Source organism: Staphylococcus taiwanensis, from assembly GCA_020544305.1.
Taxonomy (GTDB): domain Bacteria; phylum Bacillota; class Bacilli; order Staphylococcales; family Staphylococcaceae; genus Staphylococcus; species Staphylococcus taiwanensis.
The window spans coordinates 1-115,343 of record CP058667.1 but is presented as its reverse complement, the minus strand read 5'-3'; the positions used below and the strand labels follow the sequence as shown (position 1 = coordinate 115,343).

The window sequence follows — 115,343 nt, the reverse complement described above, 5'->3', positions numbered from 1 at the left end:
GTATTCATTCCATTATCACTCCTCTTTATTACTTAAGTTATACCATGGCGTTAACTTTATAGCTAAAAATTTAATATTTTTAAAATTAATGCTTGCTATGGAGTTAACTCCACCCTATAAAATAACTTTATTCTATTTAAAGGAAGTGTCCTTATGTCTAAACAGACAAAACGTATCATCCTCTTTATTATTTTATTTAGCTATTTTTTAATATTAATGGATAATTCAATTATATTTACTAGTACTGTGAAAATCGCTCAAAATTTAAATATGAATAGCGCTTCATTATCATGGGTCTCTAATGCTTATACCATAACTTTCGGCGGTTTCTTACTTCTAGCTGGTAGATTGGGTGACTTGTTTGGTCGTAAACGTATATTCATATTTGGATTATTCATTTTCGGTTTATCCAGCTTGAGTATCGGCATTGCTCAAACAAGCACACAGATTATTACTTTTAGAGCAATTCAAGGTATTGGATCTGCTATTATTGCACCTACATCATTAGCACTTTTAATGGACCATTTTGAAGGCAAAGCACGTACAAAAGCGATTAGTTACTATGGTGCGACTGCTGGAATAGGTTCAAGTATTGGTTTACTTCTTGGTGGTTGGTTAACTAGTGTAATTAGTTGGCGTTCTGGTTTTCTTATAAATGTGCCATTTACAATTATATTGATTAGCTTAACTGTTATGTATATTAAACCTACCATCGTTCATCGCATTAAAGTCGATTATATTGGCGCCATTCTCTCAGTTATTGCCACAATGACACTCGTTTATGGTATGACTAATAAATCATTAGTTGCCGTGATAATCGGTTTAATCTTATTAATTGTTTTTATTATTCTTGAAAAGAAATTAACATTTGCTCTAATGCCAATGTCTCTTTTTCAAAATAAAGTACGTACAGGCGCTTATATCGGACGCTTTATATTTATGATGGCTATGCTTTCCTATTGGTTTATTCTGCCACAAATAATGCAACACCTTTATCATTTCAATCCATTACAAGCGGGTATGGCCTTCTTACCTTTAACTATAGTTAATTTTATAGCAGCACTTTATTTACCTCGTTTAACTGAAAAGTTAGGCGACACACGCGTTCTTATGCTAGGTCAAATCATATTAACACTAGGAATGATTATAACGGCAATACTCAATCCGCTTCATGGATATTGGCTTGCCATAGGATTACCAATGATTCTTACTGGTTTGGGACAAGGTTGGTTACTTGCACCTCTTACTAGTGCAGGGATTTATGGCGTAGATGCTAAACTATCTGGTGCAGCAAGCGGTATGACGAACACTATGCATCAACTCGGTGGACCGATTGGTCTATCAATAATCGTTTTCTTCACATCACATATCGTAAACTTAGTTAACTATTATCATGTCGTGATGTGGTTAATTGTTATGTACATGCTCCTCGGTACTGTCATATTATGGCTAACGCAACGTTCTTCTAATAAAATATAAAAAAACAGACGGGAACAGGACAGAATTCATTTGTAATTCGTCGTCCTAGTCCCGCCTATTCTATGATTAATTCCAGAATGCTTTAATCACATCAGCATCTTGATGACCTTGCTCTTGTGCTAGTTTGAAAATATCGGGTCTTATAGCTGGATTAACTGTATTGCCTCCAAGTTCTTGTAATTTATTGAATACTTCGTTACTTGGTGTAATTAATTTAACTTCTGAACCACTTTCCTCTAGTTCTTTAATCGCATCTTCAAGTTTGTATGGTGTTGATACAGGAAGGTTTGTCGCAAAGATAAGTACTTTTTTAGCACCTTTAGCTAAATCGGCATTCTCCATAGAATGACAACCACCATCAAAATGTTTTTCACCATTAATTGTTGTTGCCGGCCACACGCCAGGTAATGACCCACTTGAAGCCATTGCTCTATGCAAGTCTACTTGACTATCCGCATTTAAAGCTACTCTTTCTGCTTTATTCGCATTTACTGCTGTAATCATAAGATTTTCAGGCCAATTGGATACTTTAATTCTATTTTGTAATCGATTAATATGCACACTTTCATTAAATTTATGATCTTCTAATGCATAAACACTATAATTTTCAATCCATTCTTTTGGCGTATTTGAACTATTTTGTATTTGGGCATATCTTGCAAAGATATCAGTCATATCATCTACAGGTGGTTCTTCATTCTCTTTTGGCGCAATTTGTTGTTCATAAATCTCTTCCCAACTTTGTTGAGATGTCAAACTCGTACCAGCTTGAGCACCTCCAGATGTACCAATTACTAAATCTGCGTGTCTCACATCAATACCTGCTTCAGTAAGGGCTGAAAGATATCCTAATTCCCAACCAATAGCTAGTGACCCGCCGCCACCTAATACGATTGCATGTTCTAAATTGTCTTTATTAGTCATAATATATACTCCTTTATTCATTCATTTAATTTTTATAATATTTATCTGCATTGAGCGACATTTTCTTTAAAACTTCGAAAGCAATTGCTTTCTCGTTATCATCAATACCCTCGGAAATCATTAATTCCCATTTACTTAAAATGTCCCAACTCACTTCTTTAAATGCCATTGCTTTAGGCGTAAGAAAGAGATTATATGCTCTTTTATCTTCTTGATTGCGTTCTCTTGTAATATAATCATTTTCTTCTAAATATTTAATTGCTCGATTTATACTTGCTTTATCTACACCGATGTCTTCAACAATTGTTTCTTGTCTTATACCATTCTCAATATACAGTGCAACTAAACACATCACCTGGATATAATTAATTCCATATGGCTTTAACTGCTCTGTAATATAAATATTGCCGCGTCTATATATTTTTGATGATAATTTTCCAATAAATTTAATATCGCGATACTCAAATTCTTTATCGTTTAACATAGCCTCACTCCATATAGTTGACTTATCAACTATTTAAATATACAACGTGTTAGTTGACTTGTCAACCAATTATGCACTTTACTTCTTTTCTAAAAATAAAAAGAGATTAAAGCAACGTTTCATTGCCTCAATCTCTTCTAAAGTTTAACAGTCGTTAACTATTAATCTAAATATTTATCTGCGTGTTCTAATCCAAATGTTTCGTTTTCAGCTTTTTCTTTTTTATACTCTTCTTCAGATATTTGTTTAATATCTTCAACAGCATAGCTAACTTTTCTAGCAAATTCTCTGACTTCATCTTCATTATTAGCTAATACAAAAACAGTTAAAACATTGTCATCTACGATATCTTTATAGTGTTGGTAATGCAATCTGTAAATATTCATTGGAAAATCCCCCTCTAAATTCTATAACCTTATGCCGATTCACTTTAATGAAAGGTTTAATTAGTAAGATATGCCCTAATTCAATGTTTTCCAAACCTGAAACTTAACCAATTCACAAAATATTTTTAATTCCCAACACAATAATCTAATTTGATTGTCATCCCTTCAAACGAATTAAGCACGTACGAATCATGTGAAATTATAATGAGTTGCGTATGTTCTAACAATTTAAGCATTTGAAGTATTGCTTCCTCATTAATCACATCTAAGTTTGTTGTCGCTTCATCTAATATAAGGATTTGTGGTTCTATAATTAACGCCTTTGCAATCCATACACGTTGAAACTGGCCACCACTCAACGTGTCTATTCGTTGATTTAAAACATTGGGTGCTAATGCACATTGTTCAAGTACCGCTTCAATTCTCTTATCATACGTTTCTTTGTTAACATGATAATTCTTCAATGGCTCTGTTAAGATATAGCGCACCGTTTTACGTCCATTTAATGTGTCTTTCTGATATTGTGGCACATACTGGATCACTTTCATCCATTCTTTCGTAGTATATTCTTCACGTAGCTTATGGTTTAAATATAATTGTCCACTATAATCCGTATCTAATCCGGCTAGAATTTTAGCTAACGTCGATTTACCACTTCCACTTTCTCCACTAATCAATAAGTGATGATGATTCATTTGAATGTTAATATCTTTGAAAATACGTTTCCCATCGATATGTTTCGTCATATTGTTCACTTCAAGCATCATTTCGTCTCCTATGTGCAATAGAAATTAACTGTTGTGTGTAGGGTTGGGTTGGATTATCTAAGATAGACTGTGCATCGCCACTTTCAATAATACGACCATCTTTCATAATGCTAATATGCGTCGCATAGTTTTTAACTAAATTAAGATCATGTGTGATAAAAATAAACGTCATATTATAACGCTGTTTTGCCTGAACTAAGTGATGCATAAATCGCTCAACATTACCTGCATCGAGGGCGCTTGTCGGTTCATCTAAAAATAAGTAGTCCGGACGTCTTATTAATGACATTATGAAAGCAATACGCTGTGCCATGCCACCACTTAATTCAAAAGGATAATGTTGGAGTAACTGCTTTCCATGACTCAAACCAAGTGCATCCATCTGTGCTATGACCTCGTCAGTACGTTGTTCCGAAGATAATGAAGCGTCTATCGCTTCATACACATACTGAAAATGTTTAGCAATGATTATATTCTGAAACATGTTGCTGTAGACATCTTGAAAGACGGCATCTGTCTTATCCAAATCAATGTCTACCGTTCCTTGGTAACGTAAATGATTACGTTTCATGCCAAGTATCGTTCTAGTTAATAACGATTTACCGCTCCCACTTTCACCAATAATGCAATGAAAATCGCCTTTGTGCACTTTTAAAGATATTGAATCTATCAATGTACGATTTTTATCAAATACGCTTAATTGGTCGACCTGTATTACAGGCTTTATGATGCGATCTTTTTGTTGAGTATTTGGCATAATAAGGCACAACCTCCTAACAGTAATCCAGGGAAGAAGAACAACCATGGCGCGCCATTAAAATAACTTTTACCATCAAATAAAATTGTTCCTAATTCTGGTGTAGGCGGTTTAATACCTAAACCAAGAAAAGCAAGCCCAGAAATACTAAGCATAATCTTTCCAAAATCCGCTGTTACTAAAGCGAAGATATTACTACACAAGTGTGGAATAACATGTATGACTGTTGTTTTAAGCGTCGAATTACCACTCAATATGGCATATTGTATAAAAGGACGTTTCTGAATATCACGTGTTAAATTTCTAAAGTAACGTAAGTAACGTCCCATCCAACCTAACGTCAGTGCAAGAATTAATCCAATCATTGAATTACTAACCAAACTCAGTACAACGAGTGCGATGATAAATGAAGGTATCGCTAATAACATATCTGCGATAAACATCATTATTTGGTCTATCCACTTTCTTTCAATTCCTGCAATTAAACCAAGTGACAAACCAAGCCCAACACTGAGTATAATGACAATCGCAGTCAAACTAAGGGTTACCAAACTCCCAATACATAATCGCGCAAGGAAATCTCGTCCTAATTGATCCGTTCCTAATAAATGTTGCCAATTAGGAGACTGCAATGGCACAGATTGCTCCGTACTATGCATAACACTGTATAACACTAACACTATCAAGAAAATAATGGTCAGACTTAATGTGACATATTGTTTACTTTGCATCTTCATGTCAAACCTCTTTTCTCTTCTTCAAGTGATTGATGTGCGTGACGACGTAATCTAGGCTCATTATTTAAAATAATCAAATCTCCCAAGTAATTTATTAGCATGATACTTACAATAATGAAAACGACAATGCCTTGAATCAATGGATAATCTCGTTGATTAATGGCATTTATCAATAGTTTACCTAAGCCTGACATACTGAAAATAACTTCTAGTATCACTGCTTTTCCAACTAAATGAATAACGCTATTCACTGAAATAGTCATAAGTGGTGCAAATATCTCTTTAATTTGCACAATTATGCGTGCCTTCAACGTAAAACGGCGCAACAATGCAAGTTGATACGCATCGTTATCTAGCGTCTTTTCGATAAGATGTGCGGTCATTAATAGGATATGACAACCTTCAATTAGGACAATTGTTAGAATTGGTAAGATAAAATGTTGCCATGAATCACTACCCACAAATGGCAAGCATTGCCAACGAACGCCTAAATAATAAATGAATAATATAGCTAACCAATATTCAGGCATAGACGTCATCACTTGCGCAAAGCCTTTAATAGTATGTGCATATCGTGAATGAGGTTGTGTACCAACGTAATACCCAATGATATATCCGACTGGCAACATGATACATGCAGAAACACTAATTAATATCAGCGTTGGAATGATTGCATCTACTATCATTGCAGTTACAGGTTCGTTTGTACTAAAGCTATAACCTAGATTTCCAGTCAACGCATGACCTACCCAATCAATATATCTAAGAAACAGATTCCGACCTAAACCAAGCTTATGTTGTGCTAAGTCGATATTTTCTTGCGTAATCGTAGTATAGCCATGGCGTTGTAGATAGAGTATGGCTGGATTACCAGATGTCTTCTCAACTAAGACGAAGATGATAAACGAACTCACGATTAAATAAAGTACTAATTTAAGCGTTCGTTTCAGCATCATTACTCGTTAACTTTCAAGTCTTTATAATCGATTGGCGCATCTGTTAATCCTGAGAATTTAAACGCTTTGACTTTATCACTCACTACAAACGTTTCATTTGGATACGCAATAGGCACACCATAATATTGCTTATTGAAATGCTTAAATATTTCATTGAAAGCGTGTTGTTGGTCCGCTTTAGATACTTTTGATGGGTACGCATCTAATTGTTTAGTCAGTGTCTCGTCATTTGCTAAGACACCCGGCTTACCATCATTATTTTTAAATACTGAACTCATAAAGTTATATGGCATTAATGCATCTGAATACGTTCGATAGAAAATGAGGTCATAGTCTTTTTTCGTCCACAATGTATCGTAATAAGATTGTGCATCTAATGTTTTAATGTTTAATTTAATACCTGCTTGTTTCATATCACGTTGCACTTGTTCTGCTTTATCTTTCCAATTCGGAAACTCTGCCGTCTGAATCACTAAATTGAATGATAGTGGTTTGCCATCTTTTTCAAAAAGGCCGTCATGGTTCTTCGTATATCCTTCAGATTTTAGTAGCTTTTCCGCAGCTGAAGCATCAAAAACATGTGCTTGTTGATTCTCTTGATTAACGTACTGTACATTACTTTGGAATAAACCATTAACTGATTTCCCAGCAATTTCTTTTGAATTGATACTCTTACTTATCGCTTCACGAATCGCTTTACTACTTAATGTTTTATTATTCGGATTAAATGCCATGAAATGACTAACTGTACTTGGTCTATCCTCAACCGTTAATTTGCTGTTCTTCTTATCTTGTTTGACTTGTTGATCTGATAACATTCCTAGTGAACCACCTGAAATATCGACCGATCCACTTTGAACAGCTGAGTTTCTAGAATCGCCATCTTCAATCGTTTGGAAAGCGAGATTGTATTTAACTGGATGATTATTGTCGAAATATTTATTTGGTTTTAATGTTGTCTTTTCTTTGCCTGTTTGATCAACGACAAATGCACCTGTCCCAATTGCTTTCTTGAATTTACCCGTTACTTTGTCGCCTTCTACAGAATGCGGACTCATAATACGTAATGGTCTGACTTGTGTTAATTCATTCAATACTTGATTAGATGGTGCTTTCAATTTAATTTGCACCACATGGTCATTTTTCACTACCACTTTATCTAATTTTTTTAATGTTTCTACTGTCGTATCTTTATTCATCGCTTTGGCACGCTCAATTGAGAATTTAACTGCTTTAGCATCTAACTTTGAGCCATCTGAGAATTTAACATTATCTTTTAAATGAAATTCATATACTTTGCCAGATTTATCAACGTGCCATTTATCAGCCAAACCTGCTTTAATCCCTTTATCTTTATCATATTTTACTAGTGCATCATATACCGCACTGTATACTGGCATAGCTGCGTCATAGCCTTGTGCATCTAGCTTATCGGCTTTGGCTTCAGTCGGTAACGATACAGTGATGTTCTTATCATCTTTATGATTGTTACCACACCCCGCTAGTAGAATCGTCGTACTTGCAGCAATCGTCATGATTAGTCTCTTTCTCATTTACCCGTACCTTCTTTCAACCTTGCTTTTATTAAAAATGATTCTTCATAAAGTGTGCGTAAATAATCATTAGGCGTTAAATAAAAATCACTATAATTTGTTAAATCAATCACGTCAGGAACTGGTTCTTTCATGACTGCCACTTCAAATCCTGCATCTACAAAGCTATCCACAATATGTTTCAACGAATGATTCTGCGATGGTGTCGCACCATACTGATTAATCGTGTCATCCATAAATTGACGACTCGGATTTTGTGTTAAGTCAGCAAAAGAGGCATAGTAAACACCACCAGGTTTCAATACGGCTTTTAAGTCTTTGGCATGTTGCGGTATGTCTTCGATTAAGTACAATACCGATGTACTCACAGCCGTATCGTATGTATATTCCGTGTCTTGAGGCTTATCCGTTAAAACATACGTAAGTGGACGTTGCCCTTTAAGTGCTTCTGCCTTTTCCAATGATAAACGTGCTAAATCAATCCCTACGCCTGCTTTAAATTGAACTTTATCGTATAACTTTCGTAAAAAGCCACCTTGATTGCATCCCACGTCCAAAATCGTCTTGCCCTCAATATCTGATGGATCAAGTAGTTGTATTGTTCTCTCCCAAGCCTCTTGGTGATCACGGGCCATATCATCGTCTGTTTCTTCGCCCTTTTGCCACCAAATATCATAACTCTTAGTCATCAAATTCTCCTCGCTATTATCAAATCGTAATAATTACGATTTATATAGTACTACAATATTTCTGTTTGCACAACAAAGATTTTTAACAGTATAAAAAATAAGCCATACTTAGCTCATATAACATGAGTTAAGCATGACTTATCGATTTTCAATTTATTGTGCTGAAGTACGTTTGCCTGCACGTACTTTATAAACGATGAAACCAATGATGAATCCAATGATTGCAGGTACAATCCAGCCCATACCAATTGTGAAGAATGGAATGTATTTTTGTGCGAAAGTAATCATTCCTTGTGCAAATGGTGTCTTCGCAAAGAATTCAGGACTTGCGTTTACACCGTCAAAGAATGCTGCAAACATTGTAAAGAATGTCGTAAATTGATAAACAATTGTAGAATGATTAAATAATGGACTCGCAAGTGTTAACAGGATTAATGTAATCGCTAATGGATAGATAAACATTAATACAGGTGTTGAATACATGATGATTTTTGTTAATCCAACGTTAGCAAAGATACATGCTAGCACTGCCACACCAGTCGCTAACCACATATAATTCATTTTCGGGAAGAGTTCTGTAAATGTTTCTGAAAATGCAGTAATCAGACCAATTGCCGTTTTCAAACATGCCACAATAATAATAAGTGACAAGACAATAATCCCATAATCACCCAGGTAATATTGTGCGATTTGTGCAAGTGCGATACCACCATTTTCACTAACTTTAAAATGACCTAAACTCATCGTACCCATTACAGCAAGCAACGTATAAATTAGTCCCATGCCAATAATACTAATTAGACCCGATTTAAATGTTTCTTTCGCAATACCATTTGGATTCGTAATACCTAATTTCTTAATTGTCGTAACAATAATAATACCGAATGCTAATGATGCTAAGGCATCAAGCGTATTATAACCATCAATAAATCCTTTAAGTAAGACACTATGACTATAATCGGCACTTACTGGTGCATGACTAATACCGCCCATTGGTCGAATGAATGCTAATAGCACCACAATACCTAGTAAAATTAAGAACACAGGATTTAAAAATTTACCTATATAATCTAATATTTTTGATGGCTTTCTAGCAAAGAACCATGCCATGACAAAGAATAAAATACTAAATATTGGTAATATAACCTTGCCAGTACTTGGTGAAATAAATGGTGAAAATGCAATTTCATAAGATGTTGTCGCAAGTCTCGGTAAGGCAAAAAATGGTCCAATAACTAAATATAAGGCAATCGTAAATATGTAACCGTAGATTTTACTCACTCTAGAAGAGATTTCAAATATGCCATTTGTTTTAGAAATACCAATCGCTACAATCCCTAAGAACGGCAAACCAATAGCAGTAATTAAGAAACCTAAATTAGCAAGCCATACATTCGAACCCGCCGTTTGTCCTAGATGGATTGGAAAGATTAAGTTCCCAGCTCCAAAGAACAAACCGAACAACATCGAGCCAATAAATATATTCTCTTTGACTGTAAGTTTTTGTTTCATCATATTTTGTCTGTCTCCTATTTTCAATTTACTTGCTATTATACAAAATTTTAGACCTTATTTGTTCGAAATATTCAATAAATTTAAGAAATTTACTATTTTAAGCTATTTTTAGGGATCTATGGGTCTTTATCGAAAAAAACCTGAGACATTGTACTTTGTCCCAGGTCTTAAACATCAGATGATTCACATATAGTTAAACTCAAGCTTGTCTAATTTGCCAGTGATATGGGTCTTCGAGTTGACTCCAATCACTACCAATTTCTTCACTATTTACTAAGCATTGGTCTAATTCTTTTTCAATTTCCTCTTGATTTAAATCGGTACCAATAATAACAAACTGTGTATTTCTATCTCCATATTCAATATCCCAGCTATCTGCCACGTCTGGACGTTGTTGAAGGATGTGCTCACGATGTTGTGGCGACATTGCCGCTACCCAATAGGTAACTGGATTGATATTGCATGATGAGCCTGCCTGCGAAAGTAGACATGCCACTTGATTATATTGTGCAAGCCACACAATGCCTTTAGAACGTACGATATTATCAGGCATTCGCTCTAACCAATCATTAAAACGTTTCGCGTGAAACGGTAGTCGTCTCGAATAGACGAATGAACCAATACCATATTCTTCTGTTTCAGGTGTATGTTCAGCATGACCTCCCTCAGTCAATTCCTTAATCCAACCTGCTGAATTACTTGCCTTCTCAAAGTTAAAACGCCCTGTATTTAAGACGTCGTTAATGTCCACTTCAGCATTAATCGTTTTGATGAGTTTCGCATCTGGTTGTAACTTTCTTAAAATATTTTCCAATCGTACTAAATCTGCTTCACTGACTAAATCTATCTTATTCAGTACTAACACATCACAGAATTCGACTTGATCTATAAGTAAATCAGCAATTGAACGCTCATCTGTTTGATCTGCACCTTGATCACGGTCAATCAGTAAATCTTCAGAATTGATATCATTAATAAATCGATTCGCATCCACTACAGTTACCATTGTATCGAGTTGGCAAATTGTTGTGAGGTCAATGCCCATCGCTTCATCAATATATGAGAATGTTTGAGCGACTGGCACAGGCTCTGAAATACCTGTAGATTCAATAACAATGTAATCAATATTGCCTTTTTGAACTAAACGCTCGACTTCTTTTAACAAATCATCTCTTAACGTACAACAAATACAACCATTAGATAATTCGACTAATTTTTCATCTGTTCGAGATAAGCCCCCACCATCAGCAACTAAATCTTTATCGATATTCACTTCACTCATATCATTCACAATAACCGCAATGCGACGTCCTTCACGATTATTTAAAATGTGGTTAAGTAACGTCGTCTTTCCAGACCCGAGATAACCACTCAATACCGTTACAGGTATCTTGCCCATAAAATCATACCTTTCTTTTTTAAATCGTAATCATTACGTTTTATATTTTACATTGATTTTTTTAGTTGTCAATGTGACTATTTTTTAAAATCACTTCGTGATTCATTTTGATAAACCTCTATTTATTGAGCATTTCATACATTCTAGTCTGCCATTTTGAACCTTTTTCAGATAGATAAAGACTTGACACTTTATAATTTCGGTGTTTATTATAAAATAAATTAGGTTAACCTAAACTTTTAATTAGGAGGTAATTGATTGATAAAAATTAGCAACATGAATTTACGGTTAAATCATAAGCATGTACTGAAAGATATTTCGTTAACAATACCAATTTCAGGTGAAATCATTGGTATCATGGGCCCCAATGGTGCCGGTAAATCTTCTTTATTAAAGAGTTTAATCGGTGAATTTAACGCAACTGGCGAGATGCATTTATATGGCAAATCCATACATAAACAATTGCAACATATTACATATATTCCTCAAAAAGCATATTTAGATTTAGACTTTCCAATTAATGTTGAGAAAGTGATTTTATCTGGTTGCTATCAAACGATTGGCTGGTTTAAACGAGTCGATCACTTTTCAAAGATGAAATTCAGTAAATTATTAAAGGATTTAGCGCTAGACAATCTACAATACAAGCAAATCTCTGACCTTAGTGGCGGTCAGTTACAACGTGTGTTGGTGGCAAGAGCTTTAATGTCAGAGAGCGATGTGTATTTATTTGATGAGCCGTTCGTTGGTATCGACTTTAAGAGCGAGCAATTGATTATGGCGAAGATTCGCCAACTAAAAGAAAAAGGAAAACTCGTATTGATTGTGCATCATGACTTATCTAAGGCAGCACAATACTTTGATCGTATTATTTTATTAAATCAAACGATTCGATTCTTTGGCGATAGTGCAAAAGCAATGCAACCACGATATTTAAATCGGACATTCCTGTTTAATATCGGGTCAGCACCAATTGAAAGAGGTGAAATATTGCATGACTGATTTCATCCAACATTTATTTGATTATCAATTCTTGAATCGTGCATTGATAACGTCTATTATCGTCGGCATTGTCTGCGGTACAGTAGGAAGTTTAATCATATTGAGAGGCTTATCTTTGATGGGTGATGCTATGAGTCATGCTGTCTTACCTGGGGTAGCACTCTCATTTCTATTCCATATTCCGATGTTTATTGGTGCACTCGTCACTGGCATGATCGCTAGTTTATTAATCGGTTATATTTCAAATAATAGTAAGACGAAACCCGACGCAGCCATTGGTATTAGTTTCACTGCATTTCTAGCGACTGGCGTTATAATCATCAGTCTTATTAATAGTGCAACTGACTTACATCATATTTTATTCGGAAACTTACTCGCCATCACCCGCCAAACATTTTGGACCACAATAATCATTGGAAGCATCGTGGTGTTATTGATTGTCATACTTTACAGACCATTAATGATATCAACGTTCGATGCTACTTTTAGTCGTCTAAGCGGTTTAAATACTACCGTGATTCACTATTTCGTAATGTTATTACTTGCCTTAGTAACAGTGGCAAGTATTCAAACAGTAGGCATTATCCTAGTCGTCGCATTACTCGTCACCCCTGCGTCGACCGCATTTTTAATCACGAAACATTTATATTCAATGATGATGATTGCAAGTTTGATTGGCGTAATAAGTTCTATCATTGGCCTATATTTCAGCTTTATTTATAATCTTCCGAGTGGTGCAACGATTGTGATTGCAACATTCAGCATTTATATCGTTACATTATTTATTTTAAAAATAAAAACAAAGTATAGAGGAGTACAAACAACATGAAAAAATTTATACCATTACTGATTGCATTGATTCTAGTTCTAGCAGCATGTGGTTCAAATTCAAGTGAGCAACATGCGAAGCATCACGATAAATTAAAGGTTGTCACAACCAATTCTATTATTTATGACATGGTTAAACACGTGGGTGGCGATCATGTAGATGTCTATAGTATTGTGCCTGTTGGTCAAGACCCACATGAATATGAAGTTAAACCGAAAGATATTAAGCAGCTGACAGATGCAGATGTTATCTTCTATAACGGATTTAATTTAGAAACTGGAAACGGTTGGTTTGAGAAAGCATTAGAACAAGCTGGTAAATCTACTGATGATAAGTCAGTCTTCGCGGTGTCTAAAGGTGTTAAACCCATCTATCTAAATGGCGAAACAGGTAATAAAGATAAGATTGACCCCCACGCTTGGTTAAGTTTGGATAATGGTATTCAATATGTGAAGAATATTCAAGAACAACTGATTAAAGCCGACGCATCACATAAATCAGATTATGAGAAACAAGGTAAGACTTATCTTGCACAACTTGAAAAGTTAAACAAAGATAGTAAAGATAAATTTAATGATATTCCGAAACAAGAACGTGCCATAATTACCAGTGAAGGTGCCTTCAAATATTTCTCAAAAGCCTTCGATATTAAACCAGGCTATATTTGGGAAATCAATACTGAGAAACAAGGTACACCATCACAAATGAAACAAGCCATTAAATTTGTTAAAGATAATCATATTAAACACTTGTTAGTTGAAACTAGTGTCGACAAGAAATCAATGAAGAGCTTGTCTGAGGAAACTGATAAAAGTATTTACGGCGAAGTGTTTACCGATTCAATTGGCGAAAAAGGATCTGAAGGTGATTCATATTATAAAATGATGAAACACAATATCAAGACGATTCATGGAAGCATGGAATAAGCCCGTATAAAACAATAAAAAGAGCCTGGGACATAAATAATAAAATAATGTTATTTTGCAAATTCGCAGTAGCTGACTGAACTGAAAATACGCTTAAATCAAGCTTTTCTCAGTTCTAGTCATCATTGCGGGGGTGGGACGACGAATTTAAAAAGAATTCTGTCCCACTCCCGTTTTTATGATTAACGAATGACTTCTACAAATGTTTTATTTGAGGTTACAAAGGCACCATCTAGTGTTACTAAACGCGGTGTTGAATTTTGAGTGTAAATGATTTTTTTAATTTTAAGTGTGTCGCCTACTTTAAGTGACTTAATCACATTTTCTTTAAAATCACGTGAATTATATAATTTGCAGGCTTTAATAATTTTGACTTCGTCGGGTGTCTCAGTAATATACTTATCTTTATTTTCCAACTCAATTAACCCTATAAAATCTTTATTAGCCGTTACAATATTACCGTCTTCAAGGACTAATCTAGGTGTTCCGTTTGACGTGTATTCGATAGATGACGCATCGATGCGTCTTCCCGGTTCAAGACTTGTGATTATTTCTTTGAATTTTAAATCTTTATATACCTTAATCTTTTTAATTGTCATCATTGGCCCATTAATACTAGTATAGTATTTATCATTAATACTGACTTGTTGATAGCTTTTTTTCTTACCATCGTCTTTTTGAGGTACCAATTCAAGTTTAAAGCTTTGACGTTTCATTTTATAACTATTATTGAAACTAGGATATGATGCATATACTAACGAATGCTCACCCTCGCTATATTCCACACTAATATTAACGCTCACATCATCTATTTGCGTCACTTGCTGATGAGAAATATAAATTTTACCATCACGATAGTCAAAGTCTAATTGACGTTCATTTGCGACGTTACCAATTTCCAATAGTTTCACCCCATGAACGCTTACATCATCTGGTTTCATTACATCTATCACATCATATTTATCTCCTTCAACGATTTGTACGCCATTATACACAGGATAGCATGCTATAGGCAGAGGATTGATCTTATCTGACTGGTTTTCATAACTTTTATAAATCACATGATCTTCAATCAAATAATTCCAATTACTATTAATCACATCATAAATAAAACTAATTAATCCATCTTTATCATCTCGTTGATATAAATCATACATTGTAGCAAATATAGGATCAGTTACTAGCTCTGAAATGTAGTAACCATGGGCGTTCAGTGTTTCTTCCATTTGATTAAACAAATCATAATATAATGGTTTGTTCATTGATTTTAAAAATGATTGTGTACGCAAGAGACGTGCGAAAAAGTCCATTTCAACGACTCTCGCCATAATCATTTTTTCTAGAGATGGTGATATGTTCATATCACAAACCCTTTTCAAAACGTCTAAATTTAAATATGCTTTATCTAGCACAGAAGTCTGCTGAATTAACGATTCATTGGCATCGTATCGATTCACATGGTACATCGGCGTTACTGACATCGTAATGTTATTCACTTTAGAATATAATTCAATGAAGAATAATTTATCCTCACCGTATTTCATATGTTCAAACTTAATTTGATTATCATGTACTAATTGACGTTTGAATATTTTTCCAGGAGGACCCATCGCTCTATATATTTTTTCAATATCTTGTGGTTTTAAATGTGATGCTTCTTTGTAAGAAGTAAATTTAGCATGATACTTCACACTTTTTGAAGTGTGTTTAAAACATTGACCCAAACCAAGGTCCGCATCATCTTTACTCACTTTTTCCATCACTTGCGGGAATCCCTCTGAATCTAACCAGTCATCCGCATCAAGTAGCGTAATATACTGTCCTTGTGCCTTTTCAATACCGACATTTCTTGGTTCAGAAGGACTTCCTGTATTATGAGGCAATTGGATGAGCTGAATGAAATCATAATCCTTTGCATAACCCTTGATAATGTCGACAGAATTATCCGTTGAACAATCATCTACAAATATCGCCTCAATATCATTTTTGTCCATCTTTAAATCGATTAAAGAATTGATACATTGCTCCAAAAATGACGCTTTATTATACACTGGTATAATAACTGAAATTATTTTATTCATGAACTTACTCCTTTTTGATTTACTTAATGACTATCAAGCTAAATCAACTATTGGCACTTTTAATTTTTTAACCCGAAAATTGATGTGCCTTTAATTAATAATGAAAAACAATTTAACACTATGCTTTCTTTATACAAAATGACTTAAAATTAATTGTTTCCAATCATTATATTAAACACAAATTACATTGTACATTATTTATAAACGTATAATTATAACAATATTGTTATAGTCGCTTTACTATAAGCAACTTGCATACTTTAACTTACAGATACTCCGATTTATTGAAGACGACATATAGTATTACCCACATCACAATTAAATAGCCAATCATCCATAAATTAACAAATAGAAATGAGATGTCAAAAATCTTCGATGACGCATGATTTAAGAGCGTTAAAAAATCACTGATTGGTGGAAGAAACCATAATACAAATTTCGATATAGGAAACGTTTGAATAATCACGACGCGTAGTATTGAAAGTAAAAGGATAAGCACAATGAATAACCAAATAAATTTATCAGATCGTTTCGTTATAGATCTAACTAGCGTAGTCATAATAACACCTAACGCTATTACGATTGCATGACTATATAAACCTAATACAATTTCCATCAAATTAGGCATCTGTTCAAATCTAAAAGTGATAATAGGAAGTATAATTGCACATAAACCTAATGGCAAAATCACTAAAAATGAAAATATTAATTTACTCGTTAAATATGTGCCTTTCGTCTTCAACTGCGTAAATAGTAGTTGTTTTTCTTTTATTGAATCTGTATCTAAAATGATTATCGTTAGCCATGCAGTAATAAAGAGTAATAACATTGAGGTACTCGCAAAACTAGACATGATCGGTTGTCCAGAATAAAAATACGTAATAGCTAATAAAATTAAAAATGTTATCGAAGGTCCTATCCACTTATACGATCTTATAAAGTTCTTAAAATGATAATTAATAAGTGCCATATTCATTATCCTCTCTCACTTCTTCAATAAAGTAGCCTTCCTGAATGAGTAATGCAATCAGTTCATTACTGTCTGATACATTCACTTTAATTTGAACATGATCGATTATCTCCGCTTCAAAACGCTTTAACATGTCACGCTGCTTAGCATTTAAAGTTTCTGAAGTTTTAATGAGCATTGATTTTGATTGCTTTCTATCATGATGCACGCTAAGACGCTTATTTTCCAAATTAAATTGATGCGTAACAAACGTATCGTTCAACGCCTCTTCATGCGAGGTCAATACGATTGTTGCAGACTGTCTTAATTGTTGTAAGATGAGTTTCAACTGAGCGATTGCCTGTTTATCAAGCCCTGAAAATGGCTCATCCATAATATAAATATCTGCTTGTCTCACTAAACATTGGATTAAATTTACTTTTTGTTGCGTACCTTTAGAACATGCTTTAATACTTTTATTTAAAAAAGGCGTTAAATTAAATTGATTAATTAACCCTTTCATCGTTATATCTGTAGGTGTGTGTTCACTAATACGCTCAATAAAATCTAGATATTCTTTAACTGTTAAATTAATCGTTGTTGGCAAATAATCAGGCGCATAACTTATGCTGCCATTTACATCTAAGCGCCCATTAGAAGGTTTCAATATTTTAGCTAACATTTTCAACGTAATACTTTTACCCGAACCGTTTTTCCCTTCAATTAATACAATGGAATTGAAAGGAATTTTCATACTCATTTGATTAATAATTTGCTGACGATTAATTGTTTTTGAAATGTCTTTCCCCTCTATTGCAAACATCTCCATTTAAACACTCCCATGTAATAACTATGTTGTGTTGCTTACGATTACCTTAACTTTTTAACAATAATATAAATACCTATCATCACTAAAATGACTTGGAAATAGTTTCCAATTAACCTCACAACAATATAGAAAGGGATGATAAATAATACAGATCCTAAAAATATCGCTATAAATAAAATTAAAAATGTCATCCCTTCAGACATGTCAACTTGTAATCTATGACTTACTAACATTCTAATAAAATCATTTACAAACAACACGCATTTCCATATACAATACATAAACACTGCCAGTAAAAATAAAGCATAAGGTACTACGACTAACATTTGAATAAATGCAATGATACCGTCCATCTATTATCTCCATTTGTATATCATATTTTTTATTACTAGAATACAATAATTAAGTATTTATTCATGTGGTATTTCATTAAAATACAAACTCTGCCATTGTTGTGTTTTAGTTGCCGTTTGATTTAATTCAGTTTCCCACGATGGATACACTCTTAATGCCATTTTTCCTTTTGATGTATCACTTTTCAAAATACCTTTCTTTATCAATATATCCTGCGGGAATATAAACTGACCTTGTCTATCATCATCAACGATATTCACTATTAACTTATGTTCTAAATCATCCTTAGTAAACGGCACATTGGTATGTTGCTCATCCTTTTTCCACATGGCGAAAAAGTAACCTTTTTTATTTGGTGTCCTTTGAGCTAATCTACTTTTAAAATGACCATGTCGCGATTTAATTTCGACCGCTTCATATTGTTGATTCCATGCTTCTGCTACATACGAAACATCAGAATTTGAAAATAACCTTTCTAGCAAATGATAAGATTGCAATGTTTCAATGGATTTCATATATTAGCTCCTTGTTTGATGTGTTATAAATTTCATAAACAATCAATTTAATCTCTAAAAATCAATTATGGTTCATACCATGCTTCTTCGTATCCAGTACTGTTTTCCAATAATTCTCTCTTTCAATTATTGTATTAGACTTTGTCTTTGTATCAAATATTTCAAGAATAGCGTACTGAAAATGCTGAATAATATAATCTCTGCCCTTTTCATTTAAGATAGCTAAAAATTCTTTATTGCCACCGGTTAAATTATTTAAATGTGCATAGTTCGACCATCGTTGCCAAATCCCATCAGTATTACCTGACGCAGAGCCTACATATAATTGTCCTGTTTCTAAATCAGTAATAACATAAACACCTTTAACGTGACTTAATGCATCCTTCCAACTTGGTTCATTTCTATCTATAATCTGTTGTAATTCTTTATGCTTTAAACAAACATGTTGATAACCTTTAAAATGTCCTAATTTAACATTGGGCGCTATTTCATAAACTTCTGGATTTAATTGTTCTTGTACAGTTGAATAGCGGCGATTATATACATCTCTACCGATAGGTTTCTGTATTTTAATAATGAGCCTTTTTCGATATTCTTTATAATCATCAATTAATGTTAGTTTGTAACCCACTTGGTTAAATACTTCTGGATTTATCTTTTCAATCTTATAAATACCACCAAAGACAAAATATTCTGGCCCGTATGGATAATATTGAGCTAGGGCTATTAAGTAGTCTGCTGTATTGAGGTTATTGTTATTTTGTTTCGTTTTCCATGCGTTCATAATTATCCAATCTTCACTATCTTCTAATAAAAAGTCCCATGCACGCTTATTAATATCTCCGGCATTCATATTAAATTTAATTTTAGTTTTACTAAGATTAGGTGTCTGTATAAAATCTGTTAGCTTAATCATCTTTATATTCCTTAACAATTTAGTATTTTTATTATTTTAATACACTATATATTTATTATACAATTTTCATATTTAAATTTAATATTTAGACATTTAAAAAGCCTATCAAAGATGCTCATCTCTGATAGGCTTAGTCGTGCTTATATGACTTCATTAAACTAATAAGGCTTTACTTTCAATTTCATGTTTTAATTTTTCAACAAATGCTTGAATATCCATTGTTTCGTTATCATGATGTGAATACTTTCTTGATGACACAGTATGATGTTGTTGTTCATCGTCTCCTAATACTAGTGTATAAGGAATTTTATTCATTTGGCTTTCTCTAATTTTCTTACCTAGTTTATCATCTCTATCATCAATAGCCACACGGATATTTTGCGCTTTAAGTGTTTCTGCCACTTCATATACATAGTCATTATTATTATCTGATACACCAATGATATTGACTTGTACTGGTGCCATCCATAACGGGAATGCACCTTTGAAGTGTTCGATTAAAATGCCGAAGAAGCGGTCTAAAGAACCAAATATTGCTCTGTGAAGTACGACTGGGCGTTCTTTTTCATTTTGTTCATTGATATAAGTTAAATCAAATTTCTCTGGCATTTGGAAGTCTAATTGTACTGTTGCACATTGGTGACTACGATTCAATGCATCTTTAATGTGCACATCAATCTTAGGACCATAGAAGGCGCCGTCACCCTCATTGATTGAATACTTCAAGCCAAGGTCATCCAACACATGTGCCAATGATTGTTCCGCTTCATTCCATAAGTCTAATTCACCTAAATAATCATCTGGTCGTGTTGATAGTTCAATACTATAATCAAAGCCAAATACTGAATAAATATAATCAATTAATTTCAGAATTTCTTGTACTTCCGATTTAATTTGATATTTCATGATAAAGATATGTGCGTCATCTTGGCAGAATGTTCTTACACGTAGTAAACCATTCAACGCACCACTAAATTCATGACGATGTACTTGACCAAATTCAGCAATTCGAAGCGGTAAGTCTTTATATGATCTTAATTCATTTTTGAAAATTAACATATGACCAGGACAGTTCATTGGTTTCAATGCATAGTCATTTTCATCTACTTTTGTGAAGTACATATTTTCATGATAGTGATCCCAATGTCCTGATTCTTCCCATAGTCGTTTATTCATCATCAATGGTGTTCTTACTTCATCATAATCATGTTTCAATTGAACCTCTCTCAAGAAGCTTTCCATTTGATTTCGAATAAACTGGCCATTAGATAAATAGAATGGCATACCTGGTGCTTCTTCAGAGAACATGAATAATTTTAACTGTTTCCCTAAACGTCTATGATTGCGTTCGTCTGCTTCTCTTAAAAACTCAAAATAGTCATCAAGTTGATCTTTAGAACTAAACGCTACACCGTAAATACGTTGCAACATTTTGTTATCACTATTACCTCGCCAATAAGCACCTGATACTTTAGTTAACTTGAAATGATTTACAAATTTAGTACTTGGCACATGAGGACCTACGCATAAATCAATAAATTCCCCTTGTTGATAAAGTGAAAGTTGATCATCTTTATGTTCTTCAATCAATTCCAATTTGTAAGGATTATCTTTAAAAATGTTTTTAGCCTCTGCATAACTTAAATCTTGTCGTTCAAATTTTAAATTTTCACTGTCGATTTTCTTCATTTCTTTTTCAATTTTGTTTAAATCTGTTTCGCTAATGGATTCGTCTAAGTCGATATCATAGTAAAATCCATTTTCAATGACAGGTCCAATTGTTAATTTAACATTGGGATATAAACGAGTAAGTGCTTGTGCTAACACGTGAGCAGCAGAATGTCGCATCACGTCTACGCCTTCTTGGTCTTTAAGTGTGTAGAAATTGAGCTCACAATCTTCTTGGAGAGGGTGGGTCAAATCAACTAAACTACCATTCACACGGCAAACCACCGCTTCTTTATATAATGACTGACTAATGGATTTAGCTACTTCACTCGCTAGAATACCTGCTTGATACGCTTTTTTACTTCCATCTGGAAATTGAATACTGATTTGTTGATTAGACATCTTACATCTCTCCTTAAATATTGTATAAATAAAAAAGACCCGTCCCTACAAAAGGGACGAGTCTTGAATACCCGTGGTTCCACCCAAAATTCCATCTCACATAAAGATGGCACTCTAGTCATGTATTAACGCACATGAAACGTTACATGTTTCCATGCAATCTATGAAAAGGTAGTAAACTTTATTTTAAATTTAGGAATATCTCAGCCTACATTCCCTCTCTGTTAATCAACCATAAAGTTCTTGTCCTTCAATTCACTATTAATTTTTTATTATCATATACCTAACCGAATTATTAGTCAAATTACTATTTGAAAAACGTCTAGCCAAAGCAGGCATGTGCCACTTCAACTAGACGTTACTATATTATTATATGTGTGCTTAGACTGTCATCCTTTTAAGGTTTAAAAACAAATATATCTGCATCGTATAATTTCAAAACTTTCATAAATAAGAAGTTGAAAAATAGTGCTGATACGAGTGGAACGATAGCATATGCGATAACAACAACGAGCAGACCACTCGCCATGTTCATATCCAATAAGTTTAATGATTTAATAGGTCCTACTAACCCGATTAAACCGAAGCCGGCAGAATCTGGTGTACCTTTAATATTTAATAATCCGCCTACTAAACCTGATACCGCTGCTGTACATACAATTGGCAACATCATAATCGGATGACGAATCAAGTTAGGCATCATTACTTTAACGGCACCTAATAGTACGGTAATAGGAATACCTACTTTATTTACACGCCAACTTCCTAATGCTAAGGTAATCGCACTTGCTGCAACACCTACCGCTGCAGATCCTGCTGCTAGACCCGAAATACCAATGGCGATTCCTATACCAATGGCGGATATTGGTGACACAATGAGTATTGAAAAGATAATGGCAATTAAAATTGTCATAATAATTGGTTGCATATTTGTAAAGCTATTAATAAGGTCCCCTAAACCTACCGTAATTAACTTCGTATAAGGTAGTAATAAATAGCCAATCAAACCAGATAAACCAGCACCAACAATTGGAAGTGCAATCATATTTAAACTACCGAAACGATCTTTTATTAACAACATGATACCCACAGCTATAGCTGCAGTAATCATTGTATTGATTAAATCTCCAATGCCTGTAATAACCCATTTATTGTTTGTAACGACTGCCGCACCTGAACCAACAAATGCTGCTGCACCAACTGATGCCACTTGTAATTGTGACATACCAAATTGGATTGCAATCAGTACCCCTGTCATAATTGGAATCGCATATTGTATGCCTTGTGTGACATAGGCAATTTTCGCAAAGATTTCGTTATATTGACTTAAATACTTACATAGCTCCCCTAATATTGCGTTTGGAATCATTCCTACTACAATCGCTAAAGCTACACCGTTTAATACATTAAATAAAAACGATCTGGGTGTTATTAATTGTCTTTCTCCCATAATTCATGTCCCTCTTAAAACTTTCTCTTTTTCTTAATTTTAATATCGTATGGCTTTATTTTGTTTACTATTTAAAATCTACAATAAATATGTATGTAATTTTAATTCTTTAACAAACTCTCTAATTATTTTAAAAAGTATTTTAATTTAGCATACCTATTTTGACTACTATAACATGTTTAAAATAACTATTATAGATTATAAAATGTTTAAATATTACACATTTGGTATAAATAGTATTTAAAACTACTTAAATAAGGTCGTGAAACTTGTGCGTACTTTTCAAGAAGAAGAAAAAATTAAGTTATTAGCAGATGTGATTAAAATTCAATCGGAAAATGATAATGAAATCGAAGTGTGTCATTATTTAAAAAATCTATTAGCGCACTACGACATCCCTTCTAAAATCCTAAAAGTAAGCGAGACAAGAGCTAATTTAGTGGCCGAAATAGGGAGTGGCTCACCTATACTCGCAATGAGTGGCCATATGGATGTTGTAGACGCCGGACGTCATGATAAATGGACCTATCCACCCTTCGAATTGACGGAACAGGATGGCAGACTATACGGTCGAGGTACGACAGACATGAAAGGTGCCTTAATGGGCATGGTCATCGCACTCATTGAATTAAAAATGGCTGACCATATGCCTAGTGGCACTATACGTTTACTCGCAACCGCAGGCGAAGAGAAGGAACAAGAAGGTGCCAAATTATTTGCTGAAGAAGGCTATTTAGATGATCTTGATGGCTTAATGATTGGGGAACCTACAGACAATGGCGTGTTCTATGCTCATAAAGGGTCAATGGCATGTAAAGTCACTGCCACAGGTGTTGCTGCACACAGTTCAATGCCATTTCTCGGGAAAAACGCTATAGACACGCTAGTTCAATTTATAAATCAATTACATTCAAAATATGACGACATTAAAAAGAACGACTTAAAGCATGAATTAGATGTTGCGCCTATGGTTAATAAATTTATGCAAGGGTCATTAAGCGAAGAAGAAGAGAACTTCGCATCTGGATTTACGATGATGGGTTCTATTATTAATGGTGGCAAACAATTTAACTCTGTCCCAGAAGAAGCCTCTATTGAATACAATGTGCGCCCAGTTCCTGAATATAACAATGACTTTGTTACAGATTTATTCCAACAAACAATTGATGAAGTAAATCGTGACGCATTGTCTTTTGAAATTGTAAGTAATCATCGGCCAGTTACTAGCGATAAAGATAGTACTTTGATTAAAGTGATTACTGAAGTCGCACCTCATTACGTCAATAAAGAAGATGTTTTTGTTGCAGCATTCATTGGTACTACAGATGCTTCAAGTCTATTAGGCGATAATCTAAACAATGTTGATTTAGCTATTGTCGGTCCTGGCATCACCATAATGGCACATCAAGTAGATGAATATATTGAAAAGGATATGTATCTTAAATATATCGATATTTATAAAGACGTCGCAGTGAAGTACTTGGCTGAAAAGTAATTTTTTGAATATAAAACGAGACGTAGCACTGACATTGACACCGTGTGTATAGATGTCATAATGCTACGTCTTTTTAATTAGAGTGTTTTTTAGTACTTAAAACACATCTCCGTCATCTTCATTAGACACTTCGTTGGTAATATTTTCTTTAGCTTGTTGAGCTTGATTGCGCGTATATTTCGTGGCAATGATTTTGATTACAATCATAGCAACACCAATGAGTGACGCTAAAATTAAAGAAAAGCCACCTAATTCTTTAAACAATAAACTGCCTCTCACATACCCTGAGGCACCTTCGTCAGTGTACATCTTCGTATTTGTATCTAACATAATGACAGCACCGTAAGTTGAGGTTCCTCCAAAAATAATTGCCCAGGGAATTATTTTTCCTAAACCCCAGTACTTATTACGTTTGAAGAAAGGTAAGAAAATGATAAAGTACGGGAATAAAATAAATATGAGCGCTAAGCCAACAGTAAATAAAATAACCCAAAAGAACCCTGACGCTACCAAGTAATAACTAAAAATCTGAAATACACCTAATGTAATTAATATAATAAATACTAAAATGAATAAATATTTGATAGGACCATCTAGTTTAGCCGCTACCTTATCATATATATCTAATGATTTAGACTTACGATAGATGATTGTGCTTGTTAGTTTCATGATTAATACATATAAAACGGTTAATGTAATGAAGATTAGACATTCTTTACCATATAGACCAAAAACAAAGTCTAAAAGTGACATATTCGAACTAGACGACGTTTCCAATTCTTCTCCCAATATAAACATATTCGTTACTCCTTTGTTATCTCGTTGTTCATGTTAAATTTGAAGTTTATTGCTTATCCAACGTTTGATATGTAATACATGCTTGAATATATAGAGCTAGCCACAACTCATCAGGATATTTACCATCGTTATTCACTGTAATTTGGTTTTGTTCTCCACGCTTATTTGTTTTTTCGCTTTTTTTATAATCCAATGCCGTACGTTCCGCTGATAAAATAATATGACTGTACTCGTCTTTTATCACTGTAGAATGGAATCGATCTGGATTCTCAAAGCGATAAGTTTCCTTTGACTTATTGACAAAGCTATATGGAAATAGACGTTTGAAGCCACCTTCTTTTAGCATTTTATCTTTTTTAAAAGTACCTATTTCTTCTCCATCTAACAGTACTCGATACATGGCATTATTAGTCATACCTTCGACGCGTTCAATAATAACTGAATGGTCATCGGATCTAACTTGTGTGCCGTGTAACGGTTTCAAACCAAACATACTTCTCGTCTTTTGACTATTATCCTTGTAGTAAGGAATATGACATAATCTTTCTTTACCATAAATAGGAATATATTGCTTATCTAAAATCATACCTGGTGCCTGGTAAAAATACTTCCCATTACCATACCCACTATGGTCGATATGGTCTAATTTATCCTCGCTATACGTCTGCTGAGATTTCTTTCGAATTGCATTAATAATCAAATAACCTACACCTAAGATGACGATTAATACAATTAAACCTGTGATTTTCATATGAAACTCCTCAAAATTTGACTTTATTAAGAAATCACTTACATCTCTATCATACAGTTCTTTCATTTCATAAAAAATAGTATAAATTAAAAAATTTAGATAAATTTAATATTTATTTGATTTTAATAAATAAAACTATCTTTTTTAGTATTGATTATAAATTAAACGCTTAGAGGGAACACTCCCCTGTTAGTGACCGCAGTCTACCTTCCCTACAAAATCAAATTTCACAATAAAAAAGTGCGCCTGGGACATAAATAATATGATGATGGTCCTTTACATATTCGCAGTAGCTGACTGAACTGAAAAGGCGCTTAAATAAAGCTTTTTTCAGTTCTAGTCATCCTTGCGGGCGGGGCCCCAACAAAGAGAATTTCACTAAGAAATTCTACAAGCAAAGCAAGTTGGGAGTCGGGGCCCCAGCAAAGAGAATTTCACCAAGAAATTCTACAAGCTAAGCAAGCTGGGAGTGGGACGACGAATTTAAAAAGAATTCTGTCCCACTCCCACCAAATTTTATTTATGTAAATCATTCTTTATGCCCACAAATAAAGCTTCTATGTCTTCGATATCACTCATATTAGGTATACATATCATCTCTTTCGCATTAGGATACGGAGATACTAATTCATATCCTTCTAGCTCTTTAAGCGCAGATTTAGTTGCTTTAACTAACAATCTATTATCGTATAAACCGCCTATCACTTTGCCATCATAATAGAGCAAATACTCCCCCATCATACTTCTCGTTTTGATCTTGCTAGAATCAAACATATTTAAAAATGTTTCATGAAAATCCTTATCGGTTGGCATTCGACAACTCCCCTTTTGTTCAATGATTACCCCGTAATTATATTAATTCGATCAATTCATTTAAAATTATAGTCATTTTGATATTAAAAATATATAATAACGCTACTACACTTAAAGGGGTTGTTGATAACATGAAGACGCTACTGATTAATGCACATCCGGATTTTAATAATGAGACAACGTATACTGCCAAATTGAAGCAGTTATTTTTAGAAAAATATGAAGCAGCATTTCCAAATAATGAAATCGAAGAACTTAATTTATATGACATTGATTTACCTCGTATCGAAGGCAATCAATTGTTAAACGTATGGCACAAACAAAGTTTAGGCGAGTCATTATCAGATGGTGAAGCGAAGATTGCTGATACATCTGCATTCTTATTAAATCAGTTCAAAGCCAACCATCGCATTGTGATTCTAACACCACTTCACAATTTCAATATCACATCTAGACTGAAAGATTATATCGACAATATTATGATTGCAAGAGAAACATTTAAATACACAGACGATGGTTCAGTAGGCTTAATGACAGAGGATTATAAGGCACTATTATTACAAGCAAGCGGTGGCATCTATACGAATGACGACCGCTATACGCCACTTGAATTCTCATATTATTATTTAAAAGAAATGTTTAAAGAAATTATGGGATTTGATGAATTTTACATTGCACGTGCACAAGGCACTTCTGTTTTACCTGAAAATGAAATCCTAGACGCAGCCAACAAGGATTTAGACCGCGTATTCGATGCGTTTTACACACAAAAATAACCTCAAATAAATATAGAAAGAGCGGGATATGACATTGTTTAATTTCTGTCATCCCGCTCACTTTTTGAAATTTATTAAATTAAGGAATCTTTACACAATATTATCAATAATTTCTTTACGCAATTTGCCTCTGATTTCTGCCATCGTATTTAAATTGTATTTTTTATAATCTCCTGAGTTTAAGCGAAAGGCATGGACACCAATCACTTCATTCTTACTATTCAAGACTGCCCCACCAGAAGAACCAGGCTCAGCCATCATTTGATAGTAGCCAATAGGATTCACATTACGTGCTGTCATCGTATATTTACCCTTAGAGTGATACATCGTGCCTGCTGGGTCATTTTTATATTTACCGGTTGGCTTACCATAATGGTACATGTGAATAGGTGTGTTTGCTTTCATTGATTGAATTGAACTTTCGGAAGCAATCTTTCTTACTTTCATATACTTCGAAATATCTTCATACGTATATACTAATGAAACATCACCATATTGAAGCATTTGAACACCAAAGACTTCAAGTGTGCGCACAACCTTAGAACCTTCTTGTAGTATATTAATACGCATATTCTGAGGTTGTGATGGTGTTAAAGGCTTATGTGCACGTTGATCATTAACGACATGATTCGCAGTTAAAATGGTATGTTTCCCAATCGCTGTTCCAGTCCCATACGTTAATTGTTTTGCGGTTGGATTCCAATTATATACAGTCGCGATGTTAGCATCCTTTGCTTTGGCATGTTCTATCGTTACGCCTTTATTTCCTGATTTCTTCATGATTTTTAAAGCGTCATCAATACCAGATTCTTTCGTCGTTTGACCGAAATCACGCACATTATCTCCACCAGGTACATTAGATGGCCATCGCTTAGGTGCCTGATTATAATAATTCTTTTTAGTCGTTGTTTGAGTTGTCGGTTTTGTTGTTTTTACAGCCGTTTTAACACTTGGCGTAGCAGGTTTACTTTTTGTTATCGTTGCTTTTTTAGATGTCTTTGTAGTTGTCGGTGCTTTCGTCGCTGTTTGAGACAATAATTGAGGTTTAGTGGCCACATGTTGTGGCTTTTTAGTTATCTTGTGTGACGTCACTTTAGTTGGAGCAACATTACGCGCCACTTTAGAAGACTTTTGTTTATTGACTTGCGTCGTAGCAACACGTTTATTCAATGAAACTTGATAGTGCTGTGTTGGTTTTTGTTTTGAAAAATGAGTCCCCACAGCCTTCACTGTATGTTGATTTTTAATTTCATTTGGTTTAACACGATTTGAATTAGTACATGGTTGCTTAGAAAGTTGTGTTTTATTTTGTGGCATTGACGTAGCTTGATTAGCTAATGTATGATTCGTTTGCGGTTTTACTGTAACCACTTTATTTTGTGATATAGTCGCATCTTTAGTTTGCGTCTTAACCCCATTTTGATGTGATGATGTTGCCCCTACAACACCTTGCTGCGTTGAAGCATTTGCTTCATTCATTTGAAATAAAAAAGATAAACAAACGGTCATGAGAAGCATAGCTATGACTCGCATATATCTCTTAAAGATTACCCCTTTGTTCACTATACTCATCCCTACTTTCTTAAATTATCAAATAGCTTACATTAATTATATCTTTTTATAACTGCGTACCACAATATTCCTCAGTTTTAAAATTTTAATTTTTATAAACATTTTGATTATAAAATATTGAATTGTCCTCTTTAAATTGGACGATTGTGCGAATTAAGCACAACCTTTATAGCATCCTTTGGAAATAATTATGAATGAATAGTTTGAATGACCATAACTAAGTGATATTCGGCTTCATATTTATACTTATCATTATCAATATTTACCAGATATTAAGACTTCCTATAAAATTTCACGAAATTATATACAAATCCAACTAAAAAATTGTAATAAATATTTAAAATTTTGATAAAAATATTACTTTGAAAATTATTAAATGATATACTATAAATCGAAATAGTTAATTATTTTATACTTTAATAAAAGTTAACTATCTTTTCGTTTTACATATTATTTTTAAAAAAATTTCGGGAGGCTACACTAATGAAAAAGCTTTTAGCATTTTTATTTGCAGCAACATTGATACTAGGTGCATGTAGTTTTGGTGGCAACTCATCTGACAAGTCATCAGATAGTGATTCATCAAAAAAATCTTCAGAAAGCAAAAAGAAAGAGTCTAGTGACAATTCGTCTTCAGATAGTGAAGAATCTAGCGATACAGATTCTGTAAAAGTTGATTCATCTTCTGATGACAAGAAATCAGAATCAAAATTTGAGAATGACACTTTAACAAGTAAAAACTTTGATATTAAAATTGAAAAAACAGAAATCGTCGAAGCTAGCAAATATGCAACAGATGAAAACCCTAACCTTGCAATTGTTTACAGCGTAAAAAATAAAGATGACAGAAAAGAATTAACTGCAAACAGTGCATTCTTCAGTAGTTTCGAAGCATATCAAGATTCTAAAAACGTCAAAAGAGAATTAAAATCTGGAGACGGTTATGACAGTGAATTAGATAGAAAATATGGCGAGAATGATACTGACGAAATCAATAAAGGTGGTACAGTTAAAGCTGTTAAATTCTATAAATTAAAAGACACTAAAACACCTGTAACTATCCAAGTTAAAGATCCAGATGATTATAGCAACGACCATCTAGCTAAAAAAGTCATCGAACTTAAATAACATTGCCTAATTTAATGCGTCTTTGACATCATTTATAAAGCCACATTACAAATACGCAGTAACTGATTGAACTGAGAAGGCGCTTATTCAAGCTTTTCTTAATTCTAGGTATCCTTATAGAAGTAGGACAACGAATTCGAAATGAATTCTGTCCTGCTTTTTTATTTATCTATACATTTAAAACACAAGAATTTAATATTCATTTTCTATTTATATTAAAAATTTTTAAAACAAAAAAGAATTAAATGTAAATTCTTTGTAAAACTTTAGAAATATTATTGAAATGTAATTGTAACAATGAAACAATGTGAATGTAATAAAACTATAAAAAAGGAGAATGAATCACATGAACAACAAACTTAAGGTAAGTACATTTGCGTTAACAAGTACATTATTACTATCAGGCATTTCGGCAAATACTACATATGCGGCTACTAATGACGCACCATCTCAAACTACGCAACAAAGTCAACAAACCACTCAAGGCGAACGTCCTTACGGTGGCATTCAACCACAAGGCATGACAAACGATCAATATGCTGAACTTGAACAGAATGTTCCTAACCCAAATAGTGTATCTGAGCAACAATACAATATTGCTCTAAACGATGCGACTCAAGATATCGCTGATAAGTACAACACTACAATTACTGTTCCAGAAGGCGTATTTAAGCCAAACGCACACAGAGATGATAATGGGCACGCGTTACCTTTAACTAAAGACGGTAATTTTTACCAAACGAATGTCGATGAAAATGGTGTTAACCACGGTGGCAGTGAAATGGTAAATAATCAAGACCAAGCTACTTCTTCTCAAAGCCAACAAACCACTCAAGGTGAACGTCCTTATGGCGGTATCACACCTCAAGGTATGACAAATGATCAATATGCAGAACTTGAACAGAATGTTCCTAACCCAAATAGTGTATCTGAACAACAATATAACATTGCCTTAAACGATGCGACTCAAGATATCGCTGATAAGTACAACACTACAATTACCGTTCCAGAAGGCGTATTTAAGCCAAACGCACACAGAGATGATAATGGACACGCATTACCTTTAACTAAAGACGGTAATTTTTACCAAACGAATGTCGATGAAAATGGTGTTAACCATGGCGGTAGCGAAATGGTAAATAATCAAAATGAAAATACTACAACACCTAAAAATGAAAATGCTCAAATTCAAAACGTAAGTACAAAACATTCAACTAAAACTAACAAACAAGATCTTCCAGCTTCAGGTGCTAAAGATAATTCAATTTTTGTTACGACAGGTGTTGGCATTGTTGTTTTAGCAGCAGGTGCATTATTATTACTTAAACGTAAAAAATCATCTCACTAATAACTTCAAATCAAATAAAAAAAGACAGCTAGTAGAATTTAATCTGCTAGCTATCTTCTTAGTATCATTACCAAATGATTAACGATTTTTAAGTTTACTACTTTTTCGATTTTTTTCTCTTCTGCAAGTAAGCGCCAACTAAAGGTGTCATTCCCACAATAAATAAAAATAGCGTATAAAAAATAACGTGTATCAAAGTTCCTAAAGACATTTCAGATATTCTCCTTTAACACTGTTATTACTTTTACAATAACATATATCTCTTCGTTCTATAACACTTACATCAATCATTTCAATTAATAGAGAACGGAGACTTACCCCCTGTCGTTTTCATGCTTACTCATCAATATTCAACGCTTCTTTATTTTTAATTTGAACTTTCGTATAATCTTCTGTTTCATCTACTTTCATTGGTTTCACTTTCACAGTTGGATAAATGAATAATGCCATCATACCAATGATACCGTATATTAGAAATGTCGCACTATAATCAAATTGATCTACTAGTGAACCCGCTACAATTGAACCTATGACTTGTCCTACAGCTAACATTAAAAATGGAATACCTATGCCTAGGGAAGCATTTTTCACAAAAACTTTAACACCCCAAACTAATAACACACCTGTTAAAAATATATAGCTCGCGCCAAATAAAGATGACGCAATAAAGGGTATGCTCCATAAATGATGTGTCAATGCTAATAAGATAGATGCTAGGGATAAAAAGATGACGCCAATGATATAGGCAAAGCGTAAACCATAGCGTTCAATAATCGCACCTGACATACCGCCTACCATGCCAAATACACCAATTAAAATCCAAAAGATTGAAAGGCTTACATTAGAATAATGTCCAACGCTTTCAACAAATGATTTAGAGAATGTCCAAAATGGTGCAGTTGAAAATCCTAAAACTGTCGATGCTACAATAATCTTTTTACTTGTGTTTACATCTCGAATATTAAATGTACCTGTTTCAATTTTTAATTCTTTATTTAATGACGGAATCGCATAATAATTCCAAATCATCACTAAGACAGCAATCATACTGTAAATTAAATACGTCATTCTCCAATCTAAAAATGGAAGCATTGCAGTGACGCCGGTAAACATAAGTCCTAAACTTGTCCCTGAATTAATCCAAGTATTGGCTTTACCTTGTTCATGCCATTTAATCCATAAAGAAATAGCATAACCATAAGGTGGAGAGACTAACCCCGTACTAGCACCAGCGAATATAACAGCTATCGCAAGTAAAAATGCTTCATGTGAAACACTAATTAACACCAGTCCAACTAATACAGATAACCCCGCAAATAAAATCATATTCCGAGGACCTATATGATTCGTTTTCAAAGTAGCAAAGATAATTGTAAAACAATACGTTAAATAAAATAATGAAGAAATGAAACCTGCTTGCGTCGCGTTTAAGTTTAAATCATGCGAAATACTTGGTAAGAATAAACCGAAACTAAATCGACCTAGCCCATAACTGGTGGCTATCATTGCAAGACCAGGGAATACTATTTTAGAAAACTTCATCATCTCACCCTCCTTTTTATATAGAACGTTCATTATAGTTATGATGATAAATGAGAGTGGAACAGAATTCTTTTTAAATTCGTCGTCCCACTCCCAGCTTGCTTAGCTTGTAGAATTTCTTAGTGAAATTCTCTTTGTTGGTGCCCCGCCCGCAAGGATGACTAGAACTAAAAAAAGCTTGATTTAAGCGCCTTCTCAGTTCAGTCAGCTACTGCGAATTTGCAAGATAGCATCATCATATTATTTATGTTCCAGGCTCTGCACATACTTATTTACACTCTAATAGCTGCTTCAATAAATAATTGTGCAATGTATAAAGCATGATTTGATGCTTCTTCAACACCAATAAGTGTCGTCATTGAAGTCGTACCTTCCATTAATAAGGTATAACGACTTGCAAGGTCATGCGCATTTTTCAATCCACTACTGATAGCTAATTGCTCTAAGTATTCTAATAATCGCTTTTTATGTCCTCGCGCGATTTCTTCTATATTATTGTCCGTATCAGCATAGTCTTCAATCGCCCGTAGAAACATATCGCCCATATACGAGTAATCTTTTAACCATTTACAATGTGCTTTAACTGCACCAATAAATGGCTGATTGGGCTGTTCACTGACATAACTATCTAGATAATGCCAATAACGTGCTTCTCGCTGTTTCAATACTTCTTCAACTAGATTTTCTTTTGACTGAAAATGATTATACAATGTCATCGTTGCAACATTCGCTTCTTGAATAATTTGTTTTAAACCGACACCGTTAAATCCATTTTCATAAAATAATCTTTCAGCCACTTCTAATAAATCCTGTTTTTTCTTCGACATGTTCATCACTCATTTAAAAATAGAATAGTCGTTCTACTTAAAAGTATCAGAAATTCATTACACTGTCAAAATGCTCATTTATGATGATATGTAAATTAGACGTTAAGATGAAGCTACTTCTCTTGCTCCGGTTGTTCGTTCTCATTTTCAGAAGATGCATTAGCGACGATTCTAATAATAATAATTGCGATTCCTATTAGCGCTGTTAATAAGTAAGCAATGCCGCCCAAATCTTTCAAAAGCGCACTACCATACTTGAAAGTAACGCCACCTTCATCTGTATAAATCTTCGTACTACGGTCTATTAAGAGTAATAAACCATAAGTCATCGCCATCGAGATAGCCATGCACCATAATACAATTTTGAAAGTGACTAATCCCTTTATACCTTTAAAATCAGGTATAAACACTAGCGCATAAGGCGATAAATAAATAATAAAAATAAAACCTAGAGTAAGTAAAATAAGTAAGAAATAAGAACCATTAAATAAGTAATACGTAAATGTTTGGTTTACACCTAACGTCACAAATAAAAAAATAATGACCGACAATAAATACTTCAAATCACCATTTAATTTCAGAGCTAAGCGTTCACATCTCTGTATATGACGAGATTTTTTTAAAATACGTTTGCTTAAAAATTTAATCAATAAAAAACTGAGTCCCGTCATAATGAGAAATACAGTGAACAAGATAATATGCATCGCTATCTCACCTTTCATATTAATAAGGTAAGTATTTCATTTTAATATGACTAAGTCAAAATCATATTTCCCACAATATGTTTTCATAAAAATAATGATTTTTTTATAAGGCTATTATCCATTTAGGCTTTCTAAGTTTGAAAAGAGGCATTGACAACACCTAAAATAAATGTAATTATTAAAACGTAACAATTACGATTTAGGAGATGTGCACATGTTTAAAAAGAGTTTAATTCTATTTTTTGTAGCGGTGTTAACCTTGTCACTTGCCGCTTGTGGTAAAAAAGACAATGATAATGCTTCAGATCATAAAGGTAAATTAGAAGTAAGAACGACGGTTTACCCACTGAAATCATTTACCCAACAAATTGGTGGTAAATATGTCGATGTTAAATCAGTATATCCAAATGGTGTAGATCCACATACATATGACCCAAGCCAAAAACAAATGGTTGATATTGGTAAGTCAGACTTATTTATATATACAGGCGATAACTTAGATCCTGTAGCGAAAAAAATCGCCAACGCTATCGATGATAAAGATAAAACATTATCATTAGAATCATCTTTAGATAAGCATAAAGATTTAATCAAAGGTGAAGAAGATGAACATGAGCATGAACACGAACATGGCGAAGAACACGAACATCATCACGGTAAATACGATCCACATATTTGGTTAGATCCAGTAGTTAGCCAAAAATTCGCTAAAGACATTAAAGATGAATTAGTTAAGAAAGATGGTAAACATAAAGCGTATTACGAAGCTAATTACAAAAAATTAGTCAAAGAATTAAAAGGTTTAGATAAAGACATGAAACAAGCAGTGAAAGGTAATGAAGATAAAACAGTTTATATTTCTCATGATTCACTTGGTTATTTAGCTAATCGATACAACTTCAAACAAGAAGGTATTGAAAACATGAACGCTGAAGACCCAAGCCAAAAAGATTTAACAAATATCGTTAAACAAATTAAAAAAGATCACGTGAAATACATCTTAACCGAAGAAAATGTGTCTCATAAAGTTGCCGATACAGTTAGAGATGAAACTGATGCGAAAACACTTAAATTCTACAATATGGGTTCACATACAAAACAACAAGATAATGATGACAACACTTACCAATCATTCATGAAAGAAAATATTAAAACACTTAAAAAAGCACTTAACAACTAATAATATCTGCTATATGTGCGTGGTTTAAGTAATTCATAAAGGTGGAGACATTCTAAATTTGTCCCCACCTTTTATTTGTTTTAGACTACTCGTAGACCTACCTCAACCATTACTGTGAATGGTCAAATTCCTTTTGTATAAGTTCCCTATTTATGGTAATATCATCATGCATAAAAATTCGAGATAATACGAAAGAAGAAGGTTTAAATATATTATGAAAGAAAATTTTTGGAGTGAATTGCCACGTCCATTTTTTATTTTGGCACCTATGGAAGACGTTACAGATATCGTCTTTCGTCACGTTGTGAGTGAAGCTGCTAGACCCGATGTCTTCTTCACTGAATTCACAAATACAGAGAGTTACTGCCATCCAGAAGGTATTCATAGCGTGCGTGGACGCTTAACGTTTAGCGAAGACGAACAACCTATGGTCGCACATATTTGGGGTGACAAACCAGAGCAATTCCGTCAAATGAGTTTCGGCTTAGCAGAAATGGGCTTTAAAGGCATTGATTTAAATATGGGATGTCCAGTTGCGAACGTTGCCAAAAAAGGTAAAGGGTCAGGCTTAATTCTTCGACCTGAAGTTGCCGCTGAAATAATTCAAGCAACAAAAGCTGGTGGTTTACCTGTAAGCGTTAAGACACGCCTTGGCTATTATGATATTGATGAATGGAGAGATTGGTTAAAACACGTCTTTGAACAAGACATCGCAAATCTATCTATCCATCTTCGTACACGTAAAGAAATGAGTAAAGTAGATGCACACTGGGAATTAATCGAGGCAATCAAAACGATGCGTGACGAAATCGCACCTCAAACATTGTTAACGATTAATGGTGATATTCCAGACAGACAAACAGGTATGGAACTGGCTACTAAATATGGGGTTGATGGGGTCATGATTGGTAGAGGTATCTTCCATAATCCTTTTGCCTTTGAAAAGGAACCCCGCGAACATACAAGTGACGAACTCATAGACTTGTTCAGATTGCATTTAACATTATTCGAAAAGCATGCGACTGAAGAAACACAACAATTCAAAGCGTTACGCAGATTCTTTAAAATCTACATTCGAGGCATTAAAGGTGCAAGCCAACTACGCCATCAATTGATGAGCACCGAAACCGTAGACGAAGCACGCGCATTACTTGACGAATTTGAAGCTCAACGAAAAGACAATGTAGAATCATAATCATTCAGTTACACATAGCAATCCCCTCACCTTTATAGTGGTGAGGGGATTTTTTGTGTAGCTATTTAGGATAATGCTACTGATTTATAGTTTTTATTTGTATTTGTTCGCATTGATTTACTCACTCACTTTCAAATCATATTGCTTAGTGAATGATAATCCCTTTATCTGTCGTTTCTATTGTTGCATTTTTAGGTGCTTTGAACATTTTCCAAACCCAATAAAAGTCGCCCATGCAACACCCTGCATGAAACGTAGCGAAGAAGAAAAAGAGTCCACGTGGAAACCATCCTAAAAATAGCGTAACGATAAATATAGCCGTAATAATTACAAACGGCATAATACTGCTGATTGTAAATGTTAATCTCGTAAATCTTCCGCCTGGTATGGCACAATAAAGCATTCCACTCGCCGTTCCAAAATAGACTTTATTCTTTGGTGAGAATAATTTGAAAAACACACCGTGGATACATTCATGCACTGTAAACATAAGTACTAAAAGAATGATCACAAAAAGTGCATTGAATATTAAAGAATCAAAAAATTTAGGTGTATCTGAAAATTGCATAATAATATAGAATATAATTCCAAAAACAACAAAACTAATATAAGAATATATAGCCAATTTATTCAGTAACTTCTTATCTTCTAACAGATTAATTTCTTCCAAAGATAACGCTCCTTTTTGAATGATATTTATTCTAGTATTCTAAATGATTTCTGTTGAGTCCGTTTTAAATCCCTTTAAATATAGCTTAAATTGCGATTACATATGTAAAATCCAATCTCTAACTCATAATATTAAATTTGTCCTGTTACTTGATCACCAATGATAGGATCCTCTAAATTTAAAAATTTAATTTTCTTAGATATACAATCTTCATATAATAATGGTGTATTCATCACTTGAAAGTGAATATGTGGTTCTGAAGAATGTCCTGAGTTACCACATTTTCCTAAAAAATCACCACTATTCACACTTTGACCAGGCGTCACCACTACGGAGTGATGCATAAAGTGAGCGATTAAACTATACTCTTGTTCCCCGTGACGAATAATGACGTAATTGCCTAATAACCGATTGTCATTCATTATTCCAGGTCGGTTATCATTAACACTATTACGCACATCAACTACTACACCAGATTGAGGCGCAACAACGTTCTGATTAAACGCAAAATAGTCTTCATTAGTAGTACCTTCACCAGCGAATGTCTTATTGTCCTTTTCAATCAACAAATCATAAGCATATTTTTGGGAAGGCACATCACTATGATAGTTCGTAAGTAACGTATCTCCACCCCAAGTAACTTTCCATTCACAATCTATAGGCATGTAATAATTCAAATCGGTAAAACGTTGTTCAATTTGGTTGTGAATGGGTATAAGTAACAAGCCTAATATCTTCGTCGTTTCTTTGTGAAGCGTAATTGCAACGCCCCAAGCATGATCTTTACTTATGTATATGTACCGAATTGAATGGTTTAATTCTAGTTGCTTATACAGTTCATGTGCATCACCTTTATATTGGTAAATAACCTTCTTTAATGGCCGCTTCTTTAGTTTATCTTTAAATTCATCATCTAAATGTTGATATATGAGCTTATAATCATTCGTTTCAATACCATTGATACAATCGCTTACTTTGATAAAATAACCTCCAATTAATAAAGTAATTTATTTTATTATTGATATCTTCTTTGCTAGCAAATAATTTCATATAAATACTCAAAATATAATTACATATATTTTTAGCTTAACAAATAAATTATTAGATTTCCTTTTTGATAAGTAATTGAGATAAAAGATTTATAAAGCGTTGTTAAATCATGAAATATTAAAAACATAGCTGTTTTGAAAATTTCTATCAATCTATCATCGAAGTGAGTGCTATAAAGTCAATTTAGAAGCAGAACGAGTGAATACGATTTTAAATAAATCAACATTTAACCATATCCAATTTCTTTTATTTAGTATCATAAGTAGTTAGTATAGAAATGAAATATAAAAATTTATGGAGGAGTATATGAATAAAGAAATCTTAAAAAATACTATAGAAGACTTATATCAAGACATACTAATCAATCTAAATACTACAAAGATAGATCATTACTTTGACTCTAATTATATTCAAACGACCGATTATAGCACATCAAATATCAAAGCGTTTGCTGACCATTTAGACTAACTTAAAGAAATAGTGATTAAGTTATCTATAGATACTTTCAAAACTATGATGATTGATGAAGATAAAAATAAAGTTTTCCTGCGCTATGATGTGGACGTTGAGAAAAAAGATGGATTTATTGGGAAAATCGAAGTATATGCAGAATTTACTTTTAACGAAGAAGGTAAAGTCATTACTTGCAACGAACTTACTCATCCATATAACGAAAACTTAAATGGAATCGGAAATATTAAATAAGCTAAGATACTGAATGAAAATACTAGTTCTAATAAACCTTCAACAAGATAAAAGCAACTTTCTCAAGTTGCTCGAATTCTTCTATTATTTCAGCGCCAAGTATATTCAAATTAATAAGATATTCGTCTTGAAACGTTGCTCTATATTTCATTATTTGAACGCAATTTTACGAATCAATTCATTCGTAATTTTATTCTTATTATTTATAACATCAAGTATTTGCTTTTGTTGTTCTTTTGTAACTGTCATACCTTCAAGCGAAAGATTTTTAGCGATTTGTTTGTTAACTTTTGAGTCAATTGTAATCATATTATCGCCTCCTAATAGTAATATTATACAACAGTCACAAACAACTTATCGACAAACAGAATTTGTATTAAGTTGAATACTTTCTCTATGAATTTAACTATATAAAAAGACTTATATCATATTTTATTTATGACATAAGCCTTTTAATTAGGATTTTTTATACATTCAATTTTCTGCTAGACAGGAATTTGATCATCTCTGGATCTGCATGTGAGAAAAATTGGCTGTTACTTTGTTCTAATGTAGCGATTTTGTTTTTATCTTCATGAGTTAATTTGAAGTCAAATACATCAATGTTCTGAGCCATTCTTTCTGGATTAACTGATTTCGCTAGTACTACAATGCCACGTTCAATCAGCCATCTTAATACCACTTGAGCAATGGATTTATTATATTTATCTCCAATTTCTTTTAAAACTTCATTTTGGAATAAATTATTTCTACCTTCAGCAAAAGGTGCCCAAGCTTCTACAACGACATTTTCTTTTTGTAATGCAGTCACATGTTCTTCTTGTTGATGGAAAGGATTAATTTCAATTTGGTTCACTTGAGGCGCTACTTTATTATGAAGTCCTAAATCTACAACGCGATCAACACCAAAGTTAGATACACCGATTGCTCTGATTTTGCCACTTTCTTTTAATTCTTCAAGTGCTTTCCATGAACCATAAACATCATTATACGGTTGATGAATAAGTACTAAGTCTATATAATCCATATCCAGTCTTTGTAGTGAGCGTTCAATCGATTTTAATGTATCTTCATAATTCACATTTTCTATCCAAACTTTTGTCGTAATAAATAGTTCTTCTCTATCAATACCAGAAGCTTTGATACCTTCTCCAACCTCTGTTTCATTTAAATAAGCTTGCGCAGTATCAATATGTCTATAACCAACTTTAATTGCATTCTCAACCGCTGTTTTTGTTTCTTCTGGTGGAATTTGATACACACCAAATCCTAACACTGGAATTTCAACGTCTTTATCTATTTTTACAGTTTCCATTATTTCAACTCCCTGAATTTAATAATCTCACTATAAACTATGGAGTGAACTCTATGGCAAGCAATTAATAAGATTTTTATATCGTTTACGTATCACTTAACGATGGATTTCCAACTAGCCAATGAGCCAATTCATATCATAAATAATTACCGTAGCAATGTGTTCAATGTTTCGATAACACCATCTCTATCATTATCAATCGAGATTAAATTGGCTTTACGTTTTAGTTCTGGATAGGCATTGTCCATCGCGACTTTATATCGTGCATTTTCAAATAAAGGAATATCGTTTAAGCCATCCCCAAATACAATCGTTTGGTCGCTACTGATATTCAATAAACTTTGTAGAAAGCGAATGGTCTTCCCTTTATCAACATCTTTATGTGTAATATCTATCCAATTCTCTTCTGCAGCAACGATATAGAGATCATCTTCATATTTGTTTAGACCTTTAACATGTTCAAAGCACTGACCTTGTGAATCAAAGATCGTAATCTTTAACATCTCTGTATCTATCGTATTTAAATCTTCTAAAAATGTTACTTTCTCATATGAGCCTAAAACCATGTCTTGTTCTTTCTGAGAAATATGTTTTTCAGCATAAGCCATACCTTCTGTACAAACAATAATTACTAAATTCTGATCGATGTGTTTAATTGCCTTAATCAACTCTAATCCAAGTTGATTACTAAATGTCTTAGCGTAAATATTCATATCATTAATTTTAATTCGAGACGCACTATCTCCGATGATAAACACATCTTTCGTTAAATCTCCCACAATGGCGTCCACACGCTCATTCTGCTTTCCCGTGCAAAAAGCAAAACGAATATCTTTATCTCTTAATAGCGTTAACAAGCTTTGAAACTTTTCCCGATTGAAACTACTCTTTGAATTTAAAAATGTTCCATCCATATAAGTAACAACTAGCTTAAACATTTTTATCCCCTCGTTTATTAACTATATTTGTTGTAACTAGTAAAGTAACGATAACATATCAATCGCTATATTAACTGGGCGTATGCTAAATTTATTTAAAATATCCACACCCTTTTGACGCTATGATACCCCTTCTTATTTGAATAAACAAATCTAATTCGTTATCATTTTAAATGAGAATAGTTATCAATTAAAGGAGTGGAAAATATGGAAACTGTTTATTTAGCTGGCGGTTGTTTATATGGTGTAGAAGCATATATTCGCACACTGCCTGGCGTTATCAATACGACTAGTGGCAGAGCGAATGGGATTACCAATACTTTAGATGGAGAATATGATGGGTATGTGGAAGCCGTTAAAACAGAATTCGATCCTGACAAAGTTTCTGTCACTGACTTAATGGGCTATTTATTCGAAATCATCGATCCTTATAGTGTTCACCAACAAGGCCAAGACATAGGCTTAAAATATAGAACTGGCTTATATAGTGAAGATCCTAAACACCTTAAAGAAGCACAAGCATTTATTGATGCTATAGAAGATCATCATCTTATAGCGACCGAAGTCTTACCGCTCACTAACTACGTTAAAAGTGCTGAAATGCATCAAAACCGATTAGAACGCTATCCTGACGACTACTGTCACTTACCTAAAAGCTTAGTTTATAAATATAAAAATACTGAAAGTAAATAATTGTAGATGTCGTAAACTCAAAATATGACTCACACATACAAATACGCTTAGATACAATTATCTGTACCTAAGCGTATATTTTTTATTGAAATTAAGTATTATTATTCTTTTCTGATGGGAATGATTGTCCGAGCAATGCTAGACTTCCAATTATGAAATATAAAATAAAACTACCGATTGTTATTTTTTCTAAGAAAAGTAGTACCAATAATGTAATAGTAAAAATTTCTGGCACAAGTAGTTTCCAAATTCCGCCTTTATGTTGCGAAATAAAATATTGAATTGCTAGAACTACAGCAATAATAATAACGGGTAAAAGCCAATTTATTAGTTTATCCATGGATAAATGTCCTCCTAAAAAACGCATGAAAAGGATTATTTAAAATAATATAGAAACAAATAAGATATCATATCCTGCAAAATAGTTTAAAAAACTCTTATCAGTAATTATCTTAAAAATGATATCTATATACATCGTATAATTTAATACTAGCTGACTTGACTTAAATCTATCTAAATATTCCCTTAATTTATCCTTAAATATTCTAATAAGTAGCATGCTTTGCATTACTAATAGCTATTTTCATTTTTCTTTATGAAATCTTTTACTTATTATTAAATTTACTTAAAACACTAATATATTACATACCTATCAAAGAAAGGACGAAATAAATAAATAGGACACCAAAAAAGATAGCTGATGCAATACGTTTCTCTAAAGAATATGCTAAGCAACCTATAAAAAAGGCTATAGCTATTAAAATGTCATTTGTTTTTTCAAAATGTGTTCCACCATAAATTGAATCAATAATTATACGTATAATAAGTAATATGATACTTAGTACAACGAATACTCCACCTATAAGTTTTAAATTACTAGTTAGTTTAGTTTCCCTATCCTCTTTGTTCATTTTTAATCCCCTTTAACCCTATTTTTCAATTTGATTTTTAGTTTCATTCCAAAATAGGATTTATAGTTTAAATATAACAAAAAGGAATCTTCATATTAATTATTTGGGATGTAGAATATTCGATTAAATCTTGATTAGATATATTTTAAATAAAATTATATACTCCGATATCATTTTTGATGTTTAATATCCTCTTATATTGCAAAAAGCCTAATTTCTTGTTTATTTATGATACGCTTCTGCGTATCGGTTAATGATGCGGTTTTTAATTATATAATTTCATTTAATAAGGTAATGAACAGTTTTTTGATAAATGTTATTCTTCTAAAATTCTTTTTAATTTACACACTAAAAAATATCCTCCTTAACAATAATAAGTTATTTAAATTATTGATTAAGGAGGATATCTTTATATCTATTTATTTCTCAATCTAGAACTAGATTTTTATCGTGCTTTCAGTTCATTTCCTGTCATCCATTTATGATTTTTAATGATTTTACCATTATCTTTGGATTTGTAATCAACTACGTAAACAGTAGTCTTTTTCACGTTATCTATATTGGCTGTAGCACCTTTCATACCAGACATATGACTTGCTTCTAATTTAACAGTATCGCCCTTACTAAATCCATCTTTAGGTGCATCTTTGATCTCTTCGTTTACGACCCATTTATGATTGTTTACTTTTTCATTTCCATTTGTAGGTTTATAACTTACAACATAAGCATATGTTTTATACGCACCTTTTACAGTAGCTTCTGCACCTTTCATACCTGGCATATGCCCTGCTGTAATCGTTACTTTATCTCCTACTTTAAATTCACCCTCATTAGTCGATTTCATACCTTCAGGAACTTTACTTTCATCATTATGCTTCATATGGCTCTCACTTTTTTGGTCATTAGTGTCTTTATCTTTTTCATCATTATTGGAGCAAGCTGATAATATTAGTAATGATCCTAATATCATAAAAAATAATTTTTTAATCATAATAAAACTCCTATCTTTTATTTTAATTTTAATGTAAAGGCATTAATTGCAACAATAACCGTACTTAGCGACATTAAAATAGCACCTATTGCAGGTGATAAAATCAAGCCGATAAATGCTAAAATACCAGCTGCTAAAGGTACAGCAACAATATTATAACCTGCACCCCACCATAAGTTTTGCACCATTTTTCTCATAGTATTATTTGAGAGGGTCAAGAAATGGATAATATCTGATGGATTACTTTTAACGAGTATAATATCAGCTGACTCAACTGCTACATCCGTTCCTGCACCAATTGCAATACCAATATCTGCTCTTATAAGACTTGGTGCGTCATTGATACCGTCTCCGACCATCATGACTTTATTACCCTCACTTTGATAATCTTTTATAATGCTTTCCTTATCTTCTGGCATGAGTTGTGCGTGGACATCACTAATACCTAATTCTTTTGCGACAGCGTGTGCCACTTCATTATTGTCACCTGTAAGCATGACTGGTGTAATATTTCTTGATAGTAAATCAGCTACCATTTGTTTTGAGCTTTCTTTAATTTGATCTCCTTGAGCTATCATGCCAATGACTTGTTGATCCTCAATTAAATAGCTGATTGAATTACCTTGTTGAGCTAATTTAGTAAATAAGTCATCGTCATAATTAAGTTTATGTTTATCAAGATAAGAGACATTTGTTATTTTATATGTTTTATTATCAATTAGACCTTCTAATCCGACACCTGGAATATTATTAACGTCTTGTGGATTAGTAAATGAAACATTTTTACTTTTCGCAAAATCAACAATACTTATAGCTAATGGGTGATTAGATTGACTTTCTAATGAGGCGAAAAGGCTTAATATTGTATCATTACTCAAATCATTTTTAAAGCTCTCATAATGATTCACAGAAAAGTTACCCTCAGTTAAAGTACCAGTTTTATCCATCATTACATAATCGATATGTTGAGCTATTTCTACAGACTCTCTATTTTTAATAATTAAACCATTATGTGCACCAATTGAAGTAGAACGTGCAGTGACTAAAGGTATTGCCAAGCCTAAAGCATGTGGACAAGCAATGACTAACACAGTTACAAGACGTTCTAATGCAAAATCAACATCATTTTGAATGAGCATCCAGACAATAAAAGAAATCACGCCAACAATTACAGCAAAGTAGAATAAATAACCCGCTACTTTATCAGATAACAATTCAGCACTAGATTTATCATTTTTTGCTTGATTAACAAGTCCCATAACTTGAGAAAGATATCCATCTTCTCCCACAGCTGTAACCTTGACTTGTATTGTTCCAGACCCATTAATAGAACCCCCGATGACGTTGTCATTTTGATTTTTTTGTACTTTTTTAGATTCTCCAGTGACTAGGGATTCATCTATAGATGTTTGTCCTTGAACGATAATACCATCTGTCGGAATGCTTTCTCCGGCTTTTACTTCGACGATATCATCAGTCATGATGTCTGATATTTTAACTTCTTCGCGTTGGCCATTATCCATAACTTTAATAGCACTATTAGGTAACAGTTCTGCCATTTTCTTTAAAGCATCTCCAGCATTTCCGACAGCATTCATTTCTATCCAATGTCCTAATAGCATAATTAAAATTAAGGTTGCTAATTCCCAAAAAAAGTCCATTGTATGACCAGTTGCACTACTAAAGTTATTCATATAAAAAGCATACAAGCTATAAATATAAGCTACTGAAATACCTAGGGCAACTAAGGTCATCATGCCTGGTTTTTTTGTAGCAATTTCATCTTTACCACCAGACAAGAACGGTTTACCACCATAAAAGAATAAAATTGTACTTAATATTAACACTACCCATTCAGAACCTGGAAATGTGAATTGAAAAGGTAAGTTAACACCCATCATTGGCGATAAAAGAATGATAGGTATTGCAAAAATTAATGAAACAAAAAACTTAACTTTAAAATTTCCATGATGATGTGCATGGCCACTATGATGATGTGAGGCATGGTTATCATGATGCATGTGATTGGAATGATTCATGTGATTTTGAGGATTATGCTCTTCACCATTATTATTCAAATTAACCCCTCCTATTTATGAAAATATTATATTAGCTATACTTATACTATAACACATACCCCCTAGGGGTATAAATGTTTTCGATTTATCTCCATTTATGGATTTATTTATATCATTCCGAAAATGATGTCTCCACGTCCTACATTAGATCTTGTCATCGATGTTTAAAACAAGGTTTTAATTAAATGTATTATTGCAAAAAGTATTATCTATATAGATGATAATCTATAATAAAGGAGGGATGACATCCATATGTCTTATAAGGAACTATCATTACAATTAAAAATTTTATCGGATCCAAGTCGATTAGAAATATTAGACTTATTATCTTGCGGTGAATTATGTGCTTGTGATTTATTAGCGTATTTTCAATTTTCACAACCTACATTAAGTCATCATATGAAAATTCTAGTAGATAATGAATTAGTATCTACACGAAAAGACGGTACTAAGCGCATGTACCGACTTAATCATAAGTCCTTAGATTCAATCAACAATGAATTAACTTATATTAGCTCTCCTACTCAACAATGTATGTGTAAAAAGATAAAGACAGGTGAATGTACATAATGACTATTCTAGCGATTATTATTTTTCTTTTAACTCTCATGTTTGTTATTTGGCAACCTAAGGGGTTAGATATTGGTATTACAGCATTGTTTGGTGCTATCATCGCTATTATTACAGGCGTTGTCAGTCTCTCGGATGTTATTGAAGTTACAGGGATTGTTTGGAATGCGACGTTAACCTTTGTCGCTGTTATACTCATTTCATTAATTTTAGATGAAATTGGATTTTTCGAATGGGCAGCTATACATATGGTCAGAGCTTCAAATGGTCATGGGTTTAAAATGTTTGTCTACATTATGTTGTTAGGCGCTATTGTAGCAGCTTTCTTTGCGAACGATGGAGCTGCATTAATTCTCACTCCAATCGTGCTCGCTATGGTAAGAAATTTAGGGTTTAATCAAAAAGTCATTTTTCCTTTTATCATTGCAAGTGGATTCATTGCAGATACTACGTCTCTTCCACTAATTGTAAGTAATTTGGTTAATATCGTTTCTGCTGACTACTTCCATATTGGATTTATTGAATATGTAAGTCGCATGATGATTCCCAATCTATTCTCTTTACTTGCAAGTATTGTTGTATTATGGCTATATTTCAGAAAATCCATACCTAAAACGTTCGATACAGAAAATCTATCAGATCCTAAAAGTGTAATTAAAGATTCTAAGTTATTTAAGCTTTCATGGATAGTATTAGCAGTACTACTCGTTGGATATCTTGTTAGCGAGTTTATCCAAATTCCTGTATCAATTATTGCTGGTATTATTGCTTTTATCTTTGTAATATTAACTCATAAATCAAAAGCAGTTCATACAAAACAAGTGATTAAAGGTGCGCCATGGAATATCGTTCTATTTTCTATTGGTATGTACTTAGTTGTATTTGGTTTAAAAAACGTAGAAATCACAACAATTTTAGCTGATGTATTATCCAATATTTCAAGCCATGGATTATTCAGCAGTATTATGGGCATGGGCTTTATTTCAGCTTTTTTATCATCAATTATGAATAATATGCCTACTGTTTTAATAGACGCAATAGCTATTGGTCAATCTAGTGCTACAGGTATATTAAAAGAAGGTATGATTTATGCGAATGTCATAGGTTCTGATTTAGGACCTAAAATTACGCCAATTGGTTCTTTAGCAACATTATTGTGGCTACATGTCTTAACACAAAAAGGTGTGAAGATTTCGTGGGGAACATACTTTAAAACTGGAATTATCATTACTATTCCAGTCCTATTTGTAACACTCTTAGGTTTATACCTTACACTAATCATATTTTAAGAAAAGAGGCTTTAATTATGGATAAGAAAACAATTTATTTTATATGTAGTGGTAACTCTTGTCGTAGCCAAATGGCTGAAGGTTGGGGAAAGGAAATATTGGGTGAAGATTGGAATGTCTATTCTGCTGGTATAGAAACGCATGGTGTTAATCCTAAAGCAATAGAAGCTATGAAAGAAGTGGATATTGATATCTCAAACCATACATCAGATTTGATTGATAGTGATATCTTAGAACAGTCAGATTTGGTCGTAACATTATGTAGTGATGCAGACGATAATTGCCCTATATTACCACCTAATGTTAAAAAAGAACACTGGGGCTTTGATGATCCAGCAGGAAAAGAATGGCCAGAATTTCAACGTGTTAGAGATGAAATTGGAAAAAGAATACAAGAATTCAAAGAAACGCTCGTTTAATGTGAGCGTTTCTTTATATTTAAGTCATACATTTTATTAATAATGATTTCATTTCTATATCTTTGATATAATAGTATGCCATTTTCCCATCCTTGTAAAAATCCAGCACGTCTCTTTTATACAGCGCTCTCAAATGATGTGATGTTGAAGCTATACTCAAACCTAATGTTATAGATAAGTCACAAACACATAATTCTTTCTCTTTAATTAGAGCTAATATAATTTTCAGCTTATTCTCATCACTTATCTTTAATAATGTATTGATAAGCCGTTGAGTTTTTTCTTCTTTTAAAAATCTTAAAGCATAATTCACTTTTTCCTCATGAACACAAATGACGTCACAAATTTTATTGTTACTCATATTAAGTCACACCTTAATTTATAATATAAATCCTAATATCGTTTGTATGGTTTCATTTTCAATAATAATAAATAAGCCCAATGCTATGTAGATAACAGCCATAATCCAACGACTGAACTTCTCAACAATTTCACCCACACCAGGAATTCTAGCTAGTTTTTGTGCTGTGAATACTAAAAAGAAAATTAAAACTAAAAATACAATTAAGGTAGTCAGTAATTCAACAATATCCAATGTTACAAAATAAGGGACAAATAAACCAATATTATCTGCACCACAACTTGCAATTGTCACTAAAGAAACAGTCCCTACTAATTTGGACAAACCTTTTTCGTTTAATTCTTTTTTTGCTCTTTTTTCGCCTTCACAATCATCATAAATAGCAACTTTTATACCTAAGTAGATGGGGATCAAACCTAATAAACCTAATATCCATTTCTCTGGAACATAATTTAACACAAAAGCTAAAAATAAACTGACTAATATGAGGATAATCGATCCTAAATATTGACCTATATAAATATCCCTATATTCTTTTCTAGTCTTTGCTCTTGCAAAAAATATTAATAGTATTACTAATAAGTCTACTGCAGTAGCAATGTAAAGTATTGCCGCAGTTACAATAGTCTGAACCATAGAGCACCTCATTCAAATATATATTTGAATGAATTGTATCATATATTGTATACTTTATGAATAATTATTACGAATCGAAAAGCGAAACTTTAACTGATAGTAAGGGGCTGTGTATATACGAGTGATTTATAGATTCTTTGAGAATACGACTTAAAGCGATTTTAATTTGTCAGTTCATTGCATTTTGTTTTTTTAACAATTTCAATAATAAGAAGCACCTTATAGAACCCTCCTCATATTTGTCTTACAGGCCACATTATTACATTAATGGTACAATGCCACATAATAATTATATGAAAATATAATTATTTTATTTATTCTTACACTCATACACGCAAATTAACTTATGCTTTTCTTAATTTAGAAGCTTATCACTATAGAAAAATTGAAAAGTAAATGTCTGATATGAGCTTATTTAAACAAAGAGCACATAAGCGTTGTCAAGAGAATCATTTGATATACGTCGATTTTAAGTGTAAATATTAAAAAATCGCCTGGAACAAAAGTAATGTTCCAGGCGTGGCTATGATAAGTCTTATAATAGTTTCGCAAGTGCGACCATGACAAATTGTAATGGTAAACGAATGACATGCTGCTTAACACTATCTGTTCTATCTCTTTCATCTTTATAAGAGATGTTCTTACGTGCAGCGTAAATATTTGCAGGAAATACGAGCCAAAGGAATCCTTGTACTACTTTTCTTACGCGTGATCTATTTTTAGCACCGAGTACATAAAAAACAATTATAAATTCTAATATGCCCGAACACTTAACTATTGCGTGTTTGAAAGGTAAATAGGACGGCACGATTTTTAAAAACATATCTTTATTTTTAAAGTGTGAAACACCACTTTTATAAAACAGTAAACTAAATATGAATCTTACGATGATATTTTTCATAGTCTTCTCTATTCTTCAGCGACTTTGACAACTTGTTTACCAAAATTCTCTCCTGTGAATAACTTTCTAAATGCAGAAGGTAAATTGTCAAAACCTTCATCTATCGTCACTTCAAATTTAATTTTACCTTCAGACACCCATTGTGCGAGTTGTTCGCTTGCTTCTTTAAAATGATCAGCGAATTGTGCTACTACAAAACCTTGCATTAATGCTTGATTTTTAATCAACGTTCCTTGGATACGTGGTCCAATATCGTCTTTTTCATTATTATATGCTGAAATTGCACCACATACCGGAACGCGTGCAAATCGATTTAAGTATTTAAATACTTCATCAGAAATTGCGCCGCCAACATTTTCAAAATACACATCAATACCATCTGGTACAGCCGCTTCGAGTTGCTGTGCGAAATCATCTTGTTTATAGTCAATGGCCGCATCAAATCCTAATTCATCTGTTAAATATGTTGTTTTCTGCTTACCACCAGCAATACCGACAACTTTTGCGCCTTTAATCTTAGCAATTTGTCCTACGACAGAGCCTACTGCACCTGATGCAGCTGACACGACAACCGTCTCGCCAGATTGTGGCTGACCAATTTGAAGCAATCCTGTATAGGCTGTCATTCCCGGCATGCCTAAAACACTCAAATATAAATGTAATGGTACATCTTTTGATGGCACAGGGGTCACATCGTCTCCATTCACTGTATTTATCTTTTTCCATGGTAATATGCCTGTGACATAATCGCCGACAGATAGACGTTCATCGTTCGATTGTGTGACTTTTCCAACAATATGACCTTGTAATGGCTCATTCACTTGGAAAGGTTGAACATAACTTTTTGTATCATTCATTCTGCCTCTCATGTAAGGATCTACAGATACATAAATGGATTCTACTTGAACCTCACCTGCATGTGGTTCTCGAGTTTCTATTGTTTCAAATCTAAATACATCGTCTTGAGGGATACTTTGTGGTCGTTTTGCAAGTACAACTTGTTGATTATTCATTTATTATTCCTCCAGATATTTAGTCGTTGCGTCTAATAATGACAAATCACCATTGATGATTTGGAATTCGTGACCTTGTAATACTTCATCAGTTAATACAGAAACAAGCACTTCTGCTACATCTTCTCTTGTAATAGACGGATTTTGTACATTTTCAAATTGCGCACTCATATTGAATTGTTGCGTTTCATGTTCGTTTGTTAAAGCGCCTGGATGCACGATGGTATATTTTAAATTTGCATGTCTTAAGTAGTCATCCGCATAATGTTTAGCAATGGTGTATGGTTTCAAGTCGCCTGACGCATCAAACGCTTCTCGGCGTGAGTCGTACGTTGATACCATAATAAAGTGTTGATGATCGATCTGTTCACTTGCTTTAATTGCTTTCACTGCACCGTCTAAATCTACAATGATTGTTTGATCGTCACCTGTGCTCCCACCAGAACCGACGGAAAAAAGGATTTGATCATACGATTTAAATAATTCTATTAATTCATCAATAGATTGTTTTGCGACATCAATGTAAGTTGCATCGATACCATCTGCTTTTAAAGCTTCAACTTGTTCTTCTTTCCTAACACCGGCAGTAAAATCAACATCTCTTGCTTTCAGTTTACGTACGAGATGTTGACCGACGCCACCATTAGCACCGATAATTAATGATTTCATGTGTATCGCTCCTTTATAAAATTATTGATTAGCTAAGATTTTTAAAGCATTTTCAGCAACTGCATGTCCTGATTGGGGATTTTGACCTGTGACAATGCGACCATCTACGACTGCAAAATTACTCCAGTCAGCCTCTTTTTTAAAATGTGCACCGTTACTAATAAATTCGTCTTCTAATAAATATGGCATGTATTCAGTTGTACCATTTGCTTGTTCTTCACTATTTGTAAAACCAGTCACATCTTTATGACGAACGAGATAATCGCCATTTTCTTTAATATCGAGTAGACCAGCCGCACCATGACATACAGAAGAGAGAACGCCTTGGTTATTGTAAATACTTAGCGCAATGTCGTTTAGTTCTTTGTTATTTCTTAAATCCCAAATCGCACCATGTCCACCTGCAAAGTAAATGGCTTGATAGTCGCTAGGATTAACCTCTTTTGGAGATAATGTTTGTCCAAATTTATTCATATAATCATGATCCGTGTAGTATTCCCAGTCCTCGGCTCCCATCATTTCAGGGCTAAGACTGATAGGATCAAGAGGCACATACCCACCGTTCGGACTTACAAAATCAACATCATAACCTGCGTCATAGAAATCTTTCGCAAAGTGCGTAACCTCTGAGAACCACGCACCTGTAGGTCTTTCTAAATTATCGTATTTCGCAATGTTTGTTACAACAATTAAAGCCTTTTTCATTGTCTTTCCTCCTCATTCATGTTTATATAGAATACAATATCAGTTAAACCTTGGTTTAAGAGAAAGGATATGCTTACATGAAACAATATTACATTGAATATGTCTCAGATTATTGCAATATACCTAAAAGCAAACTGCGTTATTACGAGAAAAAGAGTATCTTAAAACACATCGACAGAGATAGCAATAACAAGCGTTTATACACAGACGACGATATCGAAATGATTAAATTTATCCAGTGCTTAAGCAATTTGAATATGCCATTAAAAGAAATCCGAAAAAACACAGACATGCTTTATCAAAACCAAATAGATGTCCCAAGCGTGTTACGCGCACACCTAGAATTCTTGAATGAACAACGGAACTTGATCAGTACACATATCGACTTAATTGAACAAAAATTACAAACTGCCATGACTAAGTGACGAGGGAAAAGGGAGTGTGTGAATTAAAAGAACGATGAGAAGAGTATGGAGGAATAGTTAATGAATAAGCATAAGGAAATTTTAGATTTTAAAGATGAAGTGTGTATGTAAAGGCGATAGGTGGATAGGCAAAGCTGGAATGAGTCAGAAAATTGCGTCGGGTGGATAAGCTAGAATAGAATGAGTGGGCGATGGATGGATAGGCTAAAACGGTTATAATATACCTTATACCTAAAATTACAGAGTACTAAAACTATCTTATCTGACATCTCTTGACGAGTTCTGCTTATCGGTTGTTGATGGGGTTTTTTGTAATTGATTTTTCGTACAGCTAGATAAAACGATATATTACTACTATAAATACTTTACATCTAATATCAACTAGTAGCATAAATGCTTAATATATACAAAAAGCTCTCTCAAGTTGTGGGACTTGATAGAGTATATTATTTGTTATCTTTTTACATAAAATTACTTATTGGTACTTTTGTAATTTCAATTACTATCCCATTTCATAAAATATTCATATTCTTGAGTTTCTACTTCAAATTCCTTAGATCGTATTTCAAATTGATGTTTTGTATAAAAACGAATGGCTCCTTCATTCTGGTTCTGTTGCAAAGTAAAAAAATATAGCTAACCACTAATTTATCATGTCAGTGTTTGCTTAACTTGCTAGCATGATGCTAATTTCGTGGCATGGGGAAAATCCGTAGATCTGAAGAGACCTACGGTTCTTTTTATATAGAGCGTAAATACATTCAATACCTTTTAAAGTATTCTTTGCCGTATTGATACTTTGATATCTTGTCTTTCTTACTTTAATATGACGGTGATCTTGCTCAATGAGGTTATTCAGATATTTCGATGTACAATGACAGTCAGGTTTAAGTTTAAAAGCTTTAATTATTTTAGCCATTGCTACCTTCGTTGAAGGTGCCTGATCTGTAACTACCTTTTGAGGTTTACCAAATTGTTTAATGAGACGTTTGATAAACGCATATGCTGAATGATTATCTCGTTGCTTACGCAACCAAATATCTAATGTATGTCCCTCTGTATCAATGGCACGATATAAATAGCTCCATTTTCCTTTTATTTTGATGTACGTCTCATCAATACGCCATTTGTAATAAGCTTTTTTATGCTTTTTCTTCCAAATTTGATATAAAATTGGTGCATATTCTTGAACCCAACGGTAGACCGTTGAATGATGAACGTTTACACCACGTTCCCTTAATATTTCAGATATATCACGATAACTCAATGCATATCTTAGATAGTAGCCAACGGCTACAGTGATAACATCCTTGTTAAATTGTTTATATCTGAAATAGTTCATACAGAAGACTCCTTTTGGTTATAATTATACTATAAATTCAACTTTGCAACAGAACCACAAAACGTATTATATACATTGTAAAAGCGGTAACCGAAGCACTAAAGCTTGCGATTATTTAGCCAAACAAGGTTATGATGTCGTGAATTTAAAGGGTGGATATAAAGATTATGAAGCAAAGAACTTCAATAGTGCTCCTTTAATAGAAAAAGATATTGAAATCAAAGAGAATCGTAAACAATTTGATTTTAGAGGTCTTCAGTGCCCTGGACCTATTGTTAATATCAGTAAAGAAATTAACAATATTTCAACGGGTGAGCAAATCGAGGTAACAGTTACAGATCCTGGTTTCAATAGTGATATTAAAAGTTGGGCGAAACAAACAGGGAATACCCTTGTAAATCTTACTGAAGAAGCAAATGTAATTAATGCAATTATTCAAAAAGAAAAGCCAAAAGAATTTGAAATCAATGACACTGCTACAGGTACAACAATTGTTTTATTTAGCGGTGAGTTAGATAAGGCAGTAGCAGCAATGATCATCGCAAATGGCGCTAAAGCAGCAGGTAAAGATGTAACTATTTTCTTTACTTTTTGGGGCCTCAACGCATTAAAAAAAGCGCAATCAACTCGCGTTAAAAAGAAAGGTATTTCCAAAATGTTTGACCTTATGTTACCTAAGGATCCAATACATATGCCATTATCAAAAATGAATATGTTTGGACTAGGTAATATTATGATGCGTTATGTAATGAACAAGAAAAATGTTGATTCTTTATACTCACTTATCGATCAAGCAATCGATCAAGATATAAAGTTAATTGCTTGTACCATGAGTATGGATGTTATGGGAATTTCAAAAGAAGAATTAAGAGATGAAGTCGATTATGGTGGCGTAGGTACTTATATTGGACATACTGAGCAAGCAAATCATAACTTATTTATCTAATCAATAAAATCTATTTTAAAAAGGAGTTTTTTTTGTTTTTCAAACAATTTTATGAAGACAATTTTTCACAAGCATCTTATTTAATTGGATGTCAACGTACAGGAGAAGCAATGATTATTGACCCTATACGAGATTTAACAAAATATTTAAAAGTTGCAGATAAAGAAGGATTCACAATTACTAAAGCTGCAGAAACACATATTCATGCTGATTTTGCTTCAGGTATTAGAGATGTGGCAAATAAATTGAATGCAAGTATATACGTATCTGATGAAGGTAAAGATGAATTTAATTATAAAAATATGCCTAAACAAACACATTTCGTTAAGCATCAAGATATTATCTATTTAGGAAAGATTAAATTAGAAGTCTTACACACTCCAGGCCATCCCCCTGAGAGTATTAGTTTTTTACTTACTGACGAAGGTGGGGGTTCCAGTATACCAATGGGATTATTTAGCGGTGACTTCATCTTTGTTGGTGATGTAGGTAGACCAGATCTATTAGAAAAAGCTGTAAATGTTGAAGGTTCTACAAAAATCGGAGCAAAACAAATGTATCAGTCCATACAATTTGCTGCAACATTACCAGACTATATTCAAATTTGGCCAGGTCATGGTGCAGGGAGTCCTTGTGGTAAAGCGCTAGGTTCATTACCTACAACTACTTTGGGTTATGAGAAAATAAACAACTGGGCTTTTAATGTTAAAGATGAAACTTCATTTATCGAAACTTTAACACTCAATCAGCCAGCTCCACCACACCATTTTTCACAAATGAAAAAAATAAATCAATTTGGTATGCAAATGTACCAACCATATAATGTTTACCCTAGTTCAAGCAATACACAAACTGCTTTTGATCTTCGAAGTAAAGAAGCATTCCATGGTGGTCATATGCATGGAACTATCAATATTCCTTTTAATAAAACTTTTATAAATCAAATTGGTTGGTATTTAGATTATGACTAAGATATTGAATTAATTGGCGATAAATCTACCGTTCAACAAGCTATTCATGCTTTACAATTAATTGGTTTTGAAAATGTAAAAAGTTACCGTTTGCCACAAACAAATATCGTCACATCATCTATTCATAGTTCTGAAATGACTGGTGAAGAACATAATGTATTAGATGTTCGTAATGATGATGAATGGCGTAAAGGTCATTTAAAACAAGCAATTCATATTCCTCACGGTAAACTTTTAAATGAAGATATACCTTTCGATAAAAATGACCTAATTTATGTACATTGTCAATCAGGTGTTAGAAGTTCAATAGCGGTAGGAATATTAGAATATAAAGGATTTACGAATATTGTTAACGTTAGAGGTGGCTATCAACATTTACCAGCATTTTTAAAATAGTTTTCTTCTGCAATAGAACTATAAAAATCCCTCAATCCGAAAATTCAATTCGGATTGAGGGATTTTTTTATAAAGACAATTACGAACTTTGATTATTCATTTGAATTAGTTTTTTATGCTTTTATATCTAAGTAAATATCATTAATCTGTAGTACTTTTTGGATAATTGCTAATGTACCACCTAGCAAAGTTGCAAATTTGACATTAGATGTTAACTTTATTTGAATTTCGTTACGTGAATATTGTTTGAACTGGTTCTTAATTGCTTCTAATATTTCAGGCATTTCATTGAACAATGGACAGTTAATGTAAATTGCATTCGGATTAAACTGGGTGTTTAAATTATGTATTAAAACAGCAATTTTATTTATAAATTGTTCCATTTCTTCAACTACGACTGGATTTTTTTCATTATAAAATTGAATTAATTTGCTAAGCGTCATCTTCTCATTTAGTTGATTACTTAAATTATGCAGTAAAGCTTCTTGTGAAAAAATATCTTCAATCTTATGAAAGATCTCCACATTATCGCTAACTTTTGAGACAAGTGTTTTTCCAATTTCACCCGCTTCCCCATTTGCACCACGATACAATTGATTATTAATAATAAGCCCAGCACCAATACCTTTATGTATACTTAAAGCAATAAGATTATTGTAGGATAAATTATGATTAAAATTACGTTCATATAACGCTGAAAGATTCGCTTCATTTTCAACTACGACTGGAACATTAGTAATTTCTTTTATTTTCTTAGCAATTGAAATTCCTTCAGTTTCATGGAATGGTAAATATGTCACATGCTGCTCATTATCCACAACTCCATGTATAGAAACAGACACACCTAATAGTCCGTTATAAGTATCAAGTTTCTCCTGAATATCAATATGTTTTTTTATTATGCTTAATATACTACTAACCTTTTCATCAGGTAAATCATAAGATTCATGCTTAATGACATTACCATCAAAATAATTGTACATCACTTCAACAGAACTATAAGTTAAATCCAAAGAAATAAAATAACCATAAAGATGATTAACCTTCAGAAGAATAGGTTTTCTACCACCACTCTTCGTGCTATCACCCTCACCAACCTCATTAACAAGAGATTTATACTTTAACTTATTCAAAATACTAGAAATCGTTGCCTTATTAATCTCAAGATTTTTAGATATTTGAGTACGCGAAATATTATGATGGTTATAAATTTCCCTTAGCACTCTTTTTTCATTATCATTTATATTTAAAATATTTTCCATAATTGCCTACCCCATAAGTTATTTTGAATTTAGTTTATAGTTTATCATGTATTTTTATACCAACTATTTTAACATAAATTAAATTAAACCTTAGAACAACTTAAAACCTCACTTAGGTTATCATCTTCGTTCTTTTATTTTTTTTATTATTTCAATAAATTACGTATTTCCAATATGACGATTTTTTATGCAAAGTCGTTGTATGTTTTTCAAATTTTTGACATTTATGCAATCTAAATAGCCAATTAGGGAATTTTTAACATTTTTTATTTGTTTGATATTATACTTAATGTATCTTAAATAGAAAAAGGGTATGCATATGGATTTCACTGGTGTTATTACAAGCATTATTGATTTAATCAAGACTTGCATTCAGGCTTTCGGTTAATTTTTTCAACTAAAAAACAGAGGAAATATTCAACGACTTGATTGTTTCCTCTGTTTTCTATGTATTGTTGTAAACACAACAATTTTATTTTTTATTCAATATATTTCTCAATTCTTCTATTTCATCTTGTGATAGATCTTCTTTTTCTACAAAGTTTAAGACAAGTGAATTGAAACCGCCTTTGTATACTTTATTGATAAAGTTTTTAGATGTTTTATATTTTATATCACTTTCTTCTACAAGAGAGTAATATTGAAAAATTTTATTGTCTTTTTTACGATCTATAAATCCCTTTTTATACAATCTCGTTATAAGTGTACGAATGGTTTTTGGACTCCAGTCCTTTTGCATTTGTATTTCTTCTATTATATTATTCGCACTTGCATATTTTTTCATCCAAATGATATTCATAACTTCCCATTCTGCAGATGATATTTCATACGTTTTATTATCCATTATATTAACTCCATTTCTTTTAAAATACGCTCAGAAATTTGTTGTGCTTTTTCGCCATTCGCATTGTCTTCGCCTTTTAAATGTGTAGCAAAATAATACGTATTATCTTTCGTTTCAACATAACCTACGAACCATCCATTTGCTTCTTTGTGATTCACGATTCCTGTTCCAGTTTTACCTACATATTTATAAGTATCTTTTTGTTTCAAAGTCATACTATTTTCAACTTTTTCAATAGCCTTATTATCAAAATGCATGTTATGTTGTTTCATATTTTTCAACAAATTAACCTGTTCTATTGCAGAAATTTTTAATGAAGATTCATTCCAATAATTTTCATTCCCTGATATTTCTTCATTACCATATTCAATTAGATCTAAATAAGATTTAACCTCATCTTGTCTTAAATGTTTGTTTAAATTTTCGTAATACCAATTTACTGAATATTTCATTGAAGAATTTAAATTTTGATCTTGGTTCCATTCTTTAAATGGATATTGATGTTTATCCCATTGTTGTTCAGTATGATTTAATGAGAGTAAATTTTGGTCGAATGCCATTAACGCTAAATAAATTTTGTAAGTAGAATTAGGTGAATATCGTTGTTTACTTTCTGGTTCATTATAAATAGAATAAGCTTGCTCCCGTTCATTATAAAGCACAAAACTTCCATCAAATCCTTTGAAATACGGAGCTAGTTGATTTAATTTTTTATATGATACATTTGTTTCATATTTGTCTTGTTGAACATGTGCAGATAGTAACGGTGCTTGTATTAAAAGCGATATACTACATACAATATACGCAACAATACGCTTGTTTCGATTAGGTTTAGGCATTGAATCATAAAGTGCAATATACTTAACACGTTCTTTAATATTTGAATTAAAACCTAGTAAATATTGTGCTGCCACATTATTTATGTGCTGAGATTTTAAAATAGAGCATTTTAATATCGATTCACCATAACGTATATGTTCATGGCGATTCAAAATTTTTAAAACGTTTCTATCACATACTTTTTCACAGTCATTGTCCATCATTGTTTTACTTATATATAGTGCAGGATTAAACCAGAATATCATTTTAAAAACAACATAAAGCTGGTTGAATATTAAGTCATGACTTTTCACATGTGATAGTTCATGTAGAATAATATATTCAATTTCTTTGTCATTCATGGTTTCGACTACGACAGTTGGTAGTACAATTTGGGATTTCACTAAACCAAATACCATCGGATTATCAATGTTTGAACTATAACTAATTGTTATATGCTTTTTGTAGAACTGCATCTTACTTTGACATACTTTAAGTCGTTCATTAAGATATGACGATTCCAATGACGAACTTTTAATAACATCAATTTGTCGGAATGCCTTAATCATATAAAATAAGCACAACAAACTACCAAATACCCATATCAAAAGAATCATATACGTTATATTTGAGGTCTCAAACTGATTAACATTAATTGCTAAGTCTTTCGTAACAGATGATTGTTGACCATCTAACATATGACTAACCGAAGAAGTCGTGTCAGATACATTTCGATTCATCATATCTTTTGAAAATGTAAAATTCGATATTTTGTAAAATGGTATTAATGGAATTAACGTGGAGACGAGCACTAATAACCAAATCTTATGTGACATAATATTTTGAGTATATTTTATATAGAGCATTCTCACTAAAAAAATTACACATATCGTGAGCAATGAACTGATTATACTTAACATTAAAAAAGATGATAACACCTTCTACACCTCCATATCACAAAAATTATAACATTATTTTGACATAAATACTACATTTGTAATATACTACAAATGTAGTCTTATATACGGAGGATATTGATGAAAAAGATAAAAATTGTTCCACTTATTTTAATAGTTGTAGTTGTCGGGTTTGGTATATATTTTTATGCTTCAAAAGATAAAGAAATTAATAATACTATTGATGCAATTGAAGATAAAAATTTCAAACAAGTTTATAAAGATAGCAGTTATATTTCTAAAAGCGATAATGGTGAAGTAGAAATGACTGAACGTCCGATAAAAATATATAATAGTTTAGGCGTTAAAGATATAAACATTCAGGATCGTAAAATAAAAAAAGTATCTAAAAATAAAAAACGAGTAGATGCTCAATATAAAATTAAAACAAACTACGGTAACATTGATCGCAACGTTCAATTTAATTTTGTTAAAGAAGATGGTATGTGGAAGTTAGATTGGGATCATAGCGTCATTATTCCAGGAATGCAGAAAGACCAAAGCATACATATTGAAAATTTAAAATCAGAACGTGGTAAAATTTTAGACCGAAACAATGTGGAATTGGCCAATACAGGAACAGCATATGAGATAGGCATCGTTCCAAAGAATGTATCTAAAAAAGATTATAAAGCAATCGCTAAAGAACTAAGTATTTCTGAAGACTATATCAAACAACAAATGGATCAAAATTGGGTACAAGATGATACCTTCGTTCCACTTAAAACCGTTAAAAAAATGGATGAATATTTAAGTGATTTCGCAAAAAAATTTCATCTTACAACTAATGAAACAGAAAGTCGTAACTATCCTCTAGGAAAAGCGACTTCACATCTATTAGGTTATGTTGGTCCCATTAACTCTGAAGAATTAAAACAAAAAGAATATAAAGGCTATAAAGATGATGCAGTTATTGGTAAAAAGGGACTCGAAAAACTTTACGATAAAAAGCTCCAACATGAAGATGGCTATCGTGTCACAATCGTTGACGATAATAGCAATACAATCGCACATACATTAATAGAGAAAAAGAAAAAAGATGGCAAAGATATTCAACTAACTATTGATGCTAAAGTTCAAAAGAGTATTTATAACAACATGAAAAATGATTATGGCTCAGGTACTGCTATCCACCCTCAAACAGGTGAATTATTAGCACTTGTAAGCACACCTTCATATGACGTCTATCCATTTATGTATGGCATGAGTAACGAAGAATATAATAAATTAACCGAAGATAAAAAAGAACCTCTGCTCAACAAGTTCCAGATTACAACTTCACCAGGTTCAACTCAAAAAATATTAACAGCAATGATTGGGTTAAATAACAAAACATTAGACGATAAAACAAGTTATAAAATCGATGGTAAAGGTTGGCAAAAAGATAAATCTTGGGGTGGTTACAACGTTACAAGATATGAAGTGGTAAATGGTAATATCGACTTAAAACAAGCAATAGAATCATCAGATAACATTTTCTTTGCTAGAGTAGCACTCGAATTAGGCAGTAAGAAATTTGAAAAAGGCATGAAAAAACTAGGTGTTGGTGAAGATATACCAAGTGATTATCCATTTTATAATGCTCAAATTTCAAACAAAAATTTAGATAATGAAATATTATTAGCTGATTCAGGTTACGGACAAGGTGAAATACTGATTAACCCAGTACAGATCCTTTCAATCTATAGCGCATTAGAAAATAATGGCAATATTAACGCACCTCACTTATTAAAAGACACGAAAAACAAAGTTTGGAAGAAAAATATTATTTCCAAAGAAAATATCAATCTATTAACTGATGGTATGCAACAAGTCGTAAATAAAACACATAAAGAAGATATTTATAGATCTTATGCAAACTTAATTGGCAAATCCGGTACTGCAGAACTCAAAATGAAACAAGGAGAAACTGGCAGACAAATTGGGTGGTTTATATCATATGATAAAGATAATCCAAACATGATGATGGCTATTAATGTTAAAGATGTACAAGATAAAGGAATGGCTAGCTACAATGCCAAAATCTCAGGTAAAGTGTATGATGAGCTATATGAGAACGGTAATAAAAAATACGATATAGATGAATAACAAAACAGTGAAGCAATCCGTAACGATGGTTGCTTCACTGTTTTATTATGAATTATTAATAAGTGCTGTTACTTCTCCCTTAAATACAATTTCTTCATTTTCATTGTATGTTGAAAGTGACACTGTAACGAGTCCATTTTCTTTTTTTATGGATTTCTTATTTGTAATTTCAGCGATAACGTACAATGTATTACCTGGGTATACAGGTTTAATAAATTTAACGTTATTCATTTGTGTTCCTGCTACAACTTCTTCTCCGTATTTACCTTCTTCTACCCATAATTTAAATGATATTGAAAGTGTATGCATGCCAGATGCAATGATACCTTTAAATCTACTTTGTTCTGCTTTTTCTTTATCTATATGCATATATTGAGGATCAAAAGTTGTTGCAAATTGGATAATTTCTTCTTCTGTAATATGAAGGCTTTTTGTTTTGAATGTTTCTCCTACTATAAAATCATCGTATTTCATATATGTCTCTCTTTCTTATTCAAATTAATTTTTTAGTATGTAACATGTTAAAGGTAAGTCTACCGTCACTGAAACGTAAGACTCACCTCTAACTTTCTATTGAGACAAATGCACCATTTTATCTGCATTGTCTGTAAAGATACCATCAACTCCCCAATTAGCAAGTTGGTTTGCACGTGCTGGTTTGTTTACAGTCCATACGTTCAATTCATAACCCGCTTCTTTTACCATTTTTACTTTTGCTTTAGTAAGTTTGGCATCTTCAGTGTTTACTATTTTAGCATTACAGTAATCTAAAAGTGTTCTCCAGTCTTCACGAAACGAAGTTGTATGGAATATAACTGCTCTGTTATATTGTGGCATGATTTCTTCTGCAAGTTTAACAAGCACAACATTAAAGCTTGAAATGAGCACTTCTTGATTCTGATTTAAGTTTGTTAATTGTTCTTCCACTTGCTTAACCATACTTTTAGAAAGTGCTAGTCCATTCGGTCCAGTAATACCTTTTAATTCTACATTTAAATTCATATTATATTCATTTGCTATTTTTACTACATCATCGAAAGTTGGCAAATGTTCATCTTTGAATTTTTCACCAAACCAAGATCCTGCAGAAGCATCTTTAATTTCATCATAATTCAATTCAGTTATTTCCCCGGACATATTTGTAGTCCGTTCTAAATAATCATCATGAATGATAATCAGTTGTTCATCTTTTGTAATTGCAACATCTAACTCCAACCAGTTTATACCTTCTACTTCTGAAGCAGCTTTAAATGATGCAATTGTATTTTCCGGAGCTTTACTAGGTAATCCTCTATGTCCATATACAGTTAGCATATTACCTCTCCTTGCATTTTTATTTTTTTAATTAACGTAACTGTATTATCACATTAATCGCACTTTTATTTCCATTAAAAAGAGATGAATATCATAAATAAAGAAGTCGATAGATTCGTATTGATTATGGAGTTAATCTACGTCTCATCTCATTTTTAAAAAATCATTTATGTCCCAAGCTCCATTTTGTAATCAAGTCTAGTTTTTCTGTACCCCTTATCTGCAATTTTACTTAGGATTGCTTTTAACTTACCTCTTATCTGCAATTTTACTTAGGATTGCTTTTAACTTACCCCTTATCAGCAATTTTACTGAGAACTGCTTTTAACGCACCTCTTATCTGCAATTTTGCCTAGAACTGCTTTTAACAAACCTCTTATCTGCAATTTTGCCTAGAACTGCTTTTAACAAACCTCTTATCTGCAATTTTACTTAGAACTGCTTTTAACTTACCCCTTATCAGCAATTTTGCATGGAATTGCTTTTAACGTACCTCTTATCTGCAATTTTACTTAGAACTGCTTTTAACAAACCTCTTATCTGCAATTTTACTTAGAACTGCTTTTAACGTACCTCTTATCTGCAATTTTACTTAGAACTGCTTTTAACGTACCTCTTATCTGTAATTTTACTGAGAACTGCTTTTAACAAACCTCTTATCTGCAATTTTACTTAGAATTGCTTTTACTATTCCTCTTATTAGTATAATCTCAGTAAGAATGCGTATAAAAATGAAAATTACAACCGATTTTGTAAGTGCTGACGCCTGAGGGAATAGTATGTGCGAGAGACTAATGGCTCGAGCCATACCCCTAGGCAAGCATGCACGTACAAAATCGTAAGATAAAAAAATAAGCATATCACTGTAAACTTTAAAAAATCAGTTTAGTGATATGCTTATTTATTTCGAGTTAGGATTTATGTCCCAAGCTCATCAAGCACAATCGGCCACTAGTTTATTTCTCTATCTTATATGTTCTGATATGGTCTTCTATACTGTATAAGTATACTTTTGAATATGGATCTTGTGTCAATTCACGTTCGAAATCAAATTCTTGATTATCAAATCTGTTAAAGAATGTTTCGTATTCTTCGACTGATAATTGCTCTCTAGATTCTAGCATATTTAAGTGTTTCTCTTTATCTAATGCTTTGTCATATCCTTTAACGATTGAACCACTAAAGATTTCTCCTACTGCTCCTGAACCATAACTAAATAGACATACTTTCTCTTCTGGTTGGAATGTGTGGTTCTGTAATAACGAAATTAAACTTAAGTATAATGATCCTGTATAAATGTTACCAACATCTCTATTCCATAATACGGTTCTGTTGCAAAGTTGAATTTATAGTATAATTTTAACAAAAAGGAGTCTTCTGTATGAACTATTTCAGATATAAACAATTTAACAAGGATGTTATCACTGTAGCCGTTGGCTACTATCTAAGATATACATTGAGTTATCGTGATATATCTGAAATATTAAGGGAACGTGGTGTAAACGTTCATCATTCAACGGTCTACCGTTGGGTTCAAGAATATGCCCCAATTTTGTATCAAATTTGGAAGAAAAAGCATAAAAAAGCTTATTACAAATGGCGTATTGATGAGACGTACATCAAAATAAAAGGAAAATGGAGCTATTTATATCGTGCCATTGATGCAGAGGGACATACATTAGATATTTGGTTGCGTAAGCAACGAGATAATCATTCAGCATATGCGTTTATCAAACGTCTCATTAAACAATTTGGTAAACCTCAAAAGGTAATTACAGATCAGGCACCTTCAACGAAGGTAGCAATGGCTAAAGTAATTAAAGCTTTTAAACTTAAACCTGACTGTCATTGTACATCGAAATATCTGAATAACCTCATTGAGCAAGATCACCGTCATATTAAAGTAAGAAAGACAAGGTATCAAAGTATCAATACAGCAAAGAATACTTTAAAAGGTATTGAATGTATTTACGCTCTATATAAAAAGAACCGCAGGTCTCTTCAGATCTACGGATTTTCGCCATGCCACGAAATTAGCATCATGCTAGCAAGTTAAGCGAACACTGACATGATAAATTAGTGGTTAGCTATATTTTTTTACTTTGCAACAGAACCTTTATGTTTCTAAACATGTTCTTTCTCAATTAAGGAAAAATGAAGTAGTTCAGTTATTGCAAAGACTAGGTGGCGGCAATGCAAAAAATGAAGAAATATATTTAGATATTGAAGAGAATGGCAATATTTTAGAAGTAAAAGAGCCTCTTACAATTTAAAAATTGTAGAGACTCTGAATATAAACTTGAATTTAGTTAGCATATCTACTAAATAGTAATTGATTTGTGAAATATTCTTTAGGTTCGATTGTTTGTTTAATCTTACCTGTTTCTTTTAACCATAATTGTAAATCATTGTAGAAATCAGAACTCATTGATAAATCGTTAGTGAAACATTTTGCTGTGGCTTGTATTGTAGATTTATTTAAATTATCGCTTACATCTGTATTTGTATATGAAGAGTAGATATGAATTGCATCTTCAAGATTAGTTTTAATATATTGAATTGCTTTTTGTATAACTTTAATAAATGTTTTGATCTTTTCTTCTTCAAAGTGTAACTTATCAGGGGTAGTGATAAAAATTAATTGGCAAAAGTCAGGAACATTGTAATCTTTTAATGCGAAATAATCGACATTTAATCCTTTACTTTTGGCTTCTAAAATTTCAAAATTTTCAAAGATAAGTGTTGCGGCATCTGCTTTATCATTTAATAATGCATCTGTATGATAAAAACTGTTATTTACAGGTTTAATATCTCCATCTATATATTGAGCACCATCAGCTTCAATCATTGTTTTTGCAATAGCAATACCCCCAAGACCTGGAGCTCCTGGGTACTGGAGACGTTTGCCAATTAAATCTTTTGGTGTTTTAATACCTTTATCTTTTTTATACATTATACCGCCGTTGGTGTGTAAGAATCTTGCGAAGCCTACAACATTTTGGTTGGATGCTTTATCTTCTACTAAATGGATAGGTTCTGTAATTGCGATATCCATTGTACCTTTTTCTATTTCATCTAAAGCATCAAAATGTTCTTTAGGTTCGATCATCTCAATTTCTAGATTTTGTTCCTTAAACCATCCTCTTTCTATTCCTAAGATTAATGGCATATGATCAGGATTTAAAAACCATTCTAAACCAACTCTTAATTTCTCCATAAAAAAATCCTCCAATAACTCAATTTTCTACGCAAAAAAGTGAATTACTGAAAAACATCAAATAATATGTAAATCACTTTCCTACGATGGTACTAACCGACAGGTTCAAGGGTTGAAAGTAAGTACTTTCTCTCAGCAATCAATTGCACCCCTAGTGAATATATTGTTATATACATTTAACATAACATATATTCTAGGTTAATTAAATCTGATATTTTGTTTACATTTACTTTATCATATTATTTCATTTGTATATTTATATCATTTTATCGATCATTTCATAATGTGTAAGATTAATATATTTTGAAGTAATCAAGAGTAAATAAACGGAAATTTCGATTTAATTTAAAAATTATTAGATGCCCGACTAGTTTTTAGAATTAAGTTCCAATTCAAATTACTATAGTTTTTAAACAATAATTATAAGCTATTATCTATATAATTTTTTAAGAACTTGATGTCACTCATTAAAAGATTCGACTCTTTTTTCATATATATGCTCAAAGGAGAACGTTTGTTTTTTATTCTCCATATTATAAAGAATAAATAGTAAATACTATTGAAAAACTTTAACATTGAAATTAGTATTTGTTGATACACAAACTTTAAATATGAAAGCGAGTGAATGCAATGATTAAAAATAAATGGAAAATAGAAATGTGGTTTCAAAGTTTTAATTATTTTATACATAAAATTGATTACGAATTTATACTAAAAGAGTATGCAAAAGATATTTTACCTGAAGAAATTGGAACAAATTATGTAGTGGGAGAAGCACAGCCTAATGAAACTATATATATAAGCTACTTTATAAATACCTCTGATCAAAATATTGAGCAACACACTGTGAAATGTAGTGAAGAGGGTATATTTATCGATAAAATTCCTAGTGGCTTTACTAAAGATACTTTGCCGTATTCTATTGATAGTCAAAGTATGGTGGACATAGATGAACTTTCAAATGAAATCATTGACCAAGGTGTAGATGCTTTAGAAGTGTTAGAATCAACAATTCTAGATACATATTTCACCGAGTTCTTAGCCACAATCAATAAAACAACAGATTTTGCTAAAAAGATAGCTAACAATACTATAAAACAGATTCAAGAAAATATTAATTTAAAAAAAGCTAAATATAAAATAGATTACGAAAAAACTGTAGACAACGTATCTTCTTGGAATACATTTAAAAGTTTGAAAGATATAATAATAGAAATCCATCAAGATTTATCTAGAGAAAATTTTGACGATGTAGTTACAAGTAATTTTTTAACAAAATATCTCATTTACAAAGAAAAACAAGATTCCTATGTTAAGAAAAACATCTCAAACGTAAATAAATCTAAGTACTTTAAACAACTAGTGACAGAAGGTTTAATTAAAGAACGAACAAGTAATTCTCAATACTTTGAAATTGCTAATAGTATTAAACCTTCAACTCATAAAAAAGATAGCTTAAATCAATCTGACGAACTAGATCAATTCAGACAATCTATTATCGGTATTTCTCTCAACTTATATGATCAAAATGATACGTATTTTAAATTTATCCGTAGTATTCTGACAAATAAGTCACGTAAAGTTAATTTAACAATAGATAGCCTGATTGAGTCTCAAAATAATATAAATGAATTTATGAAAAAACAAAACTTACTTAATAATAACGAATTATATTATTTAACGACCATTGAAGATACATTCCACTTTGCATTATTTACTGCTATTTCCGATTTAATCGATGAATTAGTTACACTAGTAAGTAATATCATTCAAAAATCAACTCAATATGATATATTAGTTGCTCTGCATAGTATTACTAATTTAAAGAATGATCTAATTGCCTTAACCTACAAACATGAACAAAAATTAACTCACTTTGAGAGTCTTATTAATGGCTATGCAAGAAATACTAATTTGAAAGCTTTGATTCATAAAACCATTAAAAATAATGTAAAAATGACAGAAAAAGTAGAAGACTCTTTACTCACTGAGCTTAAAAAATATAACATTAGCAACTTTTATAAAAGAGAAAATTTTAATAATAATCCTAATGACTTTCTCGATAAACTAATGATTCAAATAATTAGTAAGTTTTACAAGACACGTTTAGACAGTATTAAAGAAGGACCAAATTTATATTATTAATTCAATAAATATGCCCAACGATTCTTAAATCGTTGGGCTTTTTATTTATTAAACGTTATAGAATCAATGTCCTAAAATTCTCTTTCGAAATCTCAAACCTCTATTTTTCTTTGAGAGTAAAATAAAGTCCATATCACGTAAGTGATAATTTTAGGAGGTAGATAATAGTTATGAAAAGAAATAAAAGTGAATCACAGGAGAAGCTTTATAATTTTGTAATTGCCAAAGCTTTTCAACAATCAGTTGGAAGCATGTTCACTTATAGTGAATTAAGAAAGAAATATAGTGGGGTTTGTAGCACGAATGATCAACGTGAAGTAGGACGTCGTTTTGCTTACTGGATTAAGCACACACCAGGATTACCCTTTGATACTGTAGGTACGAAAAATGGCAGTTTGTTATATCAAAAAATAGGTCCACATCCACGTAATCATAGCAACACTTCGAAAGGAGGTGTTCGCTAATGTCAAAAAATATACTTGAAATAGGACCCTATTTTTTAAATTCAGACGGTTGGTATGAAAACATACCACCTAAAAAAGATGGAGATAGTAAAAGAATAGTTTTTTTGGCTAGTTTTATTGTGATTACAAAAAAATTTCTAGATCCTTCGAAAGGTACTGAAAAAATAGTTATCTCGAATGCTAATGGTCAAGAAAATATCTTTGCGTCCGATATTTTATCATCTCGCAATTTACATTTACTAATCAATTACGGCTATAGTATTAACGAAAAGCGCATCACGTCTTTAAGTAATGCCTTGCAACAAACGCGCAATCTATTATCACCTTCCCACTTGTATGAAGGTGTAGGCATACTAGAAACTCCATTTGGTTCAATTATATCCTTAAATGATGTCTATAAGACCAAAGAATTCAATGCTAACACTCCTTCAGAGCCAATTTGTGATACATCTTATGATTTAGAACCTAAAGGTACGTTTGAAGATTGGTTTAATATGTATCTTAATGAGGTCAAAGGTCATTTTCATTTGGAGTTAGCAACCACATTCGGAATTTCTGCCTTAGTAACAGCATTTCTGAAGCATAAACAAGATGTTACATTTGCTGGTATCATCTTTAGTTTTACAGGTCAGTCATCAACTGGTAAATCAACAGCGGCTGCTTTAGCTGTATCAGTTGCTGGCAACCCTAATAAGGGAAGCGAAACGCTCTTTAGAAGTTGGAATGCTACACGTAATGCACTTGAAAGTTATTTAAGCAACAACTATGGTGTACCACTAGTATTTGATGAACTCTCATCAGCAACTTTTAAAGATACAACGGGGTTATTATATTCGATCGCTGAAGGTCAAGGTCGTCAACGTTCAAACGTTCATGGAGAAGTTAAAACGCCTAAGAATTGGGGCACGTCTGTCATTTCAACGTCAGAATACAGTATTTTTACTGATTCGGCTCAAAACGATGGGTTACGTGTAAGAACCATTGAGATTAATGAACAATTTACTACAGATGCAACTAACTCTGATAATATCAAAAAAGCAGTTGCACAAAACTACGGGCATGTTTTACCGTTCGTTGCTGATTATCTTATTAAACGTGAAGATGAAGCCATTCAATGGTTTAAAGATGAACATCATTGGTTTAAAGATAAATTGAAGGATGAAACAAACAATACAGGTAAACGTATGTTTAAGCGTTATGCAGTTATTACAACATCTGCGAAAATATTAGGTCGTGTTTTAGCTACAGATATTGATATCGCTAAAATAAGAGACTACTTTATTGATTATCATGCTCATACGGTCTCTGAACGATCACTGGCAGATAAAGCGATCGAAGTCATTACGCAATTTGTAGCACAAAACCGTGGTAAGTTTTCTGATGACAAAGCGTTAAAGAATATGATGGAGAACTATGGACTAATTGCCTTAAAAGATGATTATATCGAAGTCAAAATCATTGCGTCTGTATTTAAAAATATGTTGGCAGAGCATCACTTCCAAGATGTTAATAATGTCGTGAATGCACTAAAGGATAAGGGATTTATCGAATCTGACCGTGATCGAATTACGAAAAAACGAACAGTCAAAGATAACAATGGCAAGAAACAGTCGCTTGTCTTTTACCAATTAAAGCTAGATTCAGACCATGCGTCTATTTTTGGTCTAACTAAAGATGCCGAACCTATTAAACCTAAAATTAATACGGATAACAAAGAGAATTTTAAGTTATGGAAAAAGCAAAATGATGAGTTAGCTGATCTTTAATGACCACTTCTCAATACCTTTTTAGTAACTTAAAGATGAAATTGTATAGGAGTGAATGAAATGGATGAGTTAATTGAAGTATTAGCTAACTTAGTTGTTGAAGAGTTAAATCGTGATAACTGAGATTGCGGTCCAACGTGCTTTTAACACGTTGGACCTTTCATTTTAATTCATTCATAAACATATATTATCTCTATGGAGGTGTATAAAATGGAAAAAGCCATTGCTTATGTACGTCAAAGTACACTCAAACAACAAAGCTTAGCGACTCAGAAATCCCTCATTATAGACACTGCTAAGCAACATGGATGGTCCAATGTAACATTTTATGATGATAAAAAAACAGGTGGACATACAAAGCGTTCAGGCTATCAAAAAATGGTAGAAGTGATTACATCTGGAGAGTGTAAAGTATTATGTTGCTATCGGCTAAATCGGCTCCATCGTAATTTCAAAAATGCTATACAATTCTTTGAAATTTGTAAAAAGCATCACGTCACAATCATCAGTGTTAACGATGGATATTTTGATTTGTCTAAAGAGTTTGATTGCTTTCGCTTAAACATACTCATGAGTCTAGCAGAAATGGAATCGAACAACATCAGCGAACAAACACGAAATGGGATAAGAGAAAAAGCCAAACAAGGTAAGTTGATTACAACACACGCCCCTTTTGGTTATCACTACAGCAAAGGTCACTTTATTGTAAATGCAGAAGAAGCACCGACAATCAAAGCCGTTTATCGTTGGTATTTACAAGGACTTGGTTACAAGAAAATTTCTCAAAAGCTGGATAAAGATATGAATTTTATTTCTCGTAAGCCCTATCAAGTTAGAAATATTCTCTTGAACCCTAACTATTGTGGTCGTGTCATTAATAAATATGGAACGTTTAATGATATCGTTCCACCTATTATTAATGTTGATACGTTTGAGGAAGCACAAGAGCGTCGTATTCATAAACAACACAATCGATCCAATTCTAGAAATAAGTTAAAGCGACGAATCAAATGTCCTTACTGTCAATCAACATTAACAAACTTAACGATAAAAAAAGAACATCGTTCTCTACGTTACTATGTCTGTCCTAAAAATATGAATGAAGCCTATCATACGTGTCCATTTAAAGGCATCAATGCGCAAATGATTGAAACAGAGGTCCTAAACACTTGTAAAGTATACTGTGGCAATCAATCATTTCATGACAAATTAAATGAGACAATACTAAAAGCTCTAAAACACCAACAAATGAAACACAGACAATCACATCTAACACAAGAACAACTCATCGAAAAACTAGCACAAAATCAAATTGATATAGAAACATTTAAACGGTTATCTGCTGGCTTTGAAAGAGAAGAACGTTACTCTAATTATTCATCCAATCAAATTGCTGAAACAATCCGTCATGTAGTCAAAGATAAATTGACATTAGAAATCATAGCACCTTTGATTGATGACATTACAATAACTCAAACTAAACAATTACAAGGAATCTACTTTAAAAACAGTCCACTCAATATCGTTGAACAATCGCATTTAATAACTCCTGAAAGGAATGAAGTCATATGACACAACTCAAAAAGAAACGTATTGGATTATACGCACGTGTATCAACTGAAATGCAAACGGATGGTTACAGTATCCATGGTCAATTAAATCAACTTACAGAGTATTGTCAATTTCAAGGTTATGAAGTCGTTGATGAATATACCGATCGTGGTATATCAGGTAAAACAACGCAACGTCCTGAACTACAACGTATGTTAAAAGATGCTAAAGGAGGTAAATTAGATGGTATTATGGTATATAATACTACTCGTTTAGCTAGAAATACCTCAGATTTATTAAATATTGTCGAAGAATTGTATGAGATTAATGTTGAATTTTTTAGTCTAACTGAAAAAATAGAAATTGCGAGCTCCACAGGTAAGTTGATGCTCCAAATCTTAGCGAGCTTCGCAGAATTTGAAAGAAACGTTATTGTAGAAAACGTGTTTAATGGCCAAAGACAACGTGCTATTGAAGGTTATTACCAAGGTAATTTACCTTTAGGCTATGATAAAGTACCTGAGAGTAAAAAAGAGCTTATGATTAATCAACATGAAGCAAATATTGTTAAATATATTTTTGAGTCATACGCCAAAGGTCACGGTTATCGTAAGATTGCGAACACATTGAATCATAAAGGTTATGTGACTAAGAAAGGGAAACCGTTTAGTATTTCGTCCATTACTTATATCATCTCAAACCCTTTTTACATTGGAAAGATACAGTTTGCGAAGTATAGACACTGGAGCGATAAAAGACGAAAAGGACTCAATGAGGAACCGATTATCGCAGATGGTAAGCATGCGCCTATTATTGATAAAGCTTTATGGGATAAAGTACAGTTTAAACGCCAAGAGAGTCGCAAGAAACCACAAGTTCATGGTAAAGGGACCAATCTACTTACTGGGATTGTAAAGTGCCCAAAATGTGGCGCAGCCATGGCGGCAAGTAATACGACCAATACATTAAAAGATGGCACTAAGAAAAGAATCAGATATTATTCATGTAGCAATTTTAGAAACAAAGGTTCTAAAGTATGTTCAGCCAATAGTGTTAGAGCAGATGTATTAGAAAAATATGTTATGGACCAGATATTGGAAATTATCAAAAGTAAAAAGGTATTGAAGCAATTGGTTGAAAAAGTAAATGAACAAAGCCAAATAGATAAATCTTCTTTGAATCATGATATTGCCTATAAACAGTCACAATGTGAAGAACTAAAAGCCAAAATGCATACATTAACGAAAACCATTGAAGACTCACCTGACTTAGATAGCGTATTGAAACCAACAATACTTAACTATCAAGATGAATTGAATCAAATAAATAATCAAATCCATCAACTAGAGCAAGATAAACAAGCAGAAGCTCCACATTATGATGCTGATATGATTGCCAACGTACTACAAGCAATATTCAAAGATATAGACAAATTAGAGAAATCTCAGTTGAAATCACTCTATCTGACGGTTATCGATCGTATTGATATCCGAAACCATGAACATCATAAGAAGCAATTTTATGTTACGCTTAAACTGAATAATGAAATTATCAAACAACTATTTAATAACCGTCCACTTGACGAAGTGCTCCTTAGCACTTCGTCTTTATTTTTGCCACAAACTATATATATAACTATTGAATAAACAATAACTACACTACTATTCTTTCACTTATTTTATCTAACCATTTTTAGAATTCTCTTTATCAATTTCAATAACACTTATCTAATAAAACAGTCATTGTCGTAATTATTTTCATAACTACACGAAGTTTATATTGAAATTGCTAAAGAACATCCCACAATGATTTTTTAACGGGAAATGAATGGGATTTGCAGATTCGAAGAAGCAGAAGGATTGTGCAAGCACAATCCCAAAATCCCGTTATTTTTTATAAATAAATAATATATATATAGAAGCAGAGAGAGACCTACACATATCATCAATACCTATAAATAATGAGTTGATTGTTCGTCAAAATGAGTGGGATTCCGGGATTTCCTTGTTATACCAACGTTTGTAGCGGGTTTTTATATGGAATTTTCTCTTATTCCCACCGGGATTCGTAATAAATGATAAATCAAATATATATTATCTCGGTGATGTATATGAAATACATCGCTATCACACTATCTAGGAGGCAATGATATGAAAACAACCACTCAAGAACTCAAACAATATATAACTCGTCTATTCCAACTGTCTAACAACGAAACATGGGAATGTGAAGCGTTAGAAGACGCAGCAGAAAATATACTTCCTACTCGCTTTGTAGACCATACCCCACTTGCACATCTTACACTTGAAACTTATACCTACTATAATGATGAGCTACATGAGCTAAGTATCTATCCATTCCTTATGTACGCCAATAGCCAACTCATCAGTATTGGTTATTTGGATCATTTTGATATGGACTTTCTATACCTGACAGATACTAAAAGTACGATTATCGATGAACGTCATTTACTAAAACAAGGAGGGAATGACCGTGAATAATTGGATCAAAGTGGCACAAATATCTGTTACGATTATTAGCCAAGCGATTATCATCATGAAAGAAATTCAAGACGAGGTAAAATAATATGAAAATCAATCGATACATCACAAGAGGCATTAGTGAACACCTATCTCTAGACCTTCAAATACTACTTTGGAATATGGTAAAAGATCGAGACAATCAACCTCATACAGATTACCTACACATTTTTAAACTACAAGAAGATGATAATATACTCTCTATTACGCATGAACAAGAACAACCCGCATACAAATTGGAATATCACTATACAAACTATGAAAAAAATCAAAACGCATTACCTAAGAAAGTCTACGTCATTCGTGAAGATGACGTGGACGCTTTTTATTATGTGATGCTTTTACCAGAAGAATACTAAAAGGAGTGACGATGATGAATACAATCAAAAGTACGATACACACAGAAGCCATATTTAGCGATGATGAACAACACCGCTACTTACTCAAGAAAACATGGGATGAAAAGAAACCCGCTTGTACAGTGATAACGATGTACCCTCATTTAGATGGCGTATTATCACTCGATCTTACAACTGTTCTTATCCTTAACCAATTAGCGAATTCTGAACAGTATGGTGCTGTATATCTTGTAAATCTATTCTCTAATATTAAAACCCCAGAGAACCTTAAACATATTAAAGAACCTTATGATAAACACACAGACATCCACTTGATGAAAGCGATAAGCGAAAGTGACACAGTGATTCTAGCTTATGGTGCTTATGCGAAACGACCTGTTGTCGTCGAACGTGTTGAGCAAGTGATGGAAATGTTGAAGCCTCACAAAAAGAAAATTAAAAAGCTTATAAACCCAGCAACAAATGAAATCATGCATCCACTCAATCCTAAAGCGCGTCAAAAATGGACATTGAAATAAAAGGAGGATTATCTATGAACCATGACACTACACAATCAGACTGGCGAACAGTTGCTAGTTGCTTAGCATCTCAAAATTATATATCTATCGTAAAAGGACTAGTACATCATTTTACATCAATTAAAGATGAGGAAATATTGGATAAAATCTATGATGATTTTATGGATGATGACTCTATAACAACGGTACTTAATAATGATTTACAGACAATTATTAACCATTATCTATTAAAATGAAAATTATATTACTTACAATAAAAATAGAGCATCCTTCACTTTGCGGTGAAGGATGCTCTCTATTTAATTTTTTTGCTATTTTCAATTAATATAATTCTCTTTATTAAAAGTTCTCTGTAACTTGCTCATTACTGATGATATAATATAAAAGTCGCCTATCTCTCAGGCGTTATGTCAGACGCAGAGAGGAGGTGCTAAAAATGGCAGATATTCTTGTTAATATCATGACCACGGCAGCAAGTGGTTGTATCGTCGCGTTGTTTTCATATTGGCTTCGAAAACGTGATGATAAATAGGCGACTAAGCCACGCCAATAAAAATCCCCTCACTATGGCAGTAGTGAGGGGATTGGTGCATAAAATGCAGATATTCTTGTTAATTAAATTGTAACACTACTTAGTGAAGAATGCAAAACATGTATTACTATTATGGTATCTATTACTTAATGTGTATTTTTAAATAAATATAGATAAATTATTAGCATTATTACTTTGATAGTAACATTTATTTCAACAAAAGTTTCAACGTTGCAATTTAAAAATTTAATACGCTAATGAAAGATTTATTTATAAGTTAATAGCGTTCTAAATCATATATTAATAATAAAATAAAAAAGAGAGGATCTTTTTTATTACTTTACATTACATAATAGGAGTTTATCAGAATTACACAAACATCTTCTGTAAAAATCCTCTTTTACGTTTTTTCAATCCATCAATTTTTTGATTTTGTTTATTAATTAATTCATCCAATTTACTGAAGAAATTACCAATTTTTTCTTGTTCTTCTTTTATTGGTTCAAATATTGGTGTTTTCTTCGCATTTTTTATTGTAAATGTACCTACAGTACCTACACCAGCTACTCTTTTTATATAATTTTGAATACTTGTACTTAGAAAAGAATAGAATAGAAAATTTTCATTCAATTTTTTTTGATTTTTTAGCCAAATAATATTTCCATCTTTAAAATATAATGGTTTATTATCTTTTATTAAAAATGGTATTCCAATTGTACCTACACCAGTTACTAGTAAGTCACCTTTTTCAACTTTTCCTGATATTTTACTGTGTGCATTGTATTTATCATAAGATATGAATAAAGGCTCTTCAATTTTATCTCCTTTGTTATAAGCCACAATATCTCTTGCTCTTAAAAAAGGAACACCATTTGTCTGCCAATCTGACTGATGAATTCTTTTTACAGAAGTAACTTCCATTAAATCTTGAATTTTTCTCTTTTTCCAATTAGGATACTCATTTCCATTTTCATCTTTAAATCTTAAATCTTGTGAAAAAATCTTTTGCATATAACCACGCTTTTGTTGCTCAAACAATTCTAATTTCTTTTCTTCTAATTCAATCTGTCGGTCGAGTTTGCTAAAGAAATCACCTATTTTTTCTTGTTCAAAGCTATTAGGTATATATATGTTTACTTTATAAAAGTCATTGTCACTTATATTAAGTAAACCATCCATTCGAGCAGTAGAACTTATATATTTTCTGAGTTGTCTATCTAATTTTTTAGTATGAAAATATTTTTCAATAAAACTACTATTAATTCCTTTATGAGGTCTAAAGCTCTTGTATACATTAGGTACTAGTGCTTCATCATAATTCATTTTGTATACAATCCCATATTTAGCTATCTTTGAATTCCCTTTATTATAAGATAAATCACCTCTACTAACTTTTGTGTATCTTTTCAAACTATTCCCAGCAATTACTTGAGAAAATCTTTCTTTTTGAGTTAACCAACCATATTTTGCTGAAATTGTTAGTATAGGTAAATCTATTTGGTTATCATTCCCTTTAATAGTAGTAACAATATTAGATAAATTCATCATTTGCCATTTATCATTAAATTCTGGAAATCTTAGATCGGGAGCATTTGTTATTTCAGTCATGTTTTAACACTCCTAATTCTTTAAGATAATCATTGATTTCTGATTCAACCTCTGAAATTTCTTTATCAATATCTGACAATTGTCGTTGAACTAAATCTAAGTCAATCGGTTCTTCTTCTTCAAATGTATCGACGTATCTTGGTATATTTAAGTTATAGTCATTGTCTTTGATTTCATCTAACGAGGCTACATAGCTAAATTTATCAATCGTTTCTCTATGACGATACGTTTCGACGATTTTATTAACATCTTCATCTGTCAATAGATTTTGGTTTTTTCCTTTTTCGAATGATTGTGAAGCGTCAATGAATAATACATTATCACTATCTTCTCGGCATTTTTTGAATACTAATATACTGGTTGGAATACTTGTCCCAAAAAATAGGTTTGTTGGTAATCCAATCACTGCATCTAAATAGTTCTTTTCTTCAATTAAATATTTACGAATCGTTCCTTCAGCTGCACCACGGAATAGTACGCCATGAGGTAAAACGACAGCCATTGTGCCATTATCGTCTAAATAATGAATCATATGTTGAATGAAGGCAAAATCTGCTTTTGACTTAGGTGCTAATTTACCATAACCACTAAAGCGTTCATCGTCTAAAAATGATGGGTCGGCACTCCATTTCGCACTATAAGGTGGATTAGCTACTACTGCATCAAATTTTTCTCCTCTAAAAGCAGGATTTTCTAAGGTATCATCATTATCAATTTTAAAACGCGTATAGTTCACATCATGCAGTAACATATTCATTCGTGCTAAGTTGAATGTGGTATTATTATATTCTTGACCATAGTAGAAGCGGACATCGGCTTCACGCCCAACACGTAACAATAATGAACCTGAACCACATGTTGGATCATACACATTTTTTAAATTAGGTTTATTCGTTGTCACAATCTTAGCTAAAATTTTAGACACTTGTTGTGGTGTATAGAATTCTCCCGCTTTTTTACCTGCATTGGCTGCAAATTGGCCAATTAAATATTCATAAGCATCCCCTAACATATCAATTTCAATATCACTATGCACAAACGGAAGTGTAGCTAAATTAACCATGACTTTTGAAATAAGTTTCGTACGTGCTGCATTGGTATTACCTAAACGTGTGGAGTTTAAATCCATATCAGCGAATAAATGATCAAAGTCTTCTTCACTGTCTTCACCACGTGTTGATTCTTCGATTTTATTAATCGCTTTATGCAAATCTTCAATTTCAAATGTTCGAGTTTCAATTTTTTGAATTAGATGACTAAATAAATCTTGAGGTTCAATTACAAAACCAATTAAATTGATTAACTCTTGTTGTAACGCTTCGCGATATTCTTCATCTTCCCATGCTTCTGCATATGAAATATTGTCTTCTTTTAATAACTCAGCCACTTCTTCTTCTGTTTTTTCTGATAAAAAGCGGTAAAAGATGAGCCCTAAAATATAATTTCTAAACTCGCTTGCATCCATGTTCCCACGTAAATCATTCGCAATACTCCATAATTTCTTTTGTAATTCGGCTTGTTGTTGTCTTTGTTTTTCCGTTGTTGACATCTAAATGTCCTCCTTAAATAAATATTCTGATAAAAATTGGTCCATCAAATAAGTTCGTTTCGCTTGTAAATACTTTAAATGTCTACGTCGTTCATTAAGTTTTCCTATACGTTGTTGTTGTTCTAATGGAGGTAGCGTCATCTTAAGTTGTTTAAGTTGATTCAATGTTAATTTTTTAACTAATGAACCTCCTTGTTTAAATTGATTTAACTGACTCTTCGCTTGAGATGAAGCATTCATCCAATAGACAAAATAGTTAACATCGATATGTGCTGTATCAATCTCAATATGCGTATAATTATAAGGGAGAATACTTTCATGATGTTGTTGACTCACAATGACACACTCACTCGTCATCATATTAATCACGATATCACCCGTATGAACTATCTTGGCTTGATGTGTTGTGCTTAATGTTACATGCTTAGGCTGATGTGTTGTCGGTTGAAACACTCCCTCATCGAACTCCATCATACGTTGGTCATAAATCGGTAATGTTACCCCTTGAGATGTTTCTACAACTTCAAGTCTATTAATTAATGAACCATTATGAAATGTAAATAGCTGCGATATTTTGTTCACCTTCTTTTTGTATTTTTTTATTACTACAGACTAAGTATATAATGTAAAATCCTTGTAGTAAAGAAAAAATACAAGGATTTTATAAAAATTATTCAACCATACCATATTTTTCAACAGTATCTTCAATAAACTGTATAATTTGGTCGGTTTTTCGTTTACGTTTCATAAAAGGTTCTGAAATATTTTGACCGATAGATTTACGGTCAATATTTCCACTATATTCATACTCATTAACAGCTTCGTTAAGTAACATAGCAGAAAAGGCTTTTTGTTCTGCAAATGCATCAATTTCTTTGGTTTTTTTTTTGTCTTCAAATTCATAGTAAGCTTCATTAATATCTGAATCCTCTTTTAATGATGGCACAACTTTATCTAAGAAACTACGAATCAAATCGGCTTTCAAACGTAATTGTTGATCATCAGCTTTATCTAATAACTTATGAATTTGATGACGTTTTTCATCACGTGCTTTCACGTCAGATAGATTAATTTGACCTATTAAATCCATGATATACTTCACATTAATCAAATCATTGCGCATTAATTCAACTTGGAAGTCAATATCATCTAAAACGGACACAGCATCATCATTATCTACTTTTTTACCACGTATCACGTCTTCATAGATATTTAAGTATTTCCCTTTATAATCTTCATAGGTTTGTTCTGCAATCCCGAGTTCATTTTCTGTAAATTGAAATTCATCAAAGGTTTTTAATTTGATGAGTGTATTAGATAAATCACGGAATGCAATGACAAATTCTTTTTTCAGATTCTCGGCCTCTAATCTATCGACATCTAAAGGGGTTGGCGCTAATTGAAAGACTTCTTTTAAGATATCTTTAAAATTTCCTAAGTATTCTTCATACGATAAACTTAACACCGTATCGGTATTATCTGTTTGTGAAAAAATCTCAATCGCTTCATCGGTTTGTTGTTTCAAATCACGATAACACACAATATTACCGTAAGGTTTACGCTCTTTTTCTACACGATTCGTTCTTGAATAGGCTTGAATTAAATCATGATGTTTCAAGTTTTTATCGACATAAAGAGTATTCAACTTTTTACTATCAAAGCCTGTCAAAAACATATTAACAACAATGAGAATGTCGATTTTGTCATCACGAACAACTTCTTTCATACGCTTAGATACGTCAGAAAAGTAGCCTTCGAAATTATCCGTATTATAATTCGTTTTAAATGTTTGATTATAATCATTCATAATACGGTCGAGAATTTCTCTTGAATGTTCCTGTTTTTCACCTTCTTGTGTATCTTCATTGGCTTGATACGTAAAAATGGTTGCAACATTTAAATCATGAACACCTTCGGTTTTCAGTCTTTGGAATATGTCATAATATTTAATCGCCATTGGAATACTTTGAACCGCAAACATAGACGTGTAATTTCCGTTATCTGTTTTCTTGTGATAATTTGAAATCAAATGTCGACAAACAGCTTCAATACGTTCATCTGCCATCCAAATTTCTGAGGTATTAATTTTTGATATATATTCTTCGTCTAAGTCGTCATGTGAATTAAACGTTTGATTGTATTCAACTGAAAATCCAAGGACATTATGGTCTCTAATAGCGTCTTTAATGAGATAGTGATGTAAACATTTGTCAAAAATGTCCGCTGTAGCTCGGCCATCTTGACTCTTGTTTTCTTCAAAACGTGGTGTCCCCGTAAATCCGAAATACTGTGCATTTTCAAAATGTTGCTTAATTAAACGATGCATATCTCCGAATTGCGTACGATGACACTCATCAATAATAAAAATCACTTTATCTTGTTTATATGATTCCATTACTGAGTGATTGGACTTCACTGCATTCGCCATTTTTTGAATCGTTGTCACAATTAAAGGTAAAGTTGGATCGGCTAATTGTCTCAATAATTTACGCGTATTATCCGTAAAATCAACCGAGTCTTCTTGGAACTTATTAAATTCAGCTAACGTTTGATTATCTAAGTCTTTACGGTCGACTAAGAAAATCACTTTTTTAATATTTTCTTCTTGTGATAATAATTGACTCGCTTTAAATGAAGTCAGTGTTTTACCACTACCTGTGGTATGCCAAATGTAACCATTGTTATTTGTTTCTAACGCACGATTTAAAATGGCCTCAACCGCATAGACTTGATAAGGACGTAATGCCATTAAAATTTTGTCTGTTTCATTGACGACCATATAACGACTAATCATCTTAGCAATGTGACATGGTTCTAAGAAGTCTTCAATAAAGTCTTTAAGATAGTTAATACGCTCATTTTGTTCATTACTCCAATAAAACATTTGTCCCTTAAAGATTTCACGATCACTATTGGCGTAGTAGCGTGTTTCCATTTTGTTACTAACGACAAATAATTGTATGTATCGGAATAAACCCGTATAGTTTTGACGACGATAACGCTCAATTTGATTAAATGCTTCCGTAATCGCTACCCCACTACGCTTCAATTCTATTTGAACTAATGGCAAACCATTAATCAAAATTGTCACATCATAACGGCTTTTATATTTATCTTTCACACTGATTTGATTGGTTACTTGGAATTTATTCTGACACCATTGTTTTAAGTTCATGAAATTCAGATATAAATCAGTATCATCATCACGTTTAAGTACATAACTATCGCGTAATTGCATTGCACTATCAAATACAGATTTACCGTTAATTCCCGTCATTAAACGTTCAAACTCACGATCCGTCAGCGGTTTCCCATTTAATTTATCCTTATGACGTTCATTGATAATGTTTCGAAAATTATCATGTAGTTGTTCAACGTTATGTATGTTTACTCGTTCGTATCCTAAACTCTCAAGTTGTTGGAGTACCTCATTTTCTAATGCATATTCACTTTGATAAGCCATTCATTTTTCCACCCTAAACTTAATCTTTTCTTAAATATATCAAAATTTGATAATAATTAATATTGTATGCTTTACTTTTAATCAATAAATTAATAAAAACCGCATCATTTATGATATGCTTCGCCTCGCATGATTTTAAATGCTCTATATACTTGCTCGATTAAGACGACGCGCATCATTTGATGTGGAAATGTCATTTTGCTGAATGAAAGTGCGTAGTTACTGCGTTTTAAGACGTCCTCATGCAATCCATTTGATCCGCCTATCACAAAGACGAAGTCACTTTGTCCTTGTGTCATACGTCGTTGCATTTCCTCAGCTAATCCTTCTGATGACAACATTTTTCCTTGTATCTCTAATGTGATGACAGTAGCTTGTGGTTTAATTTTAGCTAGTAAGCGTTGGCCTTCTTTTTCTTTCACTTGTTCAATTTCTTTCTCACTCATATTTTCAGGTGCTTTTTCATCGGTTACTTCAATAATGTCAATTTTGGAATACGCACCTAATCTTTTTTCATATTCTGATATAGCCTGTTTCCAGTATTTTTCTTTTAATTTACCCACAGCTAAGATTGTTATCTTCATAAAATCCTCCATAGATGTTAATAGTTATCCTACTTATCCACAAGTTATCAACTTGTTAACAGAATTCCCTCTAATTATAACAGTAATGTATACGAAGTAAGCTATATTTTTAAAAAATATCCCCATTTTATGTGATTATCTTTGTATATATGTGGATAAGTCTGTGAATAATGTGAGTATTTCTGTGTGTATTATACACAAAAGTGGATAACTTCTTTCAATTTTGGGGATAACTTTAAGTAAGTCTTAAATATTTATTCACAGATTTAAGCTAAATCTTGTTATTATAAGGTTTCTTTTGAATAATCATGTATAGTCCAAATTATTAGATAATTAACTCAATAAATAAAAAACAACCTACTTACAAATACCAAATTTATAAGTAGGTCGATGGTCTAAAAATATTTATAATGTATATATTGGTGTTGCTTGTGCTTTATCTGTATCACATAATAGTACTTCTTTTTCAGTATCTATATCGTGTTCATTTAATACTTGTCCTACGCTCATACGCGCTAACTCTTTCATATTATTATCTTGAGATAAATGTGAAAGATAAATACGTTTTGTATTACCTGTAATAACGTCTGTCATCGCAAGTCCAGCATCTTCATTTGATACATGTCCCATATCACTTAAAATACGTTGTTTCGTCTTCCAAGGATATCGGCACATGCGTAACATATCCACATCATGATTACTTTCGAAGATAAACGCATCACTACCTTGAATCATACCTTTCATTCTATCTGATACATAACCAGTATCTGTAATCATCGTAAATTTCTTATAATTATTGTGGAAGATGTAAAATTGCGGATCAATCGCATCGTGAGAAACATTAAATGACTCAATATCAAAACCTGCAATAGATTTCGTTTCATATGGATTAAAAATGAACTTTTGGTCCATTGGAATTTTACTGTCTTTCTTCTCAATCGCTTTCCAAGTGTTCTCATTCGCATAAATAGGTAAGCCATATTTACGTGCAATAACACCTAAACCTTTAATATGATCGCTATGCTCATGAGTGACTAAAACACCATTCAAATCTTTCATATTTCTATCGATTTGGCTAAATAACTCTTCCATCTTTTTACCAGTGAGTCCAACATCTACTAATAGACTGCCTTTTTCACTTTCAACATAAGTGGCATTCCCTGTACTACCACTCGCCAATACACTCATTCGTATCAAGCGGCTCATCCTTTCTACTTCCGACAACTTACGCTATATTTTAGAGTGCCTTCAGTCTAATTCTTCATATTCTGCACTCTTTACTTAAAAATGAAATTTCGAACAATCCACATCGTTCGAAACATTCCAGTCCTTTAAAATACCTTTATATTATACTATACCAATACAAAAATTAAAGTTCCAATTCCTTGTTTATATATATTCCTAACATACACAAATAAAATAAGTGCATGAGACCATCGTAGCCCCACACACTTACTATACTTCCCACACCAAATCCTCTCTTAAATAAAAGAAGAGAATAGAGGAGAGTAGTTATTTATTATTTAAAAAGTTTATTACACTTAATTTCAATGAAGCATTCTGAAGATTATTACGTAGCGATGTTGCCCACCACTTGAAAGAACATATTCTTTTTAGATTTAAAAGTTTATAGATTTAAGTAAGTAGCTAATTGATAAGGAATGACGTTGTGCGACTCTTATGTTGATTATTAATGTACATAAGTGCTAACGCACTTATGTAAGAAATTCTAAAGATGAACTACGAATGACGTTGTGTGACGCCTGAGGGAGTTAGAATTATTGACGAACGTAAGTGCACACACTTACGTAAATAGTTCTAGGATAGATAACGAAACAGAGTTGCGGAGACTCCTAGGGGAGCAGTAATTTTAATGAACCTAAGTGCAATAGCACTTAGGTAAGTAGCTCTAAAGATGGATAATAAATGGCGTTGCGCGACTCTTATGTTGATTATTAATGTACATAAGTGCTAACGCACTTATGTAAGAAATTCTAAAGATGAACTACGAATGACGTTGTGTGACGCCTGAGGGAATAGGATGAGTGTCGAGACCGCGGCTCGACCCAGCCCCCCTAGGCAAGCATCACAACAGAATGAGTAAATGTTCATCTAAGAATTTCTTTAGAGGACTACAGGCACGAGCCTTTCCCACAGGAAAGCGTCGCAACAAAAGAATATTATCCATCTAAGAGCTGCTTTAGAGACGGCACCCCCAGGAACGCGAAGCAACTTATGTGAGTGTTTATCTATCTAAGAACTACTTTACAAGACCGCGGCTCGACCCAGCCCCCTAGGCAAGCATCTCAACAGAATGAGTAAATGTTCATCTAAGAATTTCTTTACAACCCTGCTCCCTAGTTATCAATCACTTTAGGATTTGATGATGTCGCTTCAACATAATACGTTTTCACGTCATCTTTACCTTTATGTTTCACTTTAATTTCCCAGTTCGCTTGTAGCAACTGCACATTCGTTTCTCTCACGACTGAATAATAACCAAGTCGTGCATCTAGCACTTCGTCGCCAGATTTTAAGTAACGATTAAAATACAATGATTCTATCGCTTTACGTGGCGTAATCACCTGCTTCTTAGGATTACTATCGCTCTTCGCAGGCTCAATCTTACTCATCACAGTCTGCTTGTAACTCGTCGCCTTACCATCACTCACATTAAATCTTAATCGTGCTTTATTATTATCCATAATCGGATAACCCTCATACGTTTGCTCATACGTCACTGTATTCGATGATACATCACCTAATTGATAGTACTTGCCATTATAAATATTATCCATAATATAATTCTTCAAATCGCTTAAATTACTATCACTCACATTAACCGTATTATTAATATCACCTGTCAACGTATTACCAGAATCCTCAGCTTCCAATGAAGATTTATCTTTCGCATAACTCTCGAAATCTTTAGACGTCCCAGTAATCATTTGCATCTTCGTACCACTGACATCTTTGTTCAAGATATCTTTCGCAATTTTAATCTCTTCTTGCTGAAAATTAACCTCATTATCGCTTTCAGACTCATTAATCTGAGACTTCGTTACCTTGTTGATGTATATCAAAACGAGCAGGATGTTGACAAGAACAAATACGAAAATAAACAATGTCTTCGTTCGTTTCCAGTTCATTTATTCAAGCCTCCCATCCTCATAAGCGCACCATTCGCCATCGTATTCAACATACCATGTCGGCACAAACTCACTATTACGTTGCACTTCAATATCATCTTTATCAGGTTTATCGTCTTCCTTATAACCAATCGTCATATTCGTCACCTTGTCAAAATCAATACTATGATTATTCGCTAATGACGAACGTACACTTTCAAGACTTTCAAGTGATGTACGTTTACCTTCTAACGGTACACTAGAACGTAATAACGCACGTTTATAATCATAAATACCTTTGTCTCCCCAAGTCACGATAATGTCATTCAACTGTTGATCATTGAATGATGGATAACCATTAAGGAAGAGTTGATACGTAAGCTCTCCTGATGAGTTATCCGTTTTAAATAAACGATAATCATCATTGAAGAAACCACCATGACCATTAATGTATTCAAATGTACTTGGAATTGTTGTATCCATATCACTCGATTTGGATTCATCTTCAGACAAGTTCTTATAATGATATTTCTTACTTTCATCATTATAGTTTGCGACACCGGTATTATTGTTATACGTTGTTGAACCACTTTTACCGCTTCGAATAATCACTGAATCATCGAATAAGATTGAATTCATTGTTTCAACAGGAATGGTATCGTAAACCATACGATATGAACGCATATTCTTAGGATGACTAGGTGCATATAGATGTGTTGCTTTATCAATCGTATCTTTGTTAGTGATTACTTCTGAATACTTCTGCATTTCTTTATTTAAATGGTCCATCACTTTAGTAAAGTTCTTAGCTTTCGCAGTCATCGTTACTTTCATCACTTGATGACGGTCTTCACTAATCGCATATAATACTAAATTACCTTTAGCATTTTGATTTACTAGGATACGGTTAAATGTAAAATTCTTAGGTACTTTCGCATTTGAATTTAACACTTGTCCAAGATAAGTTGTTAAAGGCATATCATATGTAAAATCTAACACTGTGAAATGATCCTTCAACTCTGGAATGGCTAAATTATAATCACGTTGTATATGTTCAACTTTACTAACCTCATGATTTTTTAGCGCACTCGTAACTTGTCCTAATTGTTCACGTGTCGGCGCCATGCCTTTCACTTTATCGTCTTGGACTTCCACAATTTGATACGGTGAAATGACGTTATCGATATTAGCAGACATAGGTTTACCTATCGTCTTCGTATCACTTTTTTTACTATCCGCGCTGTCTATATTATTTAAATCTGGCGTGAAATTCCAGACCATATACGTTAAAACAACACTCATCATTACCAATAGGAAAAGAATAATTGATTTAATATACTCTTTACTCTTCATCCCAATCACCATCGTCTATAACTTCACATGGAAGCGTAATAAATATCGATGTACCTTGTCCTTCAACGCTATTTGCCCAAATACGGCCATTATGCGCTTCTACAATTTCTTTAGAAATCGCTAGACCTAAACCAGTACCACCCATTTTACGTGTACGTGCTTTATCAACACGGTAGAATCGATCGAAGATTTTATCCACTTTATTGATAGGTATACCAATACCATTATCTTTAATACGTACAGTCATACGATTATATAACGCATTCTGTTTCACGTGGAACTCGACACGTTTCTCACCACGAGAGTATTTCATAGCATTTGTAATTACGTTATCAAATACTTGTGTCATTTTATCTGGATCGATTTCTGTAAAGATTGTTTGATTTGGTATTTCACGCACAAATGTCGTATCTTTTGCTGCCATTTCATGTCGATTAATGATTTTGTTAATAAACATATTAAAGTCGACAATTTCTTTGGTGATTTGTTCAGATTCGTTGTCCATTTTCGATAATTGAAGTAAATCATTGACCAAACGAATCATACGTTCTGTTTCTTCACGTGTGACAGATAAGAATGATGGTGCTAGGTTATCATCTTTCCATGCACCTTCTTCAAGTGCTTCAATATAACTGTTCATAGATGTTAAAGGTGTACGTAATTCGTGCGATACGTTTGCTACGAATTCACGACGTTCACGTTCAACTTGTTGTTGTTCCGTAACATCATGTAATACGGCAATATAACCTGTTACAAAACCTGTTTCTTGCACAATTGTACTGAAGTTCACTCGGGCAATAATGCCTTCATCTTCATTCATATCTAATAAGAAACTATCATTATTTTCTTGAATTTCATCTAAAGAAAATTCATCTTCTAAATTCAATACACTTAACATGTAATAACCAATTAAATCTTCTTTAGACATTCCTAGCATTTTAATAGCCATATCATTGACGATACGTACACGTCCACGTCTATCTGTCGCAATAATACCGTCACTCATATGTGTGATAACAGAATCTAAACGGCGTTTCTCACTTTCTGTATTAGCTTGTGCTTCTTGCACACGTTTAGATAAGTTATTAAATGCAAGTGCTAGTTCACCGATTTCGTCATTACCATAAATCTTAACACGTTGGGTATAGTTCCCTTTAGACATCTCCACTGTTTGGTTACGCATATCTGTAATCGGTCGTGTAATCGTCCTTGCTATGAAGAACCCTAGTATAACAGTGATAAATAGGGAGATAGCTGTACCGATAATAAAGATTTGGTTTATGTTATTCAGTTGATTATACACATCATTAATATTCGATTCTATGTAAATATTACCAATCGTCTTATTGCCGTTTTTCACGGGCAAATTGTAAATCCAAATTCGTTCTTTACCACTACCATAGTCTTTCAAGACGTTATGACTGTTTGGCTCACCTAATGACAAAGCCTTCTGTACAGAGTTATCATTCACTTTCTGATTAATCAAATTATGAGATGATAATTTCGCTGTTGCCATGATAATTTGGTTTTTATCTATAAAACGAATTTCTTCAATTTCTTGACGGTTGGCATACTCATTTAATAAACTTTGAACTTCCTTTTGAGCATTGGATGGATCGTCTCTGTAAATCCGTTCAATATTAACTTCAAGTTGTGTCGCATATTGCTTAATATTCTTCATGAAGTTATTCGTTAGTTCTTTTTCAAGACTATTAGTGAAATACAGACCAATAATCTGCATTCCAATAATAATCAGCAACACGTAGACAATAACAAGCTTCGTGTGAAGGGATTGTAACTGTTTCAGCCACTTCATAATCGTAAGCTCCTAATCGTGTTGTTGGAGGAAGTATCCAACGCCTCTACGTGTCACAATATATTCAGGATGTGAAGGGTCGTCTTCAATCTTTTCACGTAAACGACGAATAGTTACGTCTACAGTACGCACGTCACCGAAGTAATCGTAGCCCCATACTGTTTGTAATAAATGTTCACGTGTCATGACTTGACCCATATGTTTTGAAAGGTAATGGAAGAGTTCGAATTCACGATGTGTTAATTCAATGTCTTCGCCACGTTTTTTAATTGAATAAGCGTCTGGATAGATTACAATATCTTTAATTGTAATTTCATTAGTCGTACCGCTTACTTCTTGCGCTGGTTGTGAATAATGACGACGTAAATTCGCTTTCACACGTGCGATTAATTCACGTGTACTGAACGGTTTCGTCACATAGTCGTCTGCACCAAGTTCAAGACCTAATACTTTATCAATTTCTGAGTCTTTCGCTGTTAACATAATGATAGGCATTTCGAATTTTTTACGAACTTCACGGCACACTTCCATACCGTCACGACCAGGTAGCATAATGTCTAATAAAACGATATCTGGTTCTTCTTCATAAATTAAGTCCACTGCATCATTACCATCATAAGCACAGTAAACATCGTAACCTTCTTTTTTCAAATTAAATTCTAGGATGTCCGCAATTGGCTTTTCGTCATCTACAACAACAACTTTTCTTGCCATATTATAAACCTCATTTCTCAATTTGTAGTTCTATATTTCAATATTAGTTTATATAATTTGGTAAAGATTAAACTGCGATTTGATGCGTTTAAATAAGTTATTCGCGCATATTAGCCTACTATATAATTTACCATTAATATTCATGTAATTCTATTTTCATATTTAAAATTATAGAATAATATTAGTTTAAAGTTTACCACTCTAATTTAATATTACAAATATGTTGGACCCTTTGAATACGGTACAAAAGTCGTAGTGATGCCTAATTTGCAGATTATTACAAATATATAATAGCGTTCATCGTCACAATGACAACATTTCAATATTAAATTAGGCGTGAATATTAAGATTTTATTGCGTCGTCATCATTTTGTAACGCAAAAAATTTTTCAAGATAATCAACGATATGGGAATTGAATTAAAACATTTAAAGCTTGAAGAAAAATAATTGAACTACTAAGTGGGGATAAAAATATAAAAAAAATGCCTATCCTTTTGGATAAGCAATACGGTCTCGACGGGAATCGAACCCGCGATCTCCTGCGTGACAGGCAGGCGTGTTAACCGCTACACTACGAGACCTAAAAAATGGTGACTCCTACGGGACTCGAACCCGTGTTACCGCCGTGAAAGGGCGGTGTCTTAACCGCTTGACCAAGGAGCCGTTCTTAAGCACAAGATAGATTATAGCACAGGCTTTATTTTGAAGACAAGACATTTTTTACATAATTTTAATATTTTTTTATAAATCCTTAACTTTTGTTGAAAATGCTGTGATATCAATGGTTTCAATGTTACAAAAGCTATATTTTCTAATCTTTTTACACTCATATTTGTATAAAAAATAGGCACTGAACGAATCAATGCCTACAAATAAATGATATTTCTGGAATGATAGACGGGCTACAGTGAGCAGATTGCTCAACAATTATACGCATCGCGCTAAAACTAAAGAACAGTTTTTGCTTGATGCTAGTAATTGTTCGCAACCTAAGCGCTCACTTTCGCACCTTTTCTTCGCACATTTTTCTACCACAATTGTTCTAATAAATTAGTTTGGTCACGGTCTGGGCCGACAGAGAAGATTGAGATGCGTACGTTACATAATTCAGAAATACGTTCTAAGTATTTACGTGCATTATCTGGTAATTCTTCTAATGTACGGCAACCAGTGATATCTTCTTTCCATCCTGGTAACTCTTCAAAGATTGGTTTACAACGACGTAATTGATCTAAGTTTGCAGGATATTCTGTGATTTCTTCTCCATCTAATTCGTATGCTGTACAAATCTTCACTGTATCTAAACCTGTAAGCACGTCGATAGAGTTAATAGATAAGTCTGTGATACCACTTACACGACGAGAGTGACGTAATACAACTGAGTCGAACCAACCTACACGACGTGGACGTCCTGTTGTTGTACCGTATTCACGACCAACCTCTCTAATATGGTGACCATCTTCATCAAATAATTCAGTAGGGAATGGTCCATCACCTACACGAGATGTATATGCTTTACATACACCAATCACTTTAGATACGAAAGTTGGGCCTACGCCTGTACCAACTGTTACATTACCAGCAACAGGGTTACTTGAAGTTACGAAAGGATATGTACCATGGTCGATGTCTAACATCACACCTTGAGCACCTTCAAATAAAACTTTTTCTTCAGCTACAAAAGCGTCGTCTAAGATTTTAGCTGTGTCTGTAACAAACTCTTTTAAACGTTGACCTGCAGCATAATATTCATCAAAGATTTCATCGAATCGTGGACAAGCTTCATTAAACATACCTTTGAAATAAGCATCTTTAATTTCAATGTTTTCTTTTAAACGTCTTTCAAATGTTTCTTTTTCTAATAAATCAGCCATACGGATACCGATACGTTGTGCTTTATCTACATAAGCTGGGCCGATACCTTTTTTCGTTGTACCAATTTTATTATCACCACGACGGCGTTCTTCGTACTCATCTTGTGCTAAATGATATGGAAGAATCACTTGTGCACGGTTAGAAATACGTAAGTTTGAAGTAGATACACCACGTTCATTTAAACCGTCTAATTCTTTTAATAATGCAACTGGGTCTACAACCACACCATTACCAATAACTGCTAATTTATCTTTATAAAAAATACCTGATGGCACTAAATGCAATTTGTATGTTTCTCCGCCAAATTGAATTGTGTGACCTGCGTTATTACCACCTGAAAAACGCGCAATAACATCTGCTTGTTCCGCTAAGAAATCTGTAATTTTACCTTTACCTTCGTCTCCCCATTGTGTCCCAACTACTACGATTGATGACATGTGAGCACCTCCAAAGTTTTCTCAATTAACCATTAAGTATTCTATCAATACAAACCACATAATGCAAATAAAAATCGAACATTAAATTTCATATATAGTATTTTTATTCTTGAAAATGATTTTCATCATTAAATACTTCAAATCCTTGTATTGGTAGTATTTTGTTGGTTATCAGATAAAAACTAGTATACATACTTCAAAGAAAAAAGCATTCTCAAAATAAAATAAAAACCGTACATTCATTATATTTAAAAACAAAATGTACGGTAAAAAAATATTTTCAAAAATTGTTTATGACATTTCAGCATGTGCATAATCAATATCTGTAAATTTATTGTATTGTTTCATAAAGTGTAACTTCACGGTACCTGTTGGGCCGTTACGTTGTTTAGCAATGATGATTTCGATTTCACCATTTTCATCATTAGTTGGTGGCTCGAAACCAGCATCATCGTCATCTTCACCTTCGCCACGATTGTAATAATCGTCACGATATAAGAATGCGACAATATCCGCATCTTGCTCGATAGAACCAGATTCACGAATATCACTCATCATTGGACGTTTGTCTTGACGTTGTTCAACACCACGAGACAACTGACTCAATGCGATAACTGGACACTCTAATTCACGCGCAATCGCTTTTAATGTACGTGAAATTTCCGATACTTCTTGTTGTCTGTTATCAGAGAAGCGTGACCCACTACCTTGAATCAATTGTAGATAGTCAATCACAATCATATCTAAACCGTGTTCTTGTTTTAAACGACGACATTTAGAACGTAAATCTGTAATACGAATACCAGGTGTATCATCGATAAAAATCTTAGTTCGTGATAACTTACCAACCGCAATCGTAAAACGATTCCAATCCTCTTCAGTCATTGTACCTGTTCTTAAACGGTTAGAGTCAACGTTACCAGAACTACAAATCATACGTGTGGCTAATTGGTCCGCACCCATCTCAAGTGAGAAGATACCGACTGTATAGCTGTCTTCATGTGTAGCTACCTTTTGTGCGATATTAAGAGCGAAGGCAGTCTTACCTACTGAAGGACGCGCTGCTAAGATAATTAAATCGTTACGGTTAAATCCAGCTGTCATTTGATCTAAATCACGGTACCCGGTAGGAATACCAGGCGTTTGCCCACTATTTTGATCAAGCTCTTCAGCTGTTTCATAAACTTGTCCAAGGACATCTCTAATATCTTTGAATCCATCGCTTTGACGATTAGATGATAATTCCAGAATACGACGTTCCGCATCACTTAAAATTGCATCTAATTCAAGTTCATTATCGTAACCATCATTTGCGATACTATCTGCAGTTTGAATTAATCTACGCTTTAACGCGTGATTAGCGACGATATTTGTATAATACTGAATATTTCGTGTCGTTGGCACATTATTAGAGAGTTCCGCTAAATATTGAGGACCACCAGCTTCACTCAACGTGCCTTCTTTAGTTAATTGATCCATTAACGTAACGACATCAATTTCACTACCATCTTCATTTAGATTCATCATCGCTCTGAAGATGTGTTGGTGGGCACCTCTGTAAAAGGACTCAGGAAGCAGTACCTCCTGAGTCGAATTAATTAATTGTGGATCTAAAATAATTGCACCTAAGACAGATTGTTCAGCTTCATTATTATGGGGCATTTGTTTTTGTTCGTACATATTATCCATTAATCATTACACCTCTAAATCCAATCCATCTAAAATTTCTCAAACACAGTGCAACATTGTTTAATTAAATTTTAATTCTAAGATAAATGGTCACTTGCTTAAGTTGTTTCGCTTTCCTGTGAGAAAGGCTCAAGCCTGTAGTCTTGAGACTCTTTCTTTTCCACTAGGAGTCTCACAACTACGCTGCGTTATTTATCTTAGAATTATTTGTTTGAGTTACTTATCTTCCCAAATTATTATAATTAGCAATTAAAATTAAAAACTTGTTTTACTTTTTCAAGTTAAATAATAACTTTATTTTTAAAATTACTATTTTGAAGAATTCCACTTAAGATAAAATAGTAAATTCTTTTTAGAAAAAGAGAAATTTTGTGGTTGGCTAACGAAGCGTAGTTGAAAGACTCCCGAGGGAACAGTACAAGTTGAAGACCTTAGAATTACCCACAGATTTATCTATGAGGTAATTCTGGCTAAAACTGTACCCTGGGAAAGCGTATCAACCTAAGCGTAGTTAAAAGCCAACCAACAAAATTTCTTTCCGCTAGGAAAGGAAAACTTATTTCTCTACTGTATGAACGCGAATTGTACCTTCAACCTCTTTATCTAATTTAACAGGTACATTCGTATAACCTAACGCATGGATACCTTGAGGTAAATCCATTTTACGTTTATCAATTTTAATATCGTGTTGTGCTTTAAGCGCTTCAGCAATTTGTTTCGTACTTACAGAACCGAACAATTTACCGCCTTCACCAGTTTTCGCACTTACTTCAACTTCAATATCTTCTAATTTCGCTTTTAATGCTTTAGCGTCATCAATTTCTTGTTGTCTATCCGCTTCAGCACGTTTATTTTGTTGTTCTAATTGTTTTAAATTACCAGGAGTTGCCTCAACAGCATAGTTATTTTTAATTAAAAAGTTATTTGCATAACCTACTGGTACATCTTTAATTTCGCCTTTTTTACCTTTACCTTTAACATCTTGTGTGAAAATTACTTTCATGCGTCTTCACTCCTACTCATTTGTTCTGTTATTGCTTGTTGTAATTGTTCAATCGCTTCTTCAATTGATAAGCCTTTCAATTGCGTTGCAGCATTTGTTAAGTGACCGCCGCCACCTAAAGCTTCCATCGTTAATTGAACATTAATAGAACCTAAAGAACGTGCAGAGATACCGATAAGGTTATCTTCACGTTTAGCTACAACATAAGAAGCTTCTATACCTTCTAAACTTAACAACTCATCCGCAGCTTGTGCAACTGTAACGGGATGATAAATTTTTTCATTAGATCCGTGTGCAATCGCAATACCATTATCTTGAACTTCAACCGTTCGGATAAGTTCTGAACGATTAATATACGTATCAACATCATCTTTTAAGAAATGTTGCGTTAAGATGGTATCCGCACCATGTGCACGTAAATAACTTGCTGCATCAAACGTTCTTGAACCTGTACGTAATGTAAAGTTACGTGTATCAACAATAATACCTGCGTACATAATTGTTGATTCTAAACGTGTTAATCGTTGTTCAGTTGGTTGATATTCTAGTAACTCAGTCACAAGCTCAGCTGTTGAACTTGCATATGGTTCCATGTAAACCAATAATGGATTTGAAATAAAGCTTTCTCCACGTCTATGGTGGTCAATAACTACCTTACGATTTGCTTTATTAAGGATATTTTCATCTAAGACCATTTCAGGTTTGTGTGTATCTACAACCACAATTGTTGATTTAGATGTCATCATATCCCAAGCTTCGTCTGAAGTGACGAAACGCTCTTTCAATTCTGGTTTCTTATCGACTTCGTCCATCACACGACGTAATGTTGGATCGATATCTTCTTCATTTAACACGACATAAGCTTCTAAGTTATTCATTAGAGCGAAACGTGATACCCCAATTGCGGCACCAATCGCATCTAAGTCTGGACGTTTATGTCCCATAATAATAACTTTGTCGCCTTCGGTTAAAATATCTTTTAATGCGTGAGATATAACACGCGCTCTTACGCGTGTACGTTTCTCCATAGGGTCAGTCTTACCGCCGTAGAAACGTACGTTACCATTCATGTGTTTAATAGCAACTTGGTCACCACCACGACCTAAGGCTAAATCAAGACCAGATTGTGATAGTTCCCCTAAATCGATTAAATTCTCTGTACCTTCACCTACACCAATACTAAGTGTTAATTGAGCACGATAACCGACACTCTTTTCACGCAATTGACTTAAAATTTCAAAGTTCGATTCTTCAATTTCTGATAAGATTTTTTGATTTAAATATGCGACGAACTGGTCAGAGTTATAACGTTTGAAATAAATACCATATTCTGATGCCCAACGACTTATGACACGTGTCACCATTGAGTTGATCTCTGAACGTTGTGTATCGTTCATATTCTGCGTAATTTCGTCGTAGTTATCTAAGAACAGCGTTGCAATAATTGGTTTCGATTCTTCATATAATTCATTCGTATGTACTTCATCTGTAATATCGAAGAAGTATAAGCAGTTCTCTTCTTCAGAATGGCACACATGATAATGATATTGTCCATGTTCGATTTCAACTTCTTGGACCTTTTCAAGTTGCTTTAAAATATTTGGAAATACTTCGTTGACTGGTTCTGAGATGACATTCGTTTCTAAGTGTTCAGACATAAATTGGTTAATCCATTCAATATGATCGTCAGCGTCAAGTACAACCATACCAATCGGCAAGCGTTTGATTGCTTTGTTACTACCTGCCGAAACGTGACCACTTAAATTATCCACATAATTATCCATTTTTAATAAGGCTTTTCTTACTAACAATATGCTAATAATAATCATCACGACTAAAATAGCAGCAGCAATTGTGGCGATTAATGGTTTAAAGATAAACCAGACGACCACGAGCGCTATCGCAGTAAGTACCATCAAAATATAAGGTATTAAGAGTGCCTTCTTAGTGGATTGACGGTTCATTATTACACCTCTATTCACTTTTTAAAGTCATTTTTTAATCATTCGTTTTAAATTAATTCCTAAATCAAGTACCCCAAGTAACGAGATAATATGCGTTGCCGGTGTGATAATTGTCCCCACGACCATCAATAATATTGTTACTGCATTTGGCATACGTTTTGCTTTACCAAAGAAATGAATTAAGCTCAATCCTTGGATATACATGAGTAATGATAACACAACTTCGAAATTTAATACGATACTCTGGAAAGTACTTGGCTGAGTTGCAAACATTACGCATAATAGGACAATCATATATATCCACAATAATGAGCGATTCAGTTGCCAAGCAAACAATGGTTTAAAAATGGGTGTAGCTACTTTAAATTTACGAAGAATTGGAAATGTAATTACTAAATTAATTAAGATAAAAATAAAGATAGTGATAATGATAAAACTTGGAAGTTGAACTGCCATTTGGCGGAAAGTTTCTTCTAAGATAGTTTTATAATCAGATTCCACACCTGACATCACAATCGCATTATGCATTGCATCTTTAAACGGCTTAATTAATGTCGTTGCGCTAGGTATCTTTTTGAACGTTTGTAATAGCATAAATGCGACTAAAGTAAATATGCTCATATATGTAGTTGCAATATATAAGATGCGTTCTTTAGAAGCACGTTCTTTCAATAATTGGCCAATAATAAAGCTAAGTAATAAAACTAAAATCATGGCACTTAATACAAATGTATTACCTAATAACGTGGTTAAGATTACTGTGACTAAAGCTCCAATTCCAAAGGATGGAATAGACTTGTTCCATAGAATAATACCTGGAATTGTAGCGAATAAACATAGAATCATTCCAATTACTGGTGATACATACGTAACTAAAGCAACAATAACAAGTGCAATAGTTCCTATAATGGTTGCTTTAGGATGTACTTTTGAAAACACATTCGCCACTCCTATACTTTTTGACTATAACTTCTATTTTAACCTCTAAGCAAAATTAAAACAAATAGCTAAGACCAAGCATTTATCTATCAATATGAGCTAAACTAAGCATCTAAAGCATTGTATCCGCTTCAATTATTTACGCTTGAAATTCGTTACTTTTAAAAAGTGATACAAATTAGGTGCCCAGTCGTTAAAATTCAATAAAAATCCATCATGTCCAACGTTGTCTGGCACAAAGAAATGGCGATGATATTTAAATCGCTCCCCTACTGCTCTTACTTGATCATCTGGATATAATAAATCATCCGTAAAGCCCATGGTTAAAACTTTAGTATCTAGTGTTTGGAATACCTCATCGACATCGTCACGTCCACGATCAATATTGTGACTGTCTAGCACATTTAACATGGTTAAATAACATGACAAATCATATGTTTCTTTGAATTTATTTCCTTGATGGCGCTGATAACTGACCACTTCATCTGGAGAGAAGCGTTGATCGTAACTTTTAGATGAACGATAGGTTAAGAATCCTAACTGACGTGCAATACTAAGTCCTTCCTTACCTCCAATATGGATCGCTTCACGTGCAATTTCATTAAATGCACGACTATAAGACGACGTTTTATCCGTAGCTGCTAAGATAACCGCTTTATCAACTTGAAAGTGCTGATTATATAGTAATTCCATGACCTGCATGCCGCCTAAACTACCACCGATTAAGATATTAATCTTATTGAAGCCAAGTGCTTGGATACCCTTTTCAATAGCTTTAACAATATCTCTTAACGTTAAATGCTTTGGAAAATGAGGATCTGTTAACGGAGAACTTGACCCAAATGGACTACCTATGACATTGAAAGTTAGGAATTGATAATCATGTATGGGCATATATCCACCATCGATAATTTCACGCCACCAGCCTGGCTGTTCATCTGTGCCATACGTTAAATGATTACCGGTCAACGCATGACATACTACTACGAGCGGTTGTCCGGAATAACCTACATGTTCATAGCGTAATTGTAATTGATCAATCGTTTCTCCTGATTCTGTTGTGAATTTCCCTAAGTCTAGTGTATCTACCGTATAATGTGTCATGCGCTTACCTCCTTTTAATGATAAAAAAATCGTCCCCTACTCTATTGAAAAAGTATGAGACGATTAGGCTCTTGTACTTATTAGTCGAGTATCTCGTTGGTAGTAGCACCGTACGTCTAAATCGCCGGTTGCTGAAGTTTCATAGGGCCGTGTCCCTCCACTTCTCTTAATAAGTTTTTAGTTTTTAAATAGACAATGCTACGCTTTGTATACATTGCTATTTATCGTTTAATTTATTTATCTGTTTCGTTGCTCAATCACATTTGATTTGAATATATTTTATCTAATTGTGTGCATAACTTCAATGGTTAGCTGTTTGGGGCTGCATTTTAAAAGAAAAAGCGTATACCAGCAATAAGTGCAATACCGACAAGTATCGTTGTAGTCAGGCTACGTGTCACAAGTGCGATGATTACAGTTGGAATTGTAACGATAATGAATGGAATATTTAGTGTATAACCTTGAACGCCCTGTTGTTGATCAATAATGCCATCTAAGATTAATGCTGTAAATAATGTAATTGGAATAAAAGATAACCATTTAATGACCGTTTCTGATAACTGAATACGTGAAATCATTAAGAACGGAATGACTCTCACAATTAAAGTTACAAGTCCACATAAGACGATGAGTATAAACATATGCCAAGATGTTGTCATTTATCCATCACCACCCCTAATGTTGCTGCTAAAATAGATGCGATTAATATTGCCACATACGAAGGCATGAACCAGCTAAGTATCAACATCATTACTATGACAAAGGCAATGAGTACCAGATACACCTTTAATTTGGAACGTGTAATTGATTCAAACTGTGCCATAGCCAAGAAGATAAACATCGCTGTAATGGCAAAGTCTAAACCTAACATTTCCGGGTTTGAGATGTATTTACCGAATATTGCGCCTGCTATACTGGCAAGTGCCCAAAATGTATAAGCGGTTATATTTAATCCGTGTAACCATCGATCATTAATCGTCTCCCCTTTTAAATGAGGTGTGATTGCAACACCAAATGTTTCGTCTGTTAAGATGGATGACAGTGCTAAACGGTTCCAAAGTCCATAATCTTTATAATTCGGTGCTAATGTCATCGATAATAAGAAGAAACGTGAATTAACGATTAACGTCGTTAAGACAATCGCAGAAATGGGTGTTCCAGCAATCACAAGGGCACAAATAATAAATTGTGCTGCACCTGCATAAACAAGTAAGCACAATAACAGAATTTCTAAAATACTGAAGTCTCGAGACGCTGCCACGATTCCAAATGACAATCCAATTCCAATGTATCCTAGTAAAGTAGGTATACATTCTTTGACCCCTTGTTTAAATGTCACATGTGACGTCATCTTTGTACCCCCTTCTGTTTTTATTATTGTAGAACATTAAATGTATAGATAAATTTAGTCTAATATACTGCTATTAACGTGGCAATACTGTTAGACGTAGGGTTGTGTGAAGTAAGACTGACGAAGTGGTTAAAATCATTGATATCAAAGCGTTTTAGAAGAATGTATTTTAAAAGTTAATTCTATTATTTATCTCTATTAAGGAAGTCTAAATCTATCAAATTTACTTCACTACTTTATTAAGAAAAAGTAGACTTTAAGACAAAAAAGAGAGGTGGAACAGAATTCATTTCGAATTCATCGCTCCACCCCTTAAGGATGTTTAGAACTGAGTAACGTTTGATGATAAGCACTTTCTCAATTAGCTTCAACTACTCATGAGAATTAGCCATATAAACTGAAACGATTCATTTAATCTCTCAAGTTCTACCCTATATTAAAGTATTATCTATTAGTCGTTAACTGGACGGATTTCAGTTTTACCACCCATGAATGGTACTAATGCTTCTGGGATTGTAATTGAACCGTCTGCGTTTTGATAGTTTTCAACGATAGCTGCGAATGTACGACCTACAGCAAGTCCACTACCATTTAATGTATGTGCTAATTCTGGTTTAGAAGCAGCATCACGTTTGAAGCGGATGTTTGCACGACGTGCTTGGAAGTCAGTACAGTTTGAACAAGAACTAATTTCTTTGTAGTCATTGTAACTTGGTAACCAAACTTCTAAGTCATATGTTTTACTAGCACTGAAACCAATGTCGCCAGTACATAAGATTACACGACGATATGGTAAGTTTAATTCTTCTAAGATTGATTCAGCGTTTTTAGTCATATCTTCTAGAGATTCCCAAGATTCTTCTGGTTGTTCGAAACGAACCATTTCAACTTTATCGAATTGGTGTAAACGGATTAAACCTCTAGTATCTCTACCAGCTGAACCCGCTTCACTACGGAAACATGCAGTTTGTGCAGTGAATCTTTCAGGTAATACGCCTGGTTGGATAATTTCGTCTCTGTAGAAGTTAGTTAATGGTACTTCTGCAGTTGGAATTGTATATAGACCTTCTTTTTCAACTTTGAATAAATCTTCTTCGAATTTAGGTAATTGACCTGTACCAAACATAGTATCTGCGTTTACTAATTGAGGTGTCATCATTTCAGTGTAACCGTGTTGTGTTGTATGTTTAGTAAGCATATAGTTCATTAACGCACGTTCTAATAATGCACCGTCTTTAGTTAAGTAAACGAAACGTGCACCTGATACTTTTGCAGCACGTTCGAAGTCAGCCATTTTTAATTCTTCAACTAAATCCCAGTGTGCTTTTGGTTCGAAATCGAATTCACGAGGTGTACCCCATTTTTTCAATTCAACGTTATCTTCATCTGAATCACCTTGTGGTACATCGTCTGCGATTAAGTTAGGAATACGAATTAAGATATCTCTGATTTTATTGTCTACTTCATTTAATTTAGCATCGTTATCTTTAATTTCGTCGCCAAGTTCGCGCATTTCTTTGATAACGTCATCAGCATCTTCTTTATTACGTTTCTTTTCAGCGATTTCTTCACTTACTTTGTTACGTCGTGCTTTCATTTCTTCTGTTTTACTAATTAATTGACGACGTTCATTATCTAATTCTAGAACCTCATCAACGACTTTAGGATCATCTCCGCGTAATTCAATTTTGCTTTTAACTGTGTCAGTTTCTTCTCTAAATTTTCTGATGTCTAACATGTAACATTCATCCTTCCCATTTTTTGAAAATTATAATTTCGGATAGCACACTTTTTAAAATAAATAAAAAAGACCACATCCCTCAACAAGGGACGTGGTCTACGCGTTGCCACCCTATTTAACAATTCAATACATGATTATATGCATTAAATTGCACTTTAACAAAAATAACGGTTATTACCGATTGCTCACAATTGTAGGGAGATTCGCATAACAATCAATTACTTGTTCACACTTACCACAAGCTCTCTGAAATTAACTGCTTATGTTACTTGTCCTACGAACAATAACTTATTAAGTTATTTTTAATATAGCAAACTCCTTTATAATTATCAAGCAATTATCCGTCGACTTCCTATTTTGTTTTAATTTTCAAAAAATATGTATTTATGATTTAAAAGTGAATCATTATGATTCTTAATTACAGTTGAAAATTATTAGCCAAATGGTGTTGACGAAAGACGATAGCAGGTATAATATTTTCTATTGTATTTAAAAGGTCGAAAAACGACTCAAGCATTAGCATCACTATGAATAAAGACTATAACTGAACCTGAAATTATCGCTACACATTCACATATCATTTCAAAGGTTGAGTTTATTATATAAAGTTCTGAAACACATCATCTAAACATGATAGGTTACAAACTTTATACTGGGAGGGTTTAATTCATGGAAACATTAACCTCAGTTAATATTCCTAAACGAAAAGACGAAACACATAAAGGCGATTACGGAAAGATTCTATTAATCGGTGGTAGTGCAAATTTAGGGGGCGCTATCATGTTAGCAGCACGTGCATGTGTTTATAGTGGAAGTGGACTCATTACAGTAGCAACACATCCAACAAACCATGCGGCGATTCATTCACGTTGCCCTGAAGCAATGGTAATCGATATTAACGATACTAAGATGTTAACTAAGATGATTGAGAATACAGATAGTATTTTAATTGGGCCAGGACTTGGTATAGATTTCAAGGGTAATAACGCCATCACTTTCTTATTACAAAATATTCAACCACATCAGAATTTAATTGTTGATGGTGATGCGATTACAATTTTTAGTAAATTGAGACCCGATATTCCAACATGCCGTGTCATCTTCACACCGCACCAAAAAGAATGGGAACGTTTAAGTGGTATTCCTATTGAAGAACAAACGTATGAACGTAATAGAGAAGCTGTGGATAAATTAGGTGCAACTGTCGTATTAAAGAAACATGGTACAGAAATCTTCTTTAAAAATGAGGAATATAAACTAGCAATTGGTACACCTGCCATGGCTACAGGAGGTATGGGCGACACATTAGCTGGCATGATTACAAGTTTTGTTGGTCAATTCGATAATTTAAAAGATGCTGTAACAAGTGCGACTTATACACATAGTTACATTGGAGAAAAATTATCTGAATCAATGTACGTCGTACCACCTTCACGTTTAATAAGTGAAATTCCATACGTGATGAAAGAATTAGAAAATTAATCTAGTTTGTTCGTATTATCACATGGATTACAATAACGCATCCAAATAAGCAAAAAATAAGACTTCCCTACGATTAGGGAAGTCTTATTTAATATCTATTATTCATTATCGTCATCGTTGTCTGAAGCATTTTCAATATCTTCATTTACACGATCCATAAAGTCTTGTCTTACTTCAATACGTTCATCATCATCTGAAGTGTCTTCTTCTGCTTCGGTATGAAGTGTGTTGCCTGGTGTTTCATCTTCAACTACTTGCTCATTTGGGCTTTCAGTACTTTCAGCACTACCTTCAGTCTCATCACCTTGAGCTACCTCAGTTGAATCTGCTTCATCTGTGTTATCAACAACTTTAGCTACAGTTGAAACAAATTGATTATCACCTAGTTTCATTAGACGTACACCTTGTGCTGCACGACCATTTTGAGAAATATCTTCTACATCAAGACGAATAATTACGCCACCATTTGTGACAATCATTAAATCTTCTTCACCAGTTACAGTTGTAATACATACGATATTACCATTACGTTCTGTAATCTTAGCAGTCTTGATACCTTTACCACCACGATTAGATAAACGATATTCACTTACTGGCGTACGTTTACCGTAACCATTTTCAGTGACAACTAAAACTTCATCCTCACTATCAGCATGTGCAACGTCTAAACCTACGACAATATCGTCATCACGTAATGAGATACCTCTTACACCAGCTGCAGTACGACCTAATGGACGTAAGTTTGTTTCTGCAAATCTAATGAGTGATGCGTGAGATGTACCAATTAAGATGTCTTGACTACCGTCTGTGAGACGTACAGCGATTAATTCATCATCTTCTTTGAAACCAATCGCAATCTTACCGTTCTTATTAATGTGCGAGAAGTTATTTAATGCAGAACGTTTAACGATACCGTTCTTAGTCGCAAATACTAAGAAACTATTTTCATCTTCAAGATCTCTAACCGCAATCATTGTACTGATTGTTTCGTCACTATCGAGCTCAATCGCGTTAATGACTGGGATGCCTTTAGACTGACGAGATAGTTCAGGTACTTCGTAACCTTTAAGTTTATAAACGCGACCTTTGTTAGTGAAGAATAAGACGTTGTCGTGTGTACTCAATGTCACAAGCTGACTTACGAAGTCTTCTTCAAGTGTGTTCATACCTTGAACGCCTCTACCGCCTCTATTTTGAGAGCGATATGTAGAAACTGGTAAACGTTTAATATAGTTATTATGACTCAATGTGATAACGATTTGTTCTTCAGGGATTAAATCTTCATCTTCTAAATCATCTAAGCCGCCTAATTGAATTTCAGTACGACGTTCATCACCGAAACGTTCTTTGATTTCAGTTAATTCATCTCGTACTAATTGAAGTAATACTTCTTCATCAGCTAAGATTGCTTCTAATTCAGAAATATAACCGAGCAATTCATTATATTCATTCTCGATTTTATCTCGTTCTAATCCTGTTAAACGTCTTAAACGCATATCAAGAATAGCTTGTGCTTGGCGTTCTGATAACTTGAAGCGTTCTTGTAATGTTTCCATCGCAATTTTATCTGTTTCAGACTCACGAATCGTTGTGATTATCTCATCGATATGATCTAGAGCGATACGTAAACCTTCTAAGATATGGGCACGGTCTTTCGCTTTTTTCAAATTATATTCCGTACGACGACGTACAACTACTTTTTGGTGTTCTAAGTATTCAACTAATGCTTGTTTTAAATTGATTAATTTAGGACGTCCATTAACAAGTGCAATCATATTCACACCGAATGATGTTTGTAATGGGGTCTGTTTATATAAATTATTTAGGATCACGTTCGCATTCGCATCTTTACGTACATCGATAACAATTCTAACACCCGTACGTAAACTTGTTTCGTCACGTAAATCAGTAATACCTTCGATTTTCTTGTCACGTACAAGTTCTGCAATCTTTTCAATCATACGTGCTTTATTGACTTGATATGGAATTTGAGTGACAACGATACGTTGACGACCGCCACCACGTTCTTCTATTTCAGCACGGGCACGCATTTGAATAGAGCCACGGCCTGTTTCATATGCACGTCGGATACCACTTTTCCCTAAAATTAAGCCTGCTGTAGGGAAATCAGGGCCTTGAATGTCTTCCATAAGTTCTGCGATTGTAACATCAGGATTCTTACTTAAATGTAATACACCATCAATGACTTCAGTTAAATTATGAGGAGGAATATTTGTAGCCATACCTACCGCGATACCAGATGCCCCATTTACTAATAGGTTAGGGAAACGTGAAGGTAAGACTTCCGGCTCTCTTTCAGTACCATCATAGTTATCTAAAAAGTCGATTGTATCTTTATTAATATCACGTAATAATTCAAGTGTGATTTTAGTCATCTTCGCTTCGGTATAACGCATGGCAGCAGCACCATCGCCGTCCATAGAACCAAAGTTACCTTGACCATCAACAAGTGGATAACGATAGCTGAATGTTTGTGCCATTCTAACCATGGCATCGTAAATTGAAGAGTCACCGTGTGGGTGATATTTACCCATTACGTCCCCAACGATACGTGCTGATTTTTTATAAGGTTTGTCAGGTGTCATACCTTGTTCATTTAAGCCATACAGGATACGACGGTGTACAGGTTTTAAACCATCACGTACATCTGGTAACGCACGTGAAACGATTACGCTCATTGCATAGTCTAAGAATGATTCGCGCATTTCGCTGGTTATATTTCGTTCATTAATTCTTGATTCAGGTAAGTCAGCCATCAAGATATCCTCCTTCTATAATCAATTCAATTAGCACTTGCTAATGAATGAGCCTGATCCAATTACCTTGTGCCAGACTCTACTTTCAATTTATTGGTTTGTCATAACTTAGAAGTCTAAGTTTGCATAGACAGCATTGTCTTCGATAAATTGTCTGCGGTTTTCAACAACGTCGCCCATTAACATTTCAAATGTTTGGTCAGCTTCAATCGCATCTTCAAGTTTTACTTGTAACATCATACGGTGTTCTGGATTCATTGTTGTGTCCCATAATTGGTCCGCATTCATTTCTCCTAAACCTTTGTAACGAGAAATTTGCCATTTTGGTGTAGGGCTTAATTCTGATTTTAATTTATCTAATTCACGATCATTAAAGACATAGTATTTCTGTTTACCTTGTGCCAATTTGTACAATGGTGGCTGTGCGATATATACATAACCCGCTTCAATAAGTGGTCTCATGAAACGATAGAAGAATGTTAATAACAATGTTCTAATATGTGCACCATCTACATCGGCATCGGTCATAATAACAATTTTATGATAACGTGCTTTAGAAATATCAAATTCGCCACCAATACCAGTACCAAATGCGGTAATCATTTGACGAATTTCATTATTATTTAAAATTCGGTCCAAACGGGCTTTTTCTACATTTAAAATTTTACCTCTTAACGGTAAAATCGCTTGTGTTTTAGAGTCACGGCCTTCTTTTGTAGACCCCCCGGCAGAGTCACCCTCTACTAAGAAGATTTCACTTTCTTCGGGATTTTTACTAGAACAATCAGCCAGTTTACCTGGTAAACTTGAAATTTCTAAAGCTGATTTACGACGCGTAACCTCACGTGCTTTCTTCGCAGCAACACGTGCACGAGAAGCCATAATACCTTTTTCAACAACAATTCTTGCTACATTTGGATGTTCGTATAAGAAACGTTCAAAATGTTCAGCAAAAAGTTTATCGACAATTTGACGTACTTCAGAGTTACCTAGTTTGGTTTTAGTTTGTCCTTCGAATTGAGGATCACCGTGTTTAATTGACACAACTGCTGTCAAGCCTTCACGTGTATCTTCACCAGATAATCTTTCTTTATCATCTTTGATAATTTTACTTTGTGTACCATAGCTATTTAACACGCGTGTTAACGCACGTTTAAATCCATCTTCATGTGTCCCGCCTTCATACGTGTGAATATTGTTAGCATATGATAATAAGTTAGTCGCGTAGCCACTGTTATATTGCATCGCAATTTCAATTTCCACATCATCTTTCATTTGATGAATGTAAATCGGTTCATCATGAATTGGTTCTTTATTCTCATTCAGCAATTCAACGTATGATTTAATACCACCTTCATAGTGATATGTATCTTCACGTTGCTCTTCATCTTCACGTTCATCTCTTAAAGTGATTGAAATTCCTTTGTTTAAGAATGCAAGCTCTCTAATACGTTTTTGAAGTGTTTCATAGTTATAAACAGTTGTTTCAGTGAATATCTCGCCATCTGCTTTAAAGCGAATCACTGTACCCGTTTTATCAGTTTCGCCGACTTCTTTTAAATCAAATTGAGGTACGCCTTTTTTATAGGCTTGATGATAAATTGTATCGTTACGATGAACGTATACTTCTAAATCTTCAGACAAGGCGTTAACAACTGAAGAACCTACACCATGTAGTCCACCAGATACTTTATAACCGCCACCGCCGAATTTACCACCAGCATGCAGTACAGTTAAGATAACCTCGACTGCTGGACGTCCCATTTTCTCTTGAATATCAACAGGAATGCCTCGACCATTGTCAGTAACTTTAATCCAGTTGTCTTTTTCAATAATCACTTCGATTTGATTTGCATAACCAGCAAGGGCTTCATCGATACTATTATCGACAATTTCCCAAACTAAATGGTGCAAACCTCTTTCTGAAGTTGAACCAATATACATACCAGGTCTTTTACGAACCGCTTCTAGTCCTTCTAATACCTGTATTTGTCCAGCACCATAATTATCTGTGTTGTTTACATCTGACAATGTATTCACCATCACTTTCTATTACTTTATAATTTCACCTTGATTAATTCGATAGAGTTTAGCACTGTTCATAATTTCATGATCTATGCCATCTACTGAAGTCGTTGTAACAAAGGTTTGTACTTTATGTTGAATCGTACTTAATAAATGCGTTTGTCTGGAATCATCTAATTCACTTAACACATCGTCTAAAAGAAGTATCGGATATTCTCCTACTTCGATATTCATTAACTCTATTTCAGCCAATTTAATGGATAGTGCAGTTGTACGCTGCTGTCCTTGAGAGCCATATGTTTGTGCATCCATGTCATTAACATCAAACCCTAAGTCATCTCTATGTGGACCGTACAAGCACACACCTCTATCCATCTCGCGTTTAATATTGTCATTTAGCAAGTTAATAATCTCATCAAACAATTCACTCTTATCCTTGTTAGTATCACTTAATTTCATACTTGGTAAATACTTCAATGACAATGTTTCTTTGTCATTCGTTATTCCAGAATGAATCGGTTTAGCCAATGATTCTAATTCTTTAATAAAATGCTCACGTCTTAAGGTCACATTAAGTGCATACTGCGCAAATTGTTGATTTAAGACTTCCAGCATTGTCGTGTCAGTCTTCTGTCCAAGTTGTAACTGCTTTAAGTAATTATTCTTTTGTTTAAGGATACGTTGATATTGAGCTAAATCGTTTAAGTAAACCGCAGAAATTTGACCTAATTCCATGTCGATGAAGCGTCTTCGTATTTGAGGAGAACCTTTAACAATATTTAAATCTTCTGGCGCAAAAAGAACCACATTGAGATGTCCAACATACTGAGTTAGTCGACTTTGTTCTAAGTGGTTCACTTTTACTTGTTTACCTTTTTTAGTTATAAACATTGTAAGTGGCATCGTTCCATGTCTATAACTTAGCTCACCCTCTATTTTAGCATATTCTGAGTTGAACCGTATAAGCTCCTTGTCATTAGAGGTACGATGGCTTTTAGCTAAAGCTAATGTGTAGATTGATTCAAGTAAATTTGTCTTTCCTTGAGCGTTCTCTCCAATAAGGATATTCACTTCAGGATGACAATCTAACGTAACTTCTTCATAGTTACGATAATTCTCTAATTGGAGTGTTTTAAGCTTCATTGTTCACCTTGATGAATAATGATTACAGAATCAATTTCTGGAATATCAGGGAAATCAATTCTATCTTGGTCAGCTAGCTTTTTACCTCGACGTGTTTCACGTTCGCCATTGATTAAAACTTCAACATCTTGTAAGAACCATTTTGCTTGGCCTCCAGATTCAATAATACCTTCTGTTTTAAGAAATTGACCTAACGTGATGTCGCCCTCAACTACAACTTCTTGAACCAAAATAATCACTCCATTTCTTTATATGTCATTAATATATTATACCTTTTTTAGAAGTAAATTTCATTTAAAATGGAATGTGAAACCGTTTACTTTGTTAGAAGTTTTCACTTTTTTTAATTTTGAGGAAGTCGTGTGCTCATTTTTGATGTTTTAAGATGAAATTTTGATATCAATCAGTGGAATAAGAAATGTGCTTGATAGTGGCTTATATCTTAATTTTTAATTTTAAGGGCCATTTTAGCGACAAAATAATTGAAACTATATTTATCCACAAGATAATAATAAATTTGTCTTAAAACGTGGCTGAGAGGTCTTAAAATTAATTTTAAAATAAAAAGGGAGTGGGACAGAATTCTTTTTAAATTCGTCGTCCCACCCCCGCAAGGATGACTAGAACTGAGAAAAGCTTGATTTAAGCGCCTTCTCAGTTCAGTCAGCTACTGCGAATTTGAAAAATAACATTAATATATTATTTATGTCCCAGGCTCGCTAAGTTTATTAATCTAATAAGTTCTAATTGGTAAAATCAATTGTGTCACTGAATCATCTTCCTTAGGTTTAAGGATAAATGGTTTCATTGTGCCAAAGAATTCTACTTCAACTTCGTCGTTATCAATCGCTTTTAACGCATCCATCATATAACGTGAGTTGAATGAAATCTTCAAGTTGCCACCTTCAACATCAGTTGCAGTCACTTCTTCTTTTACAGTACCAATTTCAGGAGATGTTGATGATAATTCTACGGTGTCGTTACCTGTACTTAATTTAATAACGTTGTTGCCACCTTCACGCGCTAATAAAGATGCACGATCAATCGCATGGTAAAATTCTCCGTTATCAAGACCTAATTTAATTTCATAATTCTCTGGGAATAAACGTGTTGTATCAGGATAATGACCTTCTAATAAACGAGAAATAAAGTTTACATTGCCTACTTTGAACAATACTTGGTTTGAGGCAAAGAAAATGTCAATTTCTTCATCGTTGTCGCTCATAATCTTATTTAATTCAGATAAAGCTTTACCAGGAATAATGACATTTTTGTTTTCAGATTCATCTTCAAGCTTTAACTTTCTTACAGCCAAGCGGTGTGAATCTGTCGCAGTGCATATTAATTCATTTTCTTGTATAAGCCAGTTTACACCAGTTAATACCGGGCGTGTTTCTGAGGTGGACACTGCAAAATTTGTTTGTGCAATAATGTTTTTAAGCACTTTAACAGATAATTGAATCGCATCATCACGTGATACTTGAGGTAATAATGGATATTGATCTGGATCTAAACCACTTAAATTAAACTCTGAATGACCTGATGTAATAAGTGTTTGGAATTGCTCGTTTGTTGATAATTTAACATCTTTGCCTGGTAATTTTTTGATAATATCTACAAAGAAACGACCAGGAAGAACTACTGAACCTGTTTCAGATATTGTTACAATTTCTTCTCCATCAACTTGTTTAGGGATAGTAATTTCAATTGAAATCTCAGAATCTGAACCAGTAAGAATCACTTCGTTATCTTTAGCGTCTATTTTGATACCCGTTAAAATTGGTAAAGTGGTTCTTGGTGAGATGGCTTTTAATGTGTCATTTAATTGATTAATAAAGTAATCTCTTCTTATAGTGAATTCCATCATTAATTTAAACTCCTTCCAGTCGTTTATATATAATTATATAGGTTTTAAAATCATAGTAATAGTAGTAGGGCCTGTGGATTAGTGGATATCTTAAGTAAAGCCTTGAATGTCAAAGTTATACACATGTGGATAAACTGTTGATGGTGTGTATTACTTTTAAACATTATCCACAATACTTTGTTTGATCTTGCAAAAGGTGATTGGCTAATTTTTAGCCATTTTCATTTCAAAACACCACTATTTTTATTTCCCACTTTAATGAATTGTAATCTGTTATATAACAGTAGAGTGTAATTTTTGTTTTAGTTGTTATTGATTACGAATTTCTTTCTCTAAATCTTCTACTTCTTGTTTGAAAATAGAATCAGCTTTGATGTCATTAGCAATCTTTTCATGTGCGTGAATAACCGTAGTATGATCACGACCACCAAATTCTTCACCAATTTTAGGTAATGAAAAATCAGTAAGTTCTCTTGAAAGGTACATTGCGATTTGACGCGGGTAAGCGATTGATTTCGTACGCTTTTTAGCACTAAAGTCTTCAATTCGCACATTGTAGTAATGTCCTACTACTTTTTGAATATCTTGGATAGTAATTTTTTTAGACTTAGGAACTTGAATAATATCTTTAAGTGCTTCTGCTGCTAATTCAGTTGTAATCGGTCTTCCTTGTAGTTTTGAATAGGCAAGTAAACGCGTTAAAGCACCTTCTAATTCACGAATGTTAGATTGAATTTGGTTTGCAATATAATTCAAGGCTTCAGCCGGAATTTCTAAGTTCTCTTCTTCGATTTTCTTTTGAAGAATCGCCATACGTGTCTCGTAATCAGGAGGCGTGATATCAACGATTAGTCCCCATTCAAAGCGTGAACGTAAACGATCTTCTAATTTAGCGATTTCTTTAGGTGGACGATCACTAGAAATAACAATTTGCTTTTTGTTTTGATGTAATTCATTAAAGGTATGGAAGAACTCTTCTTGCGTTTGTTCTTTATTTTGAATGAATTGAATATCATCAATTAATAGCACATCGATATTTCTATATTTTTCTCTAAAAGCTTCAGGTTCATTGTTACGAATCGACTTGATGAAGTCATTTGTAAACTTTTCACTAGAGGTATAAAGCACTTTAGCATTAGGTTGATTACTTAGCACATGATGACCAATTGCATGCATCAAATGTGTTTTACCTAAACCAACGCCACCATAAATAAATAGTGGATTATAGGCTTGAGCTGGCGCTTCAGCAACAGCTAAACTTGCTGCATGTGGGAAGCGGTTGCCAGGTCCAATAACAAAGGTATCGAAAGTATTGTGCGTATTGAATTGGTCTGTGCCTTCATGACCGTCATCAATGACTTGTTGTGGACTTTGACTAGGTTTATGCGGTTTGCGAGTTGATTCATCAAGCTCAGCCAATTGTTCTGCTGTGAAAAATTTAGGCTCTACTTCATAGCCGATAACGTCTTTCATAATTGTTTGTATAACTTCTTTGTAATTTGAATTTAACCATTCGGCATAGAATTCATGAATTACAAAAATAATTGCGATATCATCACGAATTTCTTTGAGTTCCGTATCCTTTAAAAAAGTATTGAAGGTTGATTTTGATATTTCTGATTCAGCAACTTCTAATACTTTCTTCCAAATTTCTTGTTCTGACAT

Annotated in this window: 104 protein-coding genes, 2 tRNA genes, 4 pseudogenes and 2 riboswitches (1 of these 112 running past the window's edge); of the genes and pseudogenes, 33 read left to right on the top strand and 77 right to left on the bottom strand. The window is 33.3% G+C overall.

Annotation, left to right across the window (positions count from 1 at the left end; genetic code table 11):
- Positions 1-8 carry the beginning of a MerR family transcriptional regulator gene (locus HYI43_00550; protein UDI77111.1) on the bottom strand. 424 nt of this gene lie to the left of the window's left edge, so the window shows 8 of its 432 coding nt (coding positions 1-8); the start codon lies at positions 6-8; the stop codon falls past the left edge of the window.
- A 145-nt stretch (positions 9-153) separates the two neighbouring features.
- On the opposite strand from HYI43_00550, the gene HYI43_00545 reads away from it, so the two are divergent.
- Positions 154-1,479: an MFS transporter gene (locus HYI43_00545; protein UDI77110.1), complete on the top strand. Its 1,326-nt coding sequence runs from the start codon at positions 154-156 to the stop codon at positions 1,477-1,479.
- Positions 1,480-1,545: 66 nt separating this feature from the next.
- Here the strand turns inward: HYI43_00545 and HYI43_00540 are convergent, their stop codons facing one another.
- The 11 genes from HYI43_00540 to HYI43_00490 form a co-directional block, all read right to left on the bottom strand.
- Positions 1,546-2,403 carry a patatin-like phospholipase family protein gene (locus HYI43_00540; GenBank protein ID UDI77109.1) on the bottom strand — a complete coding sequence of 286 codons (858 nt, stop codon included), beginning with the start codon at positions 2,401-2,403 and terminating at the stop codon, positions 1,546-1,548.
- A gap of 25 nt (positions 2,404-2,428) precedes the next feature.
- The gene (locus tag HYI43_00535) at positions 2,429-2,887 is read right to left on the bottom strand and encodes a MarR family transcriptional regulator (protein UDI77108.1); all 459 of its coding nucleotides are present in this window, start codon (positions 2,885-2,887) and stop codon (positions 2,429-2,431) included.
- 161 nt (positions 2,888-3,048) lie between these two features.
- Positions 3,049-3,273 (bottom strand): hypothetical protein, encoded by a 225-nt coding sequence (locus HYI43_00530; GenBank protein UDI77107.1) that lies wholly within the window; start codon positions 3,271-3,273, stop codon positions 3,049-3,051.
- Between the two features lie 125 nt (positions 3,274-3,398).
- Positions 3,399-4,037, bottom strand: coding sequence for an ATP-binding cassette domain-containing protein (locus HYI43_00525; protein UDI77106.1), 639 nt, complete (start codon positions 4,035-4,037; stop codon positions 3,399-3,401).
- A complete protein-coding gene (locus HYI43_00520; protein ID UDI77105.1) occupies positions 4,030-4,797 on the bottom strand; it encodes an ABC transporter ATP-binding protein in 768 nt (255 codons plus the stop codon). The genes HYI43_00525 and HYI43_00520 overlap by 8 nt, the downstream gene beginning before the upstream one ends.
- A complete protein-coding gene (locus tag HYI43_00515; protein ID UDI77104.1) occupies positions 4,764-5,534 on the bottom strand; it encodes an ABC transporter permease in 771 nt (256 codons plus the stop codon). Before HYI43_00515 ends, HYI43_00520 begins: the two co-directional genes overlap by 34 nt.
- Entirely contained in the window at positions 5,531-6,487 is a 957-nt protein-coding gene (locus HYI43_00510) for an ABC transporter permease (GenBank protein ID UDI79239.1), read from the bottom strand. The genes HYI43_00515 and HYI43_00510 overlap by 4 nt, the downstream gene beginning before the upstream one ends.
- 2 nt (positions 6,488-6,489) lie before the next feature.
- The gene (locus HYI43_00505; GenBank protein UDI77103.1) at positions 6,490-8,043 is read right to left on the bottom strand and encodes a nickel ABC transporter substrate-binding protein; all 1,554 of its coding nucleotides are present in this window, start codon (positions 8,041-8,043) and stop codon (positions 6,490-6,492) included.
- Positions 8,040-8,732 (bottom strand): class I SAM-dependent methyltransferase, encoded by a 693-nt coding sequence (locus tag HYI43_00500; GenBank protein UDI77102.1) that lies wholly within the window; start codon positions 8,730-8,732, stop codon positions 8,040-8,042. Before HYI43_00500 ends, HYI43_00505 begins: the two co-directional genes overlap by 4 nt.
- Positions 8,733-8,885: 153 nt before the next feature.
- On the bottom strand, positions 8,886-10,247 hold the full coding sequence (gene brnQ / locus HYI43_00495; protein UDI77101.1) for a branched-chain amino acid transport system II carrier protein: 1,362 nt from the start codon (positions 10,245-10,247) through the stop codon (positions 8,886-8,888).
- A gap of 199 nt (positions 10,248-10,446) precedes the next feature.
- Positions 10,447-11,646 carry a GTP-binding protein gene (locus tag HYI43_00490; GenBank protein ID UDI77100.1) on the bottom strand — a complete coding sequence of 400 codons (1,200 nt, stop codon included), beginning with the start codon at positions 11,644-11,646 and terminating at the stop codon, positions 10,447-10,449.
- Positions 11,647-11,904: 258 nt separating this feature from the next.
- Here HYI43_00490 and HYI43_00485 point away from each other — a divergent pair, with 258 nt between their 5' ends.
- From HYI43_00485 to HYI43_00475, 3 genes are read left to right on the top strand one after another with little or no spacing between them, the layout of a single operon-like run.
- Positions 11,905-12,648, top strand: coding sequence for a metal ABC transporter ATP-binding protein (locus HYI43_00485; GenBank protein ID UDI77099.1), 744 nt, complete (start codon positions 11,905-11,907; stop codon positions 12,646-12,648).
- Complete coding sequence (locus HYI43_00480) at positions 12,641-13,477, top strand: metal ABC transporter permease (protein UDI77098.1); 837 nt, start codon at positions 12,641-12,643, stop codon at positions 13,475-13,477. Before HYI43_00485 ends, HYI43_00480 begins: the two co-directional genes overlap by 8 nt.
- Positions 13,474-14,403, top strand: coding sequence for a metal ABC transporter substrate-binding protein (locus HYI43_00475; GenBank protein UDI77097.1), 930 nt, complete (start codon positions 13,474-13,476; stop codon positions 14,401-14,403). The genes HYI43_00480 and HYI43_00475 overlap by 4 nt, the downstream gene beginning before the upstream one ends.
- 182 nt (positions 14,404-14,585) lie before the next feature.
- On the opposite strand, the gene HYI43_00470 is transcribed toward HYI43_00475, so the two are convergent.
- The 8 genes from HYI43_00470 to HYI43_00435 form a co-directional block, all read right to left on the bottom strand.
- Positions 14,586-16,484 (bottom strand): glycosyltransferase family 2 protein, encoded by a 1,899-nt coding sequence (locus tag HYI43_00470; protein UDI77096.1) that lies wholly within the window; start codon positions 16,482-16,484, stop codon positions 14,586-14,588.
- Between the two features lie 265 nt (positions 16,485-16,749).
- Entirely contained in the window at positions 16,750-17,454 is a 705-nt protein-coding gene (locus HYI43_00465) for a hypothetical protein (GenBank protein ID UDI77095.1), read from the bottom strand.
- Entirely contained in the window at positions 17,441-18,262 is an 822-nt protein-coding gene (locus tag HYI43_00460) for an ABC transporter ATP-binding protein (GenBank protein ID UDI77094.1), read from the bottom strand. Before HYI43_00460 ends, HYI43_00465 begins: the two co-directional genes overlap by 14 nt.
- Positions 18,263-18,303: 41 nt before the next feature.
- On the bottom strand, positions 18,304-18,615 hold the full coding sequence (locus HYI43_00455; GenBank protein ID UDI77093.1) for a hypothetical protein: 312 nt from the start codon (positions 18,613-18,615) through the stop codon (positions 18,304-18,306).
- Positions 18,616-18,672: 57 nt separating this feature from the next.
- Complete coding sequence (locus HYI43_00450) at positions 18,673-19,131, bottom strand: MepB family protein (protein UDI77092.1); 459 nt, start codon at positions 19,129-19,131, stop codon at positions 18,673-18,675.
- 61 nt (positions 19,132-19,192) lie between these two features.
- On the bottom strand, positions 19,193-20,047 hold the full coding sequence (locus HYI43_00445; protein UDI77091.1) for a GIY-YIG nuclease family protein: 855 nt from the start codon (positions 20,045-20,047) through the stop codon (positions 19,193-19,195).
- 153 nt (positions 20,048-20,200) lie between these two features.
- A complete protein-coding gene (thrS, locus tag HYI43_00440) occupies positions 20,201-22,117 on the bottom strand; it encodes a threonine--tRNA ligase (protein ID UDI77090.1) in 1,917 nt (638 codons plus the stop codon).
- A gap of 397 nt (positions 22,118-22,514) precedes the next feature.
- Positions 22,515-23,567 carry a PTS transporter subunit IIC gene (locus HYI43_00435; protein UDI77089.1) on the bottom strand — a complete coding sequence of 351 codons (1,053 nt, stop codon included), beginning with the start codon at positions 23,565-23,567 and terminating at the stop codon, positions 22,515-22,517.
- A gap of 271 nt (positions 23,568-23,838) precedes the next feature.
- Here HYI43_00435 and HYI43_00430 point away from each other — a divergent pair, with 271 nt between their 5' ends.
- A complete protein-coding gene (locus HYI43_00430) occupies positions 23,839-25,062 on the top strand; it encodes an ArgE/DapE family deacylase (GenBank protein ID UDI77088.1) in 1,224 nt (407 codons plus the stop codon).
- Positions 25,063-25,158: 96 nt separating this feature from the next.
- Here HYI43_00430 and HYI43_00425 read toward each other — a convergent pair whose 3' ends face one another.
- From HYI43_00425 to HYI43_00415, 3 genes are all read right to left on the bottom strand, one after another.
- Positions 25,159-25,860 carry a hypothetical protein gene (locus HYI43_00425; GenBank protein UDI77087.1) on the bottom strand — a complete coding sequence of 234 codons (702 nt, stop codon included), beginning with the start codon at positions 25,858-25,860 and terminating at the stop codon, positions 25,159-25,161.
- A gap of 46 nt (positions 25,861-25,906) precedes the next feature.
- A complete protein-coding gene (locus HYI43_00420) occupies positions 25,907-26,611 on the bottom strand; it encodes a hypothetical protein (GenBank protein ID UDI77086.1) in 705 nt (234 codons plus the stop codon).
- Positions 26,612-27,127: 516 nt separating this feature from the next.
- Complete coding sequence (locus HYI43_00415) at positions 27,128-27,424, bottom strand: TfoX/Sxy family protein (GenBank protein ID UDI77085.1); 297 nt, start codon at positions 27,422-27,424, stop codon at positions 27,128-27,130.
- Positions 27,425-27,555: 131 nt separating this feature from the next.
- Between HYI43_00415 and HYI43_00410 the strand changes: the two genes are divergently transcribed.
- Complete coding sequence (locus HYI43_00410) at positions 27,556-28,200, top strand: NAD(P)H-dependent oxidoreductase (GenBank protein ID UDI77084.1); 645 nt, start codon at positions 27,556-27,558, stop codon at positions 28,198-28,200.
- A gap of 90 nt (positions 28,201-28,290) precedes the next feature.
- On the opposite strand, the gene HYI43_00405 is transcribed toward HYI43_00410, so the two are convergent.
- On the bottom strand, positions 28,291-29,733 hold the full coding sequence (locus tag HYI43_00405) for a trypsin-like peptidase domain-containing protein (GenBank protein UDI77083.1): 1,443 nt from the start codon (positions 29,731-29,733) through the stop codon (positions 28,291-28,293).
- A 522-nt stretch (positions 29,734-30,255) separates the two neighbouring features.
- On the opposite strand from HYI43_00405, the gene HYI43_00400 reads away from it, so the two are divergent.
- Together HYI43_00400 and HYI43_00395 are read left to right on the top strand one after the other, a co-directional pair.
- Complete coding sequence (locus HYI43_00400; GenBank protein ID UDI77082.1) at positions 30,256-30,900, top strand: DUF5067 domain-containing protein; 645 nt, start codon at positions 30,256-30,258, stop codon at positions 30,898-30,900.
- A gap of 346 nt (positions 30,901-31,246) precedes the next feature.
- The gene (locus HYI43_00395; protein ID UDI77081.1) at positions 31,247-32,248 is read left to right on the top strand and encodes an LPXTG cell wall anchor domain-containing protein; all 1,002 of its coding nucleotides are present in this window, start codon (positions 31,247-31,249) and stop codon (positions 32,246-32,248) included.
- Between the two features lie 336 nt (positions 32,249-32,584).
- Here HYI43_00395 and HYI43_00390 read toward each other — a convergent pair whose 3' ends face one another.
- The 3 genes from HYI43_00390 to HYI43_00380 all read right to left on the bottom strand — a co-directional run bounded on the left by HYI43_00390 (position 32,585) and on the right by HYI43_00380 (position 35,180).
- The gene (locus HYI43_00390; GenBank protein ID UDI77080.1) at positions 32,585-33,790 is read right to left on the bottom strand and encodes an MFS transporter; all 1,206 of its coding nucleotides are present in this window, start codon (positions 33,788-33,790) and stop codon (positions 32,585-32,587) included.
- Between the two features lie 272 nt (positions 33,791-34,062).
- Positions 34,063-34,617: a TetR/AcrR family transcriptional regulator gene (locus tag HYI43_00385; GenBank protein ID UDI77079.1), complete on the bottom strand. Its 555-nt coding sequence runs from the start codon at positions 34,615-34,617 to the stop codon at positions 34,063-34,065.
- Positions 34,618-34,730: 113 nt separating this feature from the next.
- Positions 34,731-35,180 (bottom strand): hypothetical protein, encoded by a 450-nt coding sequence (locus HYI43_00380; GenBank protein ID UDI77078.1) that lies wholly within the window; start codon positions 35,178-35,180, stop codon positions 34,731-34,733.
- A 355-nt stretch (positions 35,181-35,535) separates the two neighbouring features.
- Here HYI43_00380 and HYI43_00375 point away from each other — a divergent pair, with 355 nt between their 5' ends.
- Entirely contained in the window at positions 35,536-36,501 is a 966-nt protein-coding gene (locus HYI43_00375; protein ID UDI77077.1) for a zinc ABC transporter substrate-binding protein, read from the top strand.
- 214 nt (positions 36,502-36,715) lie between these two features.
- Positions 36,716-37,696, top strand: coding sequence for a tRNA-dihydrouridine synthase (locus HYI43_00370; GenBank protein ID UDI77076.1), 981 nt, complete (start codon positions 36,716-36,718; stop codon positions 37,694-37,696).
- 145 nt (positions 37,697-37,841) lie between these two features.
- Here HYI43_00370 and HYI43_00365 read toward each other — a convergent pair whose 3' ends face one another.
- Both HYI43_00365 and HYI43_00360 read right to left on the bottom strand, forming a co-directional pair.
- Positions 37,842-38,366 carry a DUF3267 domain-containing protein gene (locus HYI43_00365; GenBank protein UDI77075.1) on the bottom strand — a complete coding sequence of 175 codons (525 nt, stop codon included), beginning with the start codon at positions 38,364-38,366 and terminating at the stop codon, positions 37,842-37,844.
- Positions 38,367-38,497: 131 nt separating this feature from the next.
- Positions 38,498-39,091: a M23 family metallopeptidase gene (locus HYI43_00360; protein UDI77074.1), complete on the bottom strand. Its 594-nt coding sequence runs from the start codon at positions 39,089-39,091 to the stop codon at positions 38,498-38,500.
- A 631-nt stretch (positions 39,092-39,722) separates the two neighbouring features.
- Here HYI43_00360 and HYI43_00355 point away from each other — a divergent pair.
- Positions 39,723-40,121 (top strand): annotated as a pseudogene (locus HYI43_00355) (nuclear transport factor 2 family protein).
- Positions 40,122-40,271: 150 nt separating this feature from the next.
- Here HYI43_00355 and HYI43_00350 read toward each other — a convergent pair.
- From HYI43_00350 to HYI43_00340, 3 genes are all read right to left on the bottom strand, one after another.
- On the bottom strand, positions 40,272-40,430 hold the full coding sequence (locus tag HYI43_00350) for a hypothetical protein (GenBank protein ID UDI77073.1): 159 nt from the start codon (positions 40,428-40,430) through the stop codon (positions 40,272-40,274).
- Positions 40,431-40,587: 157 nt separating this feature from the next.
- Positions 40,588-41,436 (bottom strand): aldo/keto reductase, encoded by an 849-nt coding sequence (locus HYI43_00345; protein ID UDI77072.1) that lies wholly within the window; start codon positions 41,434-41,436, stop codon positions 40,588-40,590.
- Between the two features lie 146 nt (positions 41,437-41,582).
- On the bottom strand, positions 41,583-42,374 hold the full coding sequence (locus HYI43_00340) for a Cof-type HAD-IIB family hydrolase (GenBank protein ID UDI77071.1): 792 nt from the start codon (positions 42,372-42,374) through the stop codon (positions 41,583-41,585).
- 207 nt (positions 42,375-42,581) lie between these two features.
- On the opposite strand from HYI43_00340, the gene HYI43_00335 reads away from it, so the two are divergent.
- Positions 42,582-43,067, top strand: a complete 486-nt coding sequence (locus HYI43_00335; GenBank protein ID UDI77070.1) for a peptide-methionine (S)-S-oxide reductase — start codon at positions 42,582-42,584, stop codon at positions 43,065-43,067.
- Positions 43,068-43,158: 91 nt separating this feature from the next.
- Here the strand turns inward: HYI43_00335 and HYI43_00330 are convergent, their stop codons facing one another.
- The 4 genes from HYI43_00330 to HYI43_00315 form a co-directional block, all read right to left on the bottom strand.
- Positions 43,159-43,407, bottom strand: a complete 249-nt coding sequence (locus tag HYI43_00330; protein ID UDI77069.1) for a hypothetical protein — start codon at positions 43,405-43,407, stop codon at positions 43,159-43,161.
- A gap of 301 nt (positions 43,408-43,708) precedes the next feature.
- The gene (locus HYI43_00325; protein ID UDI77068.1) at positions 43,709-43,978 is read right to left on the bottom strand and encodes a hypothetical protein; all 270 of its coding nucleotides are present in this window, start codon (positions 43,976-43,978) and stop codon (positions 43,709-43,711) included.
- Between the two features lie 445 nt (positions 43,979-44,423).
- Positions 44,424-44,969, bottom strand: coding sequence for a DUF1541 domain-containing protein (locus HYI43_00320; protein UDI77067.1), 546 nt, complete (start codon positions 44,967-44,969; stop codon positions 44,424-44,426).
- A gap of 17 nt (positions 44,970-44,986) precedes the next feature.
- Complete coding sequence (locus HYI43_00315; protein UDI77066.1) at positions 44,987-47,047, bottom strand: copper-translocating P-type ATPase; 2,061 nt, start codon at positions 47,045-47,047, stop codon at positions 44,987-44,989.
- Positions 47,048-47,299: 252 nt separating this feature from the next.
- Here HYI43_00315 and HYI43_00310 point away from each other — a divergent pair, with 252 nt between their 5' ends.
- The 3 genes from HYI43_00310 to arsC are packed head-to-tail and all read left to right on the top strand — an operon-like array spanning position 47,300 to position 49,325.
- Entirely contained in the window at positions 47,300-47,617 is a 318-nt protein-coding gene (locus HYI43_00310; protein UDI77065.1) for a winged helix-turn-helix transcriptional regulator, read from the top strand.
- Positions 47,614-48,906, top strand: a complete 1,293-nt coding sequence (gene arsB, locus HYI43_00305) for an arsenite efflux transporter membrane subunit ArsB (GenBank protein ID UDI79238.1) — start codon at positions 47,614-47,616, stop codon at positions 48,904-48,906. Before HYI43_00310 ends, arsB begins: the two co-directional genes overlap by 4 nt.
- 17 nt (positions 48,907-48,923) lie before the next feature.
- A complete protein-coding gene (arsC, locus tag HYI43_00300; protein ID UDI77064.1) occupies positions 48,924-49,325 on the top strand; it encodes an arsenate reductase (thioredoxin) in 402 nt (133 codons plus the stop codon).
- 19 nt (positions 49,326-49,344) lie between these two features.
- On the opposite strand, the gene HYI43_00295 is transcribed toward arsC, so the two are convergent.
- The 6 genes from HYI43_00295 to HYI43_00270 all read right to left on the bottom strand — a co-directional run bounded on the left by HYI43_00295 (position 49,345) and on the right by HYI43_00270 (position 53,610).
- The gene (locus HYI43_00295; protein UDI77063.1) at positions 49,345-49,686 is read right to left on the bottom strand and encodes a helix-turn-helix transcriptional regulator; all 342 of its coding nucleotides are present in this window, start codon (positions 49,684-49,686) and stop codon (positions 49,345-49,347) included.
- A gap of 18 nt (positions 49,687-49,704) precedes the next feature.
- Positions 49,705-50,322, bottom strand: coding sequence for a CadD family cadmium resistance transporter (locus tag HYI43_00290; protein UDI77062.1), 618 nt, complete (start codon positions 50,320-50,322; stop codon positions 49,705-49,707).
- Between the two features lie 535 nt (positions 50,323-50,857).
- Positions 50,858-51,223 (bottom strand): hypothetical protein, encoded by a 366-nt coding sequence (locus tag HYI43_00285; GenBank protein UDI77061.1) that lies wholly within the window; start codon positions 51,221-51,223, stop codon positions 50,858-50,860.
- A gap of 8 nt (positions 51,224-51,231) precedes the next feature.
- A complete protein-coding gene (locus HYI43_00280; protein UDI77060.1) occupies positions 51,232-52,236 on the bottom strand; it encodes an NADP-dependent oxidoreductase in 1,005 nt (334 codons plus the stop codon).
- 3 nt (positions 52,237-52,239) lie between these two features.
- Positions 52,240-52,905 (bottom strand): SDR family oxidoreductase, encoded by a 666-nt coding sequence (locus tag HYI43_00275; GenBank protein ID UDI77059.1) that lies wholly within the window; start codon positions 52,903-52,905, stop codon positions 52,240-52,242.
- A 21-nt stretch (positions 52,906-52,926) separates the two neighbouring features.
- On the bottom strand, positions 52,927-53,610 hold the full coding sequence (locus tag HYI43_00270) for a type 1 glutamine amidotransferase domain-containing protein (protein ID UDI77058.1): 684 nt from the start codon (positions 53,608-53,610) through the stop codon (positions 52,927-52,929).
- Positions 53,611-53,687: 77 nt separating this feature from the next.
- Between HYI43_00270 and HYI43_00265 the strand changes: the two genes are divergently transcribed.
- Complete coding sequence (locus tag HYI43_00265; protein ID UDI77057.1) at positions 53,688-54,035, top strand: MerR family transcriptional regulator; 348 nt, start codon at positions 53,688-53,690, stop codon at positions 54,033-54,035.
- Positions 54,036-54,702: 667 nt separating this feature from the next.
- Here the strand turns inward: HYI43_00265 and HYI43_00260 are convergent.
- Positions 54,703-55,377 (bottom strand): IS6 family transposase, encoded by a 675-nt coding sequence (locus HYI43_00260; protein UDI77056.1) that lies wholly within the window; start codon positions 55,375-55,377, stop codon positions 54,703-54,705.
- A gap of 46 nt (positions 55,378-55,423) precedes the next feature.
- Here HYI43_00260 and HYI43_00255 point away from each other — a divergent pair.
- Both HYI43_00255 and cstB read left to right on the top strand, forming a co-directional pair.
- Positions 55,424-56,323: pseudogene (locus HYI43_00255) on the top strand (DsrE/DsrF/DrsH-like family protein).
- 32 nt (positions 56,324-56,355) lie between these two features.
- A pseudogene (gene cstB / locus HYI43_00250) lies at positions 56,356-57,690 on the top strand (persulfide dioxygenase-sulfurtransferase CstB).
- Positions 57,691-57,803: 113 nt separating this feature from the next.
- Here the strand turns inward: cstB and HYI43_00245 are convergent.
- On the bottom strand, positions 57,804-58,952 hold the full coding sequence (locus tag HYI43_00245) for an ROK family transcriptional regulator (GenBank protein ID UDI77055.1): 1,149 nt from the start codon (positions 58,950-58,952) through the stop codon (positions 57,804-57,806).
- A 319-nt stretch (positions 58,953-59,271) separates the two neighbouring features.
- Between HYI43_00245 and psm-mec the strand changes: the two genes are divergently transcribed.
- A complete protein-coding gene (gene psm-mec, locus HYI43_00240) occupies positions 59,272-59,340 on the top strand; it encodes a phenol-soluble modulin PSM-mec (GenBank protein ID UDI79237.1) in 69 nt (22 codons plus the stop codon).
- A gap of 84 nt (positions 59,341-59,424) precedes the next feature.
- Here the strand turns inward: psm-mec and mecI are convergent, their stop codons facing one another.
- Both mecI and mecR1 read right to left on the bottom strand, forming a co-directional pair.
- A complete protein-coding gene (gene mecI, locus HYI43_00235) occupies positions 59,425-59,796 on the bottom strand; it encodes a mecA-type methicillin resistance repressor MecI (protein ID UDI77054.1) in 372 nt (123 codons plus the stop codon).
- Complete coding sequence (gene mecR1 / locus HYI43_00230) at positions 59,796-61,553, bottom strand: beta-lactam sensor/signal transducer MecR1 (protein UDI77053.1); 1,758 nt, start codon at positions 61,551-61,553, stop codon at positions 59,796-59,798. Before mecR1 ends, mecI begins: the two co-directional genes overlap by 1 nt.
- A gap of 96 nt (positions 61,554-61,649) precedes the next feature.
- Between mecR1 and mecA the strand changes: the two genes are divergently transcribed.
- Positions 61,650-63,659 (top strand): PBP2a family beta-lactam-resistant peptidoglycan transpeptidase MecA, encoded by a 2,010-nt coding sequence (mecA, locus tag HYI43_00225; GenBank protein ID UDI77052.1) that lies wholly within the window; start codon positions 61,650-61,652, stop codon positions 63,657-63,659.
- A 45-nt stretch (positions 63,660-63,704) separates the two neighbouring features.
- Here the strand turns inward: mecA and HYI43_00220 are convergent, their stop codons facing one another.
- The 3 genes and pseudogenes from HYI43_00220 to HYI43_00210 all read right to left on the bottom strand — a co-directional run bounded on the left by HYI43_00220 (position 63,705) and on the right by HYI43_00210 (position 66,301).
- Entirely contained in the window at positions 63,705-64,133 is a 429-nt protein-coding gene (locus HYI43_00220; protein UDI77051.1) for a MaoC family dehydratase, read from the bottom strand.
- A 96-nt stretch (positions 64,134-64,229) separates the two neighbouring features.
- Positions 64,230-64,973, bottom strand: a complete 744-nt coding sequence (locus tag HYI43_00215; GenBank protein ID UDI77050.1) for a glycerophosphoryl diester phosphodiesterase — start codon at positions 64,971-64,973, stop codon at positions 64,230-64,232.
- Between the two features lie 956 nt (positions 64,974-65,929).
- Positions 65,930-66,301 (bottom strand): annotated as a pseudogene (locus tag HYI43_00210) (hydroxymethylglutaryl-CoA synthase family protein).
- Positions 66,302-66,354: 53 nt separating this feature from the next.
- On the opposite strand from HYI43_00210, the gene HYI43_00205 reads away from it, so the two are divergent.
- Together HYI43_00205 and HYI43_00200 are read left to right on the top strand one after the other, a co-directional pair.
- Positions 66,355-67,029: an IS6-like element IS257 family transposase gene (locus tag HYI43_00205; GenBank protein ID UDI77049.1), complete on the top strand. Its 675-nt coding sequence runs from the start codon at positions 66,355-66,357 to the stop codon at positions 67,027-67,029.
- A 46-nt stretch (positions 67,030-67,075) separates the two neighbouring features.
- Positions 67,076-67,246, top strand: coding sequence for a hypothetical protein (locus tag HYI43_00200; protein UDI77048.1), 171 nt, complete (start codon positions 67,076-67,078; stop codon positions 67,244-67,246).
- Positions 67,247-67,278: 32 nt separating this feature from the next.
- Here the strand turns inward: HYI43_00200 and HYI43_00195 are convergent, their stop codons facing one another.
- Positions 67,279-68,190: an ABC transporter substrate-binding protein gene (locus HYI43_00195; protein UDI77047.1), complete on the bottom strand. Its 912-nt coding sequence runs from the start codon at positions 68,188-68,190 to the stop codon at positions 67,279-67,281.
- Between the two features lie 61 nt (positions 68,191-68,251).
- Positions 68,252-68,353: riboswitch (TPP riboswitch) on the bottom strand.
- Positions 68,354-68,820: 467 nt separating this feature from the next.
- Here HYI43_00195 and HYI43_00190 point away from each other — a divergent pair.
- From HYI43_00190 to HYI43_00145, 10 genes are all read left to right on the top strand, one after another.
- A complete protein-coding gene (locus tag HYI43_00190; GenBank protein UDI77046.1) occupies positions 68,821-70,335 on the top strand; it encodes a hypothetical protein in 1,515 nt (504 codons plus the stop codon).
- A 170-nt stretch (positions 70,336-70,505) separates the two neighbouring features.
- Positions 70,506-70,799, top strand: a complete 294-nt coding sequence (locus tag HYI43_00185) for a hypothetical protein (GenBank protein ID UDI77045.1) — start codon at positions 70,506-70,508, stop codon at positions 70,797-70,799.
- Positions 70,799-72,565 carry a DUF927 domain-containing protein gene (locus tag HYI43_00180; GenBank protein ID UDI77044.1) on the top strand — a complete coding sequence of 589 codons (1,767 nt, stop codon included), beginning with the start codon at positions 70,799-70,801 and terminating at the stop codon, positions 72,563-72,565. The genes HYI43_00185 and HYI43_00180 overlap by 1 nt, the downstream gene beginning before the upstream one ends.
- A gap of 210 nt (positions 72,566-72,775) precedes the next feature.
- Positions 72,776-74,137, top strand: a complete 1,362-nt coding sequence (locus tag HYI43_00175; protein UDI77043.1) for a recombinase family protein — start codon at positions 72,776-72,778, stop codon at positions 74,135-74,137.
- On the top strand, positions 74,134-75,762 hold the full coding sequence (locus tag HYI43_00170; protein ID UDI77042.1) for a recombinase family protein: 1,629 nt from the start codon (positions 74,134-74,136) through the stop codon (positions 75,760-75,762). Before HYI43_00175 ends, HYI43_00170 begins: the two co-directional genes overlap by 4 nt.
- A gap of 504 nt (positions 75,763-76,266) precedes the next feature.
- A complete protein-coding gene (locus tag HYI43_00165; GenBank protein ID UDI77041.1) occupies positions 76,267-76,617 on the top strand; it encodes a hypothetical protein in 351 nt (116 codons plus the stop codon).
- 86 nt (positions 76,618-76,703) lie between these two features.
- Positions 76,704-77,015, top strand: coding sequence for a hypothetical protein (locus HYI43_00160; GenBank protein UDI77040.1), 312 nt, complete (start codon positions 76,704-76,706; stop codon positions 77,013-77,015).
- Positions 77,016-77,029: 14 nt separating this feature from the next.
- On the top strand, positions 77,030-77,533 hold the full coding sequence (locus HYI43_00155; GenBank protein UDI77039.1) for a DUF1643 domain-containing protein: 504 nt from the start codon (positions 77,030-77,032) through the stop codon (positions 77,531-77,533).
- A gap of 14 nt (positions 77,534-77,547) precedes the next feature.
- Positions 77,548-77,769 (top strand): hypothetical protein, encoded by a 222-nt coding sequence (locus HYI43_00150; GenBank protein ID UDI77038.1) that lies wholly within the window; start codon positions 77,548-77,550, stop codon positions 77,767-77,769.
- Positions 77,770-77,969: 200 nt separating this feature from the next.
- Positions 77,970-78,065 carry a type I toxin-antitoxin system Fst family toxin gene (locus HYI43_00145; GenBank protein UDI77037.1) on the top strand — a complete coding sequence of 32 codons (96 nt, stop codon included), beginning with the start codon at positions 77,970-77,972 and terminating at the stop codon, positions 78,063-78,065.
- A 369-nt stretch (positions 78,066-78,434) separates the two neighbouring features.
- On the opposite strand, the gene HYI43_00140 is transcribed toward HYI43_00145, so the two are convergent.
- From HYI43_00140 to serS, 21 genes are all read right to left on the bottom strand, one after another.
- The gene (locus HYI43_00140; protein UDI77036.1) at positions 78,435-79,673 is read right to left on the bottom strand and encodes a restriction endonuclease subunit S; all 1,239 of its coding nucleotides are present in this window, start codon (positions 79,671-79,673) and stop codon (positions 78,435-78,437) included.
- Complete coding sequence (locus tag HYI43_00135; GenBank protein UDI77035.1) at positions 79,666-81,222, bottom strand: type I restriction-modification system subunit M; 1,557 nt, start codon at positions 81,220-81,222, stop codon at positions 79,666-79,668. The genes HYI43_00140 and HYI43_00135 overlap by 8 nt, the downstream gene beginning before the upstream one ends.
- A complete protein-coding gene (locus HYI43_00130; GenBank protein ID UDI77034.1) occupies positions 81,223-81,804 on the bottom strand; it encodes a restriction endonuclease subunit S in 582 nt (193 codons plus the stop codon).
- 88 nt (positions 81,805-81,892) lie between these two features.
- The gene (locus HYI43_00125) at positions 81,893-84,685 is read right to left on the bottom strand and encodes a type I restriction endonuclease subunit R (GenBank protein UDI77033.1); all 2,793 of its coding nucleotides are present in this window, start codon (positions 84,683-84,685) and stop codon (positions 81,893-81,895) included.
- A 104-nt stretch (positions 84,686-84,789) separates the two neighbouring features.
- Positions 84,790-85,269 (bottom strand): 23S rRNA (pseudouridine(1915)-N(3))-methyltransferase RlmH, encoded by a 480-nt coding sequence (rlmH, locus tag HYI43_00120; GenBank protein UDI77032.1) that lies wholly within the window; start codon positions 85,267-85,269, stop codon positions 84,790-84,792.
- 405 nt (positions 85,270-85,674) lie between these two features.
- Positions 85,675-86,475 carry an MBL fold metallo-hydrolase gene (locus HYI43_00115; protein ID UDI77031.1) on the bottom strand — a complete coding sequence of 267 codons (801 nt, stop codon included), beginning with the start codon at positions 86,473-86,475 and terminating at the stop codon, positions 85,675-85,677.
- Between the two features lie 1,151 nt (positions 86,476-87,626).
- A complete protein-coding gene (locus HYI43_00110; GenBank protein ID UDI77030.1) occupies positions 87,627-88,418 on the bottom strand; it encodes a two-component system regulatory protein YycI in 792 nt (263 codons plus the stop codon).
- Entirely contained in the window at positions 88,419-89,750 is a 1,332-nt protein-coding gene (locus tag HYI43_00105) for a two-component system regulatory protein YycI (GenBank protein ID UDI77029.1), read from the bottom strand.
- Positions 89,740-91,566 carry a cell wall metabolism sensor histidine kinase WalK gene (gene walK, locus HYI43_00100; protein UDI77028.1) on the bottom strand — a complete coding sequence of 609 codons (1,827 nt, stop codon included), beginning with the start codon at positions 91,564-91,566 and terminating at the stop codon, positions 89,740-89,742. The genes HYI43_00105 and walK overlap by 11 nt, the downstream gene beginning before the upstream one ends.
- Before the next feature lie 12 nt (positions 91,567-91,578).
- Positions 91,579-92,280 carry a response regulator transcription factor gene (locus tag HYI43_00095; protein ID UDI77027.1) on the bottom strand — a complete coding sequence of 234 codons (702 nt, stop codon included), beginning with the start codon at positions 92,278-92,280 and terminating at the stop codon, positions 91,579-91,581.
- A 509-nt stretch (positions 92,281-92,789) separates the two neighbouring features.
- Positions 92,790-92,862, bottom strand: a tRNA-Asp gene (locus HYI43_00090).
- A 7-nt stretch (positions 92,863-92,869) separates the two neighbouring features.
- A tRNA-Glu gene (locus HYI43_00085) sits at positions 92,870-92,944 on the bottom strand.
- Positions 92,945-93,309: 365 nt separating this feature from the next.
- Positions 93,310-94,593, bottom strand: coding sequence for an adenylosuccinate synthase (locus tag HYI43_00080; protein ID UDI77026.1), 1,284 nt, complete (start codon positions 94,591-94,593; stop codon positions 93,310-93,312).
- 291 nt (positions 94,594-94,884) lie between these two features.
- A complete protein-coding gene (gene dnaB, locus HYI43_00075; GenBank protein ID UDI77025.1) occupies positions 94,885-96,282 on the bottom strand; it encodes a replicative DNA helicase in 1,398 nt (465 codons plus the stop codon).
- Positions 96,283-96,838: 556 nt separating this feature from the next.
- A complete protein-coding gene (gene rplI, locus HYI43_00070; GenBank protein ID UDI77024.1) occupies positions 96,839-97,285 on the bottom strand; it encodes a 50S ribosomal protein L9 in 447 nt (148 codons plus the stop codon).
- Positions 97,282-99,249, bottom strand: a complete 1,968-nt coding sequence (locus tag HYI43_00065; GenBank protein UDI77023.1) for a DHH family phosphoesterase — start codon at positions 99,247-99,249, stop codon at positions 97,282-97,284. The genes rplI and HYI43_00065 overlap by 4 nt, the downstream gene beginning before the upstream one ends.
- Before the next feature lie 27 nt (positions 99,250-99,276).
- Complete coding sequence (locus tag HYI43_00060) at positions 99,277-100,203, bottom strand: DUF2232 domain-containing protein (protein ID UDI79236.1); 927 nt, start codon at positions 100,201-100,203, stop codon at positions 99,277-99,279.
- A gap of 120 nt (positions 100,204-100,323) precedes the next feature.
- On the bottom strand, positions 100,324-101,292 hold the full coding sequence (locus HYI43_00055) for an alpha/beta fold hydrolase (GenBank protein ID UDI77022.1): 969 nt from the start codon (positions 101,290-101,292) through the stop codon (positions 100,324-100,326).
- Positions 101,293-101,366: 74 nt separating this feature from the next.
- Positions 101,367-101,468: riboswitch (SAM riboswitch) on the bottom strand.
- Between the two features lie 153 nt (positions 101,469-101,621).
- A complete protein-coding gene (locus tag HYI43_00050; GenBank protein ID UDI77021.1) occupies positions 101,622-101,951 on the bottom strand; it encodes an AzlD domain-containing protein in 330 nt (109 codons plus the stop codon).
- Positions 101,948-102,643 (bottom strand): AzlC family ABC transporter permease, encoded by a 696-nt coding sequence (locus HYI43_00045; GenBank protein UDI77020.1) that lies wholly within the window; start codon positions 102,641-102,643, stop codon positions 101,948-101,950. Before HYI43_00045 ends, HYI43_00050 begins: the two co-directional genes overlap by 4 nt.
- Before the next feature lie 451 nt (positions 102,644-103,094).
- Positions 103,095-104,381, bottom strand: a complete 1,287-nt coding sequence (gene serS / locus HYI43_00040; protein UDI77019.1) for a serine--tRNA ligase — start codon at positions 104,379-104,381, stop codon at positions 103,095-103,097.
- Positions 104,382-105,053: 672 nt separating this feature from the next.
- Here serS and HYI43_00035 point away from each other — a divergent pair.
- Positions 105,054-105,866, top strand: a complete 813-nt coding sequence (locus tag HYI43_00035) for an NAD(P)H-hydrate dehydratase (protein UDI77018.1) — start codon at positions 105,054-105,056, stop codon at positions 105,864-105,866.
- A gap of 98 nt (positions 105,867-105,964) precedes the next feature.
- Here the strand turns inward: HYI43_00035 and gyrA are convergent, their stop codons facing one another.
- The 6 genes from gyrA to dnaA all read right to left on the bottom strand — a co-directional run bounded on the left by gyrA (position 105,965) and on the right by dnaA (position 115,343).
- Positions 105,965-108,643, bottom strand: coding sequence for a DNA gyrase subunit A (gene gyrA, locus HYI43_00030; GenBank protein ID UDI77017.1), 2,679 nt, complete (start codon positions 108,641-108,643; stop codon positions 105,965-105,967).
- A gap of 108 nt (positions 108,644-108,751) precedes the next feature.
- Positions 108,752-110,686, bottom strand: a complete 1,935-nt coding sequence (gene gyrB, locus HYI43_00025; GenBank protein UDI77016.1) for a DNA topoisomerase (ATP-hydrolyzing) subunit B — start codon at positions 110,684-110,686, stop codon at positions 108,752-108,754.
- Between the two features lie 9 nt (positions 110,687-110,695).
- Positions 110,696-111,811, bottom strand: a complete 1,116-nt coding sequence (gene recF / locus HYI43_00020; GenBank protein ID UDI77015.1) for a DNA replication/repair protein RecF — start codon at positions 111,809-111,811, stop codon at positions 110,696-110,698.
- Positions 111,808-112,050, bottom strand: coding sequence for a S4 domain-containing protein YaaA (yaaA, locus tag HYI43_00015; GenBank protein UDI77014.1), 243 nt, complete (start codon positions 112,048-112,050; stop codon positions 111,808-111,810). Before yaaA ends, recF begins: the two co-directional genes overlap by 4 nt.
- A 494-nt stretch (positions 112,051-112,544) precedes the next feature.
- Positions 112,545-113,678, bottom strand: a complete 1,134-nt coding sequence (gene dnaN / locus HYI43_00010; GenBank protein UDI77013.1) for a DNA polymerase III subunit beta — start codon at positions 113,676-113,678, stop codon at positions 112,545-112,547.
- Positions 113,679-113,987: 309 nt separating this feature from the next.
- On the bottom strand, positions 113,988-115,343 hold the full coding sequence (dnaA, locus tag HYI43_00005; GenBank protein UDI77012.1) for a chromosomal replication initiator protein DnaA: 1,356 nt from the start codon (positions 115,341-115,343) through the stop codon (positions 113,988-113,990).

Excerpts from the sequence above, each read along its gene's own strand:
- HYI43_00150 (UDI77038.1), top strand. The coding sequence starts at position 77,548 with ATGAACCATGACACTACACAATCAGACTGGCGAACAGTTGCTAGTTGC.
- HYI43_00345 (UDI77072.1), bottom strand. The coding sequence starts at position 41,436 with ATGGAAACTGTAAAAATAGATAAAGACGTTGAAATTCCAGTGTTAGGA.
- HYI43_00515 (UDI77104.1), bottom strand. The coding sequence starts at position 5,534 with ATGAAGATGCAAAGTAAACAATATGTCACATTAAGTCTGACCATTATT.
- HYI43_00160 (UDI77040.1), top strand. The coding sequence starts at position 76,704 with ATGAAAATCAATCGATACATCACAAGAGGCATTAGTGAACACCTATCT.
- dnaA (UDI77012.1), bottom strand. The coding sequence starts at position 115,343 with ATGTCAGAACAAGAAATTTGGAAGAAAGTATTAGAAGTTGCTGAATCA.
- HYI43_00035 (UDI77018.1), top strand. The coding sequence starts at position 105,054 with ATGGAAACATTAACCTCAGTTAATATTCCTAAACGAAAAGACGAAACA.
- HYI43_00260 (UDI77056.1), bottom strand. The coding sequence starts at position 55,377 with ATGAACTATTTCAGATATAAACAATTTAACAAGGATGTTATCACTGTA.
- HYI43_00115 (UDI77031.1), bottom strand. The coding sequence starts at position 86,475 with ATGAGCCGCTTGATACGAATGAGTGTATTGGCGAGTGGTAGTACAGGG.
- gyrA (UDI77017.1), bottom strand. The coding sequence starts at position 108,643 with ATGGCTGACTTACCTGAATCAAGAATTAATGAACGAAATATAACCAGC.
- HYI43_00340 (UDI77071.1), bottom strand. The coding sequence starts at position 42,374 with ATGTTTAAGCTAGTTGTTACTTATATGGATGGAACATTTTTAAATTCA.
- HYI43_00110 (UDI77030.1), bottom strand. The coding sequence starts at position 88,418 with ATGAACTGGAAACGAACGAAGACATTGTTTATTTTCGTATTTGTTCTT.
- HYI43_00275 (UDI77059.1), bottom strand. The coding sequence starts at position 52,905 with ATGAAATCATTAATTATCGGTGCTAATGGTGGCGTCGGTCAACATCTC.
- HYI43_00220 (UDI77051.1), bottom strand. The coding sequence starts at position 64,133 with ATGAAATACGATGATTTTATAGTAGGAGAAACATTCAAAACAAAAAGC.
- HYI43_00400 (UDI77082.1), top strand. The coding sequence starts at position 30,256 with ATGAAAAAGCTTTTAGCATTTTTATTTGCAGCAACATTGATACTAGGT.
- mecI (UDI77054.1), bottom strand. The coding sequence starts at position 59,796 with ATGGATAATAAAACGTATGAAATATCATCTGCAGAATGGGAAGTTATG.
- brnQ (UDI77101.1), bottom strand. The coding sequence starts at position 10,247 with ATGATGAAACAAAAACTTACAGTCAAAGAGAATATATTTATTGGCTCG.
- HYI43_00545 (UDI77110.1), top strand. The coding sequence starts at position 154 with ATGTCTAAACAGACAAAACGTATCATCCTCTTTATTATTTTATTTAGC.
- HYI43_00465 (UDI77095.1), bottom strand. The coding sequence starts at position 17,454 with ATGGCACTTATTAATTATCATTTTAAGAACTTTATAAGATCGTATAAG.
- HYI43_00095 (UDI77027.1), bottom strand. The coding sequence starts at position 92,280 with ATGGCAAGAAAAGTTGTTGTTGTAGATGACGAAAAGCCAATTGCGGAC.
- HYI43_00180 (UDI77044.1), top strand. The coding sequence starts at position 70,799 with ATGTCAAAAAATATACTTGAAATAGGACCCTATTTTTTAAATTCAGAC.
- HYI43_00415 (UDI77085.1), bottom strand. The coding sequence starts at position 27,424 with ATGCCAACCGATAAGGATTTTCATGAAACATTTTTAAATATGTTTGAT.
- HYI43_00500 (UDI77102.1), bottom strand. The coding sequence starts at position 8,732 with ATGACTAAGAGTTATGATATTTGGTGGCAAAAGGGCGAAGAAACAGAC.
- gyrB (UDI77016.1), bottom strand. The coding sequence starts at position 110,686 with ATGGTGAATACATTGTCAGATGTAAACAACACAGATAATTATGGTGCT.
- HYI43_00140 (UDI77036.1), bottom strand. The coding sequence starts at position 79,673 with ATGACTGAAATAACAAATGCTCCCGATCTAAGATTTCCAGAATTTAAT.
- HYI43_00080 (UDI77026.1), bottom strand. The coding sequence starts at position 94,593 with ATGTCATCAATCGTAGTAGTTGGGACACAATGGGGAGACGAAGGTAAA.
- HYI43_00520 (UDI77105.1), bottom strand. The coding sequence starts at position 4,797 with ATGCCAAATACTCAACAAAAAGATCGCATCATAAAGCCTGTAATACAG.
- HYI43_00405 (UDI77083.1), bottom strand. The coding sequence starts at position 29,733 with ATGCGAGTCATAGCTATGCTTCTCATGACCGTTTGTTTATCTTTTTTA.
- HYI43_00525 (UDI77106.1), bottom strand. The coding sequence starts at position 4,037 with ATGCTTGAAGTGAACAATATGACGAAACATATCGATGGGAAACGTATT.
- walK (UDI77028.1), bottom strand. The coding sequence starts at position 91,566 with ATGAAGTGGCTGAAACAGTTACAATCCCTTCACACGAAGCTTGTTATT.
- HYI43_00540 (UDI77109.1), bottom strand. The coding sequence starts at position 2,403 with ATGACTAATAAAGACAATTTAGAACATGCAATCGTATTAGGTGGCGGC.
- HYI43_00050 (UDI77021.1), bottom strand. The coding sequence starts at position 101,951 with ATGACAACATCTTGGCATATGTTTATACTCATCGTCTTATGTGGACTT.
- HYI43_00215 (UDI77050.1), bottom strand. The coding sequence starts at position 64,973 with ATGCTAACTGTATATGGACATAGAGGATTACCTAGTAAAGCTCCGGAA.
- rlmH (UDI77032.1), bottom strand. The coding sequence starts at position 85,269 with ATGAAGATAACAATCTTAGCTGTGGGTAAATTAAAAGAAAAATACTGG.
- HYI43_00320 (UDI77067.1), bottom strand. The coding sequence starts at position 44,969 with ATGATTAAAAAATTATTTTTTATGATATTAGGATCATTACTAATATTA.
- HYI43_00145 (UDI77037.1), top strand. The coding sequence starts at position 77,970 with ATGGCAGATATTCTTGTTAATATCATGACCACGGCAGCAAGTGGTTGT.
- thrS (UDI77090.1), bottom strand. The coding sequence starts at position 22,117 with ATGTCTAATCAACAAATCAGTATTCAATTTCCAGATGGAAGTAAAAAA.
- HYI43_00330 (UDI77069.1), bottom strand. The coding sequence starts at position 43,407 with ATGGATAAACTAATAAATTGGCTTTTACCCGTTATTATTATTGCTGTA.
- HYI43_00295 (UDI77063.1), bottom strand. The coding sequence starts at position 49,686 with ATGAGTAACAATAAAATTTGTGACGTCATTTGTGTTCATGAGGAAAAA.
- HYI43_00425 (UDI77087.1), bottom strand. The coding sequence starts at position 25,860 with ATGTTTATATTGGGAGAAGAATTGGAAACGTCGTCTAGTTCGAATATG.
- HYI43_00390 (UDI77080.1), bottom strand. The coding sequence starts at position 33,790 with ATGAAGTTTTCTAAAATAGTATTCCCTGGTCTTGCAATGATAGCCACC.
- HYI43_00270 (UDI77058.1), bottom strand. The coding sequence starts at position 53,610 with ATGAAAAAGGCTTTAATTGTTGTAACAAACATTGCGAAATACGATAAT.
- HYI43_00285 (UDI77061.1), bottom strand. The coding sequence starts at position 51,223 with ATGAAAAATATCATCGTAAGATTCATATTTAGTTTACTGTTTTATAAA.
- HYI43_00535 (UDI77108.1), bottom strand. The coding sequence starts at position 2,887 with ATGTTAAACGATAAAGAATTTGAGTATCGCGATATTAAATTTATTGGA.
- dnaB (UDI77025.1), bottom strand. The coding sequence starts at position 96,282 with ATGGATAATATGTACGAACAAAAACAAATGCCCCATAATAATGAAGCT.
- HYI43_00170 (UDI77042.1), top strand. The coding sequence starts at position 74,134 with ATGACACAACTCAAAAAGAAACGTATTGGATTATACGCACGTGTATCA.
- serS (UDI77019.1), bottom strand. The coding sequence starts at position 104,381 with ATGTTAGACATCAGAAAATTTAGAGAAGAAACTGACACAGTTAAAAGC.
- HYI43_00460 (UDI77094.1), bottom strand. The coding sequence starts at position 18,262 with ATGGAGATGTTTGCAATAGAGGGGAAAGACATTTCAAAAACAATTAAT.
- HYI43_00185 (UDI77045.1), top strand. The coding sequence starts at position 70,506 with ATGAAAAGAAATAAAAGTGAATCACAGGAGAAGCTTTATAATTTTGTA.
- HYI43_00245 (UDI77055.1), bottom strand. The coding sequence starts at position 58,952 with ATGGAAAATATTTTAAATATAAATGATAATGAAAAAAGAGTGCTAAGG.
- HYI43_00455 (UDI77093.1), bottom strand. The coding sequence starts at position 18,615 with ATGGACGGTATCATTGCATTTATTCAAATGTTAGTCGTAGTACCTTAT.
- HYI43_00290 (UDI77062.1), bottom strand. The coding sequence starts at position 50,322 with ATGGTTCAGACTATTGTAACTGCGGCAATACTTTACATTGCTACTGCA.
- dnaN (UDI77013.1), bottom strand. The coding sequence starts at position 113,678 with ATGATGGAATTCACTATAAGAAGAGATTACTTTATTAATCAATTAAAT.
- HYI43_00045 (UDI77020.1), bottom strand. The coding sequence starts at position 102,643 with ATGACGTCACATGTGACATTTAAACAAGGGGTCAAAGAATGTATACCT.
- HYI43_00490 (UDI77100.1), bottom strand. The coding sequence starts at position 11,646 with ATGGGCAAGATACCTGTAACGGTATTGAGTGGTTATCTCGGGTCTGGA.
- HYI43_00530 (UDI77107.1), bottom strand. The coding sequence starts at position 3,273 with ATGAATATTTACAGATTGCATTACCAACACTATAAAGATATCGTAGAT.
- HYI43_00445 (UDI77091.1), bottom strand. The coding sequence starts at position 20,047 with ATGATTAAGCTAACAGATTTTATACAGACACCTAATCTTAGTAAAACT.
- HYI43_00480 (UDI77098.1), top strand. The coding sequence starts at position 12,641 with ATGACTGATTTCATCCAACATTTATTTGATTATCAATTCTTGAATCGT.
- HYI43_00205 (UDI77049.1), top strand. The coding sequence starts at position 66,355 with ATGAACTATTTCAGATATAAACAATTTAACAAGGATGTTATCACTGTA.
- HYI43_00370 (UDI77076.1), top strand. The coding sequence starts at position 36,716 with ATGAAAGAAAATTTTTGGAGTGAATTGCCACGTCCATTTTTTATTTTG.
- HYI43_00195 (UDI77047.1), bottom strand. The coding sequence starts at position 68,190 with ATGGAGAAATTAAGAGTTGGTTTAGAATGGTTTTTAAATCCTGATCAT.
- HYI43_00165 (UDI77041.1), top strand. The coding sequence starts at position 76,267 with ATGAAAACAACCACTCAAGAACTCAAACAATATATAACTCGTCTATTC.
- HYI43_00435 (UDI77089.1), bottom strand. The coding sequence starts at position 23,567 with ATGGGAGAAAGACAATTAATAACACCCAGATCGTTTTTATTTAATGTA.
- HYI43_00420 (UDI77086.1), bottom strand. The coding sequence starts at position 26,611 with ATGAAAATCACAGGTTTAATTGTATTAATCGTCATCTTAGGTGTAGGT.
- HYI43_00510 (UDI79239.1), bottom strand. The coding sequence starts at position 6,487 with ATGCTGAAACGAACGCTTAAATTAGTACTTTATTTAATCGTGAGTTCG.
- HYI43_00505 (UDI77103.1), bottom strand. The coding sequence starts at position 8,043 with ATGAGAAAGAGACTAATCATGACGATTGCTGCAAGTACGACGATTCTA.
- HYI43_00105 (UDI77029.1), bottom strand. The coding sequence starts at position 89,750 with ATGAAGAGTAAAGAGTATATTAAATCAATTATTCTTTTCCTATTGGTA.
- HYI43_00190 (UDI77046.1), top strand. The coding sequence starts at position 68,821 with ATGATTAAAAATAAATGGAAAATAGAAATGTGGTTTCAAAGTTTTAAT.
- HYI43_00395 (UDI77081.1), top strand. The coding sequence starts at position 31,247 with ATGAACAACAAACTTAAGGTAAGTACATTTGCGTTAACAAGTACATTA.
- rplI (UDI77024.1), bottom strand. The coding sequence starts at position 97,285 with ATGAAAGTAATTTTCACACAAGATGTTAAAGGTAAAGGTAAAAAAGGC.
- HYI43_00055 (UDI77022.1), bottom strand. The coding sequence starts at position 101,292 with ATGACACATTATACGGTAGATACACTAGACTTAGGGAAATTCACAACA.
- HYI43_00475 (UDI77097.1), top strand. The coding sequence starts at position 13,474 with ATGAAAAAATTTATACCATTACTGATTGCATTGATTCTAGTTCTAGCA.
- arsC (UDI77064.1), top strand. The coding sequence starts at position 48,924 with ATGGATAAGAAAACAATTTATTTTATATGTAGTGGTAACTCTTGTCGT.
- HYI43_00470 (UDI77096.1), bottom strand. The coding sequence starts at position 16,484 with ATGAATAAAATAATTTCAGTTATTATACCAGTGTATAATAAAGCGTCA.
- HYI43_00375 (UDI77077.1), top strand. The coding sequence starts at position 35,536 with ATGTTTAAAAAGAGTTTAATTCTATTTTTTGTAGCGGTGTTAACCTTG.
- HYI43_00125 (UDI77033.1), bottom strand. The coding sequence starts at position 84,685 with ATGGCTTATCAAAGTGAATATGCATTAGAAAATGAGGTACTCCAACAA.
- HYI43_00135 (UDI77035.1), bottom strand. The coding sequence starts at position 81,222 with ATGTCAACAACGGAAAAACAAAGACAACAACAAGCCGAATTACAAAAG.
- HYI43_00450 (UDI77092.1), bottom strand. The coding sequence starts at position 19,131 with ATGAAATCCATTGAAACATTGCAATCTTATCATTTGCTAGAAAGGTTA.
- HYI43_00265 (UDI77057.1), top strand. The coding sequence starts at position 53,688 with ATGAAACAATATTACATTGAATATGTCTCAGATTATTGCAATATACCT.
- HYI43_00350 (UDI77073.1), bottom strand. The coding sequence starts at position 40,430 with ATGATTACAATTGACTCAAAAGTTAACAAACAAATCGCTAAAAATCTT.
- HYI43_00310 (UDI77065.1), top strand. The coding sequence starts at position 47,300 with ATGTCTTATAAGGAACTATCATTACAATTAAAAATTTTATCGGATCCA.
- HYI43_00410 (UDI77084.1), top strand. The coding sequence starts at position 27,556 with ATGAAGACGCTACTGATTAATGCACATCCGGATTTTAATAATGAGACA.
- HYI43_00175 (UDI77043.1), top strand. The coding sequence starts at position 72,776 with ATGGAAAAAGCCATTGCTTATGTACGTCAAAGTACACTCAAACAACAA.
- HYI43_00065 (UDI77023.1), bottom strand. The coding sequence starts at position 99,249 with ATGAACCGTCAATCCACTAAGAAGGCACTCTTAATACCTTATATTTTG.
- HYI43_00325 (UDI77068.1), bottom strand. The coding sequence starts at position 43,978 with ATGAACAAAGAGGATAGGGAAACTAAACTAACTAGTAATTTAAAACTT.
- HYI43_00280 (UDI77060.1), bottom strand. The coding sequence starts at position 52,236 with ATGAATAATCAACAAGTTGTACTTGCAAAACGACCACAAAGTATCCCT.
- HYI43_00155 (UDI77039.1), top strand. The coding sequence starts at position 77,030 with ATGAATACAATCAAAAGTACGATACACACAGAAGCCATATTTAGCGAT.
- HYI43_00335 (UDI77070.1), top strand. The coding sequence starts at position 42,582 with ATGGAAACTGTTTATTTAGCTGGCGGTTGTTTATATGGTGTAGAAGCA.
- recF (UDI77015.1), bottom strand. The coding sequence starts at position 111,811 with ATGAAGCTTAAAACACTCCAATTAGAGAATTATCGTAACTATGAAGAA.
- HYI43_00385 (UDI77079.1), bottom strand. The coding sequence starts at position 34,617 with ATGTCGAAGAAAAAACAGGATTTATTAGAAGTGGCTGAAAGATTATTT.